Raw genomic sequence first — 114,636 nt, 5'->3', positions numbered from 1 at the left:
TCGTTCGTCGATCATCAACTTCACGAACGCTTTTCACGGGATGACACTCGGCGCCCTGTCGGTCACCGGTAACTCGATGAAGCGTGCCGGCGCCGGTATCCCGCTGGTGCACGCCACCCCGATGCCGTTCGACAACTACTTCGACGGAGTCACCGAGGACTTCCACTGGTTCTCCCGGGTGCTCGACGACTCGGGCAGTGGCCTGAACCGGCCGGCCGCCGTAATCGTCGAGACCGTGCAGGGTGAGGGCGGCGTCAACGTCGCCCGTCCCGAGTGGCTGCGTGCCCTCGCCGACCTGTGCGCCGAGCGCGACATCCTGCTGATCGTCGACGACGTGCAGATGGGGTGCGGACGCACCGGCCCGTTCTTCTCGTTCGAGATCGCGGGCATCACTCCGGATATCGTGTGCCTGTCGAAGTCGATCGGCGGCTACGGCCTCCCGATGGCGCTGACGCTGTTCAAGCGCGAACTCGACGTGTGGGGCCCGGGCGAGCACAACGGCACGTTCCGCGGCAACAACCCGTCGTTCGTCACGTCGAAGGTCGCCCTGGACCACTACTGGTCCGACGACACCCTGCACGAGTCGACGCTGGCCAAGGGCGACAAGATCCACCAGGCGTTCACCGACCTGGCGAACCAGTTCGACGGCTCCGTCTCCACCCGCGGCCGCGGTCTCGTCCAGGGCCTCGTGTTCGACGAGCCGGAGAAGGCGGGCAAGGTGTGCGCACTCGCGTTCGACGAAGGACTGCTCGCGGAGACCTCCGGCCCGTCCGACGAGGTGGTCAAGCTCCTGCCGGCGCTCACCATCACCGACGAGGAACTGGACCACGGCCTCGCGATTCTCGCCGACGCCACCAGCAAGGTTTGCAGCTAGAGAGAGGACTGACACTTCCATGATCGTTCGCACCACCGCAGAGATCACCGACACCGAGCGCGACATCACCAGCGAGGACGGCAACTGGCGCAGCAAGCGCATCATCCTCGGCGGCGACAAAGTGGGTTTCTCGTTCCACGAGACCACGATCAAAGCGGGTTCGGTCAACGAGTTCCACTACGCCAACCACGTCGAGGCCGTCTGGCTCGTCGAGGGAACCGGCAAATTGATCGACCTCGACAACGACAAGGTCTACGAACTCGGCCCCGGTTCGATGTACCTGCTCAACGGTCACGAGCGTCATCGCGTGGAGCCCGACACCGAGATGCGCATGCTGTGCGTGTTCAACCCGCCCGTCACCGGCCGTGAGGTCCACGACGAAAATGGTGTCTACCCCTTGATCGAGGTTCCCGCGTAAGTTCGACCCATGGTCGTCGACGCTGCTGTTCCAGCCATAGCCATCGGACCCGCCCCGGACCCGCTCCTCGAGGATGCGGTGCGCCGGGGCGGTGCCCGTGTCGCCCCCCTCGAGTCCGCTGACGCCCTGGTCTGGACCACCGGTCCGATCGGGTTCCCGGACCCGTTGCCCGGAAACATCCGCTGGGTGCAACTGAACTCCGCGGGCGTCGAGGAGTGGTTCGCCGCGAAGGTGATCAGACCCGACTCCACTGTGCTGTGGACGTCCGCGGCGGGCGCGTTCGCCGCCACCGTCGCCGAGCACGCGCTGACGCTGCTGCTGGCCGGGGTGCGGGCACTTCCCGAGCACCTCGAGGCGAAGACCTGGCGCCAACAGGAGTTCTTCTCGAAGATCGGTACCCTGCGGGGCACCACGGTCGCCATCGTGGGTGCCGGCGGCATCGGCAAGGCGCTGATCCCGATGCTCGCGGGTGTCGGGGCCGACGTCATCGCGGTGAACCGCTCCGGCAGCCCCGTACCGGGCGCGATCGAGACACTCCCCACCACCCGCCTGGGCGAGGTGTGGGCCCGCGCGGATCACTTCGTGCTCGGCGCTCCCGCCACCGACGCCACACACCATCTGGTCGGTGCCGCGGAATTCGCCCAGATGAAGCCGACCGCGTGGGTGATCAACGTGGCGCGCGGCTCCCTCGTCCACACCAACGCGTTGGTGAAGGCGCTGCGGGACAACACCATCGGCGGAGCGGGGCTCGACGTCACCGATCCGGAGCCGCTTCCCGACGGTCACCCGCTGTGGGACCTGCCCAACGTGATCATCACCCCGCACGATTCCAACCCGCCGTCGGTCCGTCCGCCGGCGTTCGCCGAGCACGTGGCACTGAACGTGACTCGTTTCGTCGCGGGCGAGAATCTCACCGCGCTGATCGATCCTGTCGTCGGATACTGAGCTTTCGCTACTCTGGAGTGCGTGTTCGACCGACTGATCGACGTACTCGGCGGCCGGCGGCTGTGTGTGATCACCGGCGCCGGCATCTCGACGGATTCCGGTATCCCCGACTACCGGGGCCCGGATTCGCCGCCGCGCAATCCCATGACGTTCCAGCAATTCACCGGTGACCCCGAGTTCCGCCGCCACTACTGGGCGCGGAACCACGTGGGATGGCGGCACATGGACGCCGCGCGGCCCAACACCGGGCATCGCGCCCTGGCGGGCCTCGAACGGGCGGGCGTCGCGAGCGCGGTCATCACACAGAACGTCGACCTCCTGCACACGAAGGCAGGCAGTCGCCGGGTGATCGACCTGCACGGCACGTACGCCCAGGTCCGGTGCCTGAACTGCGACGCCCTGATCTCGCGCGCGACGCTCGCCGACCGGCTCGAGCGGGCCAACCCCGGTTTCGCCGAAACCGTCGCTGCCACAATGGGAGTGGAGATCGCACCGGACGCCGACGCGGTGATCACCAGCACCGGGCATTTCCGGATGGTCGACTGCGAGGCGTGCGGCGGACTGCTCAAACCCGACATCGTCTACTTCGGCGAATCCGTGCCGAAAGCGAGGGTGGCCGCCGCGTACGCCGTGGTGGACGAGGCCGAGGCGCTGCTGGTGGCCGGGTCGTCGCTCACGGTCATGTCGGGACTGCGGTTCGTCCGCCGCGCCGCGAAACTCGGAATCCCGATCGTCATCGTCAACCGGGGGACGACGCGCGGCGACGAGTTCGCCACACTCACCGTCCACGCCGGCTGCTCGGAGGCACTCACCGCGCTGCTCGACGCGTCGTCCGCGCTGCCCGCCTGAGCGTCAGCGCGTCAGAGCGGCACCAGGTCGTCGGCGTGGACCACGGGACGCTGCATCTCGGCGGGCAGTTCCTGCGTCGACTTGCCCAGGATGTCGCTGATCTCCGCGGAGTCGTAGGCCACCACTCCCCTGGCCACCGGGCGTTCCTCGGGGCCGAGGAGTGACACGACGTCACCGCCGTAGAACCGCCCCGACACCCCGGTGATGCCCGCGGGCAGCAGCGAGCGCCGCTTGGTGACGACGGCGCGGACCGCACCCTCGTCGATGTGCAGGATCCCCTGCTCGTCCGCGGCGTGACGCACCCAGAACTTGCGCGCCGACAATCGCGACGGCCGGGCCGCGAACGCGGTCCCCACCCCGGCGTCCCGCAGCGCCGACCCGGCGTCCGAGGCAGCGGCGAGCAGGACCGGCACCCCGGCATCGGCCGCGAGGCGCGCGGCCGACAGCTTGGATGCCATGCCGCCGGTGCCGAGGGCGCCGCCCGAGCCCGCGACCACCCCGTCGAGATCCTCGGGGCTGTTCACTTCGGGAATCAGCGTCGCGTTGCCCTTGCGGGGGTCGCCGTCGTACAGCCCGTCGACATCCGACAGCAGCACGAGCGCGTCGGCGCCGACCAGGTGCGCGACGAGCGCCGCGAGCCGGTCGTTGTCGCCGAATCGCAGCTCCGCCGTGGCGACGGTGTCGTTTTCGTTGACGATCGCGACCGCATGCAGGGCGCGCAGGCGGTCGAGAGTGCGTTGCGCGTTGCGGTGCTGTGCGCGGCGGGCGATGTCGTCCGCGGTGAGGAGCACCTGCCCGACCGTGCGCCCGTACCGGGCGAACGACGTGCCCCAGGCGTGGGCCAGCGCCAGCTGGCCCACGCTCGCGGCGGCCTGTTTCGTCGCCAGGTCGCGTGGCCGCCTGGTCAGCCCGAGCGGGGCCAGGCCCGCGCCGACGGCCCCGGAGGACACGACGACCACGTCGGAACCGGCACGCATCCGTGCTTCGATTGCGTCGGCCAGCGCGTCGAGTCGACCGACGTCGAGCCCGCCGACCAGGCTGGTCAGCGCGGACGATCCGATCTTCACGACAATGCTGCCCGCCGACGCGACCGTGCGCCGGGTGGCGCTCACTGGTCTTCGGGGTCGAGGCCCTCGAGACCGCGACGGACCCTGGATGCGTGTTTGCGTTCGGTGGCGCCGATGCGCTCCACCTGGTCGAGACGCGGGTCGGTGCCGCGCCCGGTGCGGGTGAGGTCCACGCCGGCGGGTGTCTGCGGCTCCCAGTCGAAGCTCACGTCGCCGATCGTGACGGACGCGCCCGGTTCCGCGCCCTGCTTGACCAGTTCGGTTTCCACACCGAGCCGCGCGAGGCGGTCTGCGAGGTAACCCACGGCCTCGTCGTTGTCGAACTGCGTCTGCCGCACCCAGCGCTCCGGCCGCGTACCGCGGACGATGAACCCGCCGGGAATCTCGGGGTCGGCGACGACGCTGAAGCTGTTCTCGTTGGCGATCACGGGACGGATCACCTGACGCTTCGGCGCTGCCTTCGGGTGCGCCTCACGGTAGTCCGCGACCAGCTTCGCCAACGCGAACGTCAAGGGACGCAATCCTTCTCGGCTGACCGCCGAGATCGTGAAGATCGGCCACCCGCGGGCCTCGAGGTCGGGCGTCACCATCTCGGCCAGCTCGGCCGCCTCCGGCACGTCGGCCTTGTTCAGGATCACGATGCGAGGGCGGTCGGCGAGATCGCCGAGTCCGGTGTCCCCGGACAGCGCGCCCCTGTACGCCGCGAGTTCGGCCTCGAGCGCATCGATGTCGGAGATCGGATCGCGGCCGGGGTCGAGGGTCGCGCAATCGACGACGTGGGCCAGCACGGCGCACCGCTCGAGGTGACGCAGGAAGTCCAGTCCTAGCCCGCGGCCGTCGCTGGCGCCGGGGATGAGCCCGGGCACGTCGGCCACCGTGAACGTGGTGTCGCCGCTCGAGACGACACCGAGGTTCGGGACGAGGGTGGTGAACGGATAGTCGGCGATCTTCGGCTTCGCAGCCGAGAGGACGGACACGAGCGAGGACTTGCCCGCCGACGGGAATCCGACGAGCCCCACATCGGCCACCGATTTCAACTCGAGGACGAGTTCGCGCTCCACACCGTCTTCACCGAGGAGGGCGAAGCCCGGCGCTTTGCGCGCCTTGGAGGACAGGGCAGCGTTTCCGAGCCCGCCGCGGCCACCCTGGGCGGCCTCGAAACGGGTGCCGACACCGATGAGGTCGGCGAGGACGCGGCCGTCCTCGTCGAGCACGACGGTGCCGTCGGGGACCTTGAGGATCAGGTCGTCACCCTGGGCGCCGTCGCGATTGCTGCCCATACCCTGCTTGCCGTTGGTGGCCTTCGCGTGGGGGTGGAAATGGAAGTCGAGGAGGGTGTGGACGTTGCCGTCCACCTCGAGGACGACGTCACCGCCACGCCCGCCGTTGCCGCCGTCCGGGCCACCGAGCGGTTTGAACTTCTCCCGGTGTACGGAGGCGCAGCCATTGCCGCCTTTTCCGGCGCTGACGTGCAGCACGACGCGGTCAATGAATCGGGACATGACTGCCGGATCCTTCCTCAGTCAATTGTGTTGATCTCACTCTGAAACAAACAATAGGGGCGGACCGGGTATCTCGACCCAGGTCCGCCCCTATTTGGGAGCTTGAAACGCCCCTCACGGGACGATGCATACTCGCGGCAGGACTAGGCCTCTGCCGCCGCCGGAACGATGTTCACGGTCTTGCGTCCACGCTTGGTGCCGAACTCGACAGCACCGGCGGAGAGCGCGAAGAGCGTGTCGTCGCCGCCACGGCCGACGTTGACGCCGGGGTGGAAGTGGGTTCCGCGCTGACGCACCAGGATCTCGCCGGCGCTGACGGACTGGCCGCCGAAACGCTTCACGCCGAGTCGCTGAGCATTGGAATCGCGACCGTTACGGGAGCTGGATGCACCCTTCTTATGTGCCATGTTCTTGACCCTCCTCGGGTGAAATCAGCTCTGAAGCTCTAGCTACTTGATACCGGTGACCTTGAGGACCGTCAGCTTCTGCCTGTGGCCCTGACGCTTGTGGTAGCCGGTCTTGTTCTTGAACTTGTGGATCCGGATCTTCGGGCCCTTGGTGTGCTCGACGACCTCACCCGTGACCGAAATCTTGGCCAGCTTGTCGGCGTCGGTCGTCAGATCGGATCCGTCGACGACGAGAACGGGAGCAAGCGAGACAGCAGTGCCGGGCTCACCCTCGATCTTCTCGACCTTGACGAGGTCACCAACAGCGACCTTGTACTGCTTTCCGCCGGTCTTGACGATCGCGTACGTTGCCATCGGAGGGCTACCCCTTGCTTCTTCGAACTTGCTCGCGCCACAGTGTGCGCGACTGGTCTGGTGTGACGGCTAGCTCGGTCGAGGTCGCGCAGCCTTCACAGGTGAGGGCACAGCTGACCTTCATCGCCGAGTAGCGACTGGTCAAGGTTACAGGAAGGCAACCGTTCCGTACAAACCGGTGCCGATTGCCTTCCCGAGGTCCCTCGTCAGTTGTCGGCGTCCACCGGCGGACCCGCCGGACGCGCCGCGGCGCGGCGGCGACGCGGCTTACGCGGTGCGGCCTGCGCATCCGCACCGTCGGGCGATGGTGCCGACGGTCCGCTCACGGTCGACGCCGACATGGCCGGTTCCGGTTCCGGTGCGTGCTCCACATCGTGCTCCGGTGTCGGGATCACGAACACGGTGCCCGCACTCGGGGTTTCGGACACCGGCGCGGCCGCCGCCCTCGACACCCGACGACTCCGGCGCCGCGCCGGGGCCGCCTGCTCCGGTGTGATCGCCTCCGGTGTGACCGGCTCCGGCTCACGCTGCACGACGGGTTCCGGCGCCTCGGCGACCGGAGCCGTCGGGGTCGCAGATTCCCGGACCGCAGGCTCTGCCACCACAGGCTCTTCCACCACTGGCTCTTCCACCACAGCCTCGGCGACGACGGCCTCCTCGACCTCGGGCACCACGACGGCTTCCGCCGTCACCGCTGCCGGGGCCTCGGCCACAGCCTCTTCGATGCCGGGAACGTCGGCGGTTGGTGCCGTCTCCGCGGCCGGCTGCTCGGCTGCCGCGGCGACCGGCTCGGACTCGGGTGCGGGATGTGCGTGCGAAGCCTCCTCCTCGTGATGGTGGTGTGCCATCGCGAGGGCGACCGGGTGTGCCCGCTTGACGGTGGCGTCCACCGTCGGCGTCTCGTCGTGCGCGGCCGGCTGCGAGGTGTCCCCGCCGGACGACTTGTCGCGTCCCCGCTTCTTGCGGGAGCCACCGGAGTCGCCGCCACGGGACGACCCGCGCGAACCGCTGTCCTCCGAGGTCTTCACCTCGATCGGCTCCGCGTGGACGATGATGCCCCGGCCGTGGCAGTGCTCACACGTGGTGGAGAACGCCTCGACCAGCCCGGTGCCCAGCTTCTTCCGCGTCATCTGGACCAGGCCCAGCGACGTCACCTCGGACACCTGGTGGCGGGTGCGGTCGCGGCCCAGCGCCTCGGTCAGGCGCCGCAGCACGAGGTCGCGGTTCGACTCGAGGACCATATCGATGAAGTCGACGACGATCATGCCGCCGATGTCGCGCAGGCGCATCTGCCGCACGATCTCCTCGGCTGCCTCGAGGTTGTTCCGCGTGACGGTTTCCTCGAGGTTTCCGCCGGCACCGGTGAACTTGCCGGTGTTGACATCGACCACGGTCATGGCTTCGGTGCGGTCGATCACGAGGGTGCCGCCGGACGGCAGCCAGACCTTGCGGTCGAGGGCCTTGGCCAGTTGCTCGTCGATGCGGTGCGCCTCGAAGACGTCGATGCTGTTGTGCGAGGTGTGCTGCTCGAGTCGCGGCAGGAGGTCGGGTGCCACCGACTTGATGTACGACTCGACCGTCGACCAGGCCTTCTCCCCCTCGATGACGAGCTTGGAGAAGTCCTCGTTGAACAGGTCGCGGATGACCTTCACCAGGAGGTCGGGCTCTTCGTACAGCGCCTGCGGATTCCCGGACTTGCCGGATTCCGCCTTCGCTGCCTGCGTCTCGATCCCGGCCCACTGGTCCTGCAGGCGCTTCACGTCGCGCGCGAGTTCCTCTTCGCTGACACCTTCCGACGCGGTCCGGATGATGACTCCGGCGTCCGCGGGCACGATGTCGCGCAGGATGTCCTTGAGGCGCTTGCGTTCGGTGTCGGGCAGCTTGCGGCTGATCCCGGTGGACGTACCGCCCGGCACGTACACGAGGAAGCGGCCCGCGAGGCTGATCTGCGTGGTCAGCCGGGCACCCTTGTGTCCGACCGGATCCTTGCTGACCTGGACCAGCACCTGGTCGCCCGGCTTGAGGGCCTGCTCGATCTTGCGCGAGTTGCCACCGAGCCCGGCGGCCTCCCAGTTGACCTCACCGGCGTACAGCACACCGTTGCGACCGCGGCCGATGTCGATGAACGCCGCCTCCATGCTGGGCAGCACGTTCTGGACGCGTCCGAGGTACACGTTGCCGACCATCGACGCCGACGCCGACGTGGTGACGAAGTGTTCGACGAGGACGCCGTCCTCGAGGACCGCGACCTGTGTCGTGGCGTGTGGCTGCCCGGTGGCGATGCGGTCACGGACGACCATCACGCGGTCGACGGCCTCCCGGCGGGCCAGGAACTCCGACTCCGTCAGGATCGGCGGACGGCGGCGGCCGGCGTCGCGACCGTCGCGACGACGCTGACGCTTCGCCTCGAGCCGGGTCGACCCGGTGATGCCCTGGACCTCGTCCTTCGAGCGGCTCTTGTTACGCGGCTCGCGCTCGTGCACGACGGTGTTCGGCGGATCGTCCTCGGACGTGGTCTCGCCCGACTCGCCACCGGACTTGCGCCGGCGCCGGCGCCGGCGACGACGGCTCGAACCGTCGGAGTCACCCTCGCCGGTCTCGTCTTCCCCGGCCTGGTCGGTGTCGGCCTGTTCGGCGTCCGCGGGCTTCTCGTCGGAGTCCTTCTTCGGCTTGTCCTCGGGCTCGCGGCCCGCCTTGTCGGCGCTCTTCTCCTCGGGTGCGGTCTCCCGTGCGGACTCCTCCGCCTCGGCACCGTCGGTCTCGGTATCGGTGTCCTGCTCGTTGGGCTGCTCGCCACGGCCGCGACCGCGGCCGCGGCGGCCCCGGCGACGACGTCGCGGCTGATCGCCGTCGACGTCCGACTCGTCCGACTCGGTGTCGGCGGTGCCGGTGTCGGCGGTCTTCGCGGGCTCGGCCACCTCGTCACGCGTTTCGGGGGCGGGCGGCTGTTCGGTGGTGACGTCCGGCGTCCCGGCATCCCGGCGACTGCGGCGGCGACGCGGCGGGGTCTCGACGGCCGCGAGGTCGGGCTGCAGAAAGAGCGGGACCTGGGACACTGCGGGCGGAGTTGCTTCGGCAGGCTCCGCAGCGGGCGCCTCAACCTGGTAGGACGCGGTGGTGAACAGGTCGGGTGCGAGAGCGGCCTCGGACGGTGCGGCCTCCTCGGCGGGGGCTTCCGGGGCTTTGTCGGCTTCCGGGGCGGGGGCTTCCTCGGCGGGCGCCTCCGGAGCCGCGGCCTGCTCGGCCACCGCTTCCTCCGCGACGTCGGGAGCGATCGGTTCGGGAGCCACCTCGACGGCCGGCTCGGCGACCGGCTCCGCGGCGACCGGCTCCGCGGGCGCCTCGGCAGGTGCCGCGGGCACCTCGGGTGCAGTTTCCGCAGGTGAAAGAGCTGCGTAAACACGGTAGGCCATGTCACGTTGCAGGCTGGACTGCGCGCTGCGCAGCTCCAGTCCGAGGGCCGCGGCCTCGGCGAGAACCTGCTTGCTCGTCACGCCCATCAACTTGGCGAGGGCGTGAACACGCATCTTCTCCGGAAGATCGGGCACCGCACTCCCAGCGGCGGCCGTATCGTTCGGCTCTGAATTTGTGGGCGGCGCTTGATCGGCCACGTAATCTCCTCAGCCCCCGGGCGCGTCCACTCCCCGTTTCGGGGAATGTCACGCGGCCACGCGAGGGCGCAGTGTGTGTACTCGCGCCCCAGGTGTGAAGCGCGAGATTGTCTGGTCTCGCTCCACACAGCGCGTGCAGTGTCCGTTTTCACTGCACACCCGTGTGGTGCCTTGCGGATGGCCGTCATCCACGGCGCGAGCGCCTGATCATCCAGCGTGCCGATACGTCCAGGTATTTCCCGTTGACGCAGGGGCAGCGATGAAGGGCATCGAGCCGTGGGGTCATCCGGTCGAAGCCACGTAGTGCACAAATTGCGGTCCGACCACTGTCAGTATCCCACACGTGTGCCGCAGTCCGCGCCAGCGGCGCACCTATCCGTCTGGAACAAGTTCCGCACGCGATACGCCGCCGGCCCGGCGGGCAGGTTCGGTGGATGGAGAGGCGGTCGGTGGGTGAAGAGGGGGTCAGCTACCGGCGAGGTGGGGGAACCAGAGAGCGATCTCGCGCTCGGCCGACTCCACGGAGTCGGAGCCGTGAACCAGGTTCTCCTGAGCCTCGAGCCCGAAATCGCCGCGGATCGTGCCCGGAACCGCCTTCTCGACCGGGTCGGTGCCGCCGGCCAGCTGCCGGAACGCCGCGATGGCCCGGGGACCCTCGATCACGGCCGCCACGAGCGGTCCACCCGTGATGAACTCCAGCAGGCCCGGGTAGAACGGGCGGCCTTCGTGCTCGGCGTAGTGGGAAGCAGCGATGTCGCCGGGAGCGGTGCGCAGGTCGAGCGCAGAGATCGTCAGACCCTTCCGCTCGATCCGACCGAGGATTTCTCCTACATATCCGCGGGCAACGGCATCGGGCTTGATCAGTACAAGGGTGCGCTCAGTCACGGCGGACAGCCTAAATGGTCAGCCGCGCTGCCCCGGCAGCAGGCCCCGCTCCATTCGTTGCCGGACATTCCGACGGAAGTACAGAAGGTAGCCCCACAGGATGGCGAAGACCACTCCGACCGAGCCGATGGACACGTGGACGAAGAAGCCGAACAGGAGTCCCACCTGCAACAACAGGTTGTACTTCATCGCCCACGGGCGGCCCTGGAGGCCCGCGCCGAGGATCATGAGCACCGCCAGCCCCACGAGGTACGTTCCCGACCACCAGGTCAGGCCGCCGCCGACGGTCGCGACCACCGGCAGGGCGAGAAGCACCACGATCGCTTCCAGGATCAAGGACCCGGCCACCACTCCGCGGAACCCCTTCCAGGGGTCCTTGGTCGGCGGCCCGAACTCCGGTTCCGAAGCCTTCGAGCCTGACTCGCTCACGCTGGGTCCTTTCCGAAGAGGGTGCGGGCCACACCGGCGGTCACCACGGATCCGGTGACCACGACGCCGGCACCCGACACTGCTTCACCGGGCTCCGCGACCTCCTCGGCCAGCCCGATGGCCGTTTCCAGCGCGTCAGCGAGGGTGGGCGCCACCACCACCCGCTCGTCGCCGAACTTCGCGACGGCGAGGTTGGCGAGGTCGTCGACGTCCATGGCCCGCGGGGACCCGTTGTGCGTCACCACGAGTTCGTCGAACACGGGTTCCAGCGCCGACAGGATGCCGTCGACGTCCTTGTCCCCCATCACACTCACGACACCGACGAGTTTGCGGAAGTCGAATTCACCGGTCAGCGCGGCGGCGAGCGCACGGGCCCCGTCCGGATTGTGGGCGGCGTCGATGAAGACGGTCGGGGCGCTGCGCACCCGTTCCAGTCGTCCCGGATTGACGACCGAGGCGAATGCTTCCCGGATCGCGTCCTGGTCGAGCTGCCGCTCGGGGCCCGCACCGAAGAACGCCTCGACGGCAGCAAGGGCGAGAGAAGCGTTGCGCGCCTGATGTTCTCCGTGGAGGGGCAGGAAGATGTCGGTGTACACGCCACCGAGCCCCTGGAGTTCCAACTGCTGGCCCCCGACGGCGATCTGCCGGGCGAGCACCGTGAACTCGGAGCCCTCCCGCGCGACTGCGGCATCGACCTCGACGGCCCGGCGAAGCAGGACGTCCATCACTTCCGGTGTCTGCTCCGCGAGGATCGCGACGGTGTCGCGCGGCACCGGGGCGTCTTCGCGCCCTTTCTTGATGATCCCGGCCTTTTCCTCGGCGATCCCGGCGAGGTCGTCGCCGAGGTATTCGGCGTGATCGAGGCTGATCGGGGTGATCACCGCGATCTCTCCGTCGATGACATTGGTTGCGTCCCAGCGCCCGCCGAGACCCACCTCGACCACGGCGACGTCGACGGGCGCCTCGGCGAACGCGGCGTACGCCATCGCGGTGAGCACCTCGAACTTGCTCATCGCCGGGCCGCCGGCAGCCTGCGACTGCTGGTCGATCATCTGGACGTACGGCTCGATCTCCCGGTACGTGTCGACATAGCGGCGCGGCGATACCGGGCGCCCGTCGATGCTGATGCGCTCGGTCGCGAGCTGCAGGTGGGGGCTGGTGGTGCGGCCCGTGCGCCGGTGCAGCGCCGTGAGCAGCGCATCGATCATCCGTGTCACCGACGTCTTACCGTTGGTGCCGGTGACGTGGATCGCCGGGTACCCGTGCTGCGGCGACCCGAGAATGTCCATCAGCGCCGCGATCCGGCTCAGCGACGGCTCGATCTTCGTCTCGGGCCACCGCTTGTCGAGTTCCGCCTCGACCAGCGTCAACTCGGCGAGGTCGACGGGGCTGACTTCCTCCGGCGTGAAGTCGGGTGAGGTCACGCGCCTTCCAGCTCCTTCAATCGCTTGGTGATGCGTTCGATTTCTTCCGTCGCGATCTGCTGGCGCGTCCGGATCTTCTCCTTCACCGCGTCCGGGGCCTTCGCGAGAAACGCCTCGTTGGAGAGTTTCGCGGTGGTGCCGGTGAGTTCCTTCTGCGCCGCGGCGAGGTCTTTCTCCAGCCGCGCCTTCTCGGCGCCGAGATCGACGTTGCCGGACGTGTCGAGGTCGACGGTCACGGTCGCCTTGCTCAGGCGCACCTCCACCGAGGCGGACACGGTGAACCCGTCCTCCGGGTCCGTCAGTCGCGCGAGCGACGTGACGGCGGCGAGCTGGGTGCCCAGATCGGCCTCGGCGATCCCGCCGATCCGTGCGGGCACGCGCTGCGAGGGCTTGAGCCCCTGATCGCTGCGGAAGCGGCGCACCTCCGTCACCAGCCGCTGCATGTCCTCGATGCGCTGGGCCGCAACCGAATCCGCCTCGGCACCGCTCGACTGCGGCCACTGCGCCACCACGACGGACTCACCGCCGGTGAGCACCTTCCACAGGGTTTCCGTGACGAACGGGATCACCGGGTGGAGCAGACGCAGCAGCGCGTCGAGGACGTTGCCGAGCACGGTCCTCGTGTTCGCGGCGACGGTCTCGTCCTCGGCGAACTGCACCTTGGCCAGTTCGAGGTACCAGTCGCAGACCTCGTCCCACGCGAAGTGGAACAGCGCCTCGCACGCCTTGCTGAACTCGTACCGGTCGAACGCGGCGTCGACCTCCCCGCGCACCTGCTCCAGGCGGTCCAGAATCCACCGGTCCGCGTCGGTCAGGTCGCCGCGGTCGGGCAGTGCTGCCGGTGCCGCCCCGTTCATGAGCGCGAACTTGGTGGCGTTGAACAGCTTGGTCGCGAAGTTCCGCGAGGACTGTGCGTGGTCCTCGCCCACGGACAGGTCGCTGCCCGGGTTCGCGCCACGGGCCAGCGTGAACCGTAGGGCGTCGGCGCCGAAACGGTCGACCCAGTCGAGCGGGTCGATGCCGTTGCCCCGCGACTTCGACATCTTCTTGCCGAACTGGTCGCGGACGAGGCCGTGCAGGAACACGTCCTCGAACGGCATCTGCGGTCCGGATTTGCCTTCGCTGAACACCCCGTCGCTTCGCTCGCCCCGCCCGGAAATAGCGTCGTCCTCCGACACGTACGTGCCGAACATCATCATCCGCGCCACCCAGAAGAACAGGATGTCGTAACCGGTGACGAGAACACTGGTGGGATAGAACTTCTCGAGTTCGGGCGTCTTGTCGGGCCAGCCCATGGTCGAGAACGGCCACAATCCGGAGGAGAACCAGGTGTCCAGGACGTCGGGATCCTGCACCCAGCCCTCAGGGGCGGTCTCGTCCGGTCCGAAGCACGCGACCTCACCGTCGGGGCCGTACCAGATCGGGATCCGGTGCCCCCACCACAGCTGTCGGGAGATGCACCAGTCGTGCATGTCGTCGACCCAGGCGAACCAGCGCGGTTCCTGACTGGCCGGATGGATGACGGTGTCACCGTTGCGCACCGCGTCGCCCGCCGCCTTCGCGAGCGACTCGACCTTCACCCACCACTGCAGCGACAGGCGCGGCTCGATGGACTCGCCGGTGCGCTCGGAGTGCCCGACGCTGTGCAGGTAGGGCCGCTTCTCCGCGACCACGCGACCCTGCTCGGCGAGCGCCTCACGCACCTTGACCCGCGCCTCGAAGCGGTCGAGTCCGTCGAATTGCGTTCCCGTGTCGGCGATCTTGCCGGTCTTGTCCATGATGGTCGGCATCGGCAGGTTGTGCCGCAGACCCATCTCGAAGTCGTTGGGGTCGTGCGCCGGAGTGATCTTCACGGCGCCGGTGCCGAATTCGGGATCGACGTATTCGTCCGCGATGATCGGGATGGCGCGGCCGGTGAAGGGGTGTTCGAGCGTCGTCCCGATCAGGTGCTTGTACCGCTCGTCCTCGGGGTGGACGGCCACGGCGGTATCACCGAGCATCGTCTCGACACGGGTGGTCGCGACCACCACGTGCGGTTCGTCGTCGTTCAACGAGCCGTACCGCAGCGAGACCAGCTCGCCCTCGACGTCCTCGAATTTCACCTCGATGTCGGAGATCGCGGTCTGCAGCACGGGCGACCAGTTGACGAGACGCTCGGCGCGGTAGATCAGCCCGTCGTCGTACATGCGCTTGAAGATGGTCTGGACGGCGCGGGAGAGGCCGTCGTCCATGGTGAAGCGGTCGCGGCTCCAGTCGACGCTGTCGCCGATGCGGCGCATCTGGGCTCCGATGGTGCCTCCGGACTCGCGCTTCCAGTCCCACACCTTGTCGATGAACAGCTCGCGGCCGAAGTCTTCCTTCGTCTTGCCGTCGACGGCGAGCTGCTTCTCGACGACGGTCTGCGTCGCGATGCCCGCGTGGTCCATGCCCGGCAGCCACAGCACCTCGTAGCCCTGCATCCGCTTGCGGCGGCTCAGTGCGTCCATCAACGTGTGGTCGAGGGCGTGACCCATGTGCAGGCTGCCGGTGACGTTGGGCGGCGGCAGCACGATGGAATAACCGGGCTTGGGGCTGCGGGGATCCGCCCGGAAGTAACCGGCGTCTACCCAGCCCTGATACAGATCGGCCTCGACGGCGCTGGGCTCCCAGCTCTTCGGGAGGGCATCGGCACGGTTCTGGGGATTTTCTGGAGCTGCACTGGTCACCCGTCGAGTCTAATGAACGGCCGGTGGGCCGACGACGGGGCTACCGGACCGCCCCGCTACTGGTCGCTGAACAGTGCTCGGTGCACCTCGGTCGCGGTGCGATGCTCCTGGTCGACGGGACGCAGCGACTCGGCGGCCTCCTCTCCGGCGGCCTGGGATCCTGCGGTGCTGTGCAGCTCGGAGAAGAGCTGCACGTGGTGGTCGTTCAAGGGATTCCTCCGGTTCGTCTGCCGCAGCCGTGCGGCAACCACTCGAGAGTGTCGAGTATGCATCGAAAGGTACGCCGATCCGCGGCGACACGACGACGGCGCGCCGGTCGTGTTGCCGGACACGCGCGGCAGCGGACTCAGCGGGCGCGTTCCGCCACCACGCAGGCCATGTAGAGCGTCATCCCCAGCCCCGGTTCGTCGAGCGGGCGACCGAGGAGCCGCGCGATCTTGTCGAGGCGATTGGCGAGAGTGTTGCGGTGGACGTGCAGCCTCTTCGCGGCCCGGCTGGAGTTGAACCCGCACTCCCCCCAGGCGATCAATGTGTCCTGAAGGTGCGGCCAGTCGGCGTCGGTGGTCAACGCCCCGAGCGTGGCCCGCGACAGCCGGTCCCGGGTCTCCGCAGGAATCACCGAGACGGCCTGGTGCAGCCGGAACCGGTCGATGTCGTACACGTGACCGCGCGGGTCGAGAACGGAGCCGAGCCGAAGCGCGTCGTATGCGTCCTGGGAGGAGAGGTTGAGCTGTTCGACGCCGTGCGCGATCGAACCGATTCCGACCCGCGTGTCCCATCCTTCGTCGCGAACCAGCGACACGTACTTCCGGCACCTGTCCGTGAGCGCCGCGTCCGCAGTGGGAGTGTGCGCCGAGATCGCCGTGGTGACCGCCACGACCTGCCGGGCGAGCGGTGCGACGAGGTCGCTCGCCGAATCGAACACGGTCTGCACCGCGTGCAGGACCTTGTGGGACGACGGTTGCCCCGACACGGCTGCGTCGTCGACGTGCCGGTCGTAGCCGATCAGCACCACCACCCGGGGGATGCGCAGGTCGTACCCCAGACCCGTTGCCCTCCGGACGATCTGGGCCTCGGTGAACGTGGAGCGATGCCAGTCGCAGATGTCGCGGAGCAACTCTTCCGCGGCCCGCTCGTAGGTGAGCCGGGTACCGATCCGCGACGCCTCCTGCATCAGGATCTCGGTCTGCCGCTTGACCACCAGCCCGAACTGTTCGACTTGCTCCGGCGAGCCGGACAGTCCGATGGTCCCCACGACCTCGCCGTCGATGACGAGCGGGATGGTGACACCGGGCAGGCTGCCGACGAGGTCGCGGACATCCGCGGCCGAGTGCGCGATCATCCGCCGAGCACGGATCACCTCGATCGACGCCTGGTGGAACTGGCCGATGCGACGCTCGTCGCCGCTGCCGACCACCGTGCCGGATGCGTCCGTGATGAGCACGTTGAAACCTATGACGTCGGTGATCTCGTTCGCAATCTGTTGCGCCAGAGCCTCACTCAGCATTCTCAACTCCTTCGCCGAGCGCATCGACTGTGCATGACGCACAATCAGTCGCCGAATACAGTGTAACTTCAGGGCATCTTGACTAGTGACTCCGGTCACATGCCGTTCCTACGATGGGCTCATCCCAACTAGGAGTTCACATGGCAATCCTCGACTGGATACTTCTCGGTGCCTACTTCCTGCTACTCGTCCTGATCGGCGTCCAGACCATGCGTCGCGTCAAGTCCCCGGACGATTTCGCGGTGGCGGGTAACCGAATCATCTGGCCGGTCTTCTTCGGCAGCCTGGCCGCGGCCTTCCTCGGCGGCGGGGCCTCACTCGGGGTCGCCGGCGCCGCGATGCGCGACGGCTACGTGTACATGTTCGCCTTCTGCGCCTTCGGTGTTCAAACGGTGCTCGTCGGCTACTTCGTCGCACCCCGGCTCAAGAACTACATCGGCGCCCACACCCTCGGCGACATCATGGAGACCCACTACGGCCGACCGGCCAAACTGGTCACCGGCGTGCTGTCCGTGGTCCTGTGTGCCGGCATCCTCGGCGCCCAGGCACTGGCCATCGGCACCGTCGTCAACGCCACCCTCGACGTACCCACCGTGCCCGCGGTCATCATCGGCATGGGCGTGGTGGTGCTCTACTCTTCGTTCGGTGGAGCCTGGGCGGTCATCCAGACCGACCTGCTGCAGTTCGTGTTCCTGGGCGTGCTGCTTCCGGTGGCGCTGCTCATCGGACTCGACGCGGTCGGCGGACCGTCAGCTCTCCTGGACAGCGTTCCCGCCGAACACCTCTCGTTCATGGGTGAGTACACCCCGGCGCAGTTCCTCACGCTGTTCGCGGCGCTACTGCTCGGCGAGACGCTGGTCCCGCCGTACGCGCAGCGGACGTTCTCGACTCCCGACTCGCGGCACGCCCGCAAGGGCTACGCACTGGCCGGGTTCTTCTCGTTCTTCTTCTTCTTCACCTCGGCGTCGCTCGGGTTGATCGCCCTCGTGCTGTACCCGGACATCGAGACCGATCAGGCGCTTCCGACCGTGGTGATGAACCTGATGCCGGTCGGCATTCTCGGCCTGGTGGTGGCAGCACTGATGGCGGTCGTGATGTCCACGGCCAGTTCGTATCTCAACTCCACCGCCGTCGTCCTGACGAAGGACATATACCAGCCGCTCAGCCCAGCCGAACTGCCCCCGTCGCGGCGGCTCACCATCGAGCGGGTCACCAGTGTCGTCGTCGGCGCCGGGGCCACGATCTTCGCCCTCAGCGTTCCGTCGATCGTCGACGCCCTCCTCTACAGCTACACGCTGTGGGCACCGACGGTCATCGTTCCGCTGTTCGGCGCCGTGCTGTTCGGGGTGCGGTCCGCGCCGGCGGCACTGTCGGCCATCGCGGCGGGCGCCGTCGTCACCGCGGTGTGGCAGTGGGGCCTCGGCGCACCGTTCGGACTGGACGGCCTGGTCCCCGGCGTCCTCGCCAACCTCCTCGTCTTCGTCACGGTCGCGGTCGCGACCTCGTCCCGTTATCCGCGCAGGCAACAGCCTTCCGTCCGCGTCTCCGAAGGAGAATTCGCATGATTCCCATCCTCCTCTATTACGGGGTCCCGACCGCCGTCATCGCCGTCACCCTGTGGGTCGGCTTCCTCGGCTGGCGCTTCTACGTACAGGAAGTGCTGCGCGGCGGCAGCGACGACACCGGACACGACCATGGGTGACACCGTGGACGTTCCCGGCGTGACCACCGGCACCAGCCCGTATCCGTCGGCGCGCAGGGTGGGCGACCTCGTGTTCGTCTCCGGACAGGTCTCCTTCGACGACGACGGCATTGTCGTCGGCACGGACGTGGGAACGCAGACCCGCCACTGCCTCACCCGGCTCCAGAGGGTCCTCGCCGCGGCCGGGGCCACCGTGCACGACATCGCCTCGGCGACGGTGTATCTCACGAACGCCGCGAACGCCGCGGGGTTCAACGAGGAATGGATGCGCTGGTTCGGCGGGGAGCACCGCCCGGCCAGGGCGACCGTCGTCGCCGACCTGCTCGACCCACGCCTGCTGGTGGAAATACAGGCCGTCGCGGTCACCGGCCGCGGGGCCGACGGAAAGGAAGCGGAATGAAGGTAGCAGTACTCGGGGCCGGAGTCGTCGGGGTAACGACCGCCCACGCTCTCGCCGAGCGCGGACACGAGGTCCATCTGTACGACCGCCGCGGCGAGGTCGCGTCGGATACCAGCGCGAGCACCGCGGGGCTGATCGCCCCGGGCCACTCCTACGCGTGGGCGTCGCCGTCGGCTCCCCCCATGCTGGTCCGGTCGTTGCTCGGGGAGTCGACCTCCATCCGCGTCCGCCCACGCGCGGACCTCGACCTGGCCCGGTGGGGCGTGCGGTTCCTCCGGGAATGCACGGCGACCCGCGCGCGGTCGAACACGCTCGCGAAGCTTCGCCTGGCCCGGTACAGCCAGCAGCTGATGGACGAGCTCGCCGCCCGTGAGGACCTGGAGTACTGCCAGACGCGGAACGGCGTGCTGTACCTGTACAGGAACGAGGCGGAACTCGCGCAGGCGCGGGCGAACTCCCAGCTGCTCCGCGACCACGGTCAGCGGCAGGACGTGCTGAGCCCCGACGAGATCGCCGCCGTCGAGCCGGCTCTGCGGCACGGGACCGCCACGTTCGCCGGGGCGATCCACGACCTGACGGACGGCACCGGCGACCCGCACCGATTCGCGGTGGGGCTCGCCGAGGAATGCCGGCGGCTGGGCGTCCGGTTCCACCTGGGCACGTCCGTCGTGGGACTCGAAAGCGACGATGCCGCGATCACACGCGCCGTCACCGATCGCGACGAGATCCGCGCGGACGCGTTCGTCCTCGCCGCCGGGGCCGCGAGCACCCTCGTCGCGCGGAGCATCGGCCTGCGACTGCCCGTCTACCCGGCCAAGGGTTACACACTGACCGCCACGGTCAAGGATCCCGAACGCGCGCCCGTGGTGGGCGGCATCGACGAGAAGACACTCGTCGCCTGGTCTCGCTTCGGCGACGAACTGAGAATGTCGGCCACCGCGGAATTCGTCGGATACGACCGTAGTCACTCCCCCGCCGACTACGCGGGAATCGTGGAGGCGGGCAACGAACTGTTCCCCGGCGCCGTCGATTGGGACACGGCCAGATACCGGACGGGCCTTCGCCCGATGACCCCCGACGGCCCGCCGATGATCGGCCTGGGGCGCCACGACAATCTGTATTTCAACACCGGACATGGTCATGTCGGCTGGACCATGGCGTGTGGCTCGGCGCGGATCCTCGCGGACCTCGTCGACGAACGGCGACCGGACATCGACCCGACGCCGTACTCGCCGGTCCGCTCCCGCCGGCATCCGGGCAGAGGGAGCGCGTAACGAAGACCACCGATCCTGCGACTATCCGGTGCGTGCCACCCTCATGCTCGGTCAGGAAGAATTCGACCAGTGTGGACGTGCCCTCCACGAGGGGCTGTGCGGGGTCGTCCCCGCCGCGGAACGACATGTAGTGCGGTGCGTCGGACGTGACCGGAACGATCGGGAAGCACGCGTACGGCGGGAAGTCCACGACGTACACGTCGCCGTCGCGGGTGGTGGTCGTCTTGTCTCTCGCCGATGTGCTACCTCACGGTTGCATATCGGCGGCTCCCAGCGCAACCTTCAGGTTGCACATGACGGGGTCGAGGCTTCAAAACGCGACCGGGCGCCCGCCCGCAGCCGAAACGGCGCGGGGCGGGCGCCCGGAGAACGTGTCAGCTGAAGTGCGCCAGCAGGGCGTCGCGCTGACGGTCGCCGAGGCCACGAAGGCGGCGGGTCGGCGCGATCTCCAAGTTGGCCATGATCTCCTGGGCCTTGACTTTGCCGATCTTCGGCAGCGCTTCCAGGATGGCGCTGACCTTGGTCTTTCCGATGATGTCGTCGACGTCAGCCTTGGACAGGACCTGCTTCAGCGTGATGTCACCGGACTTGAGCTTGTCCTTGAGCTCTGCGCGTGCCTTACGAGCGGCGGCGGCCTTCTCGAGAGCTGCTGCCCGCTGTTCGTCAGTGAGCTGGGGAAGTGCCACGATGTCTCCTTCATTCGGGGTACGTATCGAACACCGTAGCGAGAGAACCGCGACTTCACCGCATCCATCGGACGTGTCGCGGCATCCTGTCCGATTCACGAGCCCCCCGATCGCGGGTTCGACGACGCGAAAAATGCCAGGACGCGGACGTCGGGGTGTGCGATGCTCGACATGTTCGATCGGTCCACGGACGACATCAGGAAGGAAGTCAGCGATGCGAGCACTGCCCGTCATCCGCGCAACCCAGTTGCGCCGGTCACGCACCGACGCCGCCCTCCCCTTCCCGTCCGGCCTGCGCGGCGAACGCGGGATCATGCCCGCCTCGAAGCCCTGCCGCACCGCCTGACACGCCTGCACCGAACAACCTCGCCGGCGTGCCGCCGTGCTGATCAGCGTCCCCGCGGCCGCGGCGGCCCGAACACCTGGCCGATCTCGCGGCCGTCCAGCCGCGAGATCCCTGTCGTTCACCGTCACCGACCGCACGCCCCAGGGAAGGGGAGATCTCCGATGACCGATGTCCTGGACACGTCGCTGTCCACGCTGCTGCCCGCGTCCGACGATCCGGCGGGCTGGGTGGACGCGGCGTGCCGCGCCGATCCGGCGCCGGACCGGTGGTTCCCCTTCCCCACAGAGGATTTCGCGTACGCGCGCGACGTCTGCCGTCATTGTCCGCTGCGGTTGCGGTGCGAACTGTTCGCCGGGGCCACCGGGCAGACCGGTGTCTGGGGTGGCAAGGAATTCGACCGGGGTCGCGTGACGCGGGCGTGAGCCCGTGCCACGCGTCCCCGTCCGATCCAGTAACTCCGAATCTCGTGGCCCAGAATCTCGTGTCCCAGGATCTAGTGGCCCAGGATCCTGTTCGCCGGGGCCACCGGGCAGACCGGTGTCTGGGGTGGCAAGGAATTCGACCGGGGTCGCGTGACGCGGGCGTGAGCCCGTGCCACGCGTCCCCGTCCGATCCAGTAACTCCGAATCTCGTGGCCCAGAATCTCGTGTCCCAGGATCTAGTGGCCCAGGATCTAGTGGCCCAGGATCTCGGGCAGCGCCGCGCCCTCTCCCCGCACGTGCTCCGAGAGGAACGACAGCACCACCTGGTACCAGACCTTCGCGTTCTGCGGGCTGAGGATCCAGTGGTTCTCGTCCGGGAAGTAGAGGAACCGGTGTTCGGTGCGTCCGTCGTCGTCGGCGGGCAACCCCGATTCGGACAGCAACTCGAACCACAGGCGGAGGGCCTCGCCGATCGGTACGCGAAAGTCCTTGTCTCCGTGGATGACCAGCATCGGGGTGGCGATGTCCGCGACATACAGGTGCGGCGAGTTCTCCACCGCCATCTCGGGAGTCATCTCACGCTGCCAGTACCACGCGGCGTCGGTGGTGGGTCCGAACTGGTCCAGCGCCCACAGGCCGGCATGCGAGACGATCGCAGCGAACCGGTCGGTGTGTCCGGCGATCCAGTTGGCCATGTATCCGCCGAACGACCCGCCCATCGCCGCGGTGCGCTTCTCGTCGATCTCGGGCAGCGCCACCGCGGCGTCGGTGATCGCCATGAGATCCGTGAACGGCGCCTTGCCCCACTTTCCCCAGCCCCGCTCGACGAACTCCTGCCCGTACCCGGTCGACAGCGCCGGATCCGGCAGCAGCACGGCGTATCCCCGCGCCACGAGCAGCCACGGGTTCCACCGCCACGACCAGGTGTTCCAGGAACCCAGTGGGCCGCCGTGCACCCACAGCACCAACGGAACCGGTGCGTGGGTGGAGGCACCCGTCGGCACCGCCAGCCATGCCCGCACCGCCGCACCGTCGGCGGCCACCGTCTGGACCTCCGTCAGCGTGCCCGGCAGCTCGGGGAGTTCGGCGGGCGCCTTCAGCAGCGACACGGCGCCGGTGGTGAGGTCGATGCGCACCGGGTGCGGCGGCGTCGCGTAGGACGCCCGCAACGCGAACACGGTCGATCCGTCGGGCGCCACCTGCATGTCGGTGTACGCGGAATCGTCACTCGTGACCGGTGTGGGATCCGAGCCGTCGCGGAGGAGGAAGATCGGGGCGCGGCCGTGGTCGTCGGCGGTGACCAGGAGGCCGGAACCGTCCGGCAACCAGGCGACGGATGTGGCCCACCGATCCCACCCCGGCGCCACCTCCGTCACCGCGCCGGTGTCGAAGCTGTACTGGTGCAGGGTGAACCGCGGCGCGGAGTCGGGTGTCGCGTGCGATTCACGCGTGAACACGACGCGCCGCCCGTCCGGCGAGATCACCGGATCCGACAGGTCGGCGCCGGCGTCGTCGACGAGGACCGCGCGTGCCCCCGTCTCGGTGTCGATGCGCACCAGGATGTTCCGGATCGACGCCAGCGGACCGGAAACCGTCCACGACGTCACGACGAAGGTGCCGTCGTCGCTCAGCGCGTAATCGGCCTCCCGCAATGCCGGACCGGGCAACGGAGTGAGGTCGGTCAACGCGGGCTCGTGCCCGTTCTCGGCGAGCTCGTCCAGCGGAGCGGACAGCAGGTGAGGCACGTCCGGACCCAGGTCGTGGTCCCAGTAGCGTATCGGGAACCCCGCATGGAGGATCGCCGACACCTTCTTCTCCTTGCGCTCGGCGCGCACCCGCTCGTCGTCGGCAGGCTCGCCCGACGCCCCCAGGACGCCGGTGGTGACGACGAACCGCGGGGCGCACCGGGCGGCACGGACCCCGGTGATGCCGCCGCCGCGACGCGCGACGACCACTGCCTCGCCGCCGCGCGCGGGCAACCGCCACAGGTCGTCGGGAAGTTCGTCCTCGTCCTGCGCCGGGCGGGAGGACGTGAACAGGAGATCACCGTCGCTGGTGAACGTCGCGTTGGATTCCCCGGTGCGGCCCCGGGTGAGCCGCCGCGCCGCGAACCCGCCGATGGGATCGATCTCCCACAGAGCGGTGACGTACTTGGTCGCCTTCTCGTCGAGCGTCGACTGCGCGACGACTAATCGTCGCCCGTCCGGAGACAGCACGAGGCCGCCGACGCGGCCGAGCGCGAGGTAGTCGTCGAGGTCGTCGAAAGGAGTTCCGGCGTGAAGTTCAGGAATCGCGGTCACGAGTCGTTCGTATCACGAACCGGGCCCGGGCCGTCGGACATCGGGCCTCAGGCGAGCAGGGGCGCGACCCGCGGCGGGATCTCGGTCAAGGCGTACGGCAGGCTGAGCACGGTGCTCCACGCCATCGCCTCGGCGGCGGCGTCCTCGAGCGTGATCGTGCGCCCCGCCTTCACCACGTCGAGTTCCTGATAGATGGGCGTGTTGTCGAGTTCGGCGCGCAACTTGTCGCCGTAACCTCCGCCCGCGTACCAGACGAGGAGGTCGACGTTCGCCAGCGACAGCTGCTCCGTGCTGATCTCGGCGAAGTTGCCGGTGATCTGCTCGGCCACAGGCGGATTCACGAAACCGAGTTCGGTGAAGAAGCGGACCTTCGGGTCCTCCGGCCCGTACACGCCGAACTGCCCGGGCCCCTTCAGTGCACCGACGAGGACGGTCTTGCCGGCGAACGCCGGGTTGGCGGCGCGGACGTCGCCGAACTGCTTCTCGACGGACCCTACCAATTCGGCTGCCTTGTCCTTCTTGCCGAGCGTGGCACCGAGAATCCTCGTCTGGTCCTGCCACGGAACGCCGTAGTCGGCGAACTCCTTCGGCTGAGCCACCGTGGGCGCGATGGCGCTCAGCTTGTCGTACTGGGCCTGGGTGAGGCCGGAGTAGGTGCCGACCACCAGGTCCGGGCCGACAGTCGCGACCTTCTCGAAGTCGATGTTGGTGGACGCCGTGCCCACGATCTCCGGCTGCGCGGTGCCGAGGAGGTCCTGCGCCCATGGCCACACGCCGTACGGGTAGTCGCCGTACCAGTCGAAGGTGCCGACCAGGGTGCCGCCGAGCGCGAGGATGGTGTCCTGATCGTTGTAGCCGACGCTGACGATGCGCTGCGGGTCGACCGGCACCTGGGTGTCGCCGTATTTGTGGGCGATGACGGGGCCCGACGCGTCGCTGCCGTCGCCACCGTCCGGGCTGGCGCAGGCCGCGGCGAACGCGAGCAGCGCACCCCCGGTGCCCACGAGGAATCCGCGTCGGCTCGGGCCGATCCTCTGTTGACCCACGTTCATGCGGCGACCCTCTCGTCTACCCGGATATGCGACCACTTAGGTAAGGCTTGCCGAGCTTAACCTAAGGGGTCGCGACGGGCTCCCGCCACATCGCCCACAGCGTCGGCCCGCCGTCCGGTATCCGGATCTCACCGGTGACGTCGAAGCCGAACCGCTGGTAGTACGAAATGTTGTCCTGTTTGCTCGACTCCAGATACGCCGGAAGGCCCTCGGCATCACAGCGGTCCAGCCGCGACCGCAACAGCGCAGTCCCGTAACCACCGCCCCGTCCCGCGGTCGACGTTCCGATCGTCGCCAGATACCAATGGACGGGATCCGCGGGGTGCGCGTCTTCGACGGTTCCGCTCACCGCGGCCCCGACTCCCAACCGCGGCCCGAACGCCCGGATCAGACCCGGCAGGCTGAGGAGCGACGACACCGTCGACTGCTTCCAGCCGCCGGGCGGATCCCACATGGCGGCACCGCGGACCACGCCGTTCTCGTCCTCGGCCAGTTCGGCTCCGCCCCCGGCGAGGTGGTGATGACGGATCTCCACCGCGAACAGTCTCGGCAGGCCGCGCCGCCGGCGCTCGGGGTCCGGCCACATCCAGACCATCACGGGGTCGTCGAAGAACGCGTCGGCGAGCACCCGCGTCACTGCGGGGATGTCGGATTTGGTCGCGGCCCGCACGCTCACACCCATGCCCAGAGGGTACGGGCCGACGGCGGCGACATACGGGACCGACGGGCGGTGGCGTCAGACGGTGGCGTCGACGAGGAGCTTCGCGCCGGTGGCCGCCTGGACGTCCTCGACGCTGTGTCCGGGCGCGGTCTCGACGAGCCGCAGGCCGTCGGGGGTGACGTCGATGACGGCGAGATCGGTGACGATCTTCTGGACGCAGCGCTTGCCGGTGTACGGCAGGGTGCACTCCTCGAGGATCTTGTGCTCACCCTTCTTGGTGACGTGATCCATCATCACGATGACCTTGCCCGCGCCGTGCACCAGGTCCATCGCGCCACCCATGCCCTTGACCATGGCTCCGGGGACCATCCAGTTGGACAGGTCGCCGTGGCTGCTGACCTGCATGGCACCGAGAACGGCCACGTCGACGCTGCCGCCGCGGATCATCGAGAACGAATCCGAGGAGGCGAAGAACGCGCCACCGGGAACGACGGTGATGGTCTCCTTGCCCGCATTGATGAGTTCGGGGTCGACCTCGTCGTCGGCCGGGTACGGCCCGACGCCGAGGATGCCGTTCTCCGAGTGCAGGATGACGTCCTTGCCCGCCGGGATGTGACCGGGAATCAGGGTCGGCATGCCGATCCCGAGGTTGACGTACTGCCCGTCCTCGAGTTCGGCCGCGACCCGGGCCGCCATCTCGTCACGCGTCCAGCTCATGCCCGCACCGTCCTGTTCTCGATTCCCGTGTCCTGCTTGCCGACCTCGACCACACGCTGGACGAAGATGCCGGGGGTGTGCACCTCCGCGGGGTCGATCTCGCCGGGCTCGACGAGGTATTCGACTTGCGCGATGGTGATGCGACCGGCGCCCGCGGCGTCCGGGTTGAAGTTGCGGGCCGTCTCGCGGTACACGAGGTTGCCGAGCCGATCGCCCTTCCACGCGTGGACCAGCGCGAAGTCGGTGCGGATTGCCCGTTCGAGGACGAAGGCCTCGCCGTCGAACTCGCGGGTCTCCTTCGGCTTGCTCGCCACCGCGATGCCACCCTGCCCGTCGTAGCGGATCGGGAGACCGCCGTCGGCGACCTGCGTCCCGACGCCGGCCGGGGTGTAGAAGGCGGGGATGCCCGCTCCTCCGGCGCGCATGCGCTCGGCCAGCGTGCCCTGCGGTGTGAGCTCGACCTCGAGCTCGCCGCTCAGGTACTGCCGCGCGAACTCCTTGTTGGCGCCGACGTACGAGCTGATGGTGCGCCGGATCCGGTGCTGCTCGAGGAGCAGACCCAGACCGAAACCGTCGGTGCCGCAGTTGTTGCTGACCGTCTCGAGGTCGGTCGCACCCTGCGCGAGAAGGGCGTTGATGAGGACCGAGGGAATACCGACGAGGCCGAAACCGCCCACCGCGAGGGAGGCTCCGTCGGGCACGTCGGCAACGGCCTCGGCCGCCGTTGCGAAGACTTTGTTGACCATGTGACCCAGGCTACCGCAAAATGTTCGAGTAGTGAACATCCATCCACATTGCGAACAAATTGCGCCCCGCCTGTTGGCCCGATCACAGAACACGACTACTATGTGCGAATAGCGGCCGACTGTTCACATCGAGAACGTGAGGATCTTCTTCCATGCTGCATCTGCCAGCCCACCACCAAGCCGGGCACGAAGCCAACGCCCCGCTGCTGTTCCCCGAGTACAAGACGACTCGGCTGCGCAGCCCCAAGAACGACCTGATCCTGATCCCGCAGCGACTGGGCGAGATCACCGGTCCGGTCTTCGGTGACGCGGACGTCGCCAAGGGCGAGAACGACATGACCCGCGCCAACGGCGGCGAGGCCCAGGGACAGCGCATCATCGTCCACGGCCGCGTCCTCGACAGCGCCGGAAAGCCCATCCCGGACACCCTCATCGAGGTGTGGCAGGCCAACGCCGGCGGCCGCTACCGCCACAAGAACGACTCCTGGCCCGCGCCGCTCGACCCCCACTTCAACGGTGTCGCCCGCTGCCTGACCGACAAGCAGGGTCACTACGAGTTCACGACCGTCAAGCCGGGTGCGTACCCGTGGGGCAACCACCACAACGCGTGGCGTCCCGCGCACATCCACTTCTCCCTGTTCGGTCAGGCGTTCACCCAGCGCCTGGTCACGCAGATGTACTTCCCCGACGACCCGTTCTTCTTCCAGGATCCGATCTACAACTCGGTGCCCGAAGCGGCACGCGAGCGGATGATCAGCACGTTCGACTACGACCAGACCCGCGAGAACTGGGCGGTCGGATTCAAGTTCGACATCGTCCTGCGCGGTCAGGACGCCACCCCGTTCGAGGAGGGCCACTGATGATCGACACCCAGAACCCCGAGGCCCCGCGGTACCCGGTCTTCGCCAAGAGTCAGGACGAGGTGCCGTTCGGCGTCACCCCGTCGCAGACCGTCGGCCCGTACGTCCACATCGGCCTGTACCCCACGTGGGAGAACAGCGGCAACACTGTCCCCGAGGACGCACCGGGCCGAATCACCGTGTCCTTCACCGTCATCGACGGGGCCGGACAGCCGATCGGTGACGCGATGATCGAGACCTGGCAGGCAGACGCCGCGGGCCGTTTCGACAGCCCGACCGATCCCCGCGGTGCCGCCGAGGCGACCCCCGCCGGATTCCGCAGCCTGGCACGCGTGTTCGCCGACGAGACCGGCACGATCGTGGTGCACACCGTCAAGCCCGGCACTCTTCCCGCCGAGAACGGCGCAGTCGAGGCCCCGCACATCAACGTCGGATTGTTTGCCCGCGGCATGCTCGAGCGCCTCTACACCCGGCTCTACTTCCCCGAGGACACGGATGCCCACGCGTCGGACCCCGTGCTGTCCGCCGTCCCGGAAGCCGACCGCCCCAAGCTGATCGCCGAGAAGACCGATCGCGGATATCACTTGACGATCCACGTGCAGAATACGGACGGACGGGAAACCCCGTTCTTCGCTCTGTAGCAGGCCGCAAACCAGAAAGGTGTCGCGTGTGAACTCTCCGGAGCCTTCCCGGGGTGCCCTGTTCGATCCGACGTTCGGTGCCGGCGAGCTGTCGGCACTGCTCTCCGACCGGGCGTGGGTCACCGCGATGGTCGAGGTCGAGGGGGCACTGGCCCGGGCGGAGGCGAAATGCGACGTCATCCCCGCCGCGTCCGCCGACGCGATCTCGTCCGTGTTCGCGCGCATCGTCGCCGAGGACTCGGTGGACGTCGGAGCCCTCGGCGAGGCGGCCGCCGCGGGCGGCAACCCCGTGATCCCGCTGGTGACACTGCTCCGCGGCGAGGTGGCCGGTGCCGGCGTGCCCGGTAGCCACGTCCACAAGGGCGCCACGAGTCAGGACATTCTCGACACCGCCCTGATGCTGCTGTGCCGTCGGTCGGGCGCGCACGTGCTGGCATCCCTCGACGAGGCGGCGCTCTGCGCCGAGGCGCTCGCCCGGGCCCAGCGCGGCACCCCGATCGCCGGCCGCACGCTCGGCCAGCAGGCCCTCCCCACCACGTTCGGCGTGCTCGCCGCCGGGTGGATGACCGCGCTGCACAGGGCTTCTCGCGCGGTGTTCGACGCATTCGACGCCCTCCCCGTCCAGCTGGGGGGCGCCGCCGGAACGTCCGCGGCGCTCTACCCGCGCGGTCTCGACGTCGCCGACGTGCTCGCCGACGAACTCGGCCTGGCCCGTCAGGACGTGCCCTGGCACACCGACCGCACGCGCATCGCGTTGCTCGCGTCGGCGCTCGGAACGGCCGCGGGAGCGGTGTCGAAGATCGCCACCGACATCGTGTTCCTGTCCGCGACCGAGGTCGGCGAGGTGAGCGAAGGGACGCCCGGCGGTTCGTCGGCCATGCCGCACAAGCGCAATCCGGTGGCCGCCATCGCGGCCCGCGCGGCGGCACGGCGCGTCCCCGGACTCGTCGCGACGATCCTCGGTTCGATGGATCACGAGCAGCAGCGCGCCGCCGGTGCCTGGCATGCCGAATGGGAAACCCTCACGGACCTGCTGCGTCTCACCGGCGGGGCGGTCGCCCGGATCACAGATTCACTCGGCGGACTGAACGTCCACCCGGACGCGATGGCCCGCAACCTCGACGTCACCGGAGGCCTGCTCCTCGCCGAACGGGTCACCGGCGCTCTCTCCACCCGCACCGACGACGCGCGTGACCTCGTCACCGCCGCGTGCCGGAGCGGTCATCCCCTCGACGAGGATCCCGGGCTCCTCGAGTACCTGCAGGCGGACGAGATCCGCGCCCTGCTCGACCCCGCCGGATACCTCGGCCACGCTCACGACATCGTCGACCGCGCACTGGACACAGTGACCCGCGGCCGGGAAGGAACGCGATGACAGTCGCACTCGCACACGAAATCTCCGGACCCCGAAACGGCGCGGCCGACGCCCCCGTGGTGGTTCTGCTCGGATCACTCGGATCCAACCGCTCCATGTGGGACCCGCAGATCGCGGCGTTGTCCGACGAATGCCGTGTCGTCGCAGTCGATCAGCGCGGCCACGGCAAGTCGCCGGCCCCGGACGGGCCCTATTCCGTCCGCGACCTGTCCGAGGACGTCCTCGCCCTGCTCGACACGCTCGGAGTCGACGCCGCCCACTTCGTCGGACTATCCATGGGCGGGGCGATCGCCCAGTGGCTGGGCGCGCACGCACCGCGGCGGGTGTTGTCGCTGTCGCTGCTGTGCACCGCCGCGAAGTTCGGCGAACCGCAGGCGTGGATCGAGCGGGCGGCCGCGTCACGCACCGACGGCCCCGAGTCACTCGCGGACGCGGTCGTCGCACGCTGGTTCAGCGAGGGGCTCGCGAAGCGCGACCCGGAATTCGTCCGGCACTACCGCGAGATGATCGCGTCCACGTCGCCCGAGGGATACGCCGCCTGCTGCGAGGCTCTCGCCGACTGGGACTTCACCGCCGACCTCTCCCGCATCAGCGCACCGACACTGGTGATCGCGGGCGAGGAGGATCCGTCCACCCCGCCGTCGGTCATGCAGGTCCTCGCGGACGGCATCACCGGCGCCCGGTTCGAGGTGCTCTCCCCCGCCGCCCACGTCGCGAACCTCGAACAGGCGGGCGCCGTCACGGCGCTGCTGCGCGAACACGTCGCCGGCGGCGGGTACGCGCGCGGACGCCGCGCCGCGCACGCCCAGGGAATGACGGTGCGCCGCTCGGTGCTCGGCGATGCCCACGTGGACCGCTCCGTCGCGGGGACCACCGACTTCACGGCACCGTTCCAGGACTTCATCACCCGCACCGCGTGGGGTGACATCTGGTCGCGCCCCGGACTGGACCACGAGATGCGACGGCTGCTCACGATCGCCGTCCTCACCGCAGTCGGCAACGAGCACGAACTCGACATGCACATCCGGGCGGCGCTGCGTGCGGGAGTCGCCGCCGACACCATCGGCGAGGTGCTCCTCCACACCGCCGTCTACGCCGGAGTGCCCAACAGCAATCTCGGATTCGCGCTCGGCAAGCAGGCCCTCGCCGACCTGGCCGCCGACCCGACAGTGAAGGATGCGCAGACATGACCGCAACCGAACCGTCGGAGAAAATCCTCCCGTCCCCCGACTACGTGCAGTCGCTGGCCCGGGGCCTCGCCGTGATCCGCTGCTTCGACCACCAGAATCAGCGGCGCACGCTCAGTGACGTCGCCCGCGCCACCGACCTCACCCGCGCCACCGCACGCCGGTTCCTGCTCACCCTCGTCGAACTCGGCTACGTGGCCACGGACGGTTCCGCGTTCTGGCTCACCCCGCGCGTTCTCGAACTCGGGTACAGCTACCTGTCGAGCCTGTCGCTGCCGGAGGTCGCGCAGCCGCACCTGGAGAAGCTCAGCCACAAGGTGCACGAGTCGTCGTCGGTGTCGATCCTCGACGGCGCCGACATCGTGTACGTCGCCCGTGTGCCCGTCAGCCGGATCATGACGGTGGGCATCACCATCGGCACCCGGCTTCCCGCCTACGCCACGTCCATGGGACGGGTCCTGCTCGCCGGCCTGGCCGACGACGCGCTCGACGAGTACCTCGAGAAGCTCGACATCCAGCGGCTCACCGAGCGCACGATCACCGCCCGCGACGAACTGAAAGCGGCGATTCTCGCGGTGCGCGCGGACGGCATCTGCGTTCTCGACCAGGAGCTCGAGGCGGGCCTGCGGTCGATGGCCGCGCCGATCCGCAACGCGTCCGGGCTCACCGTCGCGGCGGTGAACATCTCCACTCCGGCCGCGCGGTACCGGCTGGAGGATCTGCATTCCGATCTCATCCCGTCGCTGCGGGTCACCGCAACCGACATCGAACAGGACCTCGCCACCGTCAATCGCTGACGCTGGGACGAGGAATCTTCATGAAAGGTCTTTCCATGCGTGACGTCGTCATCTGCGAGCCCCTGCGAACGCCGGTCGGGCGCTTCGGCGGAGTGTTCAAGGACATCACCCCTCAGAGCCTCGCCGCCACGGTCATCACGGCGCTCGTCGAGCGCACCGGCATCGCGGGCAGCCAGATCGACGACGTCATCCTGGGCCAGGCGTCCCCGGGCGGAGAGGCCCCGGCCATCGGCCGGATCGCCGCGCTCGACGCCGGACTGGGCATCGACGTCCCGGGCATGCAGGTGGATCGCCGTTGCGGATCCGGACTGCAGGCCGTCATCACGGCCGTGCTGCAGGTGGCGTCCGGCGGCAACGACCTCGTCCTCGCCGGCGGCGCCGAATCCATGAGCCAGGCCGAGTTCTACACCAACCCGAACATCCGCTGGGGCGTCAAGGGCGAAGGGGTGCAGCTCGCAGACCGGCTCGCCCGCGCTCGCGTCACCGCGGGCGGCGCGAACTTCCCCGTGCCCGGCGGCATGATCGAGACCGCCGAGAACCTGCGCGCCGAGTTCGACATCAGCCGGGAGGACCAGGACGCGCTCGCCGTGCAGTCGCACCAGCGTGCCGTCGCCGCGCAGGAGTCGGGACGCTTCGCCGAGGAGATCGTCGGAGTGACGGTGCCGCAACGCAAGTCGGACCCGCTCGTCGTCGACAGGGACGAGCATCCGCGCGCCGACACCACCGTGGAGTCGCTGTCCAAGCTCCGGGCCATCCGCTCGAAGATCGATTCCGCCTCCACCGTCACCGCCGGCAACGCCAGCGGCCAGAACGACGGCGCCGCCGTGTGCATCGTGACGACCGCCGAGAAGGCGAAGGAGCTGGGGCTGAAACCCCTCGCCCGCATGGCGTCCTGGGCCGTGGCCGGCGTCCCGCCGCGCACCATGGGCATCGGTCCGGTACCCGCGACGGCGAAGGCCCTCGGTCAGCTCGGACTGTCGCTGTCCGACATGGGTGTCATCGAACTGAACGAGGCCTTCGCCGCGCAGACCCTCGCCGTGCTCCGCAGCTGGGACCTCGATCCCACCGACGAGCGCCTCAACCCCAACGGTTCCGGCATCTCCCTCGGCCACCCCGTCGGCGCCACCGGTGGTCGCATTCTCGCCACCCTGCTGCGAGAAATGGATCGCCGTGAGTCCCGCTACGGGCTCGAGACCATGTGCATCGGCGGCGGCCAAGGATTGGCCGCGGTGTTCGAACGGGTCTGACGCAGCAACGCGGGTCTGTCGTCAGGCCAGCGCACCCACGGCACTCTCCGCGGCTTCGAGCAACCTGCCCGAGGCCGCGAGGGTGACCGCGGCCTCGATCTCCGGCGCAAGGTGACGGTCGGTCCCCGGTCCGCCGACGTGCTCGCGGATCGTCGCCCGCACCGCACCCGTCGCGGGTGACGGTGCGAGGGGGGCCCGCAGATCCAGCGCGCGAGCCGCCGTCAACGCCTCGATGGCGAGAACCCGGGTGAGCCCGTCGATCGCCCGCCGCAACTTCCGGGCCGCGGACCACCCCATCGACACGTGATCCTCCTGCATCGCCGACGACGGAATCGAATCCACACTCGCCGGCGCCGCCAGCCGCTTCAGCTCGGACACGATCGCCGCCTGCGTGTACTGCGCGATCATGTGCCCACTGTCCACCCCCGGATCATCCGCCAGAAACGGCGGCAACCCGTGACTGCGCGCCACATCCAGGAACCGGTCGGTGCGACGCTCACTCATGCTCGCCACATCCGCGACCACGATCGCCAGAAAATCCAGCACATACGCCACCGGCGCCCCGTGAAAGTTGCCGTTCGACTCCACCCGACCGTCCACCGTCACCACCGGGTTGTCGACCGCACTCGCCAACTCCCAGCCCGCCACCCGCTCCGCGTGCGCGAGGGTGTCCCGCGCCGCGCCCGCGACCTGCGGGGCACACCGCAGCGAGTACGCGTCCTGCACGACCGTGCAACTCGGGTTGGCATGGCTTTGCACGATCTCCGAGCCCGCCAGCAACCGGACCATGTTCGCCGCCGCCGCCGCCTGCCCGGGGTGGGGCCGCAGCGCCTGCAGCTCCGCGGCGAACACCTTGTCGGTGCCGAGCAACCCCTCCACGCTCATCGACGCCGTCACATCGGCCAGCGACAGCAACCGACGCAGATCGTGACACGCCAGCACCAGCATCCCGAGCATGCCGTCGGTGCCGTTGATCAGCGCCAACCCCTCCTTCTCCGCCAACACCACCGGCGCGATCCCGGCGGCGGACAACGCCGCCCCGGCCGGCACCAGTTCGCCGTCCGCGTCCCGGACCGTGCCCTCGCCGATCACCGCGAGCGCCACATGCGCCAACGGCGCCAGATCACCCGAACACCCCAGGCTGCCGAACTCGTGCACCACCGGCGTGATCCCCGACGACAACAACGACGCATACACCTGCGCCACCTCCGGCCGCACCCCGGTCCGGCCCGTCGCCAGCGTCGACAACCGCAACAACATCAACGCCCGCACCACCTCCCGCTCCACCTCCGGACCACTGCCGGCGGCATGCGAACGGATCAGGCTGCGCTGCAACTGCGCCCGCCGCGCCCAGGGAATGTGCCGGGTCGCGAGCGCCCCGAAACCCGTCGACACCCCATACACCGGCCTCGGGTCCCCCGCCAACGCCTCGATGCGCCCGCGGGACTCGCTCATCGCGCGTAGCGCCTCCTCGGACAGCGTCACTCCGGCGCCTCCGCGTGCGACGCTGAGCACGTCCTCCGGTGTGACGGCTCCGACGCCGACCACGACCGTCCTCCCCGCTCGTGCATCTTCTTTCCCTTGCCGTGCAACGGCTTCGGTGCTCATACTGTCTCGTCCCTTCGGTGGTGGAGATTATGGATGCGTTCGAGCAGCCGGGTGCGCTCGTGTCGATCGAGGGCAAGTTCCGCGCCGACGAGTGCCATCGCGATCGCCCCGTCCCGTACCGCGTCGTCGGCGGACGTGGACGTGCCGTGTGACGCGAACTCGGCCGTGTGGTGTGCGGCGTCGCCGACGTCGTACCCGATGGTCGGGTGAATGACGGGCAGGACCTGGGAGACGTTTCCCATGTCGGTCGACGCGATGTGGTCACCCGCCCGGGACAGTGTGGTCCGGCCTCGGGTGCCGAGCGCCCGGGAGTATGCGAGCGTCATGAATTCGTCCTGCCGCAGTTCGGCGAAATCCTCGCCGCAGGGTGTGATGGTGACGTCCGTGCCCGTGGCGAGCGCACCCGCCTCGAGGCACGCCCGGACTCTCGACTGCACCTGCCGCAGGGCGGTCGTCGATGTCGCGCGGATCTCGGCCGTCACTCGCGCATTCGACGGAATGACATTGCAGGCCTGACCGCCGTCGGTGACGATGATCGAGACGACGACGCCGGGCTCGAGTTGCTGACGTAGTAGTCCTATGGCGTTGTACGCCACCGCTACCGCGTCGAGCGCATTGGCGCCCAGCCACGGAGCGGTCGCGGCGTGTGAGGACCGCCCGCGGTACTCGGCCGTCCATTGGCTCATCGCCAGGGAGGATCCGCCTACCTCGTCCCGCCCGCCCGCATGCACCATCATGGCGGCGGCGACATCGTCGAAGACGCCGGCCCTCAGGAGGAGGGCCTTTCCACCACCGGCTTCCTCGGCGGGAGTTCCCACGAGTTTGACCCGGACGTCGAGGGCGTCCGCAACGTCCGCCAACGCGATCGCCGCACCCACCGCGGCGGCGCCGTTGACGTTGTGTCCGCATGCATGGCCGATCCCCGGAAGCGCGTCGTATTCGGCGCAGAAGCCGAGCGTGAGGTCGCCGGTGCCTTTCGTCGCGACGAACGCGGTGGGAAGGCCCCCAGCGCCCGTCTTCGTGTCGAACCCGGCACCGGCCGCGAGATCGACGATCTTGGCGACCGATCGATATTCCTCGAAGGCCGGTTCCGGTTCGTGGTGGAGGCTGTGGCTCAGTGAGATCAATGCGCTCGACCATCGACCGACGGCGGCCTCGATCTTCGCCGCCACATCCGCTGGGACAAGCGTCCCCGTATTCGTCATGAGAGGGTCACTCCCGTCCGGTAGCACAGTCCGAGGCCGGCCCCGACGAGGGCGACCACTGCGCACACGCACCACAGCCACACGTAGGACTGCAGTGTCACTCCCGCGGAAGTGCTGGTCGCGGACAGGATCGCGCCGACGGTGGCCGCTCCGATCGCCGCACCCATCGAGAGAGCGAGTTCGTTGATCCCCGCGGCCATGGCGGTCTCGCGGTCGGGGACCGATTCGATGCACAGGGCGCGCGTCGACGCCTGATAGCCACCGAAGCCGATACCGAGCAACGCGATGGCGGCGAGATAGTGAAGCGCCGTCGAGTGCCAGAGGAGCAGACTGCCGTACGAGGCGGCGATCAGCGCCCCCGACAGGGCAAGGGTGTGTCGTTCACCGAGTCTGCGCAGCATCGTCGCGGTGAACAGTGAACTGGCCAGGGCGAACACGTTGAGAGCAAGCGCGACGAGCGCAATCAGGAGAGGCCCGTAGGAGAACCCGAATCCGCTGTCGCCGGGCGACGACCCGAGGAAGACCGCATTCGCCCCGAAGAAGCCGATCGTCGAGAAGGCCAGACAGAACGTGACCCCGGAGACGACGGCCACAGGTGGGTGGACGAGCATGCGGAGATCCACCATCGGGAACTTCGCGCGCGAGTCGACACCGATCCATGCGGCGAGCCCGACGGCACCCAGAGACATCGACCCGATCGTCGCCCCCGATGTCCATCCCCAGTCCGCACCCAGTGACAGCGCTGCCACCACGCCGGCCAGACCGATCGAGAGCAGGACGAAGGACCCGACGGGGATGCGGCCACCCGGCCGTGGGGCACCGTCGGGAAGGACGATGCCGGCGATCACGGCCAGGACCGCGACGGGTACCGCGACCCACAGCCCGAGTGTCGCCGACCGTTCACCGAGGGAGCCGGAGACGACACCGCCGATGCCTACCGCCGCGGTGAGGACGCCGACCAGGAGGCCGACTCCGGTGCGGCGACTCGCCGGCGCCTGGTGTCGCAAGATCCCGATCAGCAGTGGCATGAAACCCACGACCGCACCCTGGAGCACGACACCGACCGAGATCGTCGGCACGGTCGGCCAGATCGCCATCATCAGGGACCCGGCCGCGACGAGCGCAATGGAGAGGCGGAGAAAGCGGCGGTAGCCGAACGAGTCGCCCAGTTTGGCGAGTAGCGGTGTCCAGATCGCGAAGGCCAACTGGGACAGCAGATAGATCCTGGTCTGTCCCGAGGCCGTGATCTGCAGGCTGTCGCCGAGCGCAGGCAGCAGTGGTGTGAGATAGCCCTGGGTGACGCCGCTGAGCAGCTCGACGGTGGCCATCGAGCCCAGAAGTGCCCCGACGGGGAGTTGCCTGCCCCTCAGGTCCTCACCCACAACCGATATTGTTCGCATCCTCGACCTCGACTTCGCTGTGCCTGGTTGCCCAGGTTGCGCACCTGCGCTGCGACTACTTTCGGTGGCCCACCTCACTAACCTCGGAGGATGACCGATTTCTGACAGGAGAGGCTTTGCACAATGCCGGATGTAACGCCAGAGGTGGCAACAGAGCTCGATCTCACCATCACCGATGCTCTCCAGCTGAACCCGCGAGTCGATTGGGCGGAGCTGGCTCAGACGCTCGGGCACACACCGAAGACGTTGGCGAGACGGTGGAAGCTGCTGACCGAACGCGGTTCGGCGTGGGTTGCCGTGGTTCCCGGCCCCGCATTCGTCCGCCAGGGTTGTGCCACATTCCTGGCCGTCCACTGCCGACCGCAGGCGAAGCGCGACGTCGCCCGCGCCCTGGTCGCCGAACCGGCGGTGGCGACCGTGTCCAGCACGACGGGCGCCGCGGACTTCCTTCTCGACGTATTCGTTCCCGGCATCGCCGATCTCGCCCGGCTTCTCGACGAGCAGATCGAACGAATCGACGGCATCACGGCGGTGACGTCGATGGTCGCGCTGACCACCTACCGGGAGGGATCGCGATGGCGGGTCCAGGCCCTGGACCTGGACCAGTCCACTCGCCTGGTGCGGCCGACCGCCTCCCCCCGCCGGACACCGCTGTCCTCGCTCGACGACCTCGACCGGGCGCTGCTTCGGGTCCTGGCCACCGACGGCCGGCAATCGTGGACCGATCTCGCGGCGCGGTGCGGGACCACCGGGCCGACGGCGCGCCGCCGAGTCGAGAGAATGACGGACTCGGGCCGCGTCGCCCTGCGGTGCGAGGGAGCCCCGGAACTTATCGGGCCCATCGTGCCGACGACATTCATGATGACCGTTCCGCCGGGCGAGCTGAACACGGCGGGAAACCTGTTGGGCCGCGTGCCCCGATGTCGGGTCGTCGAGGCTGTCACGGGAACATCGACGATCGTCGCCACGATGTGGTTTCGGACGGCCGCCGAGATCGCGCCGTTCGAGGCGGGCCTCACGCGCGAACTCCCGTCACTCACGATCACGGACAGGTTCATCTGCCTGCACACGTACAAGAGGGGCGGGCACGTGCTCGACTCCCTCGGCCGCACCACGGGCGTGATCCCGCTGACGGCCTACTGACGGGGTCCGTCACAACCGGTGCAACTCGACGTCGACGAGTTCCCCGTCGCTGGCGGTGGCGGTCATGTAGGTGCAGTGCGGCTGGCGCCGTCGATCCGTCGGCGAACCCGGGTTCAGCAGTCGCAGACCGGATTCCGTGGTGGTGTCCCACGGGATGTGACTGTGCCCGAAGATCAGGACGTCGGTGTCGGGATAGGCGGCGGACATCCGTTTCTCCCGGCCCGCGGAAGCCCCGGTCTCGTGCACGACGGTGATGCGCACCCCGGCCAGGGTCACGTCGGCCCGCTCGGGCATCAGGGCGCGCAGGTCGTCGCCGTCGTTGTTGCCCCAGCAGGCCACGAGCCGCGCCGATCGCGCCCGCAGGGCCTCGAACGTGGGGAGGTCGACCCAGTCGCCGGCGTGGATCACCACGTCGGCGCGGTCGACCACGTCCCACACCCGGTCGGGCAGGTCGCGCGCCCGTTTCGGGACGTGAGTGTCGGCCAGCAGCAATAACTTCACCATCACAGTGTCCGCCACGAGACGGGTGTGGCCTAGGCTCCCGCGAGCGCGGCGGCGTCCTCCGCCTGCAGGAGCAGACCCATGTGCTCACGCATCCGGTGAGCGTCGGGCTCGAGGCCGGTGAAGATCCGGAAGGAGTCGACCGCCTGACCGATGGTCATGCCGATTCCACTGAGGGTCTGGGCGCCGATCTCTCGGGCGCGGCGCAGGAGTTCGGTTTCGGCCGGCCGGTAGACGACGTCCGCGACCCACAGGTCGGGGCGCAGCAGTGCGGCGTCGAGTGCCATGCCGGGGTGGGCCGCCATGCCGATCGGCGTCGCGTGGATGAGTCCCTGCGCCGCGCCGACCGCGGCGGGAACCGCCGAGAGGTCGCCGGACTCTACGTCCCGGTCCGGGAACTGCTCGGCGAGCGAGTCGCGCAGATCCTTCGAGCGCGTGGCGTCCGCGTCGATGATCGTGAAGTGCCCGACTCCGCGGGTGAGAGCCGCGTAGGCCACCGCCGCGCCGGCCCCACCGGCACCGAGCTGCACGACGCGGTTCATGGGCGCGCCTTCGAGGCCCTCGTCCATGTTCCGTGCGAACCCGGACCAGTCGGTGTTGTGGCCGATCAGGCGCCCGCCGTCGATGTGGACCGTGTTGACCGCGCCGAGCCTGCGGGCGTCGTCGGAGAGGTCGTCGAGCAGCGGAATGATCGCCTGCTTGCACGGGTGGGTGATGTTGAGCCCGTTGAATCCGAGCAGCTTGGCGGCGGTGAGGAGCTGCGGCAGTCCCTCGACGCCCATTCCCATCGTGTCGAGGTCGAGGATCCGGTAGACGTACCCGACGTCCTGCGCGCGACCCTCGGCCTCGTGGAGCGGCGGGGTGAGCGATTTCGAGATCCCGGTGCCGATGAGCCCGCACAGGTACGACGGGCGAGCGGCGAGGGGGGCGTCGAGGTCACGAGAGGTCATGGCGGTCACTTCCGGGAGGGGGCTTCAAGTTAATTAACTATCTAGTGAGTTATGTCACGGTAGCATACCTCCATACCGCGCGGAAGACACGCACAGGCAGGAGATCCACCGATGACACGAAGCGAGACGACGGGCGCCACCTCCGAGAAGGAGACGGTCAAACGGACGCGCAATCCCGAGAAGACGCGGGAGAACATCCTGCGGGTGGCGATGACGGAGTTCGCCGACAAGGGCCTGACCGGGGCGCGCATCGACGAGATCGCGGCCAAGACCGCAACCACGAAGCGGATGCTCTACTACTACTTCGGCGACAAGGACGGCCTGTACCGGGCGGTTCTGCAGCGCGCCTATGAGGAGATCCGATACGAGGAGTCCCAGCTCGACGTCGACCACCTCGAACCGACCGAGGCGATCCGCGCGCTGGCCGAGCTGACGTTCGACCATCACGAGGCGCACCCGGACTTCATCCGACTGGTCGCGATCGAGAACACGAATCGGGGCGTCAACCTCGTCCAGGCCGAGGGGCTTCCCGAGACGCAGGCGCCGGCGATCCGCACGCTCGAGCGGATTCTCCAGCGAGGACAGGAGGCGGGCATCTTCCGCACCGACACGACGGCGCTGGACATCCACATGCTCATCAGCTCGTACTGCGTCTTCCGGGTGGCGAATCGGTACACGTTCAAGGCGCTGTTCGACTGGGATCTGACCGGCGCGGAGAACCGTCCCCACCTGCGCGCGATGATCGGCGACGTCGTCCTGGCCTACCTGCAGCAGCCCGGAAAAGTATGAACTAACTATTTCGACCATTATTGACGTGAGGCTGTGACCTGGGTTACCTTGCTTACACGACCTACGAACACCTGCTCATTTCGAGCCGCCAGTGTTCACATTCCTCGCTCCCCAGGAGTATCGATGACCATCGACTACGGCACCGGAGTCTCCGGTCGAAACGGTGACGGCAACGGCCGCTCCCCCGTCGACCCCAACGCCGATCCGACCAACGCGAAGAAGGCCGCGAAGGCCGCCTTCTTCGGCAGCCTGCTCGAGTACTACGACTTCTACATTTTCGCCTCGGCTGCCGCGCTGGTGTTCCCGCACGTGTTCTTCGAAGGATCGAAGAATCCGCTGCTGCTGTCGCTGGCCACCTTCGGCATCTCCTACATCGCCCGCCCCGTCGGCGCCGTGTTCGTCGGGCACTTCGGCGACCGCGCCGGACGCAAGAAGGTGATGATGTTCTGCCTGGTGCTCATGGGCGTCGTCACCTTCCTGATCGGCTGTCTCCCGTCGTCCGAACAGGCCGGGATGGTCGGCCCGGCGCTTCTGGTGCTCCTGCGCATCTGCCAGGGCGTCTCGGCGGCCGGCGAACAGTCGGGTGCGGGATCGCTCACCCTCGAGCACTCCCCCGCCCACCGGCGCGGCTTCTTCTGCAGCTGGACGCTCACCGGCACCCAGGCCGGCTTCATCGTCGCCAGCCTCGCGTTCATCCCCGTCGCGGCACTGCCCGACGAGACCCTCTACAGCTGGGGCTGGCGCGTCCCGTTCTGGTGCAGCCTCCTCGTCCTCGTCGTCGCGTACATCGTGCGGCGCAAGCTCGAAGAGCCCGAGATCTTCATCGCCAACAAGGAGGCCCTGGACGAGGCCCCCGCCCCGCTACCCGTCGTCGATCTCTTCCGCACGCACTGGCGCGACGTTCTGCGCGTCGTGTTCTGCGCCTTCATCGCCGTCGTCAGCACCGTGTTCTCCGTGTTCGGCCTCGCCTACGCCACCACCCCGGAGATCGGGATGAGCCGCACCACCATGCTGTGGGTCGCGATCGCCGCCAACGCCGTCGCCCTGGTGTCCCAGCCGCTCCTCGGGATGCTGTCCGACCGCATCGGCCGCAAGCCGGTGTTCATCGGCGGCGCGATCGGCTCGGCCGCCGGGATCTTCCTGTACTTCTCGGCCATCGGCACCGGCAACGTCACGCTGATCTTCCTGGCCGGCATTCTGCTGATGGGCGGCGTCTACGCCGGAACCAATGCAATCTGGCCCGCGTTCTACGCCGAGATGTTCTCGTCGCGGGTTCGGTACTCCGGCATGGCGATCGGCACGCAGCTCGGATTCGCTCTCGCCGGGTTCGCGCCCACCATCGCCCAGGCCCTCCGCGGCGGCGACCCCAAGAACTGGGTGCCCGTGGCGATCTTCACCGCCGTCTGCGCGCTCATCGCCGCGGTGTCCGCCTCCACCGCCAAGGAGAACTCCCGCACCCCGCTGCTCGACCTCGACAAGGAGGACGTCGCGCTCGCTCGGGCGAAAGCGAAGGCGAAGGTCTGATCTTCCCGAGAGACGAACGATGCGCCCGGCACTCGTGCCGGGCGCATCGTTCTGTCGGTTCCTAACGCCGCAATTCGTGGGTGAGGGCTTCGAGTTCGTCGCCGCCGGCCATCTGCTGGGTGAGTTCTTCGAGGCTGATCTCGTCGTAGGTGCAGTCCAGCTTCTGGCGGCCGCGGTTGAGGAGCACGAAGTGGTCGCCGACCATGTACGCGTGGTGCGGGTTGTGGGTGATGAACACGACCCCGAACCCTTGTTCCTTGGCCGCGGAGATGTAGCGCAGCACCATCCCGGACTGCTTGACGCCCAGGGCGGCGGTGGGCTCGTCGAGGATCAGTACCCGGGCGCCGAAGAAGATCGCCCGGGCGATCGCCACGCATTGGCGCTGACCACCGGACAGCGACCCGATGGGGGCGTCGACGTCGGGCAGGTCGATGCCCATCTTCGACAGTTCCGATTTGGTGGTGGCCCGCATCGCGTTGGCGTCGAGGGACTTCAGCGGCCCCTTCCGCAGTTCCTGCCCGAGGAAGAAGTTCCGCCACACCGGCATCAGCGACACCACGGCGAGATCCTGGTAGACGGTGGCGATGCCCTTGGACAGGGCCTCCTTCGGGGAGTCGAACGTGATGGATTCGCCGTCGACGAGCAGCTCACCCGAGCTCTGCTGGTGCAGGCCGGCGATGATCTTGATCAGGGTGGATTTGCCTGCGCCGTTGTCGCCGAGCACACCGGTGACCTCGCCGGCCCGCACCCGCAGGTTGATGTCCTCGAGGGCGATGATGTTGCCGTACTGCTTGCCGACGTGTTTGAGCTCGATGAGCGGGATCTTGCCTCCACCACCGGGTTCGGTATCGACGGGCATCTGTTCGATGGTACTCATGCGGTCACCTCTTGGCGGCGTAGTTGCGGAAGGCGTTGTTGGCGATGACGGCGAACAGCAGCATCGCGCCGAGGAAGAACTTGAACCAGTCCGGGTTCCAGCCGGCGTAGACGATGCCCTGGTTCGTCATGCCGAAAATGAACGCGCCGATCGCGGCGCCGATCGCGGTGCCGTAGCCGCCGGTGAGCAGGCAGCCGCCGATGACCGCGGCGATGATGTAGAGGAACTCGTTGCCGATACCCTGACCCGACTGGACCGTGTTGAACGAGAACAGCAGGTGCATGCCGACGAACCAGGCGGCGAACCCGACGGTCATGAACAACCCGATCTTGACCTTGGTGACCGGGACACCGATCGCGCGGGCGGAGTCCTGGTTGCCGCCGACGGCGAAGATCCAGTTCCCGATCCGGGTCTTGAACAGCACCCAGGTGGCGATGGCGGTGAACAGCAGCCACCACACCACGGTGATCCGAATGGACACGCCGCCGACGACGAACGAGGACGCGAACACCTTCTTGGCGGAGTCGAAGCCCTGCATGTCGGAGACGCTGGGGGTGGCGACCTGACCGGTGATCAGTTTGGTGACCGCCAGGTTGATGCCGGTGAGCATCAGGAATGAGCTCAGGGTGATCAGGAAGCTGGGGATTTTCGTCTTCATCACCAGGTAGCCGTTGAAGAACCCGACCGCGAGCGAGACGACCAGCGCGAGCGCCGCCCCGGCCCACAGGTTCAGGTGCAGGTTGTAGGCGATCATCGACGCGGCGAGGGAACTGGTGGTGACGGCGACGCCGGCGGAGAGGTCGAATTCGCCGCCGATCATCAGCAGTGCGACCGCGCAGGCCATGATCCCGATGGTGGAGCTGGCGTAGAGCACGGTGGCCAGGGCTTCGGGGCTGCGGAACGGGGGTGCGACGATCATGAAGAAGATGAAGATGGCGATCGCACCGAACAGGGACCCGACTTCCGGGCGGACGAGCAGCCGCTGCAGGCGTTTTTGCTCCTTCACCCGTTCGTCGGTGACGACCTTGTGACTGGCAAGGTCCAGATCTTGCTGTGTGGACATGACTTTCCTTCCGTTACGCCGGCAGTGCCGTGCTCAGCGGGTTCCGGCCTTGGCGTACTCGGCGACCTTGTCGATGTTGGTCTTGTCGATGAACGACGGCCCGGTCAGCGTGGGCCCGCCGCCCCCGATGACGTTCCCGTTGTTCAGGTACAGCCACAGCGAGTCGATGGCCAGGTAGCCCTGCAGGTACGGCTGCTGGTCGATCGCCCACTGCACACTGCCGTCGGAGATGGCGTCGACGAGTGCGGCGTTGGTGTCGAACGTGAAGACCTTGGCCGGGCTACCCGCGTTCCCGACGGACTGGACGGCGGTGAGGGCGATCGGGGCGCCCAGCGTGAGTACGCCGTCGATGGACGGATCCTGCTGGAGTTTGGCGGCGATCGTCGAGTTCACCGACGGCATGTCCTCACCGTTCACGTTGAGCGTCTCGAAGGTGCCGCGGAAGGTCTGCTTGACACCGGCGCAACGGGATTCGAGCTGAATCTGTCCCTGCTGCTGGATGACGCAGATGACGTGCTTGGCGCCGTCGTCGTTCAGCCGGTTCCCTGCGGCCTGGCCGGCGATGGTCTCGTCCTGCCCGAAGTACTGGGCGACGCCCATGTCCTTCCAGGCGCCGTACCCGGCGTTGAACGCGGAGATCGGGATACCGGCGTCCTGCGCGCTCTTGACCGCGGGCGCCATCGCCTCGGGGGTGGCGAGGGTGAGGGCGAGTCCGTCGACCTTGGAGTCGATGGCGGTCTGCACGAGGTTGGCCTGGTTGGGGGCCTGCGGATCGGATGAGTACTTCAGTTCGACGTTGTCCTTGTCCGCGGCGTCCTGCGCGCCCGTGCGGATCAGGTCCCAGAAGGTGTCGCCCGGTGCCGCGTGGGTGACCATCGCGATGGTGATGCGCGGGGTGTCGGCGCTACCCGCACCGATCCCGGACCCACTGCTGTCCGGCTTGCCACCGGTGCTCGAGCACGCCGCGAGGCTCACCACCAGGGCGCTCGCGCATGCCAGCACTACCGCACGACGCCGGTTTGGGAAGTTCATCTGCTTTTCCTCTCGGGGGGACGAACGGCCCGTTGACGTCTTGGCCGTGTGCCTTAGATGTAATACGCGTCACACCCGAAAGTCAATAGTTTGTCTGGACATTAGGACCACATATCAAACGAGCTGACGACGGGTCACGATCGCGGTCCCGGAAATCGAGCCGACGGACGGACGTGCGAGGCGCTGCTAGCGCGTGACCGATGCCCCGGCGTCACGCGGCAGACGCAGCGTGTCGACCACCGTGCAGAACATCAGGACACCCAGAACGACGAAGGCCCAGGAATATTCGGATCCGAACCCCTGATCGGACGCGCTCGCCACCGGCGTGAACACAGTGAGCGCGAGCGCCGCCACCGCGATGCCGAGGCCGGCCGCCAGTTCCTGGACGGCGGCGTTGAGAGTGTTGGCATGCGTGAGGTCGGCGCGATCGACGTCGGAGAACGCGAGGCTGTTGTAGGCGGTGAATCCGACCGACCGCAGGGCGCCGCTCACGAAGAGGACGGCGGCGATGACGGGAACGGGGGTCGATGCACTCAACGCGGCGAGCAACCCGAAGCAGCCGACGGACAGCAGGGCGTTGACCAGCAGAATCGGCCGGATGCCGAACCTCCGCATCAGCGGTGTCGTGCAGGGCTTGACCGCAATGTTGCCGGCGAACAGCGCCGCGACCAGCAGGCCCGCGAGAAACGGCGTCCAGCCGAACCCGAGTTGGAATTGGAGCGGCAGGAGGAACGGCACGGCAGTCACCGTCAGGCGGTAGAGCGAGCCTCCCGTGACGGTGGTCCGCAACGTCCGGACACGGAGGACGCGGAAGTCGACGAGAGGATTCCGAGCGCGGAGGAGATGCACCGCGGACGCCGTGAGCAGGACGACCGCGACCACTCCCCCGACCACGACCCGGCGCCAGTCGGTTCCCGTCACGCGGATGCTCTCCAGCGCGATCAGGGCCGCGGCGATTCCCGTCCCGACCCCGAGGAGTCCCCGCCAGTCCAGCCTGCTCGTCGACGGCGCACGCGAACCGTGAACCAGCTTCAGCGACAGCAGGATTCCGAGGAGGCCGATCGGAATGTTGATGACGAAGATCCACCGCCACGAGCCGACCGTGGCGATCGCACCGCCGAGCAGGGGCGCGATGACGGGTGCCGCAAGCGCGGGCCAGGTGAGCAGGGCGATCGCGCGGACCAGGTCACCCTTCGTGCTCGACCGCAGCACCGCCAGCCGCCCGACGGGCACCATCATGGCACCACCGACGCCCTGGAGCACCCGCATCGCGACGAGCATCGGCAGCGACGCACTGGCAGCGCACCCGATCGATGCCAGCGTGAAGACGGCGATGGCTGTCACGAACACGCGGCGGGTGCCGAACCGTTCGGCCATCCACCCGCTGGCGGGGATGAGGACGGCGACCGTCACCAGGTACGCGGAGATCGCGACGTTGACGTCGACGGCGTCGACACCGAAGGACTCGGCGATCAGCGGGACGGCCGGGGTGATGATGGTGGCGTCGAGGATCTCCATGAAGAGGGCGCCTGCCACCAGCAGGGCCATCCCCCGGGGAAACGAGGTCGGACGCGCGGACCTAGCGATCGACAACGGTGGTGTCGAAGTAGTAGCGCGACGCGCGGTAGCAATGGCTGCCGAACTCGACGGCACTTCCCGAGTCGTCGAACGCGGTCCGGTTCATGGTCAGCAGCGGCGCCCCGGTCTTCTCGTCGAGCAAGGAGGCCTCCGCCTTGGTCGCCGCCTTCGCGCCGATGCGCTGCCGCGCGAGACGGATGTGCACCCCCCGCGCCCGGAGCGCGTGGTAGAGGCCGTGCGCCTCCAGCTCTTCGGGGTCGGGGGCGAGGTCGACCGGGATGTGGTTGGTCATCAGTGCGAGGGGTTCGCCGTTGGTGCTGCGGAGACGGCGAATCGATGCGACCTCGGCGCCGGCCTGGAGGTTGAGTTCCGCGGCCACGTCCTCGGAAGGCACGGCGACCTGGTAGTCGAGAAGTTTGGTGGTGGGGCTCTGCCCGGCCCGCGCGAGGTCGTCGAAGAGACTGGTGAGTTCGACCGGCCGGTGCACGGCGCTCTGCACGACCTGCGTTCCGACGCCGCGTTTGCGGACGAGCAGGCCCTTGTCGACGAGTTCCTGGATGGCGCGCCGCGTGGTGGGGCGGGACAGGTTCAGGCGCTTGGCGAGCGCCAGCTCGTTCTCGAACCGGTCGCCGGGGGCGAGTTCCCCACCGATGATCGCGTTCTCGATCGTCTGCGCGAGCTGAAAATACAGCGGAACCGGGCTCGATCTGTCGAGCTCGACTGCGAGTGGTGCACCCACGGAAAACTCCGATCCTCGTGCGCAGGCGACGTCCGCCGTCGCCGACCTTTCCGGCAGTGTATGCGAACACTAACACCAGATTGACTTCAAGTAATAATGTCAGGACAAAGTCTTGACAGGAGCCGGTGATGTGGAGCACAGTTTCAATCAGACCTCGGCGCCCTGCGCAGACCACCCACAACGACCTATTCGGGAGTCAGCCTTGACCACCAACCAGACGCAACCCAACCGGAACGGATTGGACGTCCTTGCCATCGGGCGCTGCGGTGTGGACATCTACCCATTGCAGACCGGAGTCGGCCTCGAACACGTCGAGACGTTCGGCAAGTTCCTCGGCGGAAGCGCGGCCAACGTCGCGGTCGCCGCCGCCCGCCTCGGCTGCCGCAGCGCCCTCGTCTCGGGCGTCGGCAACGACCCGTTCGGCCGGTACGTCCGCGACGAACTCGCCCGGCTCGGCGTCGACAACCGGTATGTCGGGATCGATACCGACCACCCGACGCCGGTCACGTTCTGTGAGATCTTCCCGCCGGACGACTTCCCGCTGTACTTCTACCGCAAGCCCGTCGCCCCCGACCTTCAGGTCGCACCCGCCGACATCGATCTCGACGCGGTCCGCGACGCGAAGCTCTACTGGTCGACGGTCACCGGATTGTCCGAGGAGCCCAGCCGCAGTGCGCATTTCACCGCCTGGGAGGCGCGCGGACGCCGCAGCCACACCGTCCTCGACCTCGACTACCGCCCGATGTTCTGGGCGTCGCCCGCCGAGGCCACCGCACAGGTGCAGCGCGCCCTCCAGCACGTCACCGTCGCGGTCGGCAACCGTGAGGAGTGCGAGATCGCGGTCGGCGAGACCAACGCACACAGGGCCGCCGACGCACTGCTCGATCTCGGCGTCGAACTGGCCATCGTCAAGCAGGGCCCCAAGGGCGTGCTCGGCAAGACCCGCACCCAGTCCATCACCGTGCCCCCGAACGACGTCGACGTGATCAACGGGCTCGGCGCCGGCGACAGCTTCGGTGGATCGCTGTGCCACGGACTGCTGGCCGGGTGGCCGCTGGAGAAGATCCTGCGCTACGCCAACGCCGCGGGGGCGATCGTCGCCTCCCGGCTCGAATGCTCCACCGCGATGCCGACGGCCGACGAGGTCCGTGAGCTCGCCGAAACCACCGCTTCGGAGGCTGTCAATGTCTGAAACTCTCGCTCACCGCGCCGTCTGCGCGTCCTACGCCGACGTCACCGAGGTCCGCGCCAACGACCCGGCCGCCATCGACCGTGCCTGGGCAACCCGGATCGCCCGGCCCACCGTGCGCGGTAACGGCCGGCTCATGATCGTCGCCGCCGACCACCCCGCCCGCGGTGCGCTGTCGGTCGGCGACCGTCCGACCGCGATGAACAGTCGCACCGACCTCCTCGACCGTCTCCGCACCGCGCTGCGCAATCCCGGCGTGGACGGCGTACTCGCCACCGCCGACATCCTCGACGACCTGGTGCTCCTCGGCGCGCTCGACGACAAGGTGGTCATCTCCTCGATGAACCGCGGTGGCCTGGCGGGCGCGAGTTTCGAACTCGACGACCGGATGACCGGCTACACCGCCGCCGGCACCGCGAAAGCGGGCATGAACGGCGGAAAGATGCTGTGCCGCATCGACCTCGACGATCCCGGCACACTGTCGACGCTCACCGCCTGCGCTCAGGCCGTCGACGCACTGGCCGAGGCGGGGCTGATGGCCATGGTGGAACCTTTCCTGTCGCGGCGCGTCGACGGCAAGGTCAAGAACGATCTCAGCGCCGACGCCGTGATCAAGTCGATCCACATCAGCCAGGGCCTGGGCTCCACGTCCGCGTACACCTGGATGAAGCTTCCGGTGGTCGACGAGATGGAACGTGTCATGGACGCGACGACGCTGCCCACGCTGCTGCTCGGCGGAGATCCGCAGACGGCTCCCGAGGAGACGTTCGCGAGCTGGGGCAAGGCCCTCGCGCTGCCGTCGGTCCGCGGCCTGATCGTCGGACGCACCCTGCTGTACCCGCGGGACGAGGACGTCGCCGCCGCGGTCGACACCGCCGTATCCCTCGTTCACTGACGCACGCCGGAGAGGCCCACGATGAACAGCAAGTACTACGTACCGGTCGGGTCCGGGGCGACCGGACCGTTCGACCTCGAGGTCACTCCCGAGTCGGCGGGCTGGACGGAATCGAGCCTGCGGGTGCTGACCCTGGCACCCGGGGGGTCCGCCGAACTCACCACCGGTGACGACGAGATCGTCGTCGTACCCCTCGCCGGGTCGGCGTCCGTGTCGAGTGAGGGCACCGAGTTCGTCCTGACCGGGCGGCGGTCAGTGTTCGACGGGCCGAGCGACTTCGTCTATGTGGGGCGGGATTCGGCGTATACGGTGGCGAGCGCGACCGGTGGCCGTTTCGCCCTGTGCGGCGCCCGCGCCCGGCAGAAGTTCCCGTTCCGGTACGTGCCGGCCGCGGACGTGTCCGTCGAACTGCGCGGCGCGGGCAACTGCAGCCGGCAGGTGCACAACTTCGGCACCGCCGACCGCTTCGACGCCGATTCGATCATCGCGTGCGAGGTCATCACCCCCGGCGGCAACTGGTCGTCGTACCCGAGCCACAAGCACGACGAGAACAGCGACGTCGAATCCCAGCTCGAGGAGATCTACTACTTCGAGATCGCCGAAGCCAACTCCACGGCAGTGGATTTCGGCGGAACCGGGTTCGGCTACCATCGTGTGTACGGCACTCCCGAGCGGCCCATCGAGGTGCTCGAGGAAGTGCGATCCGGCGACGTGGTCCTCGTCCCGCACGGCTACCACGGACCGTCGATCGCCGCGCCCGGACATCACATGTACTACCTGAACGTGATGGCCGGTCCGGGCGACGACCGCGCCTGGAACATCTGCGACGACCCGGCACACACTTGGCTGCGCGGCAGCTGGGAACACCAGACCGTCGATCCCCGCCTCCCCCTCCACGCACCGTCCGAAGGAGCATGACCGTGGTGTCCACCGCGCCGATGTCGGCGAGCAAGAACCCCAACGCCGAGGGCACCGTCCACCTCACGGTGGCTCAGGCGACCATCCGATTCCTCGCCAACCAGTACGTCGAGCGGGACGGCGAACGAACCAAGTTCTTCGCCGGCTGCTTCGGCATTTTCGGCCACGGCAACGTTGCCGGACTCGGCCAGGCTCTGCTGCAGGCCGAGATCGACGCCGTCGACGCCGGCACCGAACCCGAACTGCCGTACGTCCTCGGCCGCAACGAGCAGGCGATGGTGCACAGTGCGGTCGCCTACGCACGCCAGAAGGATCGCCTGCAGACCTGGGCCGTGTCGGCCAGCGTCGGTCCCGGTTCGACCAACATGCTGACCGGTGCAGCGCTCGCCACCATCAACCGGCTGCCCGTCCTGCTGCTGCCCGCCGATACGTTCGCCACCCGCGCGAGCGCACCGGTGCTGCAGGAACTCGAACTGCCGTCGAGTGGGGACGTCACCGTCAACGACGCGTTCAAGCCGCTGTCGCGCTACTTCGACCGCGTGTGGCGGCCCGAGCAGTTGCCGTCGGCGCTGCTCGGCGCGATGCGCGTGCTGACCGACCCCGTCGAGACGGGTGCGGCCACGGTCGCCATCCCTCAGGACGTGCAGGCGGAGGCGTTCGACTGGCCGGAGTCGATGTTCGCCGAGCGCACATGGCACGTCGCCCGGCCGCTCCCCGAGAAGTCCGTGATCGCGCGGGCCGCGGACGTCATCCGGTCGGCGAAGAAGCCGCTGATCGTCGCGGGCGGTGGCCTCATCTACTCCGGCGCCACCGAGGCACTGGCCTCGTTCGCCGAGTCGACCGGCATTCCGGTCGGCCAGAGTCAGGCAGGCAAGGGTTCACTGCCGTACGACCACCCGCAGTCGGTCGGGGCGATCGGCTCGACGGGCACGACCGCGGCGAACGCTCTCGCCACCGAGGCCGATGTGATCATCGGCATCGGCACCCGCTACAGCGACTTCACCACCGCGTCGCGCACTGCTTTCAACAACCCCGACGTGCGGTTCGTCAACGTCAACGTGGCGTCGATCGACTCGGTGAAGCAGGGCGGCGTCAGCGTCGTCGCGGATGCCCGCGAGACACTCGAGGCCCTCGCCGACGTACTGGGCGACTACCGCGTCTCGGACGAGTACCGTTCGCGCACCGAAGAACTGGCGGCGCAGTGGGAGTCGACCGTCGACTCGGTCTACAAAATCGACGACGACTCGCTCGGACTGAACCAGAACCAGGTCATCGGTCTCGCCAACACGCTGTCGGATCCGCGCGACGTGGTGGTCTGCGCCGCGGGTTCGATGCCCGGCGATCTGCACAAGCTGTGGCGCACCCGCGACGCCAAGGGCTACCACGTCGAATACGGCTACTCCTGCATGGGTTACGAGATCGCGGGCGGCATCGGCGCCAAGATGGCATGCCCCGACCGCGACGTGTTCATCATGGTCGGCGACGGTTCGTACCTGATGATGGCCACCGAACTCGTCACGGCCGTGCAGGAGAACGTCAAAGTCATCGTGGTCCTCGTGCAGAATCACGGCTTCGCCTCCATCGGATCGCTGTCGGAGTCGCTGGGTTCCCAGCGTTTCGGCACCGACTACCGGTACCGGGGCGATACCGGCCGGCTGGACGGCGACATCCTGCCCGTCGATCTGGCGGCCAACGCCGCGAGCCTCGGCGCCGACGTGATCCGTGCGAACACGGCCGCCGAGTTCGCCGACGCCGTCAAGGTGGCCAAGGCCGGCGACAACACCACCGTCATCCACGTCGAGACGGACCCGCGGATCGCCGCACCCGACAGCGAATCCTGGTGGGACGTGCCGGTCAGCTCGACCAGCACCCTCGAATCGACCCGGACCGCCTACGAGACGTACGCGCAGTGGAAGAAGATCCAGCGTCCGTTCCTCCGCCCGTCCGGCAACTGACCCCTCCCCCGCAGAACTTTCGAAAGGATTTCCCGATGAGCGTCATTCGCGTCGGATCGGCCCCCGATTCCTGGGGCGTGTGGTTCCCGGAAGACCCGCAGCAGACCTCGTACGGCCGGTTCCTCGACGAGGTGTCCGCATCCGGTTACGAATGGATCGAGCTCGGGCCGTACGGCTACCTGCCCACCGACCCGCAGCAGCTCCGTGACGAACTCGCGGCCCACAATCTGAAGCTGTCGGCAGGCACCGTGTTCGAGCACCTGCACCAGGACAACTCCTGGGACGCCGTGTGGACCCAGATCGAGGATGTCGCGAAACTCACCGCCGCCGTCGGCGGCAAGCACGTCGTCGTGATCCCGGAGATGTGGCGCGACCCGGGCACCGGCGAGGTACTCGAAGACCGCAATCTCACTGCGGAGCAGTGGAAGAAGAAGACCGGCGGCATGAACGAGCTGGGCAAGAAGATGTTCGAGCAGTATGGCGTGAAGGCGCAATACCACCCGCACGCGGACAGCCACGTCGACACCGAGGAGAACGTGTACCGCTTCCTCGACGGCACCGACAGCGAGTACGTGAACCTGTGCCTCGACACGGGCCACATCAGCTACTGCGGCGGCGACAACCTCGCGATCATCGAACGCGCACCCGAGCGGATCGGCTACCTGCACCTCAAGCAGGTCGATCCGGAGGTCCGCGCCAAGGTCGAGGCCGAGGACCTGCCGTTCGGCGAGGCCGTCAAGCTCGGCGCGATGATCGAGCCCCCGCTCGGCATCCCCGACCTGCCGCCGCTGCTCGCCGCGATCGAGAAGCTCGACATCGACGTGTTCGCGATCGTCGAGCAGGATCTCTACCCCTGCGCCGTGGACGTTCCTCTGCCGATCGCCCAGCGCACTCGTAAGTACCTGGGATCCTGCGGGATCCCGTCCGTCAAGTTCGTCTAACCGACCCCGTCAGGAGCTAGCCAGCCATGTCCGAGAGCAACGAACTGCGCGTCGCCGTCCTGGGTGTCGGAATGATGGGCGCCGACCATGTGGCGCGGATCACCGACCGCATCAAGGGCGCGACCGTCGCCGTGGTCAACGACTACTTCACCGAGAAGGCCGAAGAGATCGCGTCCGGCATCCCCGGATGTCGCGTGGTCACCGACCCGCTCGATGCGATCGCCGACCCGGACGTCGACGCCGTCGTCCTGGCCACCCCCGGCCCGACACACGAGAAACAGCTTCTCGCCTGCCTCGAGCACGGCAAGCCGGTGATGTGCGAGAAGCCGCTCACCACCGACGTCGCCACCTCCCTCGAGATCGTCAAGCGGGAAGCCGAACTCGGCAAGAAGCTGATCCAGGTCGGGTTCATGCGACGCTTCGACCACGAGTACGAGCAGCTGAAGACGCTCATCGACGACGGCGCCTTCGGACGGGTGCTCCTGGCTCACTGTGTGCACCGCAACCCGGTCGTGCCTCCCGGCTTCGACAGCTCGATGATCGTCAAGGACTCGCTCGTCCACGAGGTGGACGTGACCCGCTTCCTGTTCGACGAGGAGATCACGTCGGTCCACATCATCCGGCCCGCCGCGAACCCCGGTGCGCCCGAAGGATTGCAGGACCCTCAGATTGCCTACTTCACCACCGAGTCCGGACGCCATGTGGACGCCGAGGTGTTCGTCACCACCGGCGTCGCGTACGAGGTGCGTACCGAGATCGTCGCCGAGAAGGGGTCGGCATTCATCGGTCTCGACGTCGGACTGGTACGCAAATACGGCACCGGGGCAGGCAGCGGCCGATCCGGCGCCGGAATGTGGGGCGGCGAGATCACGCCGTCGTTCAAGGAGCGCTTCGGCCAGGCCTACGACACCGAGATCCAGCGCTGGGTGAACGCCGTCCGCACGAGCGCCGAGACCGGCATCTTCATCGACGGACCCGGTGCGTGGGACGGCTACGCCGCCGCCGCCGTGTGCGCAGCCGGCGTGAAGTCGCTCGAGACCGGCGAACGCGTGACCGTCGACATGGTCGACCGTTCCTCCATTCCGGGAGCGGAGCCTGCGGAGCGACCCGCCGGACAGAGGGCCTGATCACCATGAAGATTGCACTCGACCCCACTCCGTTCCACCACGACCACTCCCTTCTCGAATTGCCGGCCGTGGTCGCGGAACTCGGCTTCGAACACCTGCAGCTCACGCCGCATCGCGACATGATCCCGTTCTTCAACCACCCGAAGGCGGACGACGAACTGGTCCGGCAGTTCCGGAAGGCGTGCAGCGACGCCGGCGTCGGGATCGCGTCGGTGCTGCCGGTGCTGCGGTGGTCCGGCCCGGACGAGGACGCCCGCGAGGCAGCCGTGCGGTACTGGAAGCGCGCCATCCAGATCACCGTCGACCTCGGCGTCAACGTGATGAACACCGAGTTCAGCGGTCGCCCGGAGAAGGCCGAGGAATCGGAGCGCGCCTTCTACCGGTCGATGGAGGAACTCGTCCCGATCATCGAGCGTGAGGGAATCGACGTCCGCATCGATCCGCACCCGGACGATTTCGTGGAGAACGGCCTCGACGCCATCCGCATGATCCGCGGCATCAACTCGAAGAACTTCGGACTGGTATACGTCGCGTGCCACTCGTACCACATGGGAGCGGGCATGCTCGAGATCATGCGCGCGGCCGGCGACATGCTGCGACTCGTCCACGTCGCGGACACGATGGATCACCACCGCTCGCACGGACTGCGGTACATCACCAATCCGCCCGGCAATGCCGTTCGCGTGCACCAGCACCTCAAGATCGGTGACGGCGACCTCGATTGGGACGAGTTCTTCGGTGGACTGTCCGAACTCGGCTTCTACGACAAACCCGACACCGTGATGGTGTCCAGCGTCTTCGCCGAGGACGAGAACGCGCACGACGTCTCCCGCTACCAACTGAAGACCATGAAGGATTACATCGCGCGCACGCGGTGAAAGGACAACACATGAGCACCAACATCACTCGCGAGATCGCCCACTGGTCCGACGGTAAGGGCTTCACCGGGACCAGCGGCAACACCGCACCCGTCACCAACCCCGCCACCGGTGAGGTCACCGGTCAGGTCGCGCTCGCCAGCGTCGAGGACGCCCGCGCGGTGATCGACGCCGCCGCCGCCGCGTTCCCCGCCTGGCGGGACACCTCCCTCGCCAAGCGCACCCAGGTGATCTTCAAGTTCCGGGAACTGCTCAACGAGCGCAAGGGCGAGTTGGCGGAGATCATCACCTCCGAGCACGGCAAGGTCGTCTCCGACGCGTTGGGCGAGGTGTCCCGCGGTCAGGAGGTCGTCGAATTCGCGTGCGGCATCGCGCACCTGCTCAAGGGCGGCATGACCGAGAACGCGTCCACCAACGTGGACGTGCATTCGATCCGCCAGCCGGTCGGGCCGGTCGGGATCATCTCCCCGTTCAACTTCCCCGCGATGGTCCCGATGTGGTTCTTCCCCGTCGCCATCGCCGCCGGCAACACCGTCGTGCTCAAGCCGTCCGAGAAGGACCCCACCGCCGCGCTCTGGATGGCCGAACTCTGGGCCGAGGCCGGCCTGCCCGCCGGGGTGTTCAACGTCCTCCAAGGCGACAAGACCGCCGTCGACGAACTGCTCACCCACCCGGCCATCAAGGCCATCTCCTTCGTCGGGTCCACCCCGATCGCACAGTACGTGTACGCCACCGGCACCGCCCACGGCAAACGCGTCCAGGCCCTGGGCGGGGCGAAGAACCACGCCATCGTCCTGCCGGACGCCGACCTGGATCTGGCCGCCGACGCCATGGTCAACGCCGGCTTCGGATCCGCCGGGGAACGCTGCATGGCCATCTCCGCACTGGTCGCGGTCGGCGACATCGCCGACGAACTCGTCGCCAAGATCAAGGAGCGCACCGACACGTTGAAGATCGGCGACGGCACCAAGGATTCGGACATGGGACCGTTGGTGACGAAGGTGCACCGCGACAAGGTCGCCTCCTACATCGACGCCGGCGAAGCCGCCGGCGCGACGATCGTCGTGGACGGGCGCACCGTGCAGGCCGACGGCGGGGCGGACGGGTTCTGGCTCGGACCGACCCTGATCGACCACGTCACCACCGACATGAGCGTGTACACCGACGAAATCTTCGGACCCGTCCTGTCCGTGATCCGGGTGGAGTCGTACGACGAGGCCCTGGAACTGGTGAACTCCAGCCAGTTCGGCAACGGCACCGCCATCTTCACCAACGACGGCGGCGCGGCCCGCCGGTTCCAGAACGAGGTCGAGGTCGGGATGGTCGGCATCAACGTCCCGATCCCCGTCCCCATGGCCTACTACTCCTTCGGTGGCTGGAAGAACTCCCTGTTCGGCGACACCCACGCCCATGGCACCGAGGGTGTGCACTTCTTCACCCGCGGCAAGGTCGTCACCACCCGCTGGCTCGACCCCAGCCACGGCGGCCTCAACCTCGGATTCCCCCAGAACGCGTAAGTACTTCTTCTCCGCGCCGGACCGTCCGCGGTCCGGCGCGGAGTTCGTTCGATCGAAAGGAACTTCATGAGCGACACCTCTCTCGCCCAGCGCCATCGGGTCGTGGTCATCGGATCGGGATTCGGCGGTCTCTTCGCCACCAAGGCCCTGAGACGGTCGGACGTCGATGTCACTCTGATCGATCGCACGACGCATCACCTGTTCCAGCCGTTGCTGTACCAGGTGGCGACGGGAATCCTGTCGGAGGGCGAGATCGCTCCCGCGACCCGGCTCGTCCTCGAAGACCAGCAGAACGCGTCCGTCCTGATCGGTGGAGTCGAGAAGATCGATGTCGCCGACCGGACCGTCACGTCGACGCACCGCGGCCGCACCACCGTCACCGAGTACGACAGTCTCGTCGTGTCGGCCGGCGCACGCCAATCCTATTTCGGCAACGACCATTTCGCCGAGCACGCACCCGGCATGAAGACGATCGACGACGCCCTCGAGCTGCGCGGCCGCATCCTGGGCGCGTTCGAAAGCGCCGAGGTGTGCAGCGACCCCGCCGAGCGGGCACGACTCCTGACGTTCGTCGTGGTCGGGGCAGGGCCCACCGGAGTCGAGATGGCGGGTGAGATCGCCCAACTGGCCCACCGCACGCTCGCCGGCGCCTACCGCACCATCGATCCCCGTGACGCGCGCATCATCCTGCTCGACGCGGCGCCCACCGTACTCCCGCCCTTCGACGAGAAACTGCGCCGCGCTGCCGCAGACACGCTGGGCGAACTCGGAGTCGAGATCCAGCTCGGCGCGATGGTGACCGACGTCGACGACGACGGACTCACCGTCCGCGACCAGGACGGCGTCGAGCGGCGGATCGAGGCCGCCTGCAAGATCTGGTCCGCAGGTGTCGCCGCCAGCCCACTGGGCCGGCAACTGGCCGAGCAGACCGGTGCCGCCACCGACCGCGCCGGCCGCGTCCTCGTCGAGCCCGACCTGACGCTGCCCGGCCACAGCAACGTGTTCGTCGTGGGCGACATGATGAACCGGGACGGGCTTCCCGGCGTCGCCCAGGTCGCGATTCAGGGCGGCCGCTACGCCGCGTCGCTGATCGCGGCGGAGGTGCGCGCCCACCGGAAGGGTCGTGACAAGCCCCAACGCACCCCGTTCAAGTACACGGACAAGGGCAGCATGGCCATGATCTCCCGCTTCCACGCCGTCGCGAAGGTGGGCCGTCTGCAATTGACCGGGCTGCTCGCGTGGCTGCTGTGGCTCCTGATCCACCTGGTCTACATCGTCGGCTTCAAGAGCCGGCTCGCCACCGCCATGTCCTGGACCTGGTCGTTCCTCGGCCGGACACGAGGGCATCTCGCCGTCACGGAACAACAAGTGGTCGCGAGAACGGCCATCAACCGGCTCGATGCCTGGGAAGATTCCCTGGTGGTACCCGAGGCGGCGACGGCCCCGGCACGGTGAGTACCGTCGGCTTCGTGCATGTTTCCGCTCTCACCGTCGGTATCGACGTCGGTGGTACCAGTATCCGGGCCTGTGTGGTCGACGACACCGGCGAGGTACTCGACTCCGTCCAGGCGCCCACCCCGCAGTCGGCGAAAGCCCTCGAGGATGCGCTCGACCGCGCCGTCCGCGAACTCGCTTCCCGGCACGAGATCGCCGCGGTCGGGCTCGCCGTCGCCGGATTCATCACCCCCGACCTGACTACCGTGCGCTTCGCCCCGCACCTGCCGTGGAAGAACGTGCCGGTGGCCAACGACCTCAGCGACCGCCTCGGGCTGCCGGTGGTCCTCGAACACGACGCCAACGCGGCGGCGTGGGCGGAACACCGGTTCGGCGCTGCCGCCGGCGGTCGCAATGTCGTGATGGTCGCGGTCGGCACCGGCATCGGCGCGGCGCTGCTCATCGACGGCGCGCTCTACCGAGGCAGTCACGGCGTGGCTCCCGAGCTGGGCCATCTCCAGGTCGTCCCGGGCGGCAGGCCCTGCGCGTGCGGTAAACGCGGGTGCTGGGAACGATATTGCAGCGGAACCGCTCTCGTCGACACGGCCATCGAAATGCTCGCCGCCGACCCGACCAGTTCGACGGTCCTCGCCCGTGAGGTGGCGAGCGACCCGGGATCGCTCACCGGTCGTCGTATCGCCAGCGCAGCGCGGGACGGGGACCCGCTCGCCATCCGCACGATGGAAGAATTCGCGCGCTGGCTGGGCGTCGGACTCTCCATGGTCGGTGACGTCTACGACCCCGACCTCGTCGTCATCGCCGGCGGCGTCAGCGGTTCGGCTCCGCTCTTCCTCGACCACGCCCGCGACGTCTACGCCTCCCTCTCGACCGGTTCCGGGCACCGCCCCCTCGCCCGCATCCGCGAAACCCAACTCGGCGAATCCGCCCAGCGAATCGGGGCCGCAACACTCGCGAGGCACTCCGCGCCCGTGCGTGGATGAGGAGTCGCTGGACTCGTTGAGTACTCACGAGCGGCGGAGCCGCGCTTGTCGGTGACCCCAGGTATTATCGAAGATACGTTCGATACCCGGGGGGTTGAAGACTATGGGGGACAACAGGTCCAGCGCGGCGGTACTGGATGCGATACCGCCGGGATCGCGGCGATCGAGGGGCTGCGAACAGGCAAAGCGGTGCTGGCGCAAGCTCAGTACCGGCAAGTCGTGGCGGTTACCGAGTTCTACGATCTCTGCTGCGATGAAGACGAACGCCGCGGCACTCGCGTGCCCTCCAACTACTCACCAAGCGCTCCCACGACCTGCAGGACGCCGTGTACCTGAACGAACTGCACGGGACGCGTGCCACACAGCACCACCACCGGTACCGCCTCCCGAAGGCGGCGGTACCGGTGTGTGAGAAACCGTGCGCTCAGTGGGTGGCGATCGCGGCGGTGCTCCCCGCAGCGGAGGTGGCGGGCGCGCCCGCGCCGAGGCGGTCTTCCAGCTCTTCGAGGCTGCGCCCCTTGGTTTCCGGAACGAATCGGTAGACGAAGTACACGGAGATCAGGTTGACGAGAACGAACAGGCCGAATGTTCCGGTGGATCCGAGGACGGAGTTCAGGATCGGGAAGACGAAGGAGATGAAGGCGTTGGTCGTCCAGAGCACGAATACGGCGATGCCCATGGCGAACCCGCGAATGGCCATCGGGAAGATCTCCGAGAGCAGCAGCCACACGCACGTTCCGATGAAGCACTGGACGAAGGCAACGAACACCATCATCGCGGCCAGGATGATGTAGCTGCGGCCCGTGGAGGAGGGCAGCAGGAACACGAGTGACAGCGCGGCCTGCGAGGACGCCACGCCGATGAAACCGGTGAGCAGCATCTTGCGACGATTCACGAAGCCCAGCAGGACGATTCCGAGAATCGTCATGACCACCGAGGTGACACCGACCGCGATGGTGGCCACGAGGGACGCACTGACGCCCAGCCCGCTCTGCTCGAGGATCGTCGGCGCATAGTAGTTGACCGTGTTGATGCCCGTTGCCTGCTGCACGATGGCCAGACCACAGCCGACCCAGAGGATCCGGCGCATCCAGGGGTAGTCGCGCAGGTAGTGGACGGCGCCGCTGACCTTCGAGTTCCTGTCGCGGGCGGCGTGGAAGCTGATGCTGGCGTACTCGTCGGCGGCCTCCGACTCGCTGCGGCTCATCTCGAGGGTGCGGCGTGTGTCGGCGAGCCGGCCCTTCGACGCGTACCAGCGCGGCGAATCCGGAAGCGCGAGCATGCCGAGCAGCAACAGAACGGCAGGGACCGAGGCGATGGCCAGCATGTACCGCCACACCGTCGGGTCTTCGATGAGGTGATCGAGCAGCGCGTTGATCGAGAAGGCGAGCATCTGCCCGGTGACGATCATCAGTTCGTTGATGGTCACCATCCGGCCGCGCCGTTCCACCGGGGCCATCTCCGCCAGGTAGAGCGGGCAGGTGACGGCGGCAGCGCCCACACCGAAACCCAGAATGATTCTGGCCAGCACCATAACCTCGACATTGGGGGCCATCGCACACCCGAGGGCACCGACGAGGAACAGGCCCGCGCAGACGAGCAACGTGCGCTTGCGGCCGAGTGCGTCGGACAACCGACCTCCCAACAGCGCGCCGACGGCGGCGCCGGGAAAGAGCAGCGAACTCACGACCGTGGCCTCGCCGACCGCGCTGAGGTTCAGCTCGTCCTTCATGTAGAGCAGCGCCCCGGAGATCACCCCGGTGTCGTAGCCGAACAGCAGACCTCCGAGCGTGGAGATGACGGTGAGCTTCGTCAGGAAACGGTTGTGACTGCGCTCGTTCCGCGCGGCGCCGCCGCTTCCGCGTGTACTGGTTGTCGACATCAGGTGTGGCCTTTCTGGGAATGCTCACGCATCGCGACACGGACGATCGGTCGACGTGTCGCTCTCGCCCGAATGCGCTCGGCTCGATGCAGCCGACGAGGCGTTCTCTCCTGGACTGAAGCGCTTCACTAACGCGCTTCAGTTTTCTACTATGAGGTGAATCACAGAAAGTGTCAAGGGCGAGGTCGCGACGGTGCAGTGCACGCCCCCGACGACACGAGCGAGGGAGATCGAGATGTTCGACGAGCGAACCGCGTCGCACGAGGGTTCGGAGCGGCTGCCGGCAGGACTGCATCGGCGGCCCACGATGGCCGACGTCGCGACCCGGGCCGGTGTGTCGCGCACCCTGGTGTCACTGATTTTCAGCGACAAACCGGGCGCCTCCGACGAGACCCGCGACCGCGTCCTGCGGGCCGCGGACGAACTCGGCTACCGGCTCGACCGGGCAGCCCGCATGCTCGCACGCGGACGCAGTCGCACCCTCGGCGTGCTCATCGACGTCCACCAGACCTTCCAGGCCGACCTGATCGGCACCATCTACGCCGAGGCCGAAGCCACCGGATACGAGGTACTGCTCTCCGCGAGCGCACCCACCCGGGACGAGCACAAGGCGATCGAAGCGCTGCTCAGTCACCGGTGTGAGGGCCTCATCCTGCTGGGACCGCACTCCGATGCGGAGTATCTGCGCACGCTCACGGACCGCGCCGTCGTCACCGTCGTCGGTCGCGCGCTCCCCCACACCGCGGTCGACACCGTGCGGACCGCGGACGCCAAAGGGATCCGGCAGTCCGTGGACCACCTGGTGGACCTCGGGCATCGCGAGATCGTCCACGTCGACGGCGGCGCCGACCCGGGATCACCCGAGCGTCGTCGCGCCTACCTCGCGGCGATGCGCAAGCACGATCTCGCCGACCACATCCGCGTGGTCCCCGGTCGGCACACCGAGGAGGCCGGTGTCGCCGCCGCGAACACCCTGTTGTCCGAGGACCGCCTGCCCACTGCCGTGCTCGCGGGCAACGACCGGTGCGCCATCGGCCTCCTGGACGTGTTCACCCGTGCCCACGTCGACGTGCCGGGCGACATCTCGATCGTCGGGTACGACGACGGCCACCTGGCACAGTTGTCGCGGATCGACCTCACCACGGTGCGGCAGGACACCGCCGGGTTGGCGCGGCACGCCGTGCAGTTCGCCGTGGGCCGACTCGAGGACGACGACCTCGACCCCCAGGATTTCGTGATCGAGCCCCGTCTGGTGGTGCGCGGCACCACCGGTCCGGCCCGCGCGTAGCCGCGCCGGCGGGCTCCGGTATCAGCGCAGCGGCAACCCGGCCGCCCGGTACGCGTCGTCGATCATCGTCATGTTCGCCAGCGAGTCGCCGACGCTCATCGGCAGCGCCGCTCCCTGCAGCACGTGCTCGGCCACGGCGTCGAGCTGGTACGCGTACGACGTTCGCGTGCCGAGATGCTCGACCACCGAACCGGCACTAGTGGTCACGGTCACCCGATCGTCCTCGCTCGGTTTGATGAAGTTGTGCGCGAGGGCTTCTCCCCGCTCGCCGACGATCCGCAACGTGAACTCGAACTCGTCCGCGATCATGGAGTTGATGCTCGACCCGGTGGCACCGCCGGGATACGCGAGGTCGATGTCGCACCACTCGTCGATGCCCGGCGACCGCTCGGATGCGCGGGCGGCGACCACCCACGGTGGGCCGTCGTTCGGCGACGCCAGCAATCGGTGGACATGCAGTCCGTAGCATCCGAGGTCCATCACCGCGCCGCCGGCGAGTTCGAGCGACCACCGGGGATCGTCCGGCTTCGGCTCGGGCATCCGCATGACGACCTCGACACGCCGCAACCGCCCGAGGGTTCCGCCGGCGCGCAACGCCTGCATCCGGCGCGTGACGGGGTGGAACAGGTAATGGAATCCCTCGGTCACCGTGACGCCGGCAGACCGCGCTGCCGTCAGGACGCTCTCCGCCTCGGCGGCGTTGCGGGCGAACGGCTTCTCGGTCAGCACCGGTTTGCCGGCCTGCACCGCGGCCAGATTCCACGGGGCGTGCAGCGCGTTCGCCAGCGGGTTGTAGACGAGGTCGACGTCCGGGTCGGCGATCACGTCCGCATACGAGTCGTGGACCCGCTCGACGCCGTACGTCGCCGCGAACACCTCGGCCCGGCCGCGGTCCCGGGCGGCGACCGCGACGAGCCGGTGTCCCGATTCCGCGGCCGGTCCGACGATCGCCGCCTTCGCAATGCGCGACGCACCGAGCACGCCGATCCGCAACGGTCTCACTGCACGATGCTCTGCAGGTATTCGACGCTCCGGACGACGTCGCGGACGGGGCCCTCGTCCGCGGGCGCGGATTGAAGGATCGTGTCCTGTTCGAGGACGTACCAGCCGTCGTAGCCCTGCTTCTGCAACCGCGCGACCACCCCGGCGATGTCGACGTCTCCGGTGCCGAGAGGCGTGTACATCCCCCGCGCGACGGCCTCGGTGTAGGTGAGCTCACCGGCCCGGACCCGTCCGAGGAGCGCCGCGTCGACGTCCTTGAGGTGCGCGTGGGCGATCCGCTCGGGTGCCGACGTGACGAGGTCGAGCGGGTCGGTGCCACCGATCAGCAGATGCCCGGTGTCCAGGCACAGCGGGATCGACGATCCGTCGAGAATGCGGTCCACCTCGGCGCGGTTCTCGATCATCGTCCCCACGTGCGGGTGGATCACCGCGCGGAGGCCCCGGTCGGCGGCGGCGGACGACAGACGATCGAGATTGTGCAGCAACGTCTTCCACCCCACGTCGTCGAGCTCCGGTCGCGAATCGTAGCCGACGGCTCCCGTCACCGCCGCCAGGACGATCACGTCCGACTTCGACGCGACGAGCGCGTCGAGCGCCCCGCCGGTGGCAGCGAGCACGTCGTGATCCGGATCGTGCAGCAGTACCGGCACGAACCCGCCGACTGCCGTCAGGTCGTAGCCGGCAAGGGTGTCCGTCAGCTCGTGCGGATCCGACGGGAGGAACCCATCGGGACCGAGTTCGGTGGCGGCGAGACCGGCGGCACGCATCTCGGCGAGGACCCGGTCGGGATCGAGCTGGTGACCCCACCCCTCCACCTCACTCACTCCCCACGAAATGGGCGCACCTGCGAGTCGAATCGTCATCGTCGTATTTCGTCCAATCGCACCGGACGGTGCTGTTGTAGTGACACTCACGGCTGCCGCCGTGCCGACTGTGCACTCAGCCGCGCGGCGAGCACGGCTGGGTCGGCGTTCTCCTGCAACGCTTCCCACACGGTGTCGACCTGGGTGGCCGGCGCCGGACTGTGCACGGGCTGATCGTGGTCGAGGTTGGTGGGGAACGGGTAGCACTCGGCCGTCGCCACGACGACGTTGCGAAGAGTGCGCTCGATCGCCCCGGCACTCTGCCGAGCCAGCAACGTCGGGTAGACCGCGTTCGACATGGCCTCCCGGTCGAGCACCTCCATCGCCCTGCCGAACGGCGACGAGACCTGCAGCAGGTTGGCCATCCGCCTGATCCGCTCCGAGCGGTTCTGGCCCGCCCCGTGGTAGAGCGCCGGGTTGAAGAACACCGCGTCACCCTTCCGGAGCGGCAACTGCACGTGGGTGTCCCGGAAGTACTCGACGAACTCCGGGCGGGAGAACGCCACGTACCCCGGCTCGAACTGGTGCGAGTACGGCAGGTACGAAGTGGGCCCGCTCGCGACGGGCATGTCGCAATGCGCCACCGCGCCCTGCAGCGTCAGGGTCGCCGACATCCGGTGCAGGTGCGCCGGGTACGCCGTCAGCTCGTGCGGGGGAACGATGCCGAGGTGGTAGTCGCGATGCGGCACCTGCGCGGTGCCGCCGGGATTGACGACGTTGACCTGCGACGTCACCTGATACAACGGCCCCAGCCAGCTCTGGCAGATCAGCGCGAGGATGTCGTTCGCGTAGTAGTCGGCGAACACGTCGGGGGCACTCAGCGCCAGCTTCTGGGCAGCGTTCCAGATGCGGTCGTTCGCGCCCGGCTTGCCGAAGTGGTCGCCCGCCACCTCTCCGGACGCGCGCTGCCGGGCGATGAGGAGGTCGAACTGTTCCGTGGCGCGATCCAGGACGGATGCGTCACGGAATGCGTTGCGGAACACCACGATCCCGGGTCCGTCGGTGAGTGCACGCACGAGTTCGGTCTGCACGGTGCGGCGCGAATCCTCGTCGGCGAGGTGCGGAGCCAGCGCGTCGCTGCTGTAGAGCAGGACGTTCTGTTCCACGGAATGCGCGAGGGGGTAGTCGGCGAGATCCGTCGCGCGGTCGACGGACGACCGGAAGGCGTCGAGGTCGCAGTCCGAGTCGCGGATCCACTCACGGCGTCCGGTCGGCGGAAGAGTCGTCATGGTCATGGAGATAGTCTTACGGTGATCTGAGCCGCAGACAACACCAGAAACCCATCATTTTCACCTCAGGAGTCGGCCGTGAAGCACCGCTACAAAGTGCGCGAGATCGCCCAGCAGTCGGGACTCAGCGAGGCGACGGTCGACCGCGTGCTCCACCAGCGGCCGGGCGTGCGAGACTCGACGAAAGCCGAAGTCCACCAAGCGATTCTCGACCTCGACAAGCAGCGCACACAGTTGAAGCTGAGCGGACGGAAATTCCTCGTCGACGTCGTCATGCAGACGCCCGAGCGCTTCTCGACCGCGTTCCGCGCGGCCGTCGAGGCGGAACTTCCGGCACTCGCCCCCGCCGTCGTGCGGTCGCGGTTCCATTTTCGGCAGACCGGGTCCATCCCGGCAATGGTGGAGACCCTCGACCGGATCTCCCTCCGCGGGTCGCAGGGCGTGATCGTGAAGGCCCCCGATTCCGTCGAGGTCGTCGAGGCCATCGACCGGCTGACCGCGGCAGGGATACCGGTGGTCACCTACGCCACCGACGTGCCGGGAAGCACCCGCGCCGGCTATGTCGGCATCGACAACAGGGCCGCGGGTGCAACGGCCGCGTATCTTGTCGACCAATGGCTCGGCGACACCCCGTCCGCCGTGCTGATCACCCTGAGCAGCAACGCCTTCCGGGGCGAGGAGGAACGGGAGATGGGCTTCCGCGCCGCGCTGCGGACCTTCGGAACCGACCGCCCGGTGATCGACATCGCGGAGAGCGACGGACTCGACGCGACCATCGAGAGCCTCGTACTGGCGGCGCTCGACCGGCACCCCGACATCGCCGCCGTCTACTCGATCGGCGGCGGGAACGTGGCCACGGCCCGCGCGTTCGAGCGCACCGGCCGCACCTGCCGCGTATTCATCGCCCACGACCTCGACGAGGACAACACGCGACTGCTGCGGTCCGGCACGCTCTCCGCGGTGCTGCACCACGATCTCCGAGCCGACGCACATCTGGCGTGCCGCATGCTGCTTCAGGCACGGGGCGCGCTCGGGGAAGTCGCGACCGCGGCCTCCCCGATCCGGGTGGTTACCCCGTACAACCAGCCCTGACGGCGCGAGATCAGCGGTGCTGTAGGCGCGTAGCCGCCCTGACCCTGTGGGACGGGCGCCCCACGCGACTGGAGCCGGCCCGCAGGGTCGATCTTGGTTCCGTTCGCCGTCCACACCTCGTAGTGTGCACGGGCGCCGTTGTCATCGGGTCGGCTGCTCAGCCGACCGCCCGCAATTGGGCAGCCAGGCGCATTGCGGAGTTCGCGTCCCCGTAGCCCTCGTAGCCGCCCACGCGTTGCACCACCTCGAAGAAAAGGTCGGCGCCCACCGTCTGGGTGAACAGGTGGAAGAACTCGCCGTGGGCGTCCGCGTCGTACATGATGCCGGAACCGCTCATCCGGTCGAGGAGTTCGCGGGAGAGACCGAAGCGGGCCTCGAGGTCGTCGTAATAGTTCGGCGAGATCACCAGGGGCTCGAACCCGTTGGACTGCATGGTCGCCGCCGCGGTGAAGATGTCCGTGCACGAGAACGCGACGTGACTGATGCCGCCCCGGCGCGCCGCGGCGATGGGGGAGTTCCCCGACACCGCCCCGGGCACCATGTTGAGGGAGATCCGCAGCGGACGGTCGACGCCGTCGGCGCCGGTCTGATCCATCGTGAGCGCCTGACTGCGCATCATTCCGACCGCGTCGGTGACGTCGAGGCCCTCGTGCGGCGCCATCGCGAACACCGAACGCAGCAGCAGCATGATGCCGTCCCAGGTATCGGACGGCACGGCGAGCGCCACGTGGTCGACACCGGTGAACACGGGAACCTCGTCCTGCCAGCGCGACTCCGTCGGATACAGCTCGAATGCCGACTGCCACGACGCGGCGCTGCCCGGACCGCGCAGGTCCAATGACGTCGCATCGGTGATCTTCAGACGCACCACATCCGATTCGGGCGCCGTGTCCACACCGGGCAGCAGGACCTCGTGCACCGGAACCTCGAGCGCCGCGGCGCGCTCACCCCACGCGTCGGGATCGCTCGACCGGATACCGATCTGAGTGAGCACGGGGAGGTGCGCAGGCAGACCCGGAGCGGTCCACACCGTGCCGGCGGTGGCGTCGACGACGATGGTCATCCGGCCGTGGCGCCACAACTGGAGGTCGTGGCTGCGGTGCCGGCCCACCAGACGGAATCCGATGTGCTGCAACGCTTGCCGGAGGTCGGAATCCTTACCGGGACCGGCCGCGAGCCGCAGCGACACGATGCCCTCGAGCGGCGCGCGCGGCGGCGGCTCGAACAGCGCCAGACCGCGACCGGTGTCCTCACCGTGCTCGGCCTGCACGCGCGCGACCTCCTCCTGGAGGTACAGCAGCGACCGGTGCGCGTCGGCGGCCGTGCGCCCGGTGGACGACTGCCGGAAGGTGTCGTTGAAGATCTCGAGCGACCACGGTCCCGTGTATCCGGCCGCCTGCACATGCGCACCGAATGTCGCGAGATCGAAGTTGCCCTGCCCCGGGAAATTTCGGTGATGCCTGCTCCACTGCAGGATGTCCATCGACATCCGAGGCGCGTCGGCGAGCTGAAGGAAGAAGATCTTCTCCCCGGGGATGTCGCGGATCCCGGACGGGTCGTCGCCGCGGGAGAGGATGTGGAAGCTGTCGAGGCAGGTGCCGAGCGCGGGATGGTCGGCGTCCTGCACGATCTTCCACGCGTGGCGGTACGTGTTGACGTGCGTGCCCCAGGCCAGCGCCTCGTAGGCGATGCGGAGCCCCCGGCTGTGTGCGCGCTCGGCGAGGGTGTGGAGCTGCTCGGTGAGCCGGGCGTCGTCCCGCACCGCCTCGGGCAGCGGCGACGAGCACACCAGCAGCGTGTCGCAGCCGAGCTGCTCCATGATGTCGAACTTGCGCTCGGCACGGATCAGGTTGCGCGCGAACGTCGCGTCGTCCGCCGAATCGAGGTCGCGGAACGGCTGATACAGATCGAGGGTGAGTCCGAGATCCGCTGCGCGGGAGGCAAGCTCACGCGGCGACCACGGCGAGCTCACGAAATCGGGTTCGAACACCTCGAATCCGTCGAACCCGGCCGCCGCGATCGCGGTGACCTTCTCCTCCAGCGATCCGCTCAAGGACACCGTGGCAACGCTCGTACGAACCTGTCGTCCCATGGCGCCGTCAGCCCTTGGTGCAGATGAAGTCGACGGCCAGCGCATAGCCGAGGATGCCGAGACCGGCGATCACACCGGTCGCGACTCCGGACACGTAGGAGTGGTGCCGGAACTCCTCACGGGCGTGCACGTTGCTGATGTGCACCTCGACGAGGGGCACCTCGAGCGTCACGAGGGCGTCGCGCAACGCCACCGACGTGTGCGTGAAGCCGCCGGGGTTGATCACGACGCCCGACGCCGTGGTCCGGGCCTCGTGCACCCAGTCGATCAGATGGCCCTCGTGATTGGACTGCCGCGCGACGATCTCACGTCCCGCCTTCGCTGCGGCGGCACGGCAAAGCTCCACGACGTCGTCGAGCGTCTCCCGTCCGTACACCTCGGGCTGCCGTTGACCCAGCAGGTTCAGGTTGGGGCCGTTGAGAACAAAGATCGGTCCGGGAGCGGTCATCGCGCGCATTACCTCCATTTGTACGAACTAGTGAGTTAGTTCGCACCCAGGATACAGCGCGCCCCCGACTAGGCGGACTTGTCTCTGCGTTCTCCCCGCTCCGGCTTCCTCGGAACGATGGTCGGGAGCACGTTGTCGTTGACCGTTTCGGCGCTGACCACGACCTTCTCGACATCGTCACGACTCGGGATGTCGTACATGACCGGAAGGAGGACTTCTTCCATGATCGCGCGAAGTCCACGAGCACCGGTGCCGCGGAGGATCGCCTGATCGGCGATGGCCTCGAGCGCGTCGGTGGTGAACTCCAACTCCACGCCGTCCATGTCGAACAGCCGGTTGTATTGCTTGACCAGCGCGTTCTTCGGCTCGGACAGAATCTGGACCAGCGATTCCTTGTCGAGGTTGGTCACCGACGCCACGACCGGGAGACGACCGATGAACTCGGGAATGAGCCCGAACTTGATCAGGTCTTCCGGCATGACCTCCGCGAAGTGGTCCTGCGTGTCGATCTCCGCCTTGGACCGCACCTCGGCACCGAAACCGATGCCGCGCTTGCCCACCCGATCGGACACGATTCGCTCGAGACCGGCGAACGCGCCCGCCACGATGAACAGGACGTTCGTGGTGTCGATCTGGATGAACTCCTGGTGCGGGTGCTTGCGACCACCCTGCGGCGGCACGCTGGCCTGGGTGCCCTCGAGGATCTTCAGCAGCGCCTGCTGCACACCCTCACCGGACACGTCACGCGTGATCGACGGGTTCTCGCTCTTGCGAGCGATCTTGTCGACCTCGTCGATGTAGATGATGCCGGTCTCGGCGCGCTTGACGTCGTAGTCCGCGGCCTGGATGAGTTTGAGGAGGATGTTCTCGACGTCCTCACCGACGTAACCGGCCTCGGTGAGCGCCGTCGCGTCGGCGATCGCGAACGGAACGTTGAGCATCTTCGCGAGCGTCTGGGCAAGGTAGGTCTTGCCGCAGCCCGTGGGACCGAGCATCAGGATGTTCGACTTCGCCAGCTCGACCGTTTCGCCCCGCGCGTCACGGCCCTTGTCACCGGCCTGAATGCGCTTGTAATGGTTGTAGACCGCAACGGCGAGAGTTCGCTTGGCGGCGTCCTGGCCGATCACGTAGTTCTCGAGGAAATCCCGGATCTCGGCCGGCTTCGGCAGCTCGTCGAGCTTCACCTCGCTGGACTCTGCCAGCTCCTCTTCGATGATCTCGTTGCACAGGTCGATGCACTCGTCGCAGATGTACACCCCAGGCCCAGCAATGAGCTTCTTGACCTGCTTCTGGCTCTTACCGCAGAAAGAGCACTTGAGCAGATCCCCGCCGTCACCGATGCGTGCCATCTCGTCAGGTCCCTACTTCCTTCGTCTACGTGCAACCATCGAACCGATCCCACGCCCTACGCGCACCGATCGAAAACGAAAGCCCGTTATGTGACCGTACCCGCAGATCGCGAGCGAGGTCGACTGGTTGTCGGTGATTCGCTCACCGAACTTCGGGAACGCCAGCCTTGCCGATCCCGCACCCGGCTCGCGGCAACTGCGCCGTCACGGCGTGTCGCCCGAGCCGGGGCGGCAGGAAATCACTTCTGGGCGCTGAGTTTGCGGTACTCGAGCACGTCGTCGATGATTCCGTAATCCTTGGCCTCCGCGGCCGTGAGGATCTTGTCGCGATCGGTGTCCTTGCGGATCACGTCGGCGTCCTTGCCGGTGTGCTTCGCGAGGGTCGTCTCCATCAGGCGACGCATCCGCTCGATCTCGGCGGCCTGGATCTCGAGGTCGGAGACCTGACCCTGGATGCCGCCGGTGGCCGGCTGGTGGATGAGGACACGAGCGTTCGGCAGGGCGAGACGCTTGCCGGGGCTACCGGCCGCGAGCAGCACCGCGGCGGCCGAGGCCGCCTGGCCGAGGCACACCGTCGTGATGTCGGCGCGCACGTACTGCATGGTGTCGTAGATCGCCATCAGGGAGGTGAAGGAACCACCCGGCGAGTTGATGTACATGGTGATGTCGCGGTCGGGGTCGAGCGACTCGAGGACGAGCAGCTGAGCCATCACGTCGTTGGCCGATGCGTCGTCCACCTGCACGCCGAGGAAGATGATGCGCTCCTCGAACAGCTTGTTGTACGGGTTGGACTCCTTGACGCCGTAGCTCGAGTGCTCGATGAACGACGGCAGGATGTAGCGCGACTGGGGGCCTGCAGGCGCCTGGCCTCCCAGGCTGCGGGGATCGAACAGGTTGGACATCAGTTCTCCAAAGGATGAGTGGGAGCGGTCAGTGAGGAAGCCGGGCTGCTACTGCCCGGTCCCGCCCGCCTGCGCCGCGCGGGAGACGACGTGGTCGACGAAACCGTATTCGAGAGCCTGCTGTGCGGTGAACCAGCGGTCGCGGTCGGAATCGGCGGTGATCTGCTCGACCGTCTGACCGGTGTGCTCGGCGATCAGCTCGGCCATTTCGCGCTTGGTGTGCGCGAACTGCTCGGCCATGATCGCGATGTCACTGGCGGTACCACCGATTCCGGCGGACGGCTGGTGCATCATGATTCGCGCGTGCGGCAGGGCGTACCGCTTGCCCTTGGTCCCGGCGGAGAGCAGGAACTGGCCCATCGAGGCTGCCAGGCCCATTCCGAACGTCGCGACGTCGCACTCGGCGAACTGCATCGTGTCGAAGATCGCCATCCCGGCGCTGACCGAACCGCCGGGCGAGTTGATGTAGAGGGAGATGTCCCGGCTGGGATCCTCTGCCGACAGCAGCAGGATCTGAGCGCACAGCTTGTTCGCGATGTCGTCGTCGACCTGGGTACCGAGGAAGATGATGCGCTCGCGCAGCAGGCGCTCGTACACCGAATCGCTGAGGTTCAACCCAGCGGTGGCTGAAGTCATGGCGGGACTCTGCAAAGTCTCCAGGTGATTGGAAGTCACGGTACCTGCCTTCTCCGTAAATCGTTGATTGCTGACACAGACACTAACGAAGTAGGGCGGCACCGGAGTCCCGGTGCCGCCCTACTTCGCTCAAAGCGGAAAACATCTCACAGCCGAACGCGAGGAAAACACCCCGCGACCAGCATTACTTCTGGTCTTCGCCCTCGGCGGAATCCGACGCGACCTCGTCTGTGGACGCGGCCTCTTCGGTCTCGGCCTCACCGTTGCCGAACAGCTCGGCGGTGTCGACCGAGGCACCCGAGGTGTCGGTGACGGTGGCCTGCTCCACGACACCGGCGAGAGCCTTGCCGCGACGCACGTCCGCGAAGACGGCGCCGAGCTGACCGGCCTGCTGGATCTGCTGGATGAACTGCTCCGGCGCCATGCCGTAGCGCTGCGCCTGGAACAGGATGCGCTCGGTGAGCTCGTCCTGCCCGACGGTGACGTCGGAGGCGTCGGCGATGGCGTCCAGCAGCAGCTGGGTCTTCACCGAGCGCTCGGCGCTCTCCTTGGCGTCCTTGTCGAACTCGTCACGGCTCGTACCCTGCTCCTCGAGCAGCTTGTTCAGCGCTTCCTCGTCGTGGTCGAGGCCGTGCACGGCGTCGTGCAGCGCAGCGTCCACCTCGGCCTTGACGACGGCCTCGGGCAGCGGGACCTCGACGGTCTCGAGCAGGGTCTCGAGGACCTTGTCGCGAATCTGACCGGCCTGCTCGACCTTGCGGACGCGTCCGACGCGCTCACGCAGGTCGGCCTTCAGCTCGTCCAGGGTGTCGAACTCACTGGCCAGCTGTGCGAACTCGTCGTCCTCGGCAGGCAGCTCGCGCTCCTTGACGGTGCCGACGGTGACGGTGACGACCGCTTCCTTGCCCGCGTGGTCACCGGCGACGAGCGTCGAGGTGAACTCCTTGGACTCGCCGGCCTTGACGCCGAGGACGGCCTCGTCGAGACCCTCGATGAGCTGGCCCGAACCGACCTCGTGCGACAGACCGCTCGCGGTGGCCTCGGGGACTGCCTCACCGTCGACGGTGGCCGACAGATCGATGGAGATGAAGTCTCCGTCCTCGACCGCACGCTCGACACCGGTGAGGGTGCCGAACCGCTGACGCAGCGACAGGAGCTGCTCCTCGACGGCCTCGTCGGTGATCTCGATCGGATCGACCGTGACACTCAGTTCGCTGTAGTCGGGCAGCGTGATCTCGGGGCGGACGTCGACCTCGGCGGTGAACTCCAGGAGCTCGCCGTCCTCGATCTTCGTGATCTCGATCTCGGGCTGTCCGATCGCCTTCACCGAGGCGCTGGTGACGGCCTCGGAGTAGCGGGACGGGAGTGCGTCGTTGACGACCTGCTCCAGGACGGCGCCACGACCGACACGAGCTTCGAGCAACTTGGCCGGTGCCTTGCCCGGACGGAAGCCGGGGAGACGGATCTGTTGCGCGAGGGCCTTGTAGGCCTTGTCGAAATCAGGCTTGAGCTCCTCGAAGGGCACCTCAACGTTGATACGGACTCGCGTCGGGCTGAGCTGCTCGACGGTGCTCTTCACGGACTGGCTCCTTCGTGTGGTCGTGCTCTTCTACTGTGCGGCAGTTGCCTGCCCTGTGGTTCTGGTCGGGGTGACAGGATTTGAACCTGCGACCCTCCGCTCCCAAAGCGGATGCGCTACCAAGCTGCGCTACACCCCGGTCGAAGCCGGCTCTCGCCAACCTCGCGAGGACCCGAGGAAGAATCCTACGGCCCCCCGATTATGAAATCCAAAGCGAGGTTGGGTACAGTCTGACATCGCAGACGACATGCATGGCGATCCCAGGTAGTCGTATGCACGGGGATGTAGCTCAATGGTAGAGCCTCAGTCTTCCAAACTGATTACGCGGGTTCGATTCCCGTCATCCCCTCCACACAGGAGCGTTCCCACCCCGGGGAACGCTCCTTTTTTTCGTTCCCCGGCCACCAGGCGCACCCCAGGTGTTATGACATGCGTCACAGTCGTGGCAGACTTCCCTCGCACCGCTCCCGGCGCTCGCCCCTCCCCCGTTCGCCGAACGCGTAACCCGGATTTCGATCAGTACTCTGGGAGATGTCCGATTTGTCCCCTACTCGTGGCTGTCGCAGTCACTGGAGGCCACCGTGGAACTGCTACTCATTCTCGTGATCGTGGCGGCGGTCGCCTTCCTGGTGGTGAAGAGCCGCAGCAACCGCGCCGGGCACACCGCGAACCAACTCGAGGACGCGAAGGCGGACGCACGACAGGCGATCGAACGACTCGGCGGGCAGGTGTACAGCCTCACCGGGTCCGACACCGCCTCCCAGCAGGCCCTCGCCGACGCGTCCGAGCGCTACACCGCGGCAGGCTCCCAGATCGATCAGGCGGCGACCCCGGTCCAGGCGCGACTCGCCAAGCAGACAGCACTCGAGGGTCTCTACTACATCCGCGCCGCCCGGACTGCGATGGGCATGGACCCCGGCCCGGACATTCCGACGATCGACGGTCAGAAGTCCGCGGGCGAGGTCACCGAGGACCGCGAGGTCGAGTTCGAGGGGCGGCAGGTGGCGGCCTCCCCGAGCCCGTCCTCGAGGACACCGAACTACTACCCGGGTGGCCGCGTCGCGGGACGCCCGGTTCCTGCCGGCTGGTACTCCGAACCGTGGTGGAAACCGGCTCTCGTGGCCGGCGCGTGGGGCCTCGGTTCGATGTTCCTGTTCTCGGCGATGTTCTCCGGAATGGCAGGTGTGCCGTACGACGCACAGGGCTTCGAGAGCGGTGCGGGTGACGCGGCACAGGACACCGGCGGAGACGGTGGCGATACCGGTGGAGATGCCGGCAGCGACATGGGCGGGGACGGCGGCGGCGACGGCGGCGGATTCGACTTCGGCGGCGGCGACGGCGGCGGATTCGACTTCGGCGGCGGCTTCGACTTCTAGCGGACCGTCAGGCGGGCTGGCAGCCCGGGCACCAGAACAGGTTGCGGCCCTTCATGACCGAATGAGCGATCGGGGTGCCGCAGACCCGGCACGGTGACCCGGCCCGCCGATAGACGTAGGTCCTGGGACGGTCCTTCGCGTACGAGGGATCGCCGTGGTCGTCCTCGGGACGGACCACGTGCATCTTGCCGCGGCGTACCCCGACCTTCATCAGCGCGACGAGGTCGGCCCACAGCGCGTCCCACTCGGCGCGCGACACCGACCGGCCGGGCCGATCGGGGTTGATCCCGTGCCGGAACAAGACCTCCGCCCGGTACACGTTTCCGATGCCCGCGATCACGGCCTGATCCATCAGCAGTGCCCCGATCGGGGTCTTCGACGCCGAGATGCGTTTCCACGCCGTGTCGGGGTCGGCATCCTTCCGCAGCGGGTCCGGCCCGAGGCGGGCCTCGATGGCCGCGACCTGCGGCGGATGGAGAACCTCGCAGGCCGTCGGGCCGCGCAGGTCGGTGCCGAATTCGGCGCCGACCATCCGCATCCGGACCTGTCCGACCGGCGGTTCCATCGGAACCGCCGATTCGGTGAACGCTCCGTACAAGCCCAGATGGACGTGCACCACGAGCCCGGATTCGTAGTGGTGCCACAGGTGCTTACCCCAGGCCTCGGACCTGATCAGGACGCGGCCGTCGACGAGAGCCGCGTCCTCGGCGAATCTGCCCTGCGGACTCAGCACCCGCACCGGCGCACCAGCGAACCGGCGTTGGTGTAGCCGGGCCAGCCGGTGCAGGGTGTGACCTTCGGGCAAGGGCGATCAGGCCTCGGGCAGGGCCGGGGCGACGCCGGTCTTCTCGAACTCGGACAGGATGTCGATGCGACGCTGGTGGCGCTCCTCGTTCGACCACTCGGCGGCGAGGAAGGCGTCGACGATCGCGAGGGACTCCTCGAGGGAGTGCATGCGACCGCCGAGCCCGATGAGCTGAGCGTTGTTGTGCTGCCGGGCGAGCTGCGCGGTCTCGACGCTCCACGCCAGGGCACATCGCGCGCCCTTCACCTTGTTCGCTGCGATCTGCTCGCCGTTGCCGCTGCCGCCGAGGACGATGCCGAGGCTGCCCTCGTCGGCGACGACACGGCGTGCCGTCTCGATGCAGAAGGCCGGGTAGTCGTCGAGGGCGTCGTAGACGTGAGCACCGCAGTCGACGGTCTCGTGGCCTGCGGCCTTCAGGTGTTCGATGATCTCGTTCTTACGTTCGAATCCGGCATGGTCGGCACCCAGGTATACGCGCATGACTGGTGATTCTGTCAGGCGTCGTCGCGAATCGTGTCAGGGGCCCGGGACGCCTATCGTGATCAGCATGTATCCCGACAACGGACAGAACTGGGGACAGGCGTATCCGGGACATCGGCCGGCTCCGGCGAACCCGCAGTGGGTCGGCGGGACGGGGTGGAATCCGCCGGCCCCGCTGCCGGGCCTCCTGCCGCACGACCGGCCCGCCCGGCACACGTGGGAGATCCCGCTGCTCGTGGCCGCGATCGTTCTCACCGTCGTCGCCTACGTCGCGGCGATCACGGCTCTGTTTCTCGGCGTCGTGTCCACCTGGGTGCTCGTCGTCCTGGTCGCGCCGATCCTGATCGCCATCGGGCGCGGCCAGCTCTACGGCTCGCAGCAGGTGAACGGGATCAAGATGACGCCCACCCAGTTCCCCGACGGATACCGGATGGTGGCGGAAGCGGCCGCGCGGTTCAGGATGACCGAACCGCCCGACGCCTACGTCGTGCTCGGCAACGGCCGGATCAACGCATTCGCGTCCGGACACGGATTCCGCCGCTTCGTCGTCGTGTACAGCGACCTGTTCGAGATCGGCGGCGACGCCCGCGAACCCGACGCGCTCGCCTTCATCATCGGCCACGAAGTCGGTCACATCGCGGCCGGTCACGCCTCCTACTGGCGGCAACTCGGGCAGTTCGCCGCCAACTACATTCCGGTGATCGGGTCGGCCTTGTTCCGTTCCATGGAATACACCGCCGACAATCACGGCTTCTGCGTGCGGCCACAGGGCGCGCGCGGGGCGATGGGCGTTCTCGGCGCCGGCAAGTATCTCGTGAGCATCGTCGGATTCGACGAACTCGCCGACCGGGCCACCACCGAACGGGGCTTCTTCCCCTGGTTCGTCAATTTGCTGTCGGGTCATCCGGTGCTCACGTGGCGCGCCGCGGCCCTGCGCAACCGGACCCGGCACGGTCATCTGTTCGTCAAACCCGGCCAGATCTACCGCGATCCGCAGCTGGTGCAGTACGCGGCCGATCCGGCCGGGCCCTTCGTCCGATGACCCGGAAGGGATCGAGGCTCAATCGAACTGGGGATCCTCGGTCCGGGTGCGCTTGAGCTCGAAGAAGTGCGGGTAGCCGGCCAGCGCGACGGCGCCGTCCCATACCTTTCCTGCGTCCTCGCCCCGCGGAATCCGCGACAGCACGGGTCCGAAGAACGCGACACCGTTGACGTGGATCGTCGGGGTTCCGACGTCCGGCCCGACGGCGTCCATCCCCGCGGCGTGGCTCTCCCGCAGCGCGGCGTCGTAGTCCTCCGAATCGGCGGCGTCGGCCAGTTCGGCCGGCAGTCCGACCTCGGCGAGCGCCTTGACGATCACGTCGGCGAAGTCTTTGTTGCCCTCATTGTGGATGAGCGTGCCCATCGCGGTGTAGAGCGGCGACAGGATCTCGTCGCCGTGCTTCTGCGCGGCCGCGATCAGCACCCGCACCGGCCCCCAGGCCTTGGACATGAGGTCGCGGTAGTCGTCCGGCAGATCCCGGCCCTCGTTGAGGACGGCCAGGCTCATCACGTGGAAATTCGCGTCGAGGTCCCGCACCTGCGTGGCCTCGAGAATCCACCGCGACGTGATCCAGCACCACGGGCACAGCGGGTCGAACCAGAAGTCGGCGGTGTCCTTGGCGGTCCCAGGCTTCGTCCCAGCAGTCACTTCATCGCTCCTTGTCGGTGATTACACAATCCCGTTCAGTCAACACCGCCCCGTCGGGAATCCTTCCCGGAGACCCCGCGCACGGCAGTAGGGTCGGAGTGGTCGACCGGAAGGGAGCATCCCCACATGTCCTCCACTCGCACGTTCGTTGTCGTCGGCGGTGGCCTCGCCGGCGCGAAGACCGCAGAAGCATTGCGTGACAAGGATTTCGACGGATCCATCATCCTCCTGTCGGAGGAGGAGCATCTCCCCTACGAGCGACCTCCGCTCTCGAAGGAGCACTTCGCGGGCAAGAAGGCTCTCGGCGACTTCACCGTGCACCACGGCGACTGGTACCGCGACCATCACGTGGACCTGCGGCTCGGGACCACCGCCACCGCCCTCGACCTCGCCGCCCACACCGTGACGCTGCCGGACGGTTCTCCGCTGGGGTACGACAAGCTGGCACTCGCCACGGGTTCTCGCTCACGCCGGCCACCGATCACCGGATCCGACGCCGCGGGCGTCCACTACCTTCGCACCGTCGACGAATCGGATCGGCTGATCGATGCGGTCTCGGACGGCGGGCGGCTCGTGGTGATCGGCGCGGGCTGGATCGGCCTCGAGGTGGGGGCCTCGGCGCGGCAGAAGGGCGCCGACGTGACGATCGTGGAGGCCGCCGAGCTTCCACTCCTCGGCTCGCTCGGCCCCGAGATGGGCGCCGTGTTCGCGGAACTGCACCGCGAACACGGCGTTCAGCTGCACCTCGGCGCCACGGTCGAGGAGATCGTCGTCGAGGACGGCACGGCCACCGGTGTGCGACTCGGCGACGGTACGGTCCTGCCCGCCGACGCCGTCCTCGTCGCGGTCGGCGCGGCACCCAACACCGAGATCGCGGAGCGGGCCGGGCTCGGCGTCGACGGCGGAGTCCTCGTCGACCCCGGACTGCAGACCAGCGACCCCGACGTCGTCGCGGTCGGCGACATCGCCGCGCAACTGCATCCGCGACTCGGCACCCGGATCCGGGTCGAGCACTGGGCGAACGCCCTCAATCAGCCGGCGGTCGCCGCCGCGACCATGCTCGGCCAGAAGGCCGAATACACCCGGCTGCCGTACTTCTTCACCGACCAGTTCGATCTGGGCATGGAGTACACGGGCTACGCCCCGGTCGACGGCTACGAGCGGGTGGTGGTGCGCGGGAACCTTCCCGGACGCGAGTTCCTCGCGTTCTGGCTCGGCGCCGACAATCACGTCCTCGCCGGGATGAACGTCAACATCTGGGACGCCACCGATCAGATCAAGCAACTGGTGTCCTCGTCTGCGCCTGTCGATCCCGACCGGCTGGCCGACTCCGGGGTGCCGTTGACCGACCTCTCCGCTTAACACCCCGGTCCCACTCGTGATGGGATGGCAGCATCGAGTACGAGCACCGCCGCCGATCACGAGGAGACCTCTGTGGCCCCACCGAACCTGACCCGCGAACAGGCAGCCGAACGAGCCCGGCTGCTGACCGTCGACAACTACCTGATCGAACTCGACCTCACCGACGGGACAGGTCAGCCCGGGGTCGAGACGTTCTCGTCTCGCACCACCGTCACGTTCGCTGCCACCCCCGGCGCGTCGACATTCGTCGACATCGTCGCGGCCCGTGTGCATTCGGCCACGCTCAACGGCTCCCCCGTCGACGTCTCGGGTTACGACGAATCCACCGGCATCACGCTCACCGACCTCGCTGAACGCAACGAACTGGTCGTCGAGGCCGACTGTGCGTACTCACACACGGGTGAGGGACTGCACCGCTTCGTCGACCCCACCGACGACGCGGTCTACCTCTACTCGCAGTTCGAGACCGCCGACGCCAAACGCATGTTCGCGTGCTTCGACCAGCCCGACCTGAAGGCGACGTTCGACGTGCACGTCACGTCCCCCGCCGACTGGAAGGTGATCTCGAACTCCGCGACCGTCGAGACGGTCAAGGCCGAACCCGGCCGGCACATCTTCCGCACCACACCGAAGATGAGCACCTATCTCGTCGCGCTCATCGCGGGCCCGTACGCGGAGTGGACCGACAACTACTCCGACGAACACGGCGACATCCCCCTCGCGATCTACTGCCGCGCCTCCCTCGGGCAGCACATGGACTCCGAGCGACTGTTCACGGAGACCAAGCAGGGCTTCGAGTTCTACCACCGCAAATTCGGCACCCCATACGCGTTCGGGAAGTACGACCAGCTGTTCGTCCCCGAATTCAATGCGGGCGCAATGGAGAACGCCGGCGCCGTCACGTTCCTCGAGGACTACGTCTTCCGGTCCAAGGTGACGCGGGCGTCGTACGAGCGACGCGCCGAGACCGTGCTGCACGAGATGGCGCACATGTGGTTCGGCGACCTGGTCACCATGCGCTGGTGGGACGACCTGTGGCTCAACGAGTCGTTCGCGACGTTCGCCTCCGTGCTCTGCCAGAGCGAGGCCACCGAGTACACCAACGCCTGGACCACGTTCGCGAACGTCGAGAAGTCGTGGGCGTACCGGCAGGATCAGTTGCCGTCCACGCACCCCATCGCCGCCGACATCCCGGACCTCGCCGCGGTGGAGGTGAACTTCGACGGCATCACGTACGCGAAGGGCGCCTCCGTCCTCAAGCAGCTCGTCGCCTACGTCGGACTGGAGCCGTTCCTGTCCGGTCTGCGGGACTACTTCCGCGACCACGCCTTCGACAACGCCACGTTCGACGACCTTCTCGGGGCGCTCGAGAAGTCGTCGGGGCGCGACCTGTCCGACTGGGGTGCGCAGTGGCTCAAGACCACCGGGCTCAACATCCTGCGCCCCGACTTCGACGTCGACGCGGACGGCACGTTCACCCGGTTCACGGTGCTGCAGGACGGCGCCGCGCCGGGTGCCGGTGAGCGACGGGTGCATCGCATCGCGGTCGGTGTGTACGACGACCGGGACGGCAAGCTGGTCCGCACCAAGCGGGTCGAACTCGACCTCGACGCCACCGAACGCACCGACGTCGCCGAACTCGTCGGTGTCCAACGCGGTCAGTTGATCCTCGTCAACGACGACGACCTCACGTACTGCTCGCTGCGGCTCGATCCCGATTCGCTCGCCACCGCCATCGACCGCATCGGCGACATCGACGAGCCACTGCCCCGCACCCTGGTGTGGTCGGCAGCCTGGGAGATGACGCGGCAGGCGGAACTCAAGGCGCGCGATTTCATTGCCCTCGTGCAGCGCGGTGTCGGCGCCGAGACCGAGGTGGGGGTGGTCCAGCGTCTGCTCATGCAGGCCCAGACCGCACTGCACAGCTACGCCGAACCGGAATGGGCCAAGGAACACGGCTGGCCCGACTTCGCGAACCGGCTCCTCGAACTGGCGCGGGAAGCCGAGGCCGGTTCGGACCATCAGTTGGCGTTCGTCAACGCGCTGGCGGGCGCGCAGCTGTCGGCGTGGCACACGGAGGTGCTGCAGGAACTGCTGGACGCCGCGCCGGACACGGTCGGGCTGCCGGGCCTCGTCGTCGACACGGACCTGCGCTGGCGTCTCGTCACCGCCCTCGCCGGCGCCGGCGAGATCGATGCCGACGGCATCGAGACGCCGTTCATCGACGCCGAAGCCGAACGTGACCCCACCGCAGCCGGCGCCCGCAACGCCGCTGCGGCGGCAACCATCCGCCCGCAGGCCGCGGTGAAGGAACAGGCGTGGAACCGGGTGGTCGGCGACGATTCGGTGCCGAACATCACGGCCCGCTCGATCATCGGCGCGTTCGCCGGCCACGGCCAGTCCGAGATCCTCGAACCGTACGTGGCCCGCTATTTCGCGGACATTCCCGCAGTGTGGGAGCGGCGTTCGAGCGAGGTCGCGCAGACGGTGGTGGTGGGGCTGTACCCGTCGTGGTCGATCAGTGAGCAGTCCGTCACGGCGGCCGACAACTTCCTGGCCGGCGACCACCCGCCGGCCCTGCGCCGCCTGGTGGTGGAGGGGCGCGCCGGAATCGTGCGCTCGCTGGCGGCCCGGAAGTTCGACGCGAGCTGATCCGTGGCCGATCCTGCCGGGCTAATCCGGCAGGATCGGCACCGTCACGCCCGGGTCCCGGCCCAGCAGCACTGCACGGGTGACGGCCGAGGAGCCGAAGCGGTCGCGGACGCTGTCGAGCGTGGTGTCGAGAGTGCTGCTCGTGTACGGATCGAACGGCAGCGCCAGCTGTTGCGGGCAGTCGTCCTCGAGGTTCGCCACCGCGATCCCTACCAGGGTGACGCCCTTGGATTCGATCATCGGCCACGCCGTGCTCAGCAGGCCCCGGGCCGTTGTGAGGATCGTCTGCGTCTGCGCCGACGGCTGCGCGAGGGTGTGCGACCGCGTGACCCGGGTGAAGTCGTCGAAACGCAGGCGGAGCACCACCGTGCGTCCCACCCGCTCGCCGCGGCGCAGCCGGCCCGCCACCCGGTCGACCAAGGTCACCAGGGCGGCGTCCACATCCTCCCGCGATTTCGGCCTCCGCCCCAGGGCGTGCTGCGCGCCGACGGATCGTCGCCTGCGTCCCACCTGCACCGGCCGCGGGTCGCGTGCCCACGCGAGAGCGTGGAGATGATGACCCGCGGCAGGCCCGACGACGGAGACGAGCAGCTCTTCCGGATAGTGGGCGAGCTGGCCGACCGTGGCGATTCCGGCGTCGCGCAGCTTGACCGACGTCACGGCCCCGACTCCCCACAGCCGTTCGACCGGCAGCGGGTGGAGGAACTCGATCTCGCGGTCCGGCGGTACGTGCAGCAGTCCGTCGGGTTTGCCCACCGCGCTCGCCACCTTGGCGAGGAACTTCGTTCTCGCGACTCCGACCGTGATCGGCAACCCCACCTGCTCGCGCACGTCGCGGCGCAGGCGGGCCGCGATGTCCACCGGGGCGCCCGCGATCTTGCGCAGCCCCGCCACGTCGAGGAACGCTTCGTCGATCGACAGACCCTCCACCAGGGGCGTCGTCCGGCCGAAGACCTCGAACACCGCCTTGCTGGCGGCCGCGTACGCCGACATCCGCGGACGCACCACGACCGCGTGCGGGCACAGGCGCAAGGCCTGCGCACCGCTGCTCGCCGTGCGCACCCCGTAGGCCTTGGCTTCGTAGCTCGCGGCCAGCACGACACCACCCCCGACGATCACCGGCACCCCGCGCAGGCTGGGATCGTCCCGCTGCTCCACCGACGCGTAGAAGGCGTCGAGGTCGGCGTGCAGGATGGTCGCGTCGGCGCCACTCGAGATGCGCGGGCGCGTGGAATCGGACACGAACATATGTTCGCATCGACCACCGACAGAAGTCGAGTACGGTTTCCACCGAAACCACCGGCGGCCCGATCCGGTTCAGCAGGACTGAACCGGATCGGGCCGCGCGGGCGCTGATCTGTGCGGGTTTCTTACGGCGAGGCGATTGCCGCGCTCATCACGCGGATGGCGCTCACGAGACCGTCGATCAGGTCTCCGTCACCGAACGACGAGACAGCCGCCGTGGCACCGAGCTGGGCGACCCGGTCGGTGACCCGGTGAGCCACGGCCCTGCCGCTGCGGATCTCGACCGTCCGCTGGTTGGGCGACACCGCGATGAGGACGGAACGCTCCGCCTCGGGAGTCGTCGGGAACAGCGCGTCCGCACCCGCCGCGGTGTCGGCGCCGAGGTCGCCGACGTACGCGTTGAAACGCACCTTCGTGGCGCGGGTGCCTTCGGTGAGGGCGTCGTCGAGGCGAACGAGCTCATCCGTCGTGAACGGCAGGTCGTCGACGAACGGCTCACCGACACGGTGCACGCCCGAGATGCGGCCACTGGCCGTCACGACACTGCCCACGGGCAGGTTCTCCGCGGATACCGCGGAGGCGGGGATCAGGTCACCACTTGCCACTTGCCGAGCCTCCAATCAGGTCTGCCGAACCGGCGTGCGCGTCGTGATGGCCGCCGTGGTGACCGTGCGTGGTCACCTCGTCGACGGCGCTCCACAGCACCGGCGCATGCGTCCATTCCTCGCCGAGGTGGAACGCGGGCGGCACGGGGCCCGGCGTCTTCTTGCCGACGAACGACATCCCCGCGAAGAAGGCGGTGATCAACGCCGGAATTCCTACGAATATCAGCACTGTCTCGAGAATGCTCACAACGCAAACGGTAGCCCAGAACCGTACGAAGGGAAGCGTCAGGGCCGAACTTCGCGAAGCGGACGCGCGGAACGCTCAGGCGGCGCCTTCACCGAGGTAGGGCATCCACGACGGGTGGAGGTCCTTGGTGGACGCGAGCAGTCGCCAGTGCGGGCCCGACGGAGGCACCAGCGACGCCCGGAGCGTCCAGCCCAGTTCGCTCAGCAACTTGTCCGCCTTGCGGTGGTTGCAGGGTGCGCAGCAGGCCACGCAGTTCTCCCACGAGTGCTCGCCGCCGCGGCTGCGGGGAACGACGTGGTCGACGGTCTCCGCCTTGGAACCGCAGTAGGCGCAGCGGAACCGGTCGCGATGCATGAGGGCTGCGCGAGTCATCGGAACGCGGGCGCGATACGGGACGCGGACGTAGTTCCGAAGGCGGATCACGGACGGTACCTGCACGGACCACTGCTCGGAGTGGACCACCGGCGCCTGCGGATCCTCGTGGACGGTATCGGCCTTGCCGCAGGTCATCAACACCACGGCGCGGCGGGCAGGAAGGGCGGTGAGCGGCTCGTAGGTGACATTCAGGAGAAGCACCCGGCGCTTGATCCAGAGCGGAACCGCATTCTCGCCCGGGAAAGAAGGCTCTGCGCTGCGCGCGGAGCCTTCCGAGATCACTTGTAAAGCAAACGCCCCTGAAACCCCGGCACCCCGGGCATCAGTGGGCACGAGTTGTCGGTGCGCGCGGGCGCTGTGTCGATTCTTCATGCGACCTCCGGGAGATTGCCACCAAGTGGACCATGAATCGACTGCTCGTGCACCTTCATTTCCGACAAAAATGCAGGCCATTCGGTGAACAGACGGTGACGGAGACCGTTCGCGCCCACACGTGCACAATGGAAGGCGCCATGACTGACGTGCAGCAGACCTTCTACGAGGCGGTGGGCGGAGCGGAGACGTTCCGCAAACTCACCGCGCGCTTCTACGAGGAAGTCGCCAAGGACGACATCGTGCGGCCCCTCTATCCGGAAGAGGACCTGGGTCCGGCCGAGCGCCGGATGCGAATGTTCCTCGAGCAGTACTGGGGTGGACCGCACACCTATTCGGACGAGCGCGGCCACCCCCGGCTCCGCCTACGCCACCAGCCGTTCACGATCGGACCGATCGAGCGGGACGCCTGGCTGCGGTGCATGCACACGGCCATCGCGTCGATCGACTCCGACACCCTCGACGACGCCCACCGCAAGGCCCTCACCGAGTACATGGACATGGCGGCGGCGTCGATGGTGAACTCGGCGTTCTGAACTGCCCCACGCCGATTCCGCCGGTCGAGTCGTGATGCGGACGATCGTTTGGCACGATGGGCGTTTGTGAGCACTCCCGCCGAAACGCCCGCCGACGACACCTCGCCGGCACCCTGGTGGTCCGACGCCGTCTTCTACCAGATCTATCCCCGCTCGTTCGCCGACGCGAACGGTGACGGCGTCGGCGACCTTCACGGCGTGCGGGACAAATTGGGCTACCTCGAACTCCTCGGCGTCGACGCCCTGTGGCTGAGCCCGGTCATGCGTTCACCGATGGCCGATCACGGTTACGACGTGTCCGATCCGCGCGACATCGATCCGCTTTTCGGTGACCTCGAGGCGATGGATGCACTGATCGAGGCCGCGCACGCACGCCAGATCAAGGTGACGATGGACCTGGTGCCCAACCACACCAGCGTCGAGCACGAATGGTTCCGGGCCGCACTCGCATCGCCGCCCGGCAGCCCGGAACGGGACCGGTACATCTTCCGCGACGGCCGCGGCACGGACGGCACGGAGCCGCCCAACAACTGGCCGAGCATCTTCGGCGGTCCGGCGTGGACGCGGATCACGGAGGCCGACGGCACGCCCGGCCAGTGGTACCTGCACATCTTCGCGACAGAGCAACCCGACCTGAACTGGGACAACCCGGAGGTCGTCGAGGATCTCACGAAGACGCTCCGGTTCTGGCTGGACCGGGGTGTCGACGGATTCCGCATCGACGTAGCACACGGCATGGCCAAGCCGGCGGGGCTGCCGGACCACGACTGGTCCGCCAACGAACTTCTGCAGAACTCGGACGACGATCCGCGGTTCGACAATCCCGCGGTCCACGACATCCACCGCGGCATCCGCAAGGTCCTCGACGAGTACCCGGGCACTATGGCCGTCGGCGAGATCTGGGTTCGCGACAACGAACGCTTCGGCGAGTACATCCGGCCCGACGAACTGCACCTCGGGTTCAACTTCCGGCTGGCGGAGGCCGAGTTCTCGGCGGAGTCCGTGCTGGAAGCCATCGAGAATTCCCTCACCGCCGTCGACCAGGTGGGCGGCACCCCCACCTGGACCCTGTCCAACCACGACGTGGAACGGGAAGTCACGCGGTACGGGGGCGGCGAGATCGGCACCGCACGCGCCCGGGCGATGGCACTGGTCGAACTGGCACTACCCGGAGCAGCGTTCCTGTACAACGGCGCCGAACTCGGCCTGCCCAACGTCGACCTGCCCGATTCGGCGTTGCAGGATCCGGTGTGGGAACGGTCCGATCACACCGAACGCGGCCGCGACGGATGCCGCGTCCCCCTGCCGTGGGAGGGCGCCGCGCCCCCGTTCGGATTCAGCACGGGCGAGCCGTGGTTGCCGATGCCACCGGACTGGTCGCGGCTCACCGTCGAGGCGCAGCTCGAGGACGTCACGTCGACGCTCTCGCTGTATCGGGCCGCGCTCGAACTGCGCTCGTTCCGGCCGGAATTCTCCGGTCCCGGCGTCGACTGGTACGGCAGCCCCGCCGGGTGCTTCGCCTTCCGCAGACGCGGCGGCCTGATCTGCGCCCTCAACGCCACCGGAACGCCGATCTCCCTGCCGCCGGGTGAGGTGCTGCTGAGCAGCGCCCCGCTGATCGAGGGACAGCTCCCGCCGAACGCGGCTGCGTGGCTCATCTGACCCGGACTCCCGCGGTCGCGGCGGTCGTCGCGGCCTCGATCCTGTTCGCCACGACGGGAACCGCGCAGGCGCTCGCGTCCCGCTCACTCGGATACGATCTCGACCCGCTGGCCGTCGGCTCGGTGCGGGTCGTGGCGGCGGGTGCGCTTCTCGCCGCGTTCGCGGCGGTGCGCGGGGGTCTCGGATTCGGTGCCCGCTCCGGGTTCCGCGGGTATGCACCCGCAGTGTGGGGCGGGATCGGGGTCGCGGCCTACCAGCTCGGATTCTTCACCGGTGTGCAGAGCGCCGGGGTGGCGGCGGGCACGATGATCGCGCTGGGCTCGGGCCCCGCGTTCACCGGCGCCCTGCAGTGGGTGGTGCATCGCCGGCGGCCCGGTCCGGTGTGGGCCGTCTCGACCGTCATCGCGGTCGCCGGGATGGGGTTGATCGTGGCGGGCACCACCGAGGGCTCCGACGCGTCCGGGGTGCCGGCGGGCGCACTGCCCGCGCTGATCGCCGGTCTCGGGTACGCCGCCTACACGGTGGCGGGGTCGTCACTGCTGACGGCGGGCGCGAGCCCCGAGGCCGTGATGGGGCAGATGTTCGGTCTCGGGGGTCTGTTCCTGATCCCCGTCCTCGTCGCCACCTGGCCCGGCGGGCTCGACACCGGAGCGGGCGCGGCCGCCGCCGCATACCTGGCGATCGTCCCGACGGTGCTGGCGTATCTGCTGTTCGCCGCCGGGCTGCGGCGGCTGCCGCCCGCGACGGTCGCGACCCTCACGCTCACCGAGCCGGTGGTCGCAGCGCTCCTCGGCACCGTGGTGCTCGGTGAGCAGCTGACCGTGGTCGCGGGGCTGGGCATGGCGGCCGTCGTCGCGTCACTTGCCGTTCTGGCCACCAGCACATTACGGGCCGGCTGACGACCCGCTACGGGCCACCGACAACGGGATCCCGCCGCCGCGGTGCCGGTAGATCGAACCGAATCGGGCATCCACCCGCAACCACGACCCCGTGGCCCGGACCCGGACCAGTTCGGAGGCGTCGATCCGCTCGGGGTCGAGGTCGGCGGTCAGCCGATCCGAACCCGCCTGCGGAACGAACCCCATCGCGGTGAGCGCGAACACCACCCGCATCGGGATGCCGACCGACTGCTCCGCGCCGTGCACCTGCAGCACTTCCTGGTCGAGAAGCGAGGCGGGCGGGCCGTGGCTGCTGCCGTGCTCCTGCGCCAGTGCCGCACCGCGCTGGGCGAGGTCGACGAGCACGCGCGCGGGGACGTCGTCGACGTGAACGAAACCCTCCGTCGGCGGAAGCGCGCCCCGCCACGCCGAATCCATCGAGAACCCGGGGTCGATGTCGGCGGTCGTCGCCGCGTCGAGCGCGGCGAGCAGTTGGTCGCCGGCCGCCGATGTGTCGTCCGGGGTGATCGTCCCCGCGACCGTGCGCACCGCCAGCGCGTCGAAACCCGTTGCCGCCCAGACTGTCAGGCGTCCGGCGCCGCGCTGCCGAAAACGGACCACCGCGGACTCGTCCAACCGGACCACGCGGGTGAGGAACGTGGCGAGATCACCACGCTCCGTCGCGTCCGGGATCGACAGGACGCGCTCATGCACGCTGCCAGCTCTCCAGATACGCACGCTCGACGTCGGTGATCCTGCGCAGCCTCTGGGTGTCGATGTCGAACGCCGCGATCTGTGTCGACGCGACGATGGACGGCGCGACCGAGACGTCGACACCCTTGGGGCGGACCTCGTAGCCGATCGTGAAATCGACGGCCCGGACCTTCTCCACCCACATCAGGACGTCGAGCGGTGAATCGCTGTGCCGGAGCTGCCCGCGGTAGCGCACGTGGAGATCCGCGATGACCGCGCCGTCACGCAGGGTGACGGTGGGCCGATCGTCCTCGAAGAGCCAGGGAATCCGCGCCTCTTCCAGCAACGTCACCATCCGAGCGTGGTTGATGTGCTGGAAGACGTCCATGTCCGACCAGCGAACTTCGACCTCCGCGTGAAAACCCTCGCTCAACGTCATACCTCCGATCGGGTGCCCACACCTCGCACCATGCTGCGTACCTGACGCGCCGCCACCGAGAGCGTCGCGAGGTCAAGGGTCCCAGACTCGAAAATTTCGGTGAGAGCGGACCTCGCCCTGGCCAGCCGGGACGCGTTCGTCGATTCCCAGTCGTCGATCTTCTCCTGCGGGGTCTCGTGCGGTTCACCGCCCATCAGCACTTCCATGGTGAGCTGGCGCAGCGAACTGTAGAGGTCGTCGCGCAACGCGAGGCGGGCCAGCGAGTGCCAGCGGTCACCGCGTGCCAGGGTCGACACCGCGCTCAGCAGCCAGTCGACACCGAGGTGGGCGTCGAGTTCGTAGTACAGCTCCGCCACTTCGTCGATGTCACGCTCGGCGATGTCGGCGACGTCGATGATGTCGAGCAGGCAGAACTTGTCCAGCAGCCGGAAGACTTCGAAGGCGAGGTCCTCGGGGGCCCCGCGAGTCACGAGCGGCCGCGCCCGGTTCTCCACGTCGGCGAGCTGATGCCCCCTGACCAGCTGGGGCACCCGCGGCGAGAGCGCCCGGAAATCCGCCGAGTACCGGGCGATCTCCGCGCCCACCGCGAGGGGCTGCGGCCGGTTGGTCAGCAACCACCGGGACGCGCGGTCCAGGACCCGGCCGGATTCGAGGATCAGCTCGTCCTCGAGGTCTGCCGCGATGTTCGCCGACCGGATCCTCGACCACAGGTCGGGCAGGGCGAAGATCTCGGTGACCGCGGCGTACGCGCGGATCGCGTCGGTGCTGCTCGCACCCGCCTCGTCGGCCAATCGATAGGCGAAGGTGATGCCGCCATTGTCGATGGTCTCGTTCGCAAGCATCGTCGCCACGATCTGCCTGCGCAGGGGATGCGCCTTGATCGCCGTGCGGAACCGCTTGCGCAGTCCGGTCGGGAAGTATCGCGGCAGCCGCGGCGCGAACGTCTCGCTGTCCGGGAGATCCGTCGCGAGGAGATCGTCCTTGAGCGCGAGTTTCACGTGCGCGGTGAGTGTTGCCAGTTCCGGAGAGGTCAAGCCCTGCCCCGCCTGCCTGCGGCGCGCGATCTCGTCCTCGGTGGGCAGTGCCTCCAGCTTGCGGTCGAGGCCGCGGCGCGACACCAGGTGCTCGATCTGGCGGCGATGCACGCTCAGCATCGGCACCGCGCTGGTACGCGAGACGCCGAGCAGATCGTTCTGCGCGATGTTGTTCGCGAGCACCAGGTGCGCCACCTCGTCCGTCATCGACGCCAGCAGCGGATTACGCTCCTCCCTCGGCAACCCGCCGCTGCTCACCAGCGAATCCAGCAGGATCTTGATGTTCACCTCGTGATCGGAGCAGTCGACGCCCGCCGAGTTGTCGATCGCGTCGGTGTTGATCCGGCCACCGTTCTGGCTGTACTCGATGCGGCCGAGCGGGGTGACCCCGAGGTTGCCGCCTTCGCCGACCACCCGGGCCCGCACGTCGTTGCCGTCGACGCGCACCGCGTCATTGCTCTTGTCGCCCACCATCGCATTGGTCTCGGTGGACGCCTTGACGTAGGTACCGATCCCGCCGTTCCACAGCAGATCCACCGGGGCATGCAGGATCGCCCGGACCAGTTCCGGCGGCGACATCTCGGTGATCATGTCGTCGAGCCCGAGCGCCGAGCGTGCGGCGGCGCTGATCGGGACCGATTTGCGGGTGCGGTCCCACACTCCCCCGCCCTCGCTGATCAGGGCGGTGTCGTAGTCGGCCCACGACGACCGCGGCAGTGCGAACATCCGCGAGCGCTCCTCGAAGGACCGCGCCGCGTCGGGGTCCGGATCGAGGAAGATGTGCCGGTGATCGAACGCGGCGACCAACCGGATGTGCCGGCTCAGGAGCATGCCGTTGCCGAAGACGTCGCCGCTCATGTCGCCGACACCGACCACGGTGAAGTCCTCGGCCTGGGTGTCGATCCCCATCTCGCGGAAATGCCGTTTCACGCTTTCCCAGGCACCGCGCGCGGTGATGCCCATCTCCTTGTGGTCGTATCCGGCCGAGCCACCGGAGGCGAACGCGTCCCCGAGCCAGAACTTGTACTGTTCCGCAACCGAATTGGCGAGATCGGAGAATTTCGCGGTGCCCTTGTCCGCGGCCACGACCAGGTACCGGTCGTCGCCGTCCAACCGCACCACCCGGGCAGGCGGCACGATCTCCCCCGATGCCTGATCGACGTTGTCGGTGAGATCGAGGAGCCCGGAGATGAACGTGCGGTAGCAGTCCTGGCCGGCCTCGAGCGCGGCCGCGCGATCGGCCGCCGCATCCCCCGACGGTGTCGGCGGATTCTTGACGACGAAACCGCCCTTCGCCCCGACCGGGACGATCACCGCGTTCTTCACGGCCTGAGCCTTCGCCAGCCCCAGGATCTCGGTGCGGAAATCCTCGCGCCGATCCGACCAGCGCAGTCCGCCGCGAGCGACGGACCCGAACCGCAGGTGCACACCCTCGACGTCGGGCGAGTAGACGAAGATCTCAAACTTCGGCCGCGGCTTCGGCAATTCCTGGATCGATTGGGGATCGAGCTTGATCGACAGGTAGGTCTGCGGGTCCCCGGTCGCGCCGATGACGAAATAGTTGGTCCGCAGAGTCGATTTGATCAGCCCGAACAGACCACGCAGGATGCGGTCCGCATCGAGGCTGACCACGGAGTCGATGTACTCCTTGAGGCGGGCTTCGAGCTCGGACACCCGGTCGGGCGAGGGCGTCTCCGGGTCGAACATCGCCTCGAACAACTCGACCAGGGTGCACGCCGAACGAGGGTTGGCCAGCGCGACCCCCTCGATGTGGAACTGGCTGTAGGGAAATCCCGCCTGACGCAGGTACTTCGTGTAGGCCCGCAGAATCACCGCCTGACGCCACGACATGCCCGCCCGCAGGATCAGTTCGTTGAAACGGTCGGCCTCCGCCCGCCCGAACCACACCGCCGTGAACGCATCCGTGAACCGTTCCTGCAGCTTCGGCTCGGCAGCGGACGCCTCCTCGGCGGCGAGTTCCGCGTCCAGGTCGTCTTCCACCGAGGAGCGGAGCAATTCCGCGGGCACCGACAATCCGAAATCGTAGATCCAGCAGTTCATCCCGTCGGGACGGGGAATCAGGTAGGGCCGCTCGTCGAGAACCTCCACCCCCAGACTCTGCAGCACCGGGAGCACCTGGCTGAGGGAGATGCCGTCACCCCCGACGTAGAGGGTGAACCGCCAGCGCCCGACCTCTGCCCCGCGGTCGCGGTAGAGCAGCAGGTCGATCGACCCCTCCGCGAGGGCCTCCAGCCTCGCGAGGTCGGACAACGCGCGCGCGGCGTCGAAATCTTCCTTGTACCCCTCGGGCAGAACGGCGGCATAACGCTGCGCCAGAACGGGATCCACATCCGTGGTGACCGGGAGGAGGTCGCCGAGATGGTCGTCCCAGCTGCGGCTCGCCTCGGCCAGCATCGCCTGCACCCGTTCGCGATCGGCGTCCGACAGGTTGAGTTTCGCCCCCGCCTGTCCGGCGCTCTTGCGGATCGTCACGTGCAGCAGAGCGAGGTCGGACTCGGTGACGCGCGCCGTGTATTCCAATGTGCCGCCGCCGAATTCCCGCAGCAGGATGTCCTGCATGGCGAGCCGGACCCGAGTGGTGTACCGATCGCGGGGAAGATAGATCAGGCAGGAGACGAAACGACCGAGGAAGTCCTCGCGCACGAACAGGCGCACCTGGCGCCGGAGCCCGATGCTGTGCACGGCGGTCACCGTGTCGTACAGCGTGTCCGCATCGCTCGAGAACAGCTCGGTGCGGGGGAACGACTGGATGACCTCCAGCATCGCCTGACCCGAATACGAGTTCAACTGGAACCCGGCCCGCTCGATCACCTTGCGGACCCGCCGGGCGATCACGGGAATGTCGAGGACGTTCTCGTGCAGCGCCGTGACGGTGAACACGCCGAGGAAGCGGTGCTCACCGGTGATGTTGCCGTCCTCGTCGAGGATGCTGACGCCGACGAAAAACGGGTAGACCGCCCGGTGCACGGTCGCGGGGAACGAGCCCTGCGTCAACACGAGCAGGGGCCGGTCGGGGATCTCGGCGGCCGGGGGCAGACTCAGCGGGCCTTCGGTCACGGTGTCGGAGCGCAGCAGTCCGAGACCGCTGCCCGGCACCACCTGCAGACTCCGGGCCCCGGAACCGTCCGGCTCCCCCAGCTGGAAGCGCCGGTACCCGAGGGCCGCATAGTTGCCCTGCGACATCCACCGCAGCAGATCGGCGCAGTCCTCGAGGTCTTCCTTGGACACACCGGGACGCGGCGCGGACGCCTCGAGTTCGTCGGCGAGCGTCCGCTCCAGTTTGCGCATGATGTCGGTGTCCCGGACCACCTGGCGCACGTCGCCGAGGACGGTGCCGACTTCCTTCTCGAGCGTGTCGAGAACCGCGGAGTCGGTACGCGGGTCGAGTTGGACGTGAATCCACGATTCGGAGATGCCGTCTCCGTCGGCATCCTTGGCCTTGTCTCCCATGAGGATTTCGCGCAGTGCGCCGATCGGATCGCGCCGGACCGAAATGATCGGATGGACGAATTCGCTGATTCCGATGCCGAGGCGGTTCAGCAACGCGGTGATCGATTCGACGAGCAGCGGCATGTCATCGTTGACGATCTGCAGGGACGCACCGAGTTCGTGCCCGTCGCCGGGACGGTAGACGCGGGTGACGGCCCGCTCGGGTGGGCGTTGCAGGGCCAGCGTCAGGTGCGCGCCGAGCACGACACCCGAGGCCCCGTTGACGGCGCTCTCGCTGTCGCCGCGGTCGACGTGCCGGAAGTACACGGCAGCGAGAGTCGGCACCTGAGATCGGAGACCTTCGGGCAGATTCCGCGCCCACTCCGCATCTTTCAGTTCTGCCGATTCCGTCATCGGGGCTCACTTCCTCTTCGTTCCGATCGCCGCGGGCAACTCTCTCGAGACTAGCCCGCGGCGATGGGAACAGAGGGTGAACTTCGGGCACCCCGCGCGCCGGAACGTTCAGCCGGTGGTCGCCGGCGTGAGGTACCTCTCCAGCCCGCTCCGCTCCGCGTCGGACAGCGGCCGCGAGGATTCGGTCTTCACGTCGAACGCCACCAGAAGGGCGTCGCCCGTCGCGCAGCGGACCCCGTCACGATTCGTGACGACGTGCCGGATCGTGTACGACGACGTACCGACGTGCAGCACCGACACCTCGATCTGCAACGGACCCGAGGCGTCGGTGACGGGGCGCAGGAATTCGACGTCCATCTTGCGCACCACCATCGCACCGGGCCGCTCACCGTTCGCGCGCAGCTCGCTGGTCAGGAAATGGATACGCGCTTCCTGCATGTACTCGACGAATCGGGTGTTGTTGACGTGACCCAGCCGGTCGGAGTCACCCCACCGCACCTGGATCTCGTACGTGAAGGCCTTCTGCCCCACAGGTCAGTCCCTCGTGAGCTTGCGGTGGGTCACGCGGTGCGGACGTGCCGCATCCGGTCCGAGCCGCTCGACCTTGTTGGCCTCGTAGCCTTCGAAGTTGCCCTCGTACCAGTACCAGGCAGCTTCGTTGTCGCCGAAGCCACCCTCCCACGCGAGGATGTGCGTGCAGGTGCGGTCGAGGAACCAGCGGTCGTGGGAGATCACGACGGCGCAGCCGGGGAACTGTTCGAGCGCGTTCTCCAGCGAACCGAGGGTTTCGACGTCCAGGTCGTTGGTCGGTTCGTCGAGCAGGATCAGGTTGCCGCCCTGCTTCAGCGTCATCGCGAGGTTCAGGCGGTTGCGCTCACCACCGGACAGGACGCCGGCCGGCTTCTGCTGATCGTGGCCCTTGAACCCGAACGAGCTGATGTAGGCGCGCGACGGCATCTCCGTCTGGCCGACCACGATGTGATCGAGACCGTCGGACACGACCTCCCACACCGTCTTGTCGGGGTCGATGCCGGTGCGGTTCTGGTCGACGTAGCTGAGCTTGACCGTCTGACCGATCTTCACCTCGCCCGCGTCCGGCTGTTCGAGGCCGACGACGGTCTTGAACAGCGTCGTCTTACCGACACCGTTGGGGCCGATCACACCGACGATGCCGTTACGCGGCAGCGTGAACGACAGGTCCTTGATCAGAACCCGGCCGTCGAAGCCCTTGTCGAGGTTCGACACCTCCACGACGACGTCGCCGAGGCGCGGCGGTGCCGGGATCTGGATCTCGTCGAAGTCGAGCTTGCGGGTCTTCTCGGCCTCGTTGGCCATTTCCTCGTAGCGGTCGAGGCGGGCCTTGTTCTTGGCCTGACGGGCCTTCGCACCCGAGCGAACCCAGGCCAGCTCTTCCTTGAGGCGCTTCTGCAGTTTCTGGTCCTTCTTGCCCTGGACCTCGAGTCGCGCGGCCTTCTGCTCCAGGTACGTGGAGTAGTTGCCCTCGTACGGGTACAGGCGACCTCGGTCGACCTCACAGATCCACTGCGCGACGTGGTCGAGGAAGTACCGGTCGTGCGTGACGGCCAGGATGGCGCCGGGGTAGGCGGCGAGGTGCTGCTCCAGCCACAGGACGCTCTCCGCGTCGAGGTGGTTGGTCGGTTCGTCGAGCAGCAGCAGGTCGGGCTTGCTGAGCAGGAGTTTGCAGAGGGCGACGCGGCGCTTCTCGCCACCGGACAGGTGGGTGACCATTTCCTCCGGCGGCGGACAGCGCAGTGCGTCCATCGCCTGCTCGAGCTGGGAGTCGATCTCCCACGCGTCGGCGTGGTCGAGCTTCTCCTGGAGCTCGCCCATCTCCTCCATCAGCTCGTCGGAGTAGTCGGTGGCCATCAGCTCGGCGATCTCGTTGTACCGCTTGAGCTGGACCATGGTTTCACCCATGCCCTCTTCGACGTTCTCGCGAACGGTCTTGGTCTCGTCGAGGTGCGGTTCCTGCATGAGGATCCCGACGGTGGCACCGGGAGCGATGAACGCTTCACCGTTGCCCGGCTGATCCAGCCCCGCCATGATCTTGAGGATGCTGGATTTACCCGCGCCGTTCGGGCCGACCACACCGATCTTGGCGCCGGGGTAGAAGCTCATCGTGACGTCATCGAGGATGACCTTGTCACCGTGCGCCTTGCGCACCTTCTTCATCGTGTAAATGAACTCAGCCATGGGGCCAGCCTAATGGTGGAGCGCGATGAACCCACATCGCGGAGGGTCGCGGACGTGCCGAGGGGCGGCGAGGACGAATCCGCGGGCACCGGCGCCGGGATTGCGAGGTCGGCGCGGGTGCCCGCCGACGCGCTACGCGACGAGGGACCGGGTGGCGACCTCGTCCGTCACCGGCGACGCCGTGCCTTCGTCCGCGCCGACGCCCACGCCTCTCGGTGTGCGCTCGAGGACAACCGTGCAGCGGGCCAGATCCGGTCCGATCGCGGTCGCGCTCAACTCCAGGTCGGAGCGGGCGACGCCGTCCCGCGTGGTGTATTCGGTGGTGCGCAGGTCGCCGGTCACGAGGACGGGATCCCCCTTCGCGATCGCCCCGGCGACGCCGGCCATGAGCCTGCGCCGGCAGGTCACCGTCAGGTAGAGCGTGCTCCCGTCGCGCCACTCCCCCGTCGTGTGGTCGCGGCGCCGGACGGTGCTCGCCATCCGGAAGCTGAGGAACTCGTCACCGGCGGCGTTCGACCGGGTGACCGGGCTGGTGATCACCGTTCCGACCACGGTGCCGTGTGTTTCGTACATGACGCTCTACCCCCTGTGAGTGCGGCACGGTGCCGCCACTCACAGCGTGCCGTCCCCGCGCGCCGTGGTCGGCCGGGATCCGACATCTGTGGACAACCGGAGGGGCTGTGGATGACACCCCGGAAACGGTAGCGGGATGCCCGAACCTGTCGGGGTGGCGTGTTAGGGGTCAGCGGCCCGCTTCACGGTCCCGTCGCGCCAGCTCCGCGAACATCGCGTTGTGCGCTGCCAGATCCGCATCGTCGTCGCGGTCGGCGGCCCGGTCGACCCGCCGCGCGGTGCGCCCGTCGCTGCGGGACCACTGGATGAGCAGAGCCATCATCACCAGAACCAGCGGGATCTCACCGGTAGCCCAGGCGATGCTGCCGCCGAGCTGCTGGTCTCCCACCAGGTCGGCGTTCCAGCCGAGTCCGAGCGATCGGTAGTACCACTCGCCCATCACGGCGCCCATGCTCATCAGCGCGACACCGAAGAAGGCATGGAACGGCAGTGAGCCGAACACCATCGCGAGCTTCGTCACCGGTTGCAGCTTGCGCGGCGACGGATCGATGCCGATCGCGACCCAGTAGAACAGATAGCCGCTGAGCAGGAAATGCAGATTCATCAGGACGTGCGCGGAGTGGGAGTCGACCGTCGCCGCGAAGATCCCCCCGAGATACAGGGCGTAGAAGCCGCCCACGAACAGCACCGCCGCGACCACCGGGTGGGTGATGAACCGGGAGAACGGGCTGTGCAACGCGGTCAGGATCCATTCCCGCAATCCCGGCACGCCGTTTCTGCCCGCGGGGTCGAGGGCGCGCAGGGCGAGTGTGATCGGGGCACCCAGCACCAGAAGAACCGGGGCCAGCATGGACAGCGCCATGTGAGCGCCCATGTGCACGCTGAACACGGCCGGCGAGTAGCGGCCGACACCCGAGGACGTCGCGATCAGCAGCACCACGCATCCGCACATCCAAGCGACGGTCCGGCCGACCGGCCAGCCGTCACCGCGGCGTCGGAGTTTACGCAGCCCGAGCGCGTACACGACGGCGAGCCCGATCGCGGCGGTGCCGTAGAGGAGGTCGAAACGCCAGTCCAGCATCAGCCGGGCGAACGTCGGCGGTCCCGCGAGGTTGTAGCCGAGTTCCACCTCCGTGAGGGTGGGTGCGGCGGTCGGAGCGGGCGGCGGCGTGCGGCCGAGCCCGACGGCGAGGCCGATCGTCGCGGCGAAGACCATGGCCTCTGCGCCGGCGAATCGGATCAGGTTGCCGCGGCTCGTCGCGTCCTTCCGCAGCGCGGGCAGCGCCCGTCGACGCTGCGCCCAGCCGAAGACGCCCAGGATCACCAGGGCCACGGTCTTCGCGACCACCAGCCGCCCGTACGTCGTGTCGAGGAGGTCGTCGATCGGGACACGGACGAGTGCGTTCACCACACCGCTGACAGCCATGACCGCGAAGCAGGTGGTCGCGATCGTGGAGAACCTCCGCGCCGCGACATCGGTGTAGGCGCCCCGGCGCCGCGCATGGGCGAGGAGTGCGAACAGTCCGCCGGCCCACAGCGAGGCCGCGACGAGGTGCAGGATCAGGCTGTTCGTCGCCATGTCGTGTGAACCACCCGACGACGAATGGCCGGTCAATGCGAGCGGCATCAGACCGAGGATGCCGACGACCAGGAGGATCGGCGTCCACCACCACCGCAGCACCAGACGGGCGGCGATCGCGAGGACGATGGCGATGATCGCGGTCCAGCGCCAGGCCCCGGCCAGTTCGACCTGATCGATCGAGTTGAAGATGTTGGCCGGCTTGACCGCCTCGGCGAAGGGCTGCCCCGACGTGTCCGACAGCGTCAGCGGGACCAGGAGAAGGGCCGTCGCGGCCCACACGATGGCGGCGTACGACGCCGTCCGCACCGCGCGGTAGCCGTCCACGTCCAGAACCCCGGACTTCTGCGGCGGCACGAGGAACGCCGCGAGCAGCAACGATCCGATGGTGACGACGGCAGCGACCTCGGAGACGGCCCGCATGGCGGGCAGTCCGTACGTGGTGATCGGACCCGGATCCGGAATTCCCAGCAGCACGAGCGCCTGAGCAGCGGAAAGTCCGACGACGATTGCCGCAACCAGACCGGCGAGGACGCCGCCGACGACGAACAGGGCGGTCGAATCGGCACGATTCGGGGGTTTCGAAGCCGGGTCGGACGCCGCGAGCTGGGGTGTAGCCATACCTCAAGGGTAGGACCTACGACAGGCCGTCGGAGACACGAGGGTCCGGCGCAAGTTCCGGTTACCGTCGACGGGACGTGTCCCGAGGGAACGAGAGGCTGAGATGGCGGAGTTTCTGATCATCGTCGTGGCACTGTTCTTCGCCGGCATGGGCGTATACGGTCTCGCCGCGCCCGGCCTGCTGGTCGCCCCGTTCCGACTCACTGCGGATTCGGCGACGGCCCGCGCCGAGGTGCGCGCCGTTTACGGCGGGTTCGGTGTCGCGACGGCGGGGCTGCTCTTCTTCGCCGCATTCGATGCCTATGGCATCCGGTCCGTCGCGGCGGTGACGGTGGCCGTCGCCCTGCTGGGAATGGCCTTCGGCAGGATCGTGTCGGCCGTCGCCGACCGGCCGCCGCGCTTCTACCCCGTGTGGTTCTACTTCGTGGTCGAGGTCGTTCTGGCGGCACTGCTGCTCGCCGCCGTGGCCGTCGGCTCCTGACGCGGGCAGACCACAGCCCCGGTCGGCGCCTTCCGGGCGACAGGTAATATTTGCGGCGCGCCTCCGTAGCTCAGGGGATAGAGCAAGAGCCTTCTAATCTCTTGGTCGCAGGTTCGAATCCTGCCGGGGGCACTCATTCGGCGAAGTGCCGCTACGGCGAACACCCCCGATCACCTGGGCACACAGGAATCGGGGGCTCGGCGTCAGCCCTTCAAGAACTCCAGCAGGTCGGCGTTGATCGTCTCCGCCTGAGTGGTGGGCATGCCGTGCGGGAAGTCCTTGTACGTCTTCAGCGTCCCGTTCGCGAGAAGCTTCGCGGACAGGGGGCCCGCGTCGGCGTAGGGGACGATCTGATCGTCTTCGCTGTGCATCACGAGCACCGGCACGGTGATCTTCTTCAGGTCCTCGGTGAAGTCGGTCTGCGAGAAGGCGACGATTCCGTCGTAGTGCGCCTTGGCCCCGCCCATCATTCCCTGGCGCCACCAGTTCTCGATGATGGCCTCCGACGATTCCACGCCCGGCCGGTTGAAGCCGTAGAAGGGCCCCGACGGCAGGTCGCGATAGAAGACGGAACGGTTGGCCGCGAGTTGCGCCTGGAGATCGTCGAACACGGCCTTCGGGAGGCCGCCCGGGTTCGCCTCCGTCTTCACCATCAGCGGGGGCACCGCACTGATCAGAGCGGCCTTCGATACCCTGCTCTCGCCGTGCCGCGCGAGGTAGTGCACGACCTCGCCGCCACCGGTCGAGTGGCCGACGTGGATGGCGTCCTGCAGGTCGAGGTGCGAGGTCAGCGCCGCGAGGTCGTCGGCGTAGTGGTCCATGTCGTGGCCGTCGCCGGTCTGGGTGGAGCGTCCGTGCCCGCGCCGGTCGTGGGCGATGACGCGGTAGCCGTGCTGGAGGAAGAACAGCATCTGGGTGTCCCAGTCGTCTGCCGACAGCGGCCACCCGTGACTGAACACGATGGGTTGACCGGTTCCCCAGTCCTTGTAGAAGATCTCGGTGCCGTCCTGCGTGGTGATCGTGCCCATGGGGGTGCCTTCCTTGACCGCTGCGGGGATGACGCTGATGAGGACGCTTCAGTACATCAAATTTCGGTCCGCCGCCGGGCAGCTTCGAGGGCCCGGCCCGGGTGGCGTACTCGCGCGTAGCAAACCGACCGATTAGTCTTGTTCACGCATCGCCCCAACCCGACGGGGCAACGGTGCATCGGGACCCGCCACTCCCCTCCGCGAGTGGCGGGTTCCCGCACATCCGGCGTCAGGCCTCCGGCGGAATCTCGAACACCAGCAGTGTGCTGGTGGCGGTGGCGACGAGGCGGCCCTGCGAATCGGTGACCTCCCCTTCCGCGAACGCGATGCGGCGACCCGACTTCTTCACGACGCCGGTGGCCGTCAACGCACCCGAATCGCGGGTCGCTCCGCGGATGTAGTTGACCTTGATCTCGACCGAGGTGTACCCCCACCCCGCCGGCAGCGTCGAGTGCACCGCACATCCGGCCACCGAATCGAGCAGCGTGCAGACGGCACCGCCGTGGATCGCGCCGATGGGGTTGTACTGCGACTCGTCGGGATCGAGCGCGAATACCACCCTTCCGGGTTCGGCCTCCAGGAATCGCAGGTTCATGAGGCTGGCGATGGGCGGCGCGGGAACGCGTTCGTCGAGGATCGCCCGCAGGTAGGTGAGACCGTCGAGTTCCCGGGCCCTGCGTGCCGGCCCGGCCGGGTCGTGCCACTCGACGATCTTCGACCGCACCTCTCCCCACTCCGCGTCTGCCACGCCCTCGACCGTCGACACGTCACCGCCGAACACGTCCACTACGCGGCCCCCCGCTCCGCCGACTGCGGATAGAGAACGTCGAGGTCGCCCGAGAGTGCCGCCTTGACCGCACGGGTGGTGTCGTCGGCGAGGACCTCGTCCGCACCCGACTCGATGCCGTCGAACGCCAGTCGCGCGACCTCGGCCGCCGAGATCTTCTCGACGTCGAGTCCGCTCGTCATGTCGGTGTCCATGTACCCGAGATGCAGCCCGACCACCTGGATGTTCTGTGCCGCCAGTTCGGCGCGCATGGCGTTGGTGGCACTCCAGAGGGCGGCCTTCGAGACGCTGTAGGAGCCGCCGACGGCCAACCACGACAGCACGGAATGCACGTTGAGAATCGCGCCACCCCCGTTGGACGCGATGACCGGCGCTAGCGTGCGGGTCACGTTGAGAGGTCCGTAGAGGTTGGTTTCGAGTTCACGGCGCATCCCGTCGAGATCACCCGTCAACGGGGACTCGCCGATGAAGATGCCGGCGTTGTTGATCAGCACACCGAGATCGCCGACGATCTCCGCCGCGGCGTACACCGATTCGGGGTTGGTGACGTCCAGGTGCACGGGTACCACCCGCGGGTGCCCGTCGATCGTCGAGACGTCCCGTGCCGACGCGTAGACCGTTCGCGCTCCTCGCGCCAGCGCCTCGGCGACGAAGGCACGTCCGAGCCCGCGATTGGCCCCGGTGACCAGCACCGTTCGATCTTGAATCGTGGTCATGACGACCCCTTCGAATTAGTAAGTCCGATTTTCCAACTAACTGCGATTTCCGACACTAACCCCTATTAGTTGGAAAACACAACCCTCTATGATGGAGTACATGAACACCGGCGACACCGAGCCAGCGACACCCGAGATCGTGATGGACCGCATGCCACTGGCACCGAGACCCTGCGCCATCGCCGCCACGATGGAACTCATCGGCGACCGTTGGTCCATGCTGGTCATCCGCGAACTGAGTTACGGGGTGCACCGGTTCGACCGGATCGCCGGGTACATCGGCGTCTCCCGCGACATCCTCACCGCGCGTCTGCGCAAACTCGAGGAGGTCGGCGTCATCGAGCGCAGGCAGTACTCCGAGCACCCTCCCCGCTTCGAATACCACCTGACCCCGGCGGGCGAGGACTTGCGGCCACTGCTCCTCTCGCTGTTCCAATGGGGCAGCAAGTGGGCGGTCGACGAGGCCCCGTCCGTCCTCGTCCACGAGTGCGGACACTCACTGGCACTGGAGCAGCGGTGCGCGCATTGCGGCGAGGCCGTCGAGCACACCGCGGTCGCAGTGCATTCCCGCGCACCCCTGCGCAAGCCCTGAGCCGCACACACAGCGCGATACAGGACACCCGACACCCGGTCTATAGTTTCCAAAGTAAACGTCAGGTAACGAATTCCTCACACGTCAGGCAGGTGGGTCTGTGTCAACGCGCGACCAGGTAGCAGAGATCTACGAGCAGGTCCGCCTGCGGAACGCCGGAGAACCCGAGTTCCACCAGGCGGCCGCCGAGGTCTTCGAGTCGCTCCAGGTCGTGCTCGACCACCACCCCCACTACGCCGACTCCGGATTGATCGAGCGACTGTGCGAGCCCGAGCGCCAGATCATCTTCCGGGTGCCGTGGGTCGACGACGCCGGCAACGTGCGCGTCAACCGCGGCTTCCGCGTGCAGTACAACAGCGTGCTCGGCCCCTACAAGGGCGGCCTGCGGTTTCACCCCAGCGTGAATCTGGGAATCGTGAAGTTCCTCGGCTTCGAGCAGATCTTCAAGAACGCCCTCACCGGACTCCCGATCGGCGGCGGCAAGGGCGGCTCCGACTTCGACCCGAAGGGCCGTTCGGAGGCCGAGATCATGCGGTTCTGCCAGTCGTTCATGACCGAATTGCACCGCCACATCGGCGAGTACACCGACGTCCCGGCCGGCGACATCGGCGTCGGCGGCCGCGAGATCGGCTACCTGTTCGGTCAATACAAGCGTCTCACCAACTCCTACGAGTCCGGTGTCCTCACCGGCAAAGGCCTCACCTGGGGTGGATCGCAGGTGCGTCGCGAGGCCACCGGGTACGGCGTCGCCTACTTCGTCGCGGAAATGCTGAAGGCCGCGAACAGTTCGCTCGACGGCAAGACCGTCGTCGTCTCCGGGTCGGGCAACGTCGCGATCTACGCGATCGAGAAGGTGCACCAACTCGGCGGAATCGCGATCGCGTGCTCCGATTCGTCGGGATACATCGTCGACGAGAAAGGCATCGACCTCGAACTCCTGAAGGAGATCAAGGAGGTGCGCCGCGGACGGATCACCGAGTACGCCGACGCGGTGCCGCACGCCCGGTTCGTCCCGGACGGATCCATCTGGGATGTGCCGTGCGACGTGGCACTCCCCTGCGCCACCCAGAACGAACTCGACGACGCCGCCGCCAAGACCCTGGTCGCGAACGGGGTGCAGGCGGTGGCCGAGGGCGCGAACATGCCCACCACCCCGCAGGGGGTCCAGGTATTCCGCGATGCCGCCGTGGCCTTCGCACCGGGCAAGGCGGCCAACGCCGGTGGAGTGGCCACGTCGGCACTCGAGATGCAGCAGAACGCATCCCGCGACTCGTGGGGATTCGGCTACACCGACGAACGCCTGGCCGCGATCATGCGTGGCATCCACGAACGCACCGTGGCCACGGCCTCCGAATACGGCATGCCCGGCGACTACGTGCACGGCGCGAACATCGCCGGTTTCGTGAAGGTCGCCGACGCCATGATCTCGCTCGGCGTCATCTGATAGTTGAACCAAAGGGGGGCCACGACCGGTGACGGTCGTGGCCCACCTCGGCGAAGATCCTCAGTCGACGGGTTCGTCCTCGCCCTGGTCGTCGCGGGCCTTCTTCGCGGCCTCACGCATCTCGATGCCGTCGGACACCCAGTCGCCGATCTCCCGGGTGACGTCCCGGACGGCGCCGGCGATAATCGTCGCGATCTGGCCGACGTGTGTAGCCGCGGACTCCGTCAGTTCCTGCACGGTGTCCTTGCGCCGCTCGAACTTCCCCACCATGTTTTTCGCCTCTCAGGCTGCAGTCTTCTGCCGCTCGACGATAACACCGGGAGGGGTGTCGGACGAGACGAGACCGGGCGGCAGTGCGAACCTGAAGATCTTCCCCCACACGGAGCCGATCTGCTTGAAGAAACCACCCGTGTTGTAGGGCAGGCCGTGCTTTTCACACAGCGCCTTCACGACGGGTGCCATCTCCGGGTACCGATGGGCGGGCAGGTCCGGGAAGAGGTGGTGCTCGATCTGGTGCGACAGGTTGCCCGACATGATGTGGAACAGCGGGCTGCCCTCGATGTTCGCGCTGCCGAGCATCTGCCGGACGTACCACTCGCCGCGGGTCTCCTCCGCGGTCTCGTCCTCGGTGAAACTCTGCACGCCGGTCGGGAAATGGCCACAGAATATGATGGAGTACGCCCACACGTTGCGGATCAGGTTGGCGGCCACGTTGCCGAGCAGCGTGGACACGAACAGCGGCCCGGTGAGTGCCGGGAAAATCGCGTAGTCCTTGAGCACCTGCCTGCCGGCCTTGCGCCACCAGCCTTTCAGCAGCGGTTTGACGTCGTGCCACTTCCGCTTGCCCTGGATCACGTTCTCCGCCTCCAGGTCGTGCATCATGACGCCCCACTCGAACAGCATCATCAGTAAAAATGCGTAGACCGGGTTCCCCAGGTAATAGGGGTTCCACTTCTGCGCCTCGTCGATCCGCAGGATGCCGTAGCCGATGTCCCGGTCCCGGCCCAGGATGTTGGTGTACGTGTGGTGCATGTAATTGTGGGAGTGCTTCCACTGATCGGCCGGGCAGACGGTGTCCCATTCGAACACCCGGGAGTTCAGGCCCGGTTCCCGCATCCAGTCGTACTGGCCGTGCATGACGTTGTGGCCGATCTCCATGTTGTCGAGGATTTTCGACACACCGAGGGCGCCGACGCCGGCGATCCAGGCCGGCGGGAAGAACCCGAGGTACATCAAACCGCGGCCGGCGACCTCGAATCCCCTCTGCGCCTTGATGATCTTGTAGATGTATTCGCGGTCCTCGGCGCCGAGATCCGCGACCGTCCGGTCGCGGAGGGCGTCCAGTTCCCTGCCGATCTCTTCGACCTGGTCGTGGCTGAGCACCACTGGGGCGTCGGTGCGGGAGCCGTCGGAGCCGTCGACGAACGGGAGGAACGAGAGTGAGAGTCCAAACATGTTCGGTCTCCAGACGTTGATGTCGAGTGAAAATCAGATGTCGAGGGCGACGTCGCCCACCGGAACCGAGACGCACAGCTGAATCGCCTTGTCCGGATCGGCGTCGGTGTCGCCGGTGCGGACGTTCTTGGTGCATCCCGATTTCTTCGTCGTGGTGCAGGAGAAGCAGATCCCCATCCGGCACCCGTATTCGGGATGGAGCCCGGCGGCCTCCGCCTGTTCGAGCAGCGTCGCCCCCGAATTGTCGGCGGTGACACCGCTGGCCGCGAACGTCACCTCGCCGCCGGCCTCGCCGTCCACCGGGGCTGCCGCGGGCGCGAACTCCTCGGTGTGCAGCCGGTCCTCGATGCCGAGATCGCGGTACACCTCGCGGACACCGCGCATCAGTCCGGGCGGGCCGCAGAGGTAGGTCTCGGCGTCGGCGTACCAGGGCGCGACGGCGTCGAGATGCTCCTGACCGAAGAATCCGTGGAGATGCCCGCCGGCGTCCTGATCGGTGTACGCCAGCACGAGTGAGACGTTGGTGTGCGCCTCGGCGAGTTCACGCAACTCGTCGAGGTAGGCGACGTCCTTCTCGGTGTACGCGTAGTGCAGAAAAGTGATGCTGCCGACGTGCTGCTCGTCGACGAGCGTGCGCAGCATCGACAGAACCGGCGTGATTCCGCTGCCTCCACTGACCAGCAGGAGGCGACGCGGACGAGGGGACGGCAGGGTGAATTCGCCCGCCGCCTGAGACAGGTCGAGCACGAGGCCGGGGCTCGCGTGGGCGTGCAGGTACTGCGAGACCAGCCCCCCGGGATGCGCCTTGACCGTCAGTTCGACGTGTCCGTCGGTGGACGCCTGTGCATTGGCGGGCGAGTAGCAGCGGGTGTGCCGCACCCCGTCGATCACGACCCCCACCTGCACGAACTGTCCTGCACGGAATCCGCGCCACTGGCGCGTGGGGCGCAGCGTGAGGGTGACGGTGTCGGCGGTGGACCGCCGGACCTGGACCACCTCGGCGCGGAGATCGCGCACGGTGACCATGGGCGTGACGAGTTCGAGGTAGCGGTCGAGCTGGTGCGGAGTGGCCATCGCCTCGAACAACGACAGCAGCGAGAACCTGCGTCCCTCCGCCGGACGACTGGTGTGGGCAACTGACACGTCAGCCTCCTCCGTTTGAGTGCACGGTTGTACACTGACAATAGTGTGACAGAGGGAGACAGGTAGCTGTCAATCGAAATGTGACGGCACGCACACCCGAGGCGGGGGTCGGATACACATGCCCGACGACGAGCACCAGCACCCGGACCCGGCGGGCGCGGACACCACCGCGCCTACACTCACTGCCGTGAGTCAGTCGACAGGCGCCGAACCCGAGAGCAGGGCAGCCCGCAAGGAGCGCACGAGAAAGGCACTTCTCGACGGCACGCTCGAACTCATGGCAGACCGCAGTTTCGCCGGCGTCAGCCTGCGCGAGATCGCCCGCACCGCGGGAATCGTCCCCACCGCCTTCTACCGCCACTTCGCGTCCATCGAGGAACTCGGGGTGGTGCTCGTCGAGGAGGGCATGCGGATCCTGCGGCAGATGTTGCGCGACGCCCGGCGCACCCCGAGCACCAAGAGCGCCGGCGCTTCCCTCGACATCCTCGTGCGGCAGGTTCGCACCCACGAGGCGCAGTTCCGATTCCTCAGCCGCGAACGCTACGGCGGCGTCCCCGAGGTCCGTCGGGCGATCGCGACCGAGATGACGTTGTTCGTCAGCGAACTCACGGTCGACCTGTCGCGCATCGACGGCCTGCAGGCCTGGGACCACGACGACCTAGAGACGGCCGCCGACCTGATCGTGTCCACCATGTTCGCCGTCGTCGTCGACCTGCTCGAGGCCGACCGCCCCGGAAGCCGAAGCGAGGCCGAGGTGGTGGCCCGCGCGGAGAAGCAACTGCGCCTGATCATGCTCGGCATGAGCGAGTGGAACCCCGGAACGAACTAGGGCCGCAGCCGTACGGTGGGGGCATGCCGTCACCCTCCGACCACACCCACATCGCTCTCGGCGACCTGACGTTCGACGTCACTATCAGCGGTCCCGCCGACGGCGCCCCCGTCGTTCTGCTGCACGGGTTTCCGGAAAGCGCCGCGTCCTGGCTGCCGGTCAGCGCCCTGCTGAACGAGTCCGGTCTGCGGACGTACGCGCCGAACCAGCGCGGATATTCGCCCGGTGCGCGGCCAGGCGGTGTGGACTCTTACCGGATCGACCACCTCGTCGCGGACGTCATCGGGCTCCTCGACACCCTCGACCTCGACACGGCGCATCTCGTCGGCCACGATTGGGGCGCTGCCGTGGCATGGGTCGTGGCTGCACGGCACTCCGACCGGATCCGGACGCTCACCACCGTCTCGGTGCCCCATCCCGCCGCGTTCGGCTGGGCGTTGCGCGAGGACGCCGATCAGAAGGAACGCTCCTCGTACATCCGCCTTCTGCGAATGGAAGGCAAGGCCGAACGGGTCCTGCTCCGCGACGACGCAGAGGCGCTGCGCGCGATGTTCGGGGACGTCGTCGCGCCGGACCTCGTAGACGAGCATGTGGCCGTGCTGAGCGAACCGGGAGCGCTGACCGCCGCGCTGAACTGGTACCGCGCGATGACGAGCGACTTCGCGGAGACACCCGCCGTCACCGTTCCCACGACGTACGTCTGGAGCACCGGCGACACGGCGCTGGGCCGTGCGGGAGCCCAGCGGTGCGGCGAGTTCGTCGATGCGCCCTACGAGTTCGTCGTCCTCGACGGCGCCACGCACTGGATCCCGGAGCAGCGGCCCGACGCCCTCGCGGAGGCGATCCTGACCCGCACCGGAACGGCACCGGGCTGAAATCTGCTGTTCCCCTCGACGGGGCGATCGTTCTGGTTTGATGGCACTACGCGTCTCGTGCACCCTGGGAGGGCACCATGAGTGGCATCGCAATCCTTCTGGTCGGCGCGGTTCTGTGCTTCGCCGGAGTCGGTTCACTCCACGTCGCCGTGCTCGCCTCGGGATTCGGTCTCGGCTGGCTCCTCGCCGATCTGCTGTCGCTGTCGCTCGGGACGACGTTTCTGGTCGCGGCGATCAGTGCGGTCGTGGCATGGGTGGCCACCACCCTGATCTTCAAGTTCGCCGCATTCTTTCTCGGCATCATCGCCGGCGCCGTGATCGGGGCGAAGCTCAGTCGTGTGCTGCAACCCGACGACGCCAACTGGCTCCTCAGCGGAATCGTGATCGTCGCGCTCGCCGTCGCCTGCGGTTTCATCGCCGACCGGTACCGCGCGCGGGCGTTGCTCTGGCTCACCGCTCTCGGCGGAGCCAGCATGATGCTGACCGGACTCGGCCTGGCCATCGGCCCGCTGCGGTTCCTCGAGGATCCGAACGAGGGCGCCCAGCAATTCTTCGCCGCGGTGATCTGGGTCGTCGTGGCGGCGGCGGGCTGGCTGACCCAGCGGAGGCTGTTTCCGGACAAACTCCGGATCGACGACGATCGTCGCGCGAAGCGCTAATCGCGTTCGGGCGCTTTCACCACCGTCAGTGCGGCGAGTCCGATCGCCAGCACGATCACCAGGCCGAGGATCCCGGCGCGGTCTGCCGCGAACCACCAGGCGAACAATCCGAACAGGGTCGGCGCCAGAAACGACACGGCGCGACCGGTGGTCGCATACAGGCCGAACATCTGCCCTTCCCGGCCGGGCGGGGTGATCCGGGCGAGGAAGGTGCGCGCCGAGGACTGCGCGGGACCCACGAACAGGCACAGCAGGAGCCCGAACAGCCAGAACATGGCCGGACCCGAGACCGCCATCAGGACGACACCGACGACGATCATCGCGGACAGGGAGGTCACGATCACGGTTTTCGGTCCGATCCGGTCGTCGAACCGGCCCGCGGTGAGCGCACCCAGCGCGGAGACGACGTTGGCCGCGACTCCGAACAGCAGCACGTCCCCCGCGCCGATGCCGTAGACGTTGACGGCCAGGACGGCGCCGAACGTGAAGACGCCGGCGAGCCCGTCCCGGAACAACGCACTCGCCACCAGGAAGTAGACGGTGCGGCGGTCGGCGGCCCAGAGGTCGCGCAGGTCGCGCCACAGCACCCGGTACGACTCGACGAAACCGGCATTGTCGGCCCCCGGATCGGCGTTCGTGCGGGGCAGTTCCGGAACCTTCAGCAGCACCGGAATCGCGAAGACCGCGAACCACACCGCGGCCAGCACGGCCACCATCCGGATGTTCAGTCCGCCGTCGGTGGTGAGCCCGAGGAATCCCCGGGTGTCGCCGTCACCGGCGATGAACCCGAAGTAGCACAGCAGTAGGAGCACAATCCCGCCGAAGTAGCCCATCGCCCACCCGAACCCCGACACCCGGCCGATGTTCGACGGCGTCGACACCTGCCTGAGCATCGCGTTGTACGGGACGCCGGCCAACTCGAAGATCACCGAACCAGCGGCCAGCAGCACCAGCCCGAGCCAGAGGTACTGGTACGAGTCGCGGACGAAGAACATCGCCGCCATGCAGCCGACGGTCGCGAAGGTGAGGACGCCGAGCGCCCATTTGCGGCGCCCCGCGGCGTCGAATCGCTGACCGGTGACGGGTGCGAGCACCGCGATGAGGAATCCGGCGATGCCGAGCGACCATCCCAGCCACGTGCTCGCGGAGATCGATCCCGGCAGGTCCTCCCCCACGGCGTCCGTCAGGTACACGGAGAAGACGAACGTGAGGATGACGGCGTTGAAGGCCGCCGAACCCCAGTCCCACAACCCCCACGCGACGACCTGTCTGCGCGTCGCGGCCTCGCCGATCCCGGCCGGCGGACGAACGTCGGTGCTCATGCCCGCGAGCCTATGCGAGCGAACGGCACATTCGTGCGGTCCGACGCGACGAACGTCCCGTTCGGCCGGGAGACTTTAGTGTGCACTCAGTTGCATACGCACCTCGTTGCATACATACTGCTGTTCGTGGCACTCGAACATGCGCTCCTCGTCTCGCTGACCGAGCACTCCGGCTCGGGCTACGAATTGGCGCGCCGGTTCGACAAGTCCATCGGCTTCTTCCAGAGCGCCACCCACCAGCAGATCTACCGCGTCCTCAAACGCATGGACGAGTCCGGCTGGGTCGACGCCGAGGTCGTGGCGCAGGACGGCAGACCCGACAAGAAGGTGTACCGGGTCAGTGCGGCCGGGCGCGCGGAACTCGAACGCTGGATCGCCGAGCCGACCGAGCCCAATCACCTGCGCAACGAGCTGGCAGTGAAGATCCGCGCCGCTCGGCACGGTGACATAGCCGCACTCACCGCCGAGGTGGCCCGCCACCGCGACGGCCACGCCGCCCGGCTCGAGGTCTACCGCATGATCGAAAAACGCGACTTCCCCGCACCGGACCAGCTCTCCGGGGCGGCCCTGCACCAGTACCTCGTCCTGCGCGGCGGAATCCGCGTCGAAGAGGGTTTCGCCGACTGGTGCCAAGAAGTACTCGACGCGCTCGCACAGTAAGGACACGCCGCCCGTGACACAGTTCCCGCAGCTCCTCGCCCCCCTCGACCTCGGTTCCACGACGCTGAAGAACCGCGTGATCATGGGTTCCATCCACACCGGGCTCGAAGATCGCGCCAAAGACGTCCCCCGGCTGGCCGAATATTTCGCCGAGCGGGCCCGCGGAGGTGTCGCGCTGATCGTCACCGGCGGGTACGCGCCCAATCGGACCGGCTGGCTGCTGCCGTTCGGCGCCAAGCTCACCAACCGGGTCGAGGCCCGCAGGCATCGCGCGATCACGAAGGCGGTGCACGACGAGGGCGGCAAGATCGCCCTGCAGATCCTGCACGCCGGCCGGTACAGCTACCAGCCGCTGAGCGTCTCCGCCTCGTCGATCAAGGCGCCGATCAACCCGTTCCGGCCCCGCGCACTCACCGGCCGCGGCGTGCGCTGGCAGATCCGCAACTTCGTGCGCTGCGCGCGGCTCGCGCAACAGGCGAACTACGACGGCGTCGAGATCATGGGCGGCGAAGGCTACTTCATCAACCAGTTCTTGTGCGAGCGCACCAACAAGCGCACCGACGAGTGGGGCGGCACTCCCGAGAACCGCCGTCGGATGGCCGTCGAGATCGTCCGCCGCACCCGCGAGGCGGTGGGCCCGGACTTCATCATCATCTTCCGTCTGTCCATGGCCGACCTCGTCGAGGGCGGTCAGACGTGGGACGAGATCGTTTCGCTGGCACGGGAAGTGGAAGCCGCGGGCGCGACCGTCATCAACACCGACATCGGCTGGCACGAATCCCGTGTTCCCACGATCGTGACGTCGGTGCCGCGGGCCGCGTTCGCCGACATCACCGGCAAGCTCGAGAAACACGTGACCATCCCGGTCGCCGCATCCAACCGGATCAACATGCCGCAGGTCGCCGAGGAGATCCTGACCCGCGGTGACGCGCAGCTGATCTCGATGGCGCGCCCGATGCTCGCCGACCCCGACTGGGTCCGGAAGGCCGAGGCGGGTACCCCCGACGAGATCAACACGTGCATCGCCTGCAACCAGGCCTGCCTCGATCACGCGTTCGTACGCAAGCACGTGTCGTGCCTGCTGAACCCGCGTGCCGGCCGGGAGACGGAACTGACGCTCTCCCCCACCCGGACGGCCAAGCGCGTCGCCGTCGTCGGCGCCGGCCCCGCGGGACTGTCCGCGGCGCTCGGCCTGGCGCAGCGCGGCCACGCGGTGACACTGTTCGAGGCCGATTCGGAGATCGGCGGCCAGTTCGGCATCGCCCGCAAGATCCCCGGCAAGGAGGAGTTCGCGGAGACGATCCGGTACTACAACCGGCAACTCCCGCTGGCCGGCGTCGATGTGCGGCTCCATACCCGGGTCACCGCGACCGACCTGGTCGGCGAATACGACGAGGTGATCGTCGCGACCGGCGTGACGCCGCGTGTTCCGTCCATTCCCGGGATCGACCACCCGAAGGTCCTCACGTATCCGGAGGTCGTGCGGGGCGGCGCCCCCGTCGGGCGGTCGGTCGCGGTGATCGGCGCCGGCGGGATCGGCGTCGACGTCAGCGAATTCCTCACCCACGAGCACTCCCCGACCCTCGATCTGAAGGAGTGGAAGCAGGAGTGGGGTGTCACCGAACCCGAGGCCGCGGCAGGCGCCCTCACCACACCGATCCCGGAGCCGTCGCCGCGTGAGGTGTACCTGCTGCAACGCAAGAGCGGCCGCATCGGCGCCGGTCTCGCGAAGACCACCGGCTGGGTGCACCGGGCCGCACTGAAGAACAAGGGCGTGCAGGAATTGTCCGGGGTCAACTACGAACGCATCGACGACGACGGCCTGCACATCACGTTCGGCGCCGAGCGCGAGAAGCCGCGCACCCTCGCCGTCGACAACGTCGTGATCTGCGCGGGGCAGGAATCGGTGCGTGACCTGGTCGACGAACTGACCGTTGCCGGCGTCACCACCCACGTCATCGGCGGCGCCGACGTCGCGGCCGAACTCGACGCCAAACGTGCCATCGAGCAGGGCACCCGGCTCGCGGCCCGCATCTGACGCACTACGCTGCTGACCGTGAGCTTGCCGAACCCCACTCCCAGTGCCCGCGCCGTCGTGACCGGTGCCTCGTCCGGAATCGGCGAGGCGCTGGCCACCGATCTCGCCTCCCGGGGCCACTCCCTCGTCCTCGTCGCGCGCCGCGGCGAGGTGATGGAGTCACTCGCCGCGACCCTGCGTGACAAGTACGGCGTCGAGGTCGACGTGCGTGCGTGCGATCTGTCGGATCGCGACGCGCGGGCCGCCCTCGTCACCGAACTGGCCGGTCGTGAGATCAGCGTGCTGTGCAACAACGCCGGCATCGCCACGTTCGGTCCCGTCGCCGGACTCGACCCCGCGTACGAACGGGCCCAGGTGGAACTCAACGCCGTTGCGGTGCACGACCTCACGCTCGCGGTGCTGCCCGGGATGATCGACCGCAGGTCCGGCGCCATCCTCATGGTCGGTTCCGCGGCAGGCAACATGCCCATCCCCCACAACGCCACGTACGCGGCCAGCAAGGCGTTCGTCAATACGTTCTCCGAGTCGCTGCGCGGCGAACTCAAGGGGACGGGGGTGAACGTCACGCTGCTCGCGCCCGGCCCGGTCCGCACCGAGGAGCCCGATCCGGCGGACGCGTCGATCGTGGACAGGCTGGTGCCCGACTTCCTGTGGATCTCCAGCGAATACACCGCCAAGGTGTCGCTCGACGGTCTGGCGGACAACAAGATGCGCGTCGTGCCCGGTCTCATCAGCAAGGCGATGTCCGTTGCCGGGCAGTACAGCCCACGCGCGGTGGTCGCGCCGATCGTCGGGACGTTCTACAAGAAGCTGGGCAGCTAGCCCCCGAGTTCACCGCCTGCGGCGTGTGCCCGTACCGAAGATGCTGCGGGAGATCTCGCGGCCGGCGGCCGACGCGGCCGAGCGGAGAAAACTCTTCACCGCCGAGTTCCCGAGAATCTGCTCGGCCATGGTGGGGCCCTCCGGTTGCGCGGCCGGTGGCGGCAGGTCGGGCAGGGACGGCAGGTCGAGGCCCTGATCCGGGGCCGGCGCACCGGCCACCTTCGCCGTGAGCTTCTCGTACGCCGATTCCCGGTCGACGGTCTGCCCGTACTTCGCCGACAGCGGACTCGACGACGCCGCGGCCCTGATGGCGTCGTTGCCGATGGTGTCCATCAGCGAGCGCGGGGGCCGAATCCTCGTCCAGGCCACCGGCGTCGGCGCGCCGCGCTCGGACAGGACGGTCACGATCGCCTCGCCGATACCCAGCGAGGTGAGCGCGCTCTCGAGGTCGTAGTTCTCAGTTTTCG

106 protein-coding genes, 3 tRNA genes and 1 pseudogene (2 of these 110 running past the window's edge) are annotated in these 114,636 nt (G+C 67.9%); 49 read left to right on the top strand and 61 right to left on the bottom strand.

Features of this window, described 5'->3' with window-relative positions:
* The 4 genes in view from ectB to H0B43_RS30025 are tightly spaced (at most 21 nt apart) and all read left to right on the top strand, a layout consistent with a single transcriptional unit that may run on beyond the window.
* Positions 1–874 carry the 3' portion of a diaminobutyrate--2-oxoglutarate transaminase gene (gene ectB / locus H0B43_RS30040; RefSeq protein ID WP_185724610.1) on the top strand. 389 nt of this gene lie to the left of the window's left edge, so the window shows 874 of its 1,263 coding nt (coding positions 390–1,263); its start codon lies off the left edge, out of view; it ends in the stop codon at positions 872–874.
* 19 nt (positions 875–893) lie between these two features.
* Positions 894–1,292 (top strand): ectoine synthase, encoded by a 399-nt coding sequence (locus H0B43_RS30035; RefSeq protein ID WP_005248060.1) that lies wholly within the window; start codon positions 894–896, stop codon positions 1,290–1,292.
* Between the two features lie 9 nt (positions 1,293–1,301).
* The gene (locus H0B43_RS30030) at positions 1,302–2,237 is read left to right on the top strand and encodes a D-isomer specific 2-hydroxyacid dehydrogenase family protein (RefSeq protein WP_185724611.1); all 936 of its coding nucleotides are present in this window, start codon (positions 1,302–1,304) and stop codon (positions 2,235–2,237) included.
* A 21-nt stretch (positions 2,238–2,258) separates the two neighbouring features.
* Positions 2,259–3,086, top strand: a complete 828-nt coding sequence (locus tag H0B43_RS30025; protein ID WP_185724612.1) for an NAD-dependent protein deacetylase — start codon at positions 2,259–2,261, stop codon at positions 3,084–3,086.
* 11 nt (positions 3,087–3,097) lie between these two features.
* Here the strand turns inward: H0B43_RS30025 and proB are convergent, their stop codons facing one another.
* The 11 genes from proB to H0B43_RS29970 all read right to left on the bottom strand — a co-directional run bounded on the left by proB (position 3,098) and on the right by H0B43_RS29970 (position 16,977).
* Positions 3,098–4,198, bottom strand: coding sequence for a glutamate 5-kinase (proB, locus tag H0B43_RS30020; RefSeq protein WP_185724613.1), 1,101 nt, complete (start codon positions 4,196–4,198; stop codon positions 3,098–3,100).
* Complete coding sequence (gene obgE, locus H0B43_RS30015; RefSeq protein WP_185724614.1) at positions 4,195–5,655, bottom strand: GTPase ObgE; 1,461 nt, start codon at positions 5,653–5,655, stop codon at positions 4,195–4,197. Before obgE ends, proB begins: the two co-directional genes overlap by 4 nt.
* Before the next feature lie 143 nt (positions 5,656–5,798).
* Positions 5,799–6,062, bottom strand: a complete 264-nt coding sequence (rpmA, locus tag H0B43_RS30010) for a 50S ribosomal protein L27 (RefSeq protein ID WP_005248077.1) — start codon at positions 6,060–6,062, stop codon at positions 5,799–5,801.
* 42 nt (positions 6,063–6,104) lie between these two features.
* Positions 6,105–6,416: a 50S ribosomal protein L21 gene (gene rplU / locus H0B43_RS30005; protein WP_005248081.1), complete on the bottom strand. Its 312-nt coding sequence runs from the start codon at positions 6,414–6,416 to the stop codon at positions 6,105–6,107.
* Between the two features lie 206 nt (positions 6,417–6,622).
* The gene (locus H0B43_RS30000; protein ID WP_185724615.1) at positions 6,623–10,027 is read right to left on the bottom strand and encodes a translation initiation factor IF-2 N-terminal domain-containing protein; all 3,405 of its coding nucleotides are present in this window, start codon (positions 10,025–10,027) and stop codon (positions 6,623–6,625) included.
* Positions 10,028–10,492: 465 nt separating this feature from the next.
* Complete coding sequence (ndk, locus tag H0B43_RS29995) at positions 10,493–10,912, bottom strand: nucleoside-diphosphate kinase (protein ID WP_185724616.1); 420 nt, start codon at positions 10,910–10,912, stop codon at positions 10,493–10,495.
* Positions 10,913–10,930: 18 nt separating this feature from the next.
* A complete protein-coding gene (locus tag H0B43_RS29990; RefSeq protein ID WP_185724617.1) occupies positions 10,931–11,341 on the bottom strand; it encodes a DUF4233 domain-containing protein in 411 nt (136 codons plus the stop codon).
* Positions 11,338–12,765, bottom strand: coding sequence for a folylpolyglutamate synthase/dihydrofolate synthase family protein (locus tag H0B43_RS29985; RefSeq protein WP_185724618.1), 1,428 nt, complete (start codon positions 12,763–12,765; stop codon positions 11,338–11,340). Before H0B43_RS29985 ends, H0B43_RS29990 begins: the two co-directional genes overlap by 4 nt.
* Positions 12,762–15,470, bottom strand: coding sequence for a valine--tRNA ligase (locus H0B43_RS29980; RefSeq protein ID WP_185724619.1), 2,709 nt, complete (start codon positions 15,468–15,470; stop codon positions 12,762–12,764). The genes H0B43_RS29985 and H0B43_RS29980 overlap by 4 nt, the downstream gene beginning before the upstream one ends.
* A 56-nt stretch (positions 15,471–15,526) precedes the next feature.
* Positions 15,527–15,679, bottom strand: coding sequence for a hypothetical protein (locus H0B43_RS41880; protein ID WP_252189682.1), 153 nt, complete (start codon positions 15,677–15,679; stop codon positions 15,527–15,529).
* Between the two features lie 137 nt (positions 15,680–15,816).
* A complete protein-coding gene (locus H0B43_RS29970) occupies positions 15,817–16,977 on the bottom strand; it encodes a sugar diacid recognition domain-containing protein (RefSeq protein WP_185724620.1) in 1,161 nt (386 codons plus the stop codon).
* A gap of 140 nt (positions 16,978–17,117) precedes the next feature.
* Between H0B43_RS29970 and H0B43_RS29965 the strand changes: the two genes are divergently transcribed.
* From H0B43_RS29965 to H0B43_RS29950, 4 genes are read left to right on the top strand one after another with little or no spacing between them, the layout of a single operon-like run.
* The gene (locus tag H0B43_RS29965) at positions 17,118–18,542 is read left to right on the top strand and encodes a sodium:solute symporter (protein WP_185724621.1); all 1,425 of its coding nucleotides are present in this window, start codon (positions 17,118–17,120) and stop codon (positions 18,540–18,542) included.
* The gene (locus tag H0B43_RS29960) at positions 18,539–18,679 is read left to right on the top strand and encodes a hypothetical protein (RefSeq protein WP_185724622.1); all 141 of its coding nucleotides are present in this window, start codon (positions 18,539–18,541) and stop codon (positions 18,677–18,679) included. Before H0B43_RS29965 ends, H0B43_RS29960 begins: the two co-directional genes overlap by 4 nt.
* On the top strand, positions 18,672–19,079 hold the full coding sequence (locus H0B43_RS29955; protein ID WP_185724623.1) for a RidA family protein: 408 nt from the start codon (positions 18,672–18,674) through the stop codon (positions 19,077–19,079). Before H0B43_RS29960 ends, H0B43_RS29955 begins: the two co-directional genes overlap by 8 nt.
* Positions 19,076–20,353 carry a D-amino acid dehydrogenase gene (locus tag H0B43_RS29950; protein WP_185724624.1) on the top strand — a complete coding sequence of 426 codons (1,278 nt, stop codon included), beginning with the start codon at positions 19,076–19,078 and terminating at the stop codon, positions 20,351–20,353. Before H0B43_RS29955 ends, H0B43_RS29950 begins: the two co-directional genes overlap by 4 nt.
* Positions 20,354–20,384: 31 nt before the next feature.
* On the opposite strand, the pseudogene H0B43_RS42920 reads toward H0B43_RS29950, so the two are convergent.
* Positions 20,385–20,579, bottom strand: a pseudogene (locus H0B43_RS42920) (hypothetical protein); the annotation flags it as partial.
* Positions 20,580–20,727: 148 nt separating this feature from the next.
* Positions 20,728–21,039, bottom strand: a complete 312-nt coding sequence (gene mihF, locus H0B43_RS29945) for an integration host factor, actinobacterial type (protein ID WP_005248100.1) — start codon at positions 21,037–21,039, stop codon at positions 20,728–20,730.
* Positions 21,040–21,253: 214 nt separating this feature from the next.
* On the opposite strand from mihF, the gene H0B43_RS42610 reads away from it, so the two are divergent.
* Together H0B43_RS42610 and H0B43_RS29940 are read left to right on the top strand one after the other, a co-directional pair.
* Positions 21,254–21,385 carry a hypothetical protein gene (locus H0B43_RS42610; protein ID WP_282555426.1) on the top strand — a complete coding sequence of 44 codons (132 nt, stop codon included), beginning with the start codon at positions 21,254–21,256 and terminating at the stop codon, positions 21,383–21,385.
* Between the two features lie 161 nt (positions 21,386–21,546).
* The gene (locus H0B43_RS29940; protein ID WP_185724625.1) at positions 21,547–21,807 is read left to right on the top strand and encodes a WhiB family transcriptional regulator; all 261 of its coding nucleotides are present in this window, start codon (positions 21,547–21,549) and stop codon (positions 21,805–21,807) included.
* A 251-nt stretch (positions 21,808–22,058) separates the two neighbouring features.
* Here the strand turns inward: H0B43_RS29940 and H0B43_RS29935 are convergent, their stop codons facing one another.
* From H0B43_RS29935 to H0B43_RS29915, 5 genes are all read right to left on the bottom strand, one after another.
* A complete protein-coding gene (locus tag H0B43_RS29935) occupies positions 22,059–24,107 on the bottom strand; it encodes a S9 family peptidase (RefSeq protein ID WP_185724626.1) in 2,049 nt (682 codons plus the stop codon).
* Between the two features lie 47 nt (positions 24,108–24,154).
* Entirely contained in the window at positions 24,155–25,159 is a 1,005-nt protein-coding gene (locus H0B43_RS29930) for an iron-siderophore ABC transporter substrate-binding protein (RefSeq protein WP_185724627.1), read from the bottom strand.
* Positions 25,160–25,220: 61 nt separating this feature from the next.
* Positions 25,221–25,841, bottom strand: coding sequence for a GNAT family N-acetyltransferase (locus tag H0B43_RS29925; protein WP_185724628.1), 621 nt, complete (start codon positions 25,839–25,841; stop codon positions 25,221–25,223).
* 54 nt (positions 25,842–25,895) lie between these two features.
* A complete protein-coding gene (locus tag H0B43_RS29920; protein ID WP_185724629.1) occupies positions 25,896–26,537 on the bottom strand; it encodes a CoA transferase subunit B in 642 nt (213 codons plus the stop codon).
* On the bottom strand, positions 26,534–27,283 hold the full coding sequence (locus tag H0B43_RS29915; RefSeq protein WP_185724630.1) for a CoA transferase subunit A: 750 nt from the start codon (positions 27,281–27,283) through the stop codon (positions 26,534–26,536). Before H0B43_RS29915 ends, H0B43_RS29920 begins: the two co-directional genes overlap by 4 nt.
* A gap of 152 nt (positions 27,284–27,435) precedes the next feature.
* On the opposite strand from H0B43_RS29915, the gene pcaH reads away from it, so the two are divergent.
* From pcaH to H0B43_RS29885, 6 genes are read left to right on the top strand one after another with little or no spacing between them, the layout of a single operon-like run.
* Positions 27,436–28,143: a protocatechuate 3,4-dioxygenase subunit beta gene (pcaH, locus tag H0B43_RS29910; RefSeq protein WP_185724631.1), complete on the top strand. Its 708-nt coding sequence runs from the start codon at positions 27,436–27,438 to the stop codon at positions 28,141–28,143.
* On the top strand, positions 28,143–28,784 hold the full coding sequence (gene pcaG, locus H0B43_RS29905; RefSeq protein ID WP_185724632.1) for a protocatechuate 3,4-dioxygenase subunit alpha: 642 nt from the start codon (positions 28,143–28,145) through the stop codon (positions 28,782–28,784). Before pcaH ends, pcaG begins: the two co-directional genes overlap by 1 nt.
* Positions 28,785–28,812: 28 nt before the next feature.
* Positions 28,813–30,159: a 3-carboxy-cis,cis-muconate cycloisomerase gene (pcaB, locus tag H0B43_RS29900; protein WP_185724633.1), complete on the top strand. Its 1,347-nt coding sequence runs from the start codon at positions 28,813–28,815 to the stop codon at positions 30,157–30,159.
* Positions 30,156–31,349, top strand: a complete 1,194-nt coding sequence (gene pcaD, locus H0B43_RS29895; RefSeq protein WP_185724634.1) for a 3-oxoadipate enol-lactonase — start codon at positions 30,156–30,158, stop codon at positions 31,347–31,349. Before pcaB ends, pcaD begins: the two co-directional genes overlap by 4 nt.
* Positions 31,346–32,143: an IclR family transcriptional regulator gene (locus H0B43_RS29890; RefSeq protein WP_185724635.1), complete on the top strand. Its 798-nt coding sequence runs from the start codon at positions 31,346–31,348 to the stop codon at positions 32,141–32,143. The genes pcaD and H0B43_RS29890 overlap by 4 nt, the downstream gene beginning before the upstream one ends.
* 35 nt (positions 32,144–32,178) lie before the next feature.
* Entirely contained in the window at positions 32,179–33,390 is a 1,212-nt protein-coding gene (locus H0B43_RS29885; RefSeq protein WP_185729747.1) for an acetyl-CoA C-acetyltransferase, read from the top strand.
* 21 nt (positions 33,391–33,411) lie between these two features.
* On the opposite strand, the gene hutH is transcribed toward H0B43_RS29885, so the two are convergent.
* From hutH to H0B43_RS29870, 3 genes are read right to left on the bottom strand one after another with little or no spacing between them, the layout of a single operon-like run.
* Positions 33,412–34,998, bottom strand: a complete 1,587-nt coding sequence (gene hutH / locus H0B43_RS29880; RefSeq protein WP_185724636.1) for a histidine ammonia-lyase — start codon at positions 34,996–34,998, stop codon at positions 33,412–33,414.
* On the bottom strand, positions 34,995–36,203 hold the full coding sequence (locus H0B43_RS29875) for an amidohydrolase (RefSeq protein WP_185724637.1): 1,209 nt from the start codon (positions 36,201–36,203) through the stop codon (positions 34,995–34,997). The genes hutH and H0B43_RS29875 overlap by 4 nt, the downstream gene beginning before the upstream one ends.
* Positions 36,200–37,585 (bottom strand): MFS transporter, encoded by a 1,386-nt coding sequence (locus H0B43_RS29870; protein ID WP_185724638.1) that lies wholly within the window; start codon positions 37,583–37,585, stop codon positions 36,200–36,202. Before H0B43_RS29870 ends, H0B43_RS29875 begins: the two co-directional genes overlap by 4 nt.
* 141 nt (positions 37,586–37,726) lie before the next feature.
* Here H0B43_RS29870 and H0B43_RS29865 point away from each other — a divergent pair, with 141 nt between their 5' ends.
* The gene (locus tag H0B43_RS29865; protein ID WP_185724639.1) at positions 37,727–38,746 is read left to right on the top strand and encodes an Lrp/AsnC family transcriptional regulator; all 1,020 of its coding nucleotides are present in this window, start codon (positions 37,727–37,729) and stop codon (positions 38,744–38,746) included.
* A 9-nt stretch (positions 38,747–38,755) separates the two neighbouring features.
* Here H0B43_RS29865 and H0B43_RS29860 read toward each other — a convergent pair whose 3' ends face one another.
* Together H0B43_RS29860 and H0B43_RS29855 are read right to left on the bottom strand one after the other, a co-directional pair.
* Complete coding sequence (locus tag H0B43_RS29860; protein WP_185729748.1) at positions 38,756–39,247, bottom strand: metallophosphoesterase; 492 nt, start codon at positions 39,245–39,247, stop codon at positions 38,756–38,758.
* Positions 39,248–39,279: 32 nt separating this feature from the next.
* On the bottom strand, positions 39,280–40,197 hold the full coding sequence (locus tag H0B43_RS29855; RefSeq protein WP_185724640.1) for a shikimate dehydrogenase: 918 nt from the start codon (positions 40,195–40,197) through the stop codon (positions 39,280–39,282).
* Between the two features lie 111 nt (positions 40,198–40,308).
* Between H0B43_RS29855 and H0B43_RS29850 the strand changes: the two genes are divergently transcribed.
* Positions 40,309–40,986, top strand: a complete 678-nt coding sequence (locus H0B43_RS29850; RefSeq protein WP_185724641.1) for a TetR family transcriptional regulator — start codon at positions 40,309–40,311, stop codon at positions 40,984–40,986.
* A gap of 123 nt (positions 40,987–41,109) precedes the next feature.
* On the top strand, positions 41,110–42,510 hold the full coding sequence (locus H0B43_RS29845) for an MFS transporter (protein WP_185724642.1): 1,401 nt from the start codon (positions 41,110–41,112) through the stop codon (positions 42,508–42,510).
* Between the two features lie 61 nt (positions 42,511–42,571).
* Here the strand turns inward: H0B43_RS29845 and H0B43_RS29840 are convergent, their stop codons facing one another.
* The 5 genes from H0B43_RS29840 to H0B43_RS29820 all read right to left on the bottom strand — a co-directional run bounded on the left by H0B43_RS29840 (position 42,572) and on the right by H0B43_RS29820 (position 47,799).
* Positions 42,572–43,387 carry an ATP-binding cassette domain-containing protein gene (locus H0B43_RS29840; RefSeq protein WP_185724643.1) on the bottom strand — a complete coding sequence of 272 codons (816 nt, stop codon included), beginning with the start codon at positions 43,385–43,387 and terminating at the stop codon, positions 42,572–42,574.
* Between the two features lie 4 nt (positions 43,388–43,391).
* A complete protein-coding gene (locus H0B43_RS29835; protein ID WP_185724644.1) occupies positions 43,392–44,450 on the bottom strand; it encodes an ABC transporter permease in 1,059 nt (352 codons plus the stop codon).
* Between the two features lie 33 nt (positions 44,451–44,483).
* Positions 44,484–45,482: a substrate-binding domain-containing protein gene (locus H0B43_RS29830; RefSeq protein ID WP_185724645.1), complete on the bottom strand. Its 999-nt coding sequence runs from the start codon at positions 45,480–45,482 to the stop codon at positions 44,484–44,486.
* A gap of 186 nt (positions 45,483–45,668) precedes the next feature.
* On the bottom strand, positions 45,669–47,030 hold the full coding sequence (locus tag H0B43_RS29825; RefSeq protein WP_185724646.1) for an MFS transporter: 1,362 nt from the start codon (positions 47,028–47,030) through the stop codon (positions 45,669–45,671).
* Between the two features lie 31 nt (positions 47,031–47,061).
* Complete coding sequence (locus H0B43_RS29820; protein WP_185724647.1) at positions 47,062–47,799, bottom strand: GntR family transcriptional regulator; 738 nt, start codon at positions 47,797–47,799, stop codon at positions 47,062–47,064.
* 202 nt (positions 47,800–48,001) lie between these two features.
* Here H0B43_RS29820 and iolC point away from each other — a divergent pair, with 202 nt between their 5' ends.
* From iolC to H0B43_RS29770, 10 genes are all read left to right on the top strand, one after another.
* Positions 48,002–48,991 carry a 5-dehydro-2-deoxygluconokinase gene (gene iolC, locus H0B43_RS29815; protein WP_185724648.1) on the top strand — a complete coding sequence of 330 codons (990 nt, stop codon included), beginning with the start codon at positions 48,002–48,004 and terminating at the stop codon, positions 48,989–48,991.
* Entirely contained in the window at positions 48,984–49,883 is a 900-nt protein-coding gene (locus tag H0B43_RS29810; protein WP_185724649.1) for an aldolase, read from the top strand. Before iolC ends, H0B43_RS29810 begins: the two co-directional genes overlap by 8 nt.
* A 21-nt stretch (positions 49,884–49,904) precedes the next feature.
* Positions 49,905–50,801, top strand: a complete 897-nt coding sequence (gene iolB, locus H0B43_RS29805) for a 5-deoxy-glucuronate isomerase (protein WP_185724650.1) — start codon at positions 49,905–49,907, stop codon at positions 50,799–50,801.
* Positions 50,798–52,756 carry a 3D-(3,5/4)-trihydroxycyclohexane-1,2-dione acylhydrolase (decyclizing) gene (gene iolD, locus H0B43_RS29800; RefSeq protein WP_185724651.1) on the top strand — a complete coding sequence of 653 codons (1,959 nt, stop codon included), beginning with the start codon at positions 50,798–50,800 and terminating at the stop codon, positions 52,754–52,756. The genes iolB and iolD overlap by 4 nt, the downstream gene beginning before the upstream one ends.
* 35 nt (positions 52,757–52,791) lie before the next feature.
* Complete coding sequence (locus tag H0B43_RS29795) at positions 52,792–53,697, top strand: sugar phosphate isomerase/epimerase (RefSeq protein WP_185724652.1); 906 nt, start codon at positions 52,792–52,794, stop codon at positions 53,695–53,697.
* Between the two features lie 26 nt (positions 53,698–53,723).
* The gene (locus H0B43_RS29790) at positions 53,724–54,824 is read left to right on the top strand and encodes a Gfo/Idh/MocA family protein (protein ID WP_185724653.1); all 1,101 of its coding nucleotides are present in this window, start codon (positions 53,724–53,726) and stop codon (positions 54,822–54,824) included.
* A gap of 5 nt (positions 54,825–54,829) precedes the next feature.
* The gene (locus H0B43_RS29785; RefSeq protein WP_185724654.1) at positions 54,830–55,702 is read left to right on the top strand and encodes a sugar phosphate isomerase/epimerase family protein; all 873 of its coding nucleotides are present in this window, start codon (positions 54,830–54,832) and stop codon (positions 55,700–55,702) included.
* Positions 55,703–55,713: 11 nt separating this feature from the next.
* Entirely contained in the window at positions 55,714–57,219 is a 1,506-nt protein-coding gene (locus H0B43_RS29780) for a CoA-acylating methylmalonate-semialdehyde dehydrogenase (protein WP_185724655.1), read from the top strand.
* Positions 57,220–57,285: 66 nt separating this feature from the next.
* Positions 57,286–58,674 carry an NAD(P)/FAD-dependent oxidoreductase gene (locus tag H0B43_RS29775; RefSeq protein ID WP_185724656.1) on the top strand — a complete coding sequence of 463 codons (1,389 nt, stop codon included), beginning with the start codon at positions 57,286–57,288 and terminating at the stop codon, positions 58,672–58,674.
* On the top strand, positions 58,671–59,654 hold the full coding sequence (locus H0B43_RS29770; protein ID WP_185724657.1) for an ROK family protein: 984 nt from the start codon (positions 58,671–58,673) through the stop codon (positions 59,652–59,654). Before H0B43_RS29775 ends, H0B43_RS29770 begins: the two co-directional genes overlap by 4 nt.
* 424 nt (positions 59,655–60,078) lie before the next feature.
* Here the strand turns inward: H0B43_RS29770 and H0B43_RS29765 are convergent, their stop codons facing one another.
* On the bottom strand, positions 60,079–61,536 hold the full coding sequence (locus tag H0B43_RS29765) for a sugar porter family MFS transporter (RefSeq protein WP_185724658.1): 1,458 nt from the start codon (positions 61,534–61,536) through the stop codon (positions 60,079–60,081).
* 235 nt (positions 61,537–61,771) lie between these two features.
* Here H0B43_RS29765 and H0B43_RS29760 point away from each other — a divergent pair, with 235 nt between their 5' ends.
* Entirely contained in the window at positions 61,772–62,824 is a 1,053-nt protein-coding gene (locus tag H0B43_RS29760) for a LacI family DNA-binding transcriptional regulator (RefSeq protein ID WP_185724659.1), read from the top strand.
* 21 nt (positions 62,825–62,845) lie between these two features.
* Here the strand turns inward: H0B43_RS29760 and H0B43_RS29755 are convergent, their stop codons facing one another.
* The 3 genes from H0B43_RS29755 to H0B43_RS29745 are packed head-to-tail and all read right to left on the bottom strand — an operon-like array spanning position 62,846 to position 65,924.
* Entirely contained in the window at positions 62,846–63,826 is a 981-nt protein-coding gene (locus H0B43_RS29755; RefSeq protein WP_185724660.1) for a Gfo/Idh/MocA family protein, read from the bottom strand.
* Complete coding sequence (locus H0B43_RS29750; protein ID WP_185724661.1) at positions 63,823–64,689, bottom strand: sugar phosphate isomerase/epimerase; 867 nt, start codon at positions 64,687–64,689, stop codon at positions 63,823–63,825. Before H0B43_RS29750 ends, H0B43_RS29755 begins: the two co-directional genes overlap by 4 nt.
* 47 nt (positions 64,690–64,736) lie before the next feature.
* Complete coding sequence (locus H0B43_RS29745) at positions 64,737–65,924, bottom strand: phytanoyl-CoA dioxygenase family protein (RefSeq protein WP_185724662.1); 1,188 nt, start codon at positions 65,922–65,924, stop codon at positions 64,737–64,739.
* 72 nt (positions 65,925–65,996) lie between these two features.
* On the opposite strand from H0B43_RS29745, the gene H0B43_RS29740 reads away from it, so the two are divergent.
* Positions 65,997–67,010 carry a LacI family DNA-binding transcriptional regulator gene (locus tag H0B43_RS29740; RefSeq protein ID WP_185724663.1) on the top strand — a complete coding sequence of 338 codons (1,014 nt, stop codon included), beginning with the start codon at positions 65,997–65,999 and terminating at the stop codon, positions 67,008–67,010.
* 157 nt (positions 67,011–67,167) lie between these two features.
* On the opposite strand, the gene H0B43_RS29735 is transcribed toward H0B43_RS29740, so the two are convergent.
* From H0B43_RS29735 to H0B43_RS29705, 7 genes are all read right to left on the bottom strand, one after another.
* Positions 67,168–69,102: a bifunctional sugar phosphate isomerase/epimerase/4-hydroxyphenylpyruvate dioxygenase family protein gene (locus H0B43_RS29735; protein ID WP_185724664.1), complete on the bottom strand. Its 1,935-nt coding sequence runs from the start codon at positions 69,100–69,102 to the stop codon at positions 67,168–67,170.
* A 7-nt stretch (positions 69,103–69,109) separates the two neighbouring features.
* A complete protein-coding gene (gene aroQ, locus H0B43_RS29730) occupies positions 69,110–69,550 on the bottom strand; it encodes a type II 3-dehydroquinate dehydratase (protein WP_185724665.1) in 441 nt (146 codons plus the stop codon).
* A 68-nt stretch (positions 69,551–69,618) separates the two neighbouring features.
* Positions 69,619–70,899 (bottom strand): ATP-dependent Clp protease ATP-binding subunit ClpX, encoded by a 1,281-nt coding sequence (clpX, locus tag H0B43_RS29725; RefSeq protein ID WP_005248181.1) that lies wholly within the window; start codon positions 70,897–70,899, stop codon positions 69,619–69,621.
* A 239-nt stretch (positions 70,900–71,138) separates the two neighbouring features.
* A complete protein-coding gene (locus H0B43_RS29720; protein ID WP_185724666.1) occupies positions 71,139–71,801 on the bottom strand; it encodes an ATP-dependent Clp protease proteolytic subunit in 663 nt (220 codons plus the stop codon).
* A 48-nt stretch (positions 71,802–71,849) separates the two neighbouring features.
* Entirely contained in the window at positions 71,850–72,437 is a 588-nt protein-coding gene (locus H0B43_RS29715) for an ATP-dependent Clp protease proteolytic subunit (RefSeq protein ID WP_185724667.1), read from the bottom strand.
* Between the two features lie 184 nt (positions 72,438–72,621).
* Positions 72,622–74,016 (bottom strand): trigger factor, encoded by a 1,395-nt coding sequence (tig, locus tag H0B43_RS29710; protein WP_185724668.1) that lies wholly within the window; start codon positions 74,014–74,016, stop codon positions 72,622–72,624.
* 62 nt (positions 74,017–74,078) lie between these two features.
* Positions 74,079–74,155: transfer RNA gene (locus tag H0B43_RS29705), tRNA-Pro, on the bottom strand.
* Positions 74,156–74,294: 139 nt separating this feature from the next.
* On the opposite strand from H0B43_RS29705, the gene H0B43_RS29700 reads away from it, so the two are divergent.
* Both H0B43_RS29700 and H0B43_RS29695 read left to right on the top strand, forming a co-directional pair.
* Positions 74,295–74,368: transfer RNA gene (locus H0B43_RS29700), tRNA-Gly, on the top strand.
* Between the two features lie 229 nt (positions 74,369–74,597).
* Entirely contained in the window at positions 74,598–75,392 is a 795-nt protein-coding gene (locus H0B43_RS29695) for a DUF1542 domain-containing protein (protein ID WP_185724669.1), read from the top strand.
* A gap of 7 nt (positions 75,393–75,399) precedes the next feature.
* On the opposite strand, the gene H0B43_RS29690 is transcribed toward H0B43_RS29695, so the two are convergent.
* Both H0B43_RS29690 and H0B43_RS29685 read right to left on the bottom strand, forming a co-directional pair.
* Complete coding sequence (locus H0B43_RS29690; protein WP_185724670.1) at positions 75,400–76,197, bottom strand: Fpg/Nei family DNA glycosylase; 798 nt, start codon at positions 76,195–76,197, stop codon at positions 75,400–75,402.
* Positions 76,198–76,203: 6 nt separating this feature from the next.
* Positions 76,204–76,677: a ribose-5-phosphate isomerase gene (locus H0B43_RS29685; RefSeq protein WP_005248193.1), complete on the bottom strand. Its 474-nt coding sequence runs from the start codon at positions 76,675–76,677 to the stop codon at positions 76,204–76,206.
* 67 nt (positions 76,678–76,744) lie between these two features.
* Between H0B43_RS29685 and H0B43_RS29680 the strand changes: the two genes are divergently transcribed.
* A complete protein-coding gene (locus H0B43_RS29680; protein ID WP_213015276.1) occupies positions 76,745–77,719 on the top strand; it encodes a M48 family metallopeptidase in 975 nt (324 codons plus the stop codon).
* 18 nt (positions 77,720–77,737) lie between these two features.
* Here the strand turns inward: H0B43_RS29680 and H0B43_RS29675 are convergent, their stop codons facing one another.
* Positions 77,738–78,367: a DsbA family protein gene (locus tag H0B43_RS29675; protein ID WP_185724672.1), complete on the bottom strand. Its 630-nt coding sequence runs from the start codon at positions 78,365–78,367 to the stop codon at positions 77,738–77,740.
* A gap of 126 nt (positions 78,368–78,493) precedes the next feature.
* Here H0B43_RS29675 and H0B43_RS29670 point away from each other — a divergent pair, with 126 nt between their 5' ends.
* Positions 78,494–79,729 carry an NAD(P)/FAD-dependent oxidoreductase gene (locus tag H0B43_RS29670; RefSeq protein ID WP_185724673.1) on the top strand — a complete coding sequence of 412 codons (1,236 nt, stop codon included), beginning with the start codon at positions 78,494–78,496 and terminating at the stop codon, positions 79,727–79,729.
* Positions 79,730–79,801: 72 nt separating this feature from the next.
* Positions 79,802–82,381, top strand: coding sequence for an aminopeptidase N (gene pepN / locus H0B43_RS29665; RefSeq protein ID WP_185724674.1), 2,580 nt, complete (start codon positions 79,802–79,804; stop codon positions 82,379–82,381).
* A 21-nt stretch (positions 82,382–82,402) separates the two neighbouring features.
* On the opposite strand, the gene dinB is transcribed toward pepN, so the two are convergent.
* The 4 genes from dinB to H0B43_RS29645 form a co-directional block, all read right to left on the bottom strand.
* Positions 82,403–83,629, bottom strand: coding sequence for a DNA polymerase IV (dinB, locus tag H0B43_RS29660; RefSeq protein WP_185724675.1), 1,227 nt, complete (start codon positions 83,627–83,629; stop codon positions 82,403–82,405).
* A gap of 122 nt (positions 83,630–83,751) precedes the next feature.
* Positions 83,752–84,231, bottom strand: coding sequence for a DUF5130 family protein (locus H0B43_RS29655; protein WP_185724676.1), 480 nt, complete (start codon positions 84,229–84,231; stop codon positions 83,752–83,754).
* The gene (locus H0B43_RS41875) at positions 84,218–84,478 is read right to left on the bottom strand and encodes a hypothetical protein (protein ID WP_073360330.1); all 261 of its coding nucleotides are present in this window, start codon (positions 84,476–84,478) and stop codon (positions 84,218–84,220) included. Before H0B43_RS41875 ends, H0B43_RS29655 begins: the two co-directional genes overlap by 14 nt.
* 75 nt (positions 84,479–84,553) lie before the next feature.
* On the bottom strand, positions 84,554–85,225 hold the full coding sequence (locus tag H0B43_RS29645) for an HNH endonuclease (protein WP_185724677.1): 672 nt from the start codon (positions 85,223–85,225) through the stop codon (positions 84,554–84,556).
* 140 nt (positions 85,226–85,365) lie between these two features.
* Here H0B43_RS29645 and H0B43_RS29640 point away from each other — a divergent pair, with 140 nt between their 5' ends.
* From H0B43_RS29640 to H0B43_RS29630, 3 genes are all read left to right on the top strand, one after another.
* The gene (locus H0B43_RS29640) at positions 85,366–85,761 is read left to right on the top strand and encodes a globin (protein WP_213015273.1); all 396 of its coding nucleotides are present in this window, start codon (positions 85,366–85,368) and stop codon (positions 85,759–85,761) included.
* A gap of 66 nt (positions 85,762–85,827) precedes the next feature.
* Positions 85,828–87,423 (top strand): glycoside hydrolase family 13 protein, encoded by a 1,596-nt coding sequence (locus H0B43_RS29635; protein WP_185724678.1) that lies wholly within the window; start codon positions 85,828–85,830, stop codon positions 87,421–87,423.
* Positions 87,411–88,322 carry a DMT family transporter gene (locus H0B43_RS29630; protein ID WP_185724679.1) on the top strand — a complete coding sequence of 304 codons (912 nt, stop codon included), beginning with the start codon at positions 87,411–87,413 and terminating at the stop codon, positions 88,320–88,322. Before H0B43_RS29635 ends, H0B43_RS29630 begins: the two co-directional genes overlap by 13 nt.
* Here H0B43_RS29630 and H0B43_RS29625 read toward each other — a convergent pair.
* From H0B43_RS29625 to H0B43_RS29595, 7 genes are all read right to left on the bottom strand, one after another.
* Positions 88,308–89,015, bottom strand: a complete 708-nt coding sequence (locus H0B43_RS29625) for a hypothetical protein (RefSeq protein ID WP_185724680.1) — start codon at positions 89,013–89,015, stop codon at positions 88,308–88,310. The two genes, H0B43_RS29630 and H0B43_RS29625, sit on opposite strands and share 15 nt — an antisense overlap.
* Positions 89,008–89,433 (bottom strand): thioesterase family protein, encoded by a 426-nt coding sequence (locus tag H0B43_RS29620; RefSeq protein WP_073360318.1) that lies wholly within the window; start codon positions 89,431–89,433, stop codon positions 89,008–89,010. The genes H0B43_RS29625 and H0B43_RS29620 overlap by 8 nt, the downstream gene beginning before the upstream one ends.
* Entirely contained in the window at positions 89,430–94,331 is a 4,902-nt protein-coding gene (locus tag H0B43_RS29615) for an NAD-glutamate dehydrogenase (RefSeq protein WP_185724681.1), read from the bottom strand. The genes H0B43_RS29620 and H0B43_RS29615 overlap by 4 nt, the downstream gene beginning before the upstream one ends.
* Positions 94,332–94,439: 108 nt before the next feature.
* Positions 94,440–94,862: a thioesterase family protein gene (locus tag H0B43_RS29610; protein ID WP_185724682.1), complete on the bottom strand. Its 423-nt coding sequence runs from the start codon at positions 94,860–94,862 to the stop codon at positions 94,440–94,442.
* Positions 94,863–94,865: 3 nt separating this feature from the next.
* Entirely contained in the window at positions 94,866–96,545 is a 1,680-nt protein-coding gene (gene ettA / locus H0B43_RS29605) for an energy-dependent translational throttle protein EttA (protein WP_185724683.1), read from the bottom strand.
* A 132-nt stretch (positions 96,546–96,677) separates the two neighbouring features.
* Positions 96,678–97,118 carry a single-stranded DNA-binding protein gene (locus H0B43_RS29600; RefSeq protein ID WP_185724684.1) on the bottom strand — a complete coding sequence of 147 codons (441 nt, stop codon included), beginning with the start codon at positions 97,116–97,118 and terminating at the stop codon, positions 96,678–96,680.
* Positions 97,119–97,287: 169 nt separating this feature from the next.
* Complete coding sequence (locus H0B43_RS29595; RefSeq protein ID WP_185724685.1) at positions 97,288–99,318, bottom strand: cytochrome c oxidase assembly protein; 2,031 nt, start codon at positions 99,316–99,318, stop codon at positions 97,288–97,290.
* Between the two features lie 103 nt (positions 99,319–99,421).
* Between H0B43_RS29595 and H0B43_RS29590 the strand changes: the two genes are divergently transcribed.
* Both H0B43_RS29590 and H0B43_RS29585 read left to right on the top strand, forming a co-directional pair.
* On the top strand, positions 99,422–99,799 hold the full coding sequence (locus tag H0B43_RS29590) for a DUF4345 family protein (protein WP_185724686.1): 378 nt from the start codon (positions 99,422–99,424) through the stop codon (positions 99,797–99,799).
* Between the two features lie 59 nt (positions 99,800–99,858).
* A tRNA-Arg gene (locus tag H0B43_RS29585) sits at positions 99,859–99,931 on the top strand.
* 71 nt (positions 99,932–100,002) lie between these two features.
* Here the strand turns inward: H0B43_RS29585 and H0B43_RS29580 are convergent.
* The 3 genes from H0B43_RS29580 to H0B43_RS29570 all read right to left on the bottom strand — a co-directional run bounded on the left by H0B43_RS29580 (position 100,003) and on the right by H0B43_RS29570 (position 102,330).
* A complete protein-coding gene (locus tag H0B43_RS29580; protein WP_185724687.1) occupies positions 100,003–100,827 on the bottom strand; it encodes an alpha/beta fold hydrolase in 825 nt (274 codons plus the stop codon).
* A 229-nt stretch (positions 100,828–101,056) separates the two neighbouring features.
* On the bottom strand, positions 101,057–101,614 hold the full coding sequence (locus H0B43_RS29575; protein WP_312033649.1) for a PaaI family thioesterase: 558 nt from the start codon (positions 101,612–101,614) through the stop codon (positions 101,057–101,059).
* Positions 101,614–102,330, bottom strand: a complete 717-nt coding sequence (locus H0B43_RS29570; protein WP_185724688.1) for an SDR family oxidoreductase — start codon at positions 102,328–102,330, stop codon at positions 101,614–101,616. The genes H0B43_RS29575 and H0B43_RS29570 overlap by 1 nt, the downstream gene beginning before the upstream one ends.
* 88 nt (positions 102,331–102,418) lie before the next feature.
* Between H0B43_RS29570 and H0B43_RS29565 the strand changes: the two genes are divergently transcribed.
* On the top strand, positions 102,419–102,922 hold the full coding sequence (locus H0B43_RS29565) for a helix-turn-helix domain-containing protein (protein WP_185724689.1): 504 nt from the start codon (positions 102,419–102,421) through the stop codon (positions 102,920–102,922).
* A 100-nt stretch (positions 102,923–103,022) separates the two neighbouring features.
* Positions 103,023–104,366 carry an NADP-specific glutamate dehydrogenase gene (gene gdhA, locus H0B43_RS29560; protein ID WP_185724690.1) on the top strand — a complete coding sequence of 448 codons (1,344 nt, stop codon included), beginning with the start codon at positions 103,023–103,025 and terminating at the stop codon, positions 104,364–104,366.
* Between the two features lie 60 nt (positions 104,367–104,426).
* Here gdhA and H0B43_RS29555 read toward each other — a convergent pair whose 3' ends face one another.
* From H0B43_RS29555 to H0B43_RS29545, 3 genes are read right to left on the bottom strand one after another with little or no spacing between them, the layout of a single operon-like run.
* A complete protein-coding gene (locus tag H0B43_RS29555; RefSeq protein WP_185724691.1) occupies positions 104,427–104,636 on the bottom strand; it encodes a hypothetical protein in 210 nt (69 codons plus the stop codon).
* 12 nt (positions 104,637–104,648) lie between these two features.
* The gene (locus H0B43_RS29550; protein WP_185724692.1) at positions 104,649–105,821 is read right to left on the bottom strand and encodes an acyl-CoA desaturase; all 1,173 of its coding nucleotides are present in this window, start codon (positions 105,819–105,821) and stop codon (positions 104,649–104,651) included.
* Between the two features lie 33 nt (positions 105,822–105,854).
* Positions 105,855–106,964 carry a ferredoxin reductase gene (locus H0B43_RS29545; protein ID WP_185724693.1) on the bottom strand — a complete coding sequence of 370 codons (1,110 nt, stop codon included), beginning with the start codon at positions 106,962–106,964 and terminating at the stop codon, positions 105,855–105,857.
* 118 nt (positions 106,965–107,082) lie between these two features.
* Between H0B43_RS29545 and H0B43_RS29540 the strand changes: the two genes are divergently transcribed.
* The 3 genes from H0B43_RS29540 (at position 107,083) to H0B43_RS29530 (ending at position 109,327) form a co-directional block, all read left to right on the top strand.
* Positions 107,083–107,793 carry a TetR family transcriptional regulator gene (locus tag H0B43_RS29540; protein WP_185724694.1) on the top strand — a complete coding sequence of 237 codons (711 nt, stop codon included), beginning with the start codon at positions 107,083–107,085 and terminating at the stop codon, positions 107,791–107,793.
* A gap of 23 nt (positions 107,794–107,816) precedes the next feature.
* The gene (locus tag H0B43_RS29535; protein WP_185724695.1) at positions 107,817–108,668 is read left to right on the top strand and encodes an alpha/beta fold hydrolase; all 852 of its coding nucleotides are present in this window, start codon (positions 107,817–107,819) and stop codon (positions 108,666–108,668) included.
* Positions 108,669–108,745: 77 nt separating this feature from the next.
* The gene (locus H0B43_RS29530; protein ID WP_185724696.1) at positions 108,746–109,327 is read left to right on the top strand and encodes a DUF4203 domain-containing protein; all 582 of its coding nucleotides are present in this window, start codon (positions 108,746–108,748) and stop codon (positions 109,325–109,327) included.
* On the opposite strand, the gene H0B43_RS29525 is transcribed toward H0B43_RS29530, so the two are convergent.
* The gene (locus H0B43_RS29525; RefSeq protein WP_185724697.1) at positions 109,324–110,649 is read right to left on the bottom strand and encodes an MFS transporter; all 1,326 of its coding nucleotides are present in this window, start codon (positions 110,647–110,649) and stop codon (positions 109,324–109,326) included. The genes H0B43_RS29530 and H0B43_RS29525 overlap by 4 nt on opposite strands.
* A gap of 126 nt (positions 110,650–110,775) precedes the next feature.
* Between H0B43_RS29525 and H0B43_RS29520 the strand changes: the two genes are divergently transcribed.
* The 3 genes from H0B43_RS29520 to cmrA are packed head-to-tail and all read left to right on the top strand — an operon-like array spanning position 110,776 to position 114,169.
* Positions 110,776–111,309 carry a PadR family transcriptional regulator gene (locus tag H0B43_RS29520; protein WP_185724698.1) on the top strand — a complete coding sequence of 178 codons (534 nt, stop codon included), beginning with the start codon at positions 110,776–110,778 and terminating at the stop codon, positions 111,307–111,309.
* 13 nt (positions 111,310–111,322) lie between these two features.
* Positions 111,323–113,347, top strand: coding sequence for an NADPH-dependent 2,4-dienoyl-CoA reductase (locus H0B43_RS29515; RefSeq protein ID WP_185724699.1), 2,025 nt, complete (start codon positions 111,323–111,325; stop codon positions 113,345–113,347).
* Between the two features lie 18 nt (positions 113,348–113,365).
* Complete coding sequence (gene cmrA / locus H0B43_RS29510) at positions 113,366–114,169, top strand: mycolate reductase (RefSeq protein ID WP_185724700.1); 804 nt, start codon at positions 113,366–113,368, stop codon at positions 114,167–114,169.
* Positions 114,170–114,178: 9 nt separating this feature from the next.
* Here the strand turns inward: cmrA and H0B43_RS29505 are convergent, their stop codons facing one another.
* Positions 114,179–114,636, bottom strand: the final stretch of a protein-coding gene (locus H0B43_RS29505) for a helicase HerA-like domain-containing protein (RefSeq protein ID WP_185724701.1). Its footprint extends 1,276 nt past the window's final position; only the last 458 of its 1,734 coding nucleotides appear in the window; its start codon lies beyond the right edge, outside the window; the stop codon is at positions 114,179–114,181.

This window comes from Rhodococcus sp. 4CII, from assembly GCF_014256275.1.
GTDB lineage: Bacteria > Actinomycetota > Actinomycetes > Mycobacteriales > Mycobacteriaceae > Rhodococcus_F > Rhodococcus_F wratislaviensis_A.
Note: the sequence above shows the minus strand (reverse complement) of the source record. Positions and strands in the feature narration are given on the sequence as shown.

Excerpts from the sequence above, each read along its gene's own strand:
- H0B43_RS30035 (WP_005248060.1), top strand. The coding sequence starts at position 894 with ATGATCGTTCGCACCACCGCAGAGATCACCGACACCGAGCGCGACATC.
- H0B43_RS30030 (WP_185724611.1), top strand. The coding sequence starts at position 1,302 with ATGGTCGTCGACGCTGCTGTTCCAGCCATAGCCATCGGACCCGCCCCG.
- obgE (WP_185724614.1), bottom strand. The coding sequence starts at position 5,655 with ATGTCCCGATTCATTGACCGCGTCGTGCTGCACGTCAGCGCCGGAAAA.
- rpmA (WP_005248077.1), bottom strand. The coding sequence starts at position 6,062 with ATGGCACATAAGAAGGGTGCATCCAGCTCCCGTAACGGTCGCGATTCC.
- rplU (WP_005248081.1), bottom strand. The coding sequence starts at position 6,416 with ATGGCAACGTACGCGATCGTCAAGACCGGCGGAAAGCAGTACAAGGTC.
- H0B43_RS29970 (WP_185724620.1), bottom strand. The coding sequence starts at position 16,977 with ATGCTGAGTGAGGCTCTGGCGCAACAGATTGCGAACGAGATCACCGAC.
- H0B43_RS29965 (WP_185724621.1), top strand. The coding sequence starts at position 17,118 with ATGGCAATCCTCGACTGGATACTTCTCGGTGCCTACTTCCTGCTACTC.
- H0B43_RS29960 (WP_185724622.1), top strand. The coding sequence starts at position 18,539 with ATGATTCCCATCCTCCTCTATTACGGGGTCCCGACCGCCGTCATCGCC.
- H0B43_RS29955 (WP_185724623.1), top strand. The coding sequence starts at position 18,672 with ATGGGTGACACCGTGGACGTTCCCGGCGTGACCACCGGCACCAGCCCG.
- H0B43_RS29950 (WP_185724624.1), top strand. The coding sequence starts at position 19,076 with ATGAAGGTAGCAGTACTCGGGGCCGGAGTCGTCGGGGTAACGACCGCC.
- H0B43_RS42610 (WP_282555426.1), top strand. The coding sequence starts at position 21,254 with ATGCGAGCACTGCCCGTCATCCGCGCAACCCAGTTGCGCCGGTCACGC.
- H0B43_RS29940 (WP_185724625.1), top strand. The coding sequence starts at position 21,547 with ATGACCGATGTCCTGGACACGTCGCTGTCCACGCTGCTGCCCGCGTCC.
- H0B43_RS29930 (WP_185724627.1), bottom strand. The coding sequence starts at position 25,159 with ATGAACGTGGGTCAACAGAGGATCGGCCCGAGCCGACGCGGATTCCTC.
- H0B43_RS29925 (WP_185724628.1), bottom strand. The coding sequence starts at position 25,841 with ATGGGTGTGAGCGTGCGGGCCGCGACCAAATCCGACATCCCCGCAGTG.
- H0B43_RS29920 (WP_185724629.1), bottom strand. The coding sequence starts at position 26,537 with ATGAGCTGGACGCGTGACGAGATGGCGGCCCGGGTCGCGGCCGAACTC.
- H0B43_RS29915 (WP_185724630.1), bottom strand. The coding sequence starts at position 27,283 with ATGGTCAACAAAGTCTTCGCAACGGCGGCCGAGGCCGTTGCCGACGTG.
- pcaH (WP_185724631.1), top strand. The coding sequence starts at position 27,436 with ATGCTGCATCTGCCAGCCCACCACCAAGCCGGGCACGAAGCCAACGCC.
- pcaG (WP_185724632.1), top strand. The coding sequence starts at position 28,143 with ATGATCGACACCCAGAACCCCGAGGCCCCGCGGTACCCGGTCTTCGCC.
- pcaD (WP_185724634.1), top strand. The coding sequence starts at position 30,156 with ATGACAGTCGCACTCGCACACGAAATCTCCGGACCCCGAAACGGCGCG.
- H0B43_RS29890 (WP_185724635.1), top strand. The coding sequence starts at position 31,346 with ATGACCGCAACCGAACCGTCGGAGAAAATCCTCCCGTCCCCCGACTAC.
- H0B43_RS29885 (WP_185729747.1), top strand. The coding sequence starts at position 32,179 with ATGCGTGACGTCGTCATCTGCGAGCCCCTGCGAACGCCGGTCGGGCGC.
- hutH (WP_185724636.1), bottom strand. The coding sequence starts at position 34,998 with ATGAGCACCGAAGCCGTTGCACGGCAAGGGAAAGAAGATGCACGAGCG.
- H0B43_RS29875 (WP_185724637.1), bottom strand. The coding sequence starts at position 36,203 with ATGACGAATACGGGGACGCTTGTCCCAGCGGATGTGGCGGCGAAGATC.
- H0B43_RS29865 (WP_185724639.1), top strand. The coding sequence starts at position 37,727 with ATGCCGGATGTAACGCCAGAGGTGGCAACAGAGCTCGATCTCACCATC.
- H0B43_RS29855 (WP_185724640.1), bottom strand. The coding sequence starts at position 40,197 with ATGACCTCTCGTGACCTCGACGCCCCCCTCGCCGCTCGCCCGTCGTAC.
- H0B43_RS29850 (WP_185724641.1), top strand. The coding sequence starts at position 40,309 with ATGACACGAAGCGAGACGACGGGCGCCACCTCCGAGAAGGAGACGGTC.
- H0B43_RS29845 (WP_185724642.1), top strand. The coding sequence starts at position 41,110 with ATGACCATCGACTACGGCACCGGAGTCTCCGGTCGAAACGGTGACGGC.
- H0B43_RS29840 (WP_185724643.1), bottom strand. The coding sequence starts at position 43,387 with ATGAGTACCATCGAACAGATGCCCGTCGATACCGAACCCGGTGGTGGA.
- H0B43_RS29835 (WP_185724644.1), bottom strand. The coding sequence starts at position 44,450 with ATGTCCACACAGCAAGATCTGGACCTTGCCAGTCACAAGGTCGTCACC.
- H0B43_RS29830 (WP_185724645.1), bottom strand. The coding sequence starts at position 45,482 with ATGAACTTCCCAAACCGGCGTCGTGCGGTAGTGCTGGCATGCGCGAGC.
- H0B43_RS29825 (WP_185724646.1), bottom strand. The coding sequence starts at position 47,030 with ATGGCCCTGCTGGTGGCAGGCGCCCTCTTCATGGAGATCCTCGACGCC.
- H0B43_RS29810 (WP_185724649.1), top strand. The coding sequence starts at position 48,984 with ATGTCTGAAACTCTCGCTCACCGCGCCGTCTGCGCGTCCTACGCCGAC.
- iolB (WP_185724650.1), top strand. The coding sequence starts at position 49,905 with ATGAACAGCAAGTACTACGTACCGGTCGGGTCCGGGGCGACCGGACCG.
- iolD (WP_185724651.1), top strand. The coding sequence starts at position 50,798 with ATGACCGTGGTGTCCACCGCGCCGATGTCGGCGAGCAAGAACCCCAAC.
- H0B43_RS29795 (WP_185724652.1), top strand. The coding sequence starts at position 52,792 with ATGAGCGTCATTCGCGTCGGATCGGCCCCCGATTCCTGGGGCGTGTGG.
- H0B43_RS29790 (WP_185724653.1), top strand. The coding sequence starts at position 53,724 with ATGTCCGAGAGCAACGAACTGCGCGTCGCCGTCCTGGGTGTCGGAATG.
- H0B43_RS29785 (WP_185724654.1), top strand. The coding sequence starts at position 54,830 with ATGAAGATTGCACTCGACCCCACTCCGTTCCACCACGACCACTCCCTT.
- H0B43_RS29780 (WP_185724655.1), top strand. The coding sequence starts at position 55,714 with ATGAGCACCAACATCACTCGCGAGATCGCCCACTGGTCCGACGGTAAG.
- H0B43_RS29775 (WP_185724656.1), top strand. The coding sequence starts at position 57,286 with ATGAGCGACACCTCTCTCGCCCAGCGCCATCGGGTCGTGGTCATCGGA.
- H0B43_RS29765 (WP_185724658.1), bottom strand. The coding sequence starts at position 61,536 with ATGTCGACAACCAGTACACGCGGAAGCGGCGGCGCCGCGCGGAACGAG.
- H0B43_RS29760 (WP_185724659.1), top strand. The coding sequence starts at position 61,772 with ATGTTCGACGAGCGAACCGCGTCGCACGAGGGTTCGGAGCGGCTGCCG.
- H0B43_RS29750 (WP_185724661.1), bottom strand. The coding sequence starts at position 64,689 with ATGACGATTCGACTCGCAGGTGCGCCCATTTCGTGGGGAGTGAGTGAG.
- H0B43_RS29745 (WP_185724662.1), bottom strand. The coding sequence starts at position 65,924 with ATGACCATGACGACTCTTCCGCCGACCGGACGCCGTGAGTGGATCCGC.
- H0B43_RS29735 (WP_185724664.1), bottom strand. The coding sequence starts at position 69,102 with ATGGGACGACAGGTTCGTACGAGCGTTGCCACGGTGTCCTTGAGCGGA.
- aroQ (WP_185724665.1), bottom strand. The coding sequence starts at position 69,550 with ATGACCGCTCCCGGACCGATCTTTGTTCTCAACGGCCCCAACCTGAAC.
- clpX (WP_005248181.1), bottom strand. The coding sequence starts at position 70,899 with ATGGCACGCATCGGTGACGGCGGGGATCTGCTCAAGTGCTCTTTCTGC.
- H0B43_RS29720 (WP_185724666.1), bottom strand. The coding sequence starts at position 71,801 with ATGTCCAACCTGTTCGATCCCCGCAGCCTGGGAGGCCAGGCGCCTGCA.
- H0B43_RS29715 (WP_185724667.1), bottom strand. The coding sequence starts at position 72,437 with ATGACTTCAGCCACCGCTGGGTTGAACCTCAGCGATTCGGTGTACGAG.
- H0B43_RS29685 (WP_005248193.1), bottom strand. The coding sequence starts at position 76,677 with ATGCGCGTATACCTGGGTGCCGACCATGCCGGATTCGAACGTAAGAAC.
- H0B43_RS29680 (WP_213015276.1), top strand. The coding sequence starts at position 76,745 with ATGTATCCCGACAACGGACAGAACTGGGGACAGGCGTATCCGGGACAT.
- H0B43_RS29670 (WP_185724673.1), top strand. The coding sequence starts at position 78,494 with ATGTCCTCCACTCGCACGTTCGTTGTCGTCGGCGGTGGCCTCGCCGGC.
- dinB (WP_185724675.1), bottom strand. The coding sequence starts at position 83,629 with ATGTTCGTGTCCGATTCCACGCGCCCGCGCATCTCGAGTGGCGCCGAC.
- H0B43_RS29645 (WP_185724677.1), bottom strand. The coding sequence starts at position 85,225 with ATGAAGAATCGACACAGCGCCCGCGCGCACCGACAACTCGTGCCCACT.
- H0B43_RS29640 (WP_213015273.1), top strand. The coding sequence starts at position 85,366 with ATGACTGACGTGCAGCAGACCTTCTACGAGGCGGTGGGCGGAGCGGAG.
- H0B43_RS29620 (WP_073360318.1), bottom strand. The coding sequence starts at position 89,433 with ATGACGTTGAGCGAGGGTTTTCACGCGGAGGTCGAAGTTCGCTGGTCG.
- H0B43_RS29615 (WP_185724681.1), bottom strand. The coding sequence starts at position 94,331 with ATGACGGAATCGGCAGAACTGAAAGATGCGGAGTGGGCGCGGAATCTG.
- ettA (WP_185724683.1), bottom strand. The coding sequence starts at position 96,545 with ATGGCTGAGTTCATTTACACGATGAAGAAGGTGCGCAAGGCGCACGGT.
- H0B43_RS29600 (WP_185724684.1), bottom strand. The coding sequence starts at position 97,118 with ATGTACGAAACACACGGCACCGTGGTCGGAACGGTGATCACCAGCCCG.
- H0B43_RS29595 (WP_185724685.1), bottom strand. The coding sequence starts at position 99,318 with ATGGCTACACCCCAGCTCGCGGCGTCCGACCCGGCTTCGAAACCCCCG.
- H0B43_RS29590 (WP_185724686.1), top strand. The coding sequence starts at position 99,422 with ATGGCGGAGTTTCTGATCATCGTCGTGGCACTGTTCTTCGCCGGCATG.
- H0B43_RS29580 (WP_185724687.1), bottom strand. The coding sequence starts at position 100,827 with ATGGGCACGATCACCACGCAGGACGGCACCGAGATCTTCTACAAGGAC.
- H0B43_RS29570 (WP_185724688.1), bottom strand. The coding sequence starts at position 102,330 with ATGACCACGATTCAAGATCGAACGGTGCTGGTCACCGGGGCCAATCGC.
- H0B43_RS29565 (WP_185724689.1), top strand. The coding sequence starts at position 102,419 with ATGATGGAGTACATGAACACCGGCGACACCGAGCCAGCGACACCCGAG.
- H0B43_RS29555 (WP_185724691.1), bottom strand. The coding sequence starts at position 104,636 with ATGGTGGGGAAGTTCGAGCGGCGCAAGGACACCGTGCAGGAACTGACG.
- H0B43_RS29550 (WP_185724692.1), bottom strand. The coding sequence starts at position 105,821 with ATGTTTGGACTCTCACTCTCGTTCCTCCCGTTCGTCGACGGCTCCGAC.
- H0B43_RS29540 (WP_185724694.1), top strand. The coding sequence starts at position 107,083 with ATGCCCGACGACGAGCACCAGCACCCGGACCCGGCGGGCGCGGACACC.
- H0B43_RS29535 (WP_185724695.1), top strand. The coding sequence starts at position 107,817 with ATGCCGTCACCCTCCGACCACACCCACATCGCTCTCGGCGACCTGACG.
- H0B43_RS29530 (WP_185724696.1), top strand. The coding sequence starts at position 108,746 with ATGAGTGGCATCGCAATCCTTCTGGTCGGCGCGGTTCTGTGCTTCGCC.
- H0B43_RS29525 (WP_185724697.1), bottom strand. The coding sequence starts at position 110,649 with ATGAGCACCGACGTTCGTCCGCCGGCCGGGATCGGCGAGGCCGCGACG.